The sequence below is a fragment of the Lederbergia wuyishanensis genome, assembly GCF_022900255.1.
Classification (GTDB): Bacteria; Bacillota; Bacilli; order Bacillales; family Bacillaceae_C; genus Lederbergia; species Lederbergia wuyishanensis.
Window position 1 is genome coordinate 57672 of record NZ_JALIRM010000014.1, and the last position, 97890, is coordinate 155561.

General features: G+C 36.0%; 89 protein-coding genes, 1 tRNA gene, 1 rRNA gene, 1 pseudogene and 2 riboswitches (1 of these 94 cut by a window edge). Of the genes and pseudogenes, 71 read left to right on the forward strand and 21 right to left on the reverse strand.

All coding sequences use genetic code 11. The features are described from left to right. The 9 genes from MT489_RS18245 to MT489_RS18285 all read left to right on the forward strand — a co-directional run. Window positions 1-1216 carry the 3' portion of an ABC transporter substrate-binding protein gene (locus tag MT489_RS18245; protein WP_244683003.1) on the forward strand. It extends 107 nt beyond the left edge of the window, so 1216 of the gene's 1323 nt are visible here — the last part of the coding sequence; its start codon lies beyond the left edge, outside the window; the stop codon is at window positions 1214-1216. 290 nt (window positions 1217-1506) lie between these two features. Then, entirely contained in the window at window positions 1507-2625 is a 1119-nt protein-coding gene (locus MT489_RS18250) for an ABC transporter ATP-binding protein (protein ID WP_280518700.1), read from the forward strand. Window positions 2626-2639: 14 nt separating this feature from the next. Then, a complete protein-coding gene (locus tag MT489_RS18255) occupies window positions 2640-5624 on the forward strand; it encodes an extracellular solute-binding protein (protein WP_244683004.1) in 2985 nt (994 codons plus the stop codon). 31 nt (window positions 5625-5655) lie between these two features. Next, on the forward strand, window positions 5656-6609 hold the full coding sequence (locus MT489_RS18260) for a carbohydrate ABC transporter permease (protein ID WP_370876422.1): 954 nt from the start codon (window positions 5656-5658) through the stop codon (window positions 6607-6609). A 2-nt stretch (window positions 6610-6611) separates the two neighbouring features. Further along, window positions 6612-7532 (forward strand): carbohydrate ABC transporter permease, encoded by a 921-nt coding sequence (locus MT489_RS18265; protein WP_244683005.1) that lies wholly within the window; start codon window positions 6612-6614, stop codon window positions 7530-7532. Window positions 7533-7556: 24 nt separating this feature from the next. Further along, window positions 7557-9701, forward strand: coding sequence for a YIP1 family protein (locus tag MT489_RS18270; protein WP_244683006.1), 2145 nt, complete (start codon window positions 7557-7559; stop codon window positions 9699-9701). Further along, entirely contained in the window at window positions 9701-12025 is a 2325-nt protein-coding gene (locus MT489_RS18275; RefSeq protein ID WP_244683007.1) for a DUF5696 domain-containing protein, read from the forward strand. The genes MT489_RS18270 and MT489_RS18275 overlap by 1 nt, the downstream gene beginning before the upstream one ends. Window position 12026: 1 nt before the next feature. Next, window positions 12027-12896 carry a carbohydrate ABC transporter permease gene (locus MT489_RS18280; RefSeq protein WP_244683008.1) on the forward strand — a complete coding sequence of 290 codons (870 nt, stop codon included), beginning with the start codon at window positions 12027-12029 and terminating at the stop codon, window positions 12894-12896. Between the two features lie 13 nt (window positions 12897-12909). Then, a complete protein-coding gene (locus MT489_RS18285; protein ID WP_244683009.1) occupies window positions 12910-13884 on the forward strand; it encodes a carbohydrate ABC transporter permease in 975 nt (324 codons plus the stop codon). 272 nt (window positions 13885-14156) lie between these two features. On the opposite strand, the gene MT489_RS18290 is transcribed toward MT489_RS18285, so the two are convergent. Further along, entirely contained in the window at window positions 14157-16370 is a 2214-nt protein-coding gene (locus MT489_RS18290; protein ID WP_244683010.1) for a helix-turn-helix domain-containing protein, read from the reverse strand. Between the two features lie 219 nt (window positions 16371-16589). Between MT489_RS18290 and MT489_RS18295 the strand changes: the two genes are divergently transcribed. From MT489_RS18295 to sufB, 12 genes are all read left to right on the forward strand, one after another. Then, window positions 16590-18203: an extracellular solute-binding protein gene (locus MT489_RS18295; RefSeq protein ID WP_244683011.1), complete on the forward strand. Its 1614-nt coding sequence runs from the start codon at window positions 16590-16592 to the stop codon at window positions 18201-18203. Between the two features lie 241 nt (window positions 18204-18444). Next, on the forward strand, window positions 18445-18750 hold the full coding sequence (locus MT489_RS18300) for a thioredoxin family protein (protein WP_244683012.1): 306 nt from the start codon (window positions 18445-18447) through the stop codon (window positions 18748-18750). A 125-nt stretch (window positions 18751-18875) separates the two neighbouring features. After that, a riboswitch (SAM riboswitch) is annotated at window positions 18876-18982 on the forward strand. A gap of 111 nt (window positions 18983-19093) precedes the next feature. Then, window positions 19094-20233 (forward strand): N-methyl-L-tryptophan oxidase, encoded by a 1140-nt coding sequence (solA, locus tag MT489_RS18305; RefSeq protein WP_244683013.1) that lies wholly within the window; start codon window positions 19094-19096, stop codon window positions 20231-20233. Window positions 20234-20361: 128 nt separating this feature from the next. Continuing rightward, window positions 20362-21189, forward strand: coding sequence for a MetQ/NlpA family ABC transporter substrate-binding protein (locus MT489_RS18310; RefSeq protein WP_244683014.1), 828 nt, complete (start codon window positions 20362-20364; stop codon window positions 21187-21189). A gap of 116 nt (window positions 21190-21305) precedes the next feature. After that, window positions 21306-22334 (forward strand): methionine ABC transporter ATP-binding protein, encoded by a 1029-nt coding sequence (locus MT489_RS18315; protein WP_244683015.1) that lies wholly within the window; start codon window positions 21306-21308, stop codon window positions 22332-22334. Then, entirely contained in the window at window positions 22324-22983 is a 660-nt protein-coding gene (locus MT489_RS18320) for a methionine ABC transporter permease (protein WP_244683016.1), read from the forward strand. The genes MT489_RS18315 and MT489_RS18320 overlap by 11 nt, the downstream gene beginning before the upstream one ends. Window positions 22984-23340: 357 nt before the next feature. Continuing rightward, the gene (locus MT489_RS22530; protein WP_483308112.1) at window positions 23341-23481 is read left to right on the forward strand and encodes a YuzK family famiily protein; all 141 of its coding nucleotides are present in this window, start codon (window positions 23341-23343) and stop codon (window positions 23479-23481) included. Window positions 23482-23687: 206 nt separating this feature from the next. Further along, the gene (sufC, locus tag MT489_RS18325) at window positions 23688-24473 is read left to right on the forward strand and encodes a Fe-S cluster assembly ATPase SufC (protein ID WP_244683091.1); all 786 of its coding nucleotides are present in this window, start codon (window positions 23688-23690) and stop codon (window positions 24471-24473) included. Window positions 24474-24490: 17 nt separating this feature from the next. Beyond that, complete coding sequence (sufD, locus tag MT489_RS18330) at window positions 24491-25801, forward strand: Fe-S cluster assembly protein SufD (protein WP_244683017.1); 1311 nt, start codon at window positions 24491-24493, stop codon at window positions 25799-25801. Next, window positions 25801-27030, forward strand: coding sequence for a cysteine desulfurase (locus tag MT489_RS18335; RefSeq protein ID WP_244683018.1), 1230 nt, complete (start codon window positions 25801-25803; stop codon window positions 27028-27030). Before sufD ends, MT489_RS18335 begins: the two co-directional genes overlap by 1 nt. Continuing rightward, window positions 27020-27451, forward strand: coding sequence for a Fe-S cluster assembly sulfur transfer protein SufU (gene sufU, locus MT489_RS18340; RefSeq protein ID WP_244683019.1), 432 nt, complete (start codon window positions 27020-27022; stop codon window positions 27449-27451). Before MT489_RS18335 ends, sufU begins: the two co-directional genes overlap by 11 nt. Before the next feature lie 25 nt (window positions 27452-27476). Continuing rightward, a complete protein-coding gene (gene sufB, locus MT489_RS18345; protein WP_244683020.1) occupies window positions 27477-28874 on the forward strand; it encodes a Fe-S cluster assembly protein SufB in 1398 nt (465 codons plus the stop codon). A gap of 324 nt (window positions 28875-29198) precedes the next feature. Here the strand turns inward: sufB and MT489_RS18350 are convergent, their stop codons facing one another. The 3 genes from MT489_RS18350 to MT489_RS18360 are packed head-to-tail and all read right to left on the reverse strand — an operon-like array spanning window position 29199 to window position 31833. Continuing rightward, window positions 29199-29996 (reverse strand): ABC transporter permease, encoded by a 798-nt coding sequence (locus MT489_RS18350; RefSeq protein WP_244683021.1) that lies wholly within the window; start codon window positions 29994-29996, stop codon window positions 29199-29201. A 12-nt stretch (window positions 29997-30008) separates the two neighbouring features. Then, on the reverse strand, window positions 30009-30806 hold the full coding sequence (locus tag MT489_RS18355) for an ABC transporter permease (protein ID WP_244683022.1): 798 nt from the start codon (window positions 30804-30806) through the stop codon (window positions 30009-30011). Next, window positions 30787-31833, reverse strand: a complete 1047-nt coding sequence (locus MT489_RS18360; RefSeq protein WP_244683023.1) for an ABC transporter ATP-binding protein — start codon at window positions 31831-31833, stop codon at window positions 30787-30789. The genes MT489_RS18355 and MT489_RS18360 overlap by 20 nt, the downstream gene beginning before the upstream one ends. A gap of 285 nt (window positions 31834-32118) precedes the next feature. Here MT489_RS18360 and MT489_RS18365 point away from each other — a divergent pair, with 285 nt between their 5' ends. From MT489_RS18365 to MT489_RS18400, 8 genes are all read left to right on the forward strand, one after another. After that, window positions 32119-35652 (forward strand): carbohydrate binding domain-containing protein, encoded by a 3534-nt coding sequence (locus MT489_RS18365; RefSeq protein ID WP_244683024.1) that lies wholly within the window; start codon window positions 32119-32121, stop codon window positions 35650-35652. A 134-nt stretch (window positions 35653-35786) separates the two neighbouring features. Continuing rightward, window positions 35787-36632, forward strand: a complete 846-nt coding sequence (locus MT489_RS18370; RefSeq protein WP_244683025.1) for a DUF72 domain-containing protein — start codon at window positions 35787-35789, stop codon at window positions 36630-36632. A gap of 621 nt (window positions 36633-37253) precedes the next feature. Continuing rightward, window positions 37254-38615: a bifunctional metallophosphatase/5'-nucleotidase gene (locus MT489_RS18375; RefSeq protein ID WP_244683026.1), complete on the forward strand. Its 1362-nt coding sequence runs from the start codon at window positions 37254-37256 to the stop codon at window positions 38613-38615. A gap of 66 nt (window positions 38616-38681) precedes the next feature. Further along, complete coding sequence (locus MT489_RS18380; RefSeq protein WP_244683027.1) at window positions 38682-38984, forward strand: YunC family protein; 303 nt, start codon at window positions 38682-38684, stop codon at window positions 38982-38984. A 147-nt stretch (window positions 38985-39131) separates the two neighbouring features. Beyond that, window positions 39132-39881: a sporulation protein YunB gene (yunB, locus tag MT489_RS18385; protein WP_244683028.1), complete on the forward strand. Its 750-nt coding sequence runs from the start codon at window positions 39132-39134 to the stop codon at window positions 39879-39881. A gap of 69 nt (window positions 39882-39950) precedes the next feature. Further along, a riboswitch (Lysine riboswitch) is annotated at window positions 39951-40135 on the forward strand. A gap of 244 nt (window positions 40136-40379) precedes the next feature. Then, on the forward strand, window positions 40380-41945 hold the full coding sequence (locus tag MT489_RS18390) for a Na+/H+ antiporter NhaC family protein (RefSeq protein ID WP_244683029.1): 1566 nt from the start codon (window positions 40380-40382) through the stop codon (window positions 41943-41945). Window positions 41946-42167: 222 nt separating this feature from the next. After that, complete coding sequence (locus MT489_RS18395; RefSeq protein ID WP_244683030.1) at window positions 42168-43688, forward strand: sodium-dependent transporter; 1521 nt, start codon at window positions 42168-42170, stop codon at window positions 43686-43688. Next, complete coding sequence (locus MT489_RS18400) at window positions 43688-43804, forward strand: methionine/alanine import family NSS transporter small subunit (RefSeq protein ID WP_244683031.1); 117 nt, start codon at window positions 43688-43690, stop codon at window positions 43802-43804. The genes MT489_RS18395 and MT489_RS18400 overlap by 1 nt, the downstream gene beginning before the upstream one ends. Window positions 43805-43838: 34 nt before the next feature. Here MT489_RS18400 and MT489_RS18405 read toward each other — a convergent pair whose 3' ends face one another. Both MT489_RS18405 and MT489_RS18410 read right to left on the reverse strand, forming a co-directional pair. Beyond that, complete coding sequence (locus MT489_RS18405; protein ID WP_244683032.1) at window positions 43839-44828, reverse strand: M23 family metallopeptidase; 990 nt, start codon at window positions 44826-44828, stop codon at window positions 43839-43841. A gap of 71 nt (window positions 44829-44899) precedes the next feature. Further along, complete coding sequence (locus MT489_RS18410; RefSeq protein WP_244683033.1) at window positions 44900-45577, reverse strand: YhcN/YlaJ family sporulation lipoprotein; 678 nt, start codon at window positions 45575-45577, stop codon at window positions 44900-44902. 109 nt (window positions 45578-45686) lie between these two features. Between MT489_RS18410 and MT489_RS18415 the strand changes: the two genes are divergently transcribed. After that, window positions 45687-45962, forward strand: a complete 276-nt coding sequence (locus MT489_RS18415; protein WP_244683034.1) for a YutD family protein — start codon at window positions 45687-45689, stop codon at window positions 45960-45962. Window positions 45963-46175: 213 nt separating this feature from the next. Here MT489_RS18415 and MT489_RS18420 read toward each other — a convergent pair whose 3' ends face one another. Then, window positions 46176-46490 carry a cytosolic protein gene (locus MT489_RS18420; protein ID WP_244683035.1) on the reverse strand — a complete coding sequence of 105 codons (315 nt, stop codon included), beginning with the start codon at window positions 46488-46490 and terminating at the stop codon, window positions 46176-46178. A 124-nt stretch (window positions 46491-46614) separates the two neighbouring features. Here MT489_RS18420 and MT489_RS18425 point away from each other — a divergent pair, with 124 nt between their 5' ends. Further along, complete coding sequence (locus MT489_RS18425) at window positions 46615-47052, forward strand: DUF86 domain-containing protein (RefSeq protein ID WP_244683036.1); 438 nt, start codon at window positions 46615-46617, stop codon at window positions 47050-47052. Window positions 47053-47146: 94 nt separating this feature from the next. On the opposite strand, the gene MT489_RS18430 is transcribed toward MT489_RS18425, so the two are convergent. Beyond that, window positions 47147-47647, reverse strand: coding sequence for a phosphatidylglycerophosphatase A family protein (locus MT489_RS18430; protein WP_244683037.1), 501 nt, complete (start codon window positions 47645-47647; stop codon window positions 47147-47149). Window positions 47648-47789: 142 nt separating this feature from the next. Between MT489_RS18430 and yutH the strand changes: the two genes are divergently transcribed. Then, a complete protein-coding gene (gene yutH, locus MT489_RS18435; RefSeq protein ID WP_244683038.1) occupies window positions 47790-48794 on the forward strand; it encodes a spore coat putative kinase YutH in 1005 nt (334 codons plus the stop codon). Between the two features lie 50 nt (window positions 48795-48844). Here yutH and MT489_RS18440 read toward each other — a convergent pair whose 3' ends face one another. Then, on the reverse strand, window positions 48845-49081 hold the full coding sequence (locus tag MT489_RS18440; protein WP_220157949.1) for a NifU family protein: 237 nt from the start codon (window positions 49079-49081) through the stop codon (window positions 48845-48847). Window positions 49082-49183: 102 nt separating this feature from the next. Between MT489_RS18440 and MT489_RS18445 the strand changes: the two genes are divergently transcribed. Beyond that, window positions 49184-49516 carry a YuzD family protein gene (locus MT489_RS18445; protein WP_244683039.1) on the forward strand — a complete coding sequence of 111 codons (333 nt, stop codon included), beginning with the start codon at window positions 49184-49186 and terminating at the stop codon, window positions 49514-49516. 133 nt (window positions 49517-49649) lie between these two features. On the opposite strand, the gene MT489_RS18450 is transcribed toward MT489_RS18445, so the two are convergent. After that, window positions 49650-50717 carry an NAD(P)/FAD-dependent oxidoreductase gene (locus tag MT489_RS18450; protein ID WP_244683040.1) on the reverse strand — a complete coding sequence of 356 codons (1068 nt, stop codon included), beginning with the start codon at window positions 50715-50717 and terminating at the stop codon, window positions 49650-49652. Window positions 50718-51063: 346 nt separating this feature from the next. Between MT489_RS18450 and MT489_RS18455 the strand changes: the two genes are divergently transcribed. Next, window positions 51064-51306 carry a YuzB family protein gene (locus MT489_RS18455; RefSeq protein ID WP_244683041.1) on the forward strand — a complete coding sequence of 81 codons (243 nt, stop codon included), beginning with the start codon at window positions 51064-51066 and terminating at the stop codon, window positions 51304-51306. Between the two features lie 65 nt (window positions 51307-51371). Further along, complete coding sequence (locus MT489_RS18460) at window positions 51372-51734, forward strand: HesB/IscA family protein (protein ID WP_244683042.1); 363 nt, start codon at window positions 51372-51374, stop codon at window positions 51732-51734. A 703-nt stretch (window positions 51735-52437) separates the two neighbouring features. Here the strand turns inward: MT489_RS18460 and MT489_RS18465 are convergent. After that, complete coding sequence (locus MT489_RS18465; RefSeq protein ID WP_244683043.1) at window positions 52438-53436, reverse strand: NAD(P)/FAD-dependent oxidoreductase; 999 nt, start codon at window positions 53434-53436, stop codon at window positions 52438-52440. Between the two features lie 321 nt (window positions 53437-53757). Here MT489_RS18465 and MT489_RS18470 point away from each other — a divergent pair, with 321 nt between their 5' ends. From MT489_RS18470 to MT489_RS18480, 3 genes are all read left to right on the forward strand, one after another. Next, a complete protein-coding gene (locus MT489_RS18470) occupies window positions 53758-54975 on the forward strand; it encodes an NAD(P)/FAD-dependent oxidoreductase (RefSeq protein ID WP_244683044.1) in 1218 nt (405 codons plus the stop codon). A gap of 303 nt (window positions 54976-55278) precedes the next feature. After that, complete coding sequence (locus MT489_RS18475; protein WP_244683045.1) at window positions 55279-55605, forward strand: YuiB family protein; 327 nt, start codon at window positions 55279-55281, stop codon at window positions 55603-55605. A 135-nt stretch (window positions 55606-55740) separates the two neighbouring features. Next, window positions 55741-56448: a 3D domain-containing protein gene (locus MT489_RS18480; protein WP_244683046.1), complete on the forward strand. Its 708-nt coding sequence runs from the start codon at window positions 55741-55743 to the stop codon at window positions 56446-56448. Between the two features lie 38 nt (window positions 56449-56486). Here the strand turns inward: MT489_RS18480 and MT489_RS18485 are convergent, their stop codons facing one another. Next, a complete protein-coding gene (locus tag MT489_RS18485; protein WP_244683047.1) occupies window positions 56487-56978 on the reverse strand; it encodes a divergent PAP2 family protein in 492 nt (163 codons plus the stop codon). A gap of 212 nt (window positions 56979-57190) precedes the next feature. Here MT489_RS18485 and MT489_RS18490 point away from each other — a divergent pair, with 212 nt between their 5' ends. From MT489_RS18490 to MT489_RS18510, 5 genes are all read left to right on the forward strand, one after another. After that, on the forward strand, window positions 57191-58696 hold the full coding sequence (locus MT489_RS18490; RefSeq protein ID WP_244683048.1) for a leucyl aminopeptidase: 1506 nt from the start codon (window positions 57191-57193) through the stop codon (window positions 58694-58696). Window positions 58697-58806: 110 nt separating this feature from the next. Then, the gene (locus MT489_RS18495) at window positions 58807-59058 is read left to right on the forward strand and encodes a hypothetical protein (protein WP_244683049.1); all 252 of its coding nucleotides are present in this window, start codon (window positions 58807-58809) and stop codon (window positions 59056-59058) included. 128 nt (window positions 59059-59186) lie between these two features. Continuing rightward, window positions 59187-59570, forward strand: coding sequence for a hotdog fold thioesterase (locus tag MT489_RS18500; protein WP_244683050.1), 384 nt, complete (start codon window positions 59187-59189; stop codon window positions 59568-59570). Between the two features lie 64 nt (window positions 59571-59634). Continuing rightward, window positions 59635-60000 (forward strand): DUF2188 domain-containing protein, encoded by a 366-nt coding sequence (locus tag MT489_RS18505; RefSeq protein ID WP_244683051.1) that lies wholly within the window; start codon window positions 59635-59637, stop codon window positions 59998-60000. 207 nt (window positions 60001-60207) lie between these two features. Next, on the forward strand, window positions 60208-61101 hold the full coding sequence (locus MT489_RS18510; RefSeq protein ID WP_244683052.1) for an aminoglycoside phosphotransferase family protein: 894 nt from the start codon (window positions 60208-60210) through the stop codon (window positions 61099-61101). 24 nt (window positions 61102-61125) lie between these two features. Here the strand turns inward: MT489_RS18510 and MT489_RS18515 are convergent, their stop codons facing one another. Together MT489_RS18515 and kapB are read right to left on the reverse strand one after the other, a co-directional pair. Next, the gene (locus tag MT489_RS18515) at window positions 61126-62334 is read right to left on the reverse strand and encodes an MFS transporter (protein WP_307416204.1); all 1209 of its coding nucleotides are present in this window, start codon (window positions 62332-62334) and stop codon (window positions 61126-61128) included. 137 nt (window positions 62335-62471) lie between these two features. Next, window positions 62472-62864 carry a kinase-associated lipoprotein KapB gene (gene kapB, locus MT489_RS18520; RefSeq protein WP_244683053.1) on the reverse strand — a complete coding sequence of 131 codons (393 nt, stop codon included), beginning with the start codon at window positions 62862-62864 and terminating at the stop codon, window positions 62472-62474. A 111-nt stretch (window positions 62865-62975) separates the two neighbouring features. On the opposite strand from kapB, the gene MT489_RS18525 reads away from it, so the two are divergent. From MT489_RS18525 to MT489_RS18535, 3 genes are all read left to right on the forward strand, one after another. Then, window positions 62976-63713: a peptidylprolyl isomerase gene (locus tag MT489_RS18525; RefSeq protein ID WP_280518703.1), complete on the forward strand. Its 738-nt coding sequence runs from the start codon at window positions 62976-62978 to the stop codon at window positions 63711-63713. Between the two features lie 261 nt (window positions 63714-63974). Beyond that, window positions 63975-64202, forward strand: coding sequence for a hypothetical protein (locus tag MT489_RS18530; RefSeq protein ID WP_244683054.1), 228 nt, complete (start codon window positions 63975-63977; stop codon window positions 64200-64202). Between the two features lie 250 nt (window positions 64203-64452). Beyond that, entirely contained in the window at window positions 64453-64992 is a 540-nt protein-coding gene (locus MT489_RS18535; protein ID WP_244683055.1) for a superoxide dismutase family protein, read from the forward strand. Window positions 64993-65223: 231 nt separating this feature from the next. Here MT489_RS18535 and MT489_RS18540 read toward each other — a convergent pair whose 3' ends face one another. Both MT489_RS18540 and MT489_RS18545 read right to left on the reverse strand, forming a co-directional pair. Further along, window positions 65224-66387, reverse strand: coding sequence for a MalY/PatB family protein (locus MT489_RS18540; RefSeq protein WP_244683056.1), 1164 nt, complete (start codon window positions 66385-66387; stop codon window positions 65224-65226). A gap of 275 nt (window positions 66388-66662) precedes the next feature. Further along, the gene (locus MT489_RS18545; RefSeq protein ID WP_244683057.1) at window positions 66663-67475 is read right to left on the reverse strand and encodes an alpha/beta fold hydrolase; all 813 of its coding nucleotides are present in this window, start codon (window positions 67473-67475) and stop codon (window positions 66663-66665) included. 172 nt (window positions 67476-67647) lie between these two features. On the opposite strand from MT489_RS18545, the gene yugI reads away from it, so the two are divergent. The 13 genes and pseudogenes from yugI (at window position 67648) to MT489_RS18610 (ending at window position 80771) form a co-directional block, all read left to right on the forward strand. Continuing rightward, window positions 67648-68040: a S1 domain-containing post-transcriptional regulator GSP13 gene (yugI, locus tag MT489_RS18550; RefSeq protein ID WP_244683058.1), complete on the forward strand. Its 393-nt coding sequence runs from the start codon at window positions 67648-67650 to the stop codon at window positions 68038-68040. 155 nt (window positions 68041-68195) lie between these two features. Beyond that, complete coding sequence (gene pruA, locus MT489_RS18555; protein ID WP_244683059.1) at window positions 68196-69740, forward strand: L-glutamate gamma-semialdehyde dehydrogenase; 1545 nt, start codon at window positions 68196-68198, stop codon at window positions 69738-69740. Window positions 69741-69779: 39 nt separating this feature from the next. After that, window positions 69780-70970, forward strand: a complete 1191-nt coding sequence (locus tag MT489_RS18560) for an ornithine--oxo-acid transaminase (RefSeq protein WP_244683060.1) — start codon at window positions 69780-69782, stop codon at window positions 70968-70970. A 213-nt stretch (window positions 70971-71183) separates the two neighbouring features. Further along, on the forward strand, window positions 71184-72428 hold the full coding sequence (locus MT489_RS18565; protein WP_244683061.1) for a Glu/Leu/Phe/Val family dehydrogenase: 1245 nt from the start codon (window positions 71184-71186) through the stop codon (window positions 72426-72428). 573 nt (window positions 72429-73001) lie between these two features. Next, window positions 73002-74351: a glucose-6-phosphate isomerase gene (locus MT489_RS18570; protein WP_244683062.1), complete on the forward strand. Its 1350-nt coding sequence runs from the start codon at window positions 73002-73004 to the stop codon at window positions 74349-74351. A 228-nt stretch (window positions 74352-74579) separates the two neighbouring features. Continuing rightward, window positions 74580-74981 carry a YugN-like family protein gene (locus tag MT489_RS18575; RefSeq protein ID WP_244683063.1) on the forward strand — a complete coding sequence of 134 codons (402 nt, stop codon included), beginning with the start codon at window positions 74580-74582 and terminating at the stop codon, window positions 74979-74981. A 61-nt stretch (window positions 74982-75042) separates the two neighbouring features. Then, window positions 75043-75264: a WYL domain-containing protein gene (locus MT489_RS18580; protein ID WP_244683064.1), complete on the forward strand. Its 222-nt coding sequence runs from the start codon at window positions 75043-75045 to the stop codon at window positions 75262-75264. A gap of 112 nt (window positions 75265-75376) precedes the next feature. Continuing rightward, complete coding sequence (locus MT489_RS18585; protein ID WP_244683065.1) at window positions 75377-76099, forward strand: TerC family protein; 723 nt, start codon at window positions 75377-75379, stop codon at window positions 76097-76099. Window positions 76100-76296: 197 nt separating this feature from the next. Beyond that, a pseudogene (locus MT489_RS18590) lies at window positions 76297-76848 on the forward strand (N-acetylmuramoyl-L-alanine amidase family protein); the annotation flags it as partial. Window positions 76849-77037: 189 nt separating this feature from the next. Next, complete coding sequence (locus MT489_RS18595; RefSeq protein ID WP_244683094.1) at window positions 77038-77310, forward strand: DUF5776 domain-containing protein; 273 nt, start codon at window positions 77038-77040, stop codon at window positions 77308-77310. A gap of 235 nt (window positions 77311-77545) precedes the next feature. After that, window positions 77546-78472 carry an ROK family protein gene (locus MT489_RS18600; protein WP_244683066.1) on the forward strand — a complete coding sequence of 309 codons (927 nt, stop codon included), beginning with the start codon at window positions 77546-77548 and terminating at the stop codon, window positions 78470-78472. Window positions 78473-78641: 169 nt separating this feature from the next. Then, window positions 78642-79229 carry an SIS domain-containing protein gene (locus MT489_RS18605; RefSeq protein WP_244683067.1) on the forward strand — a complete coding sequence of 196 codons (588 nt, stop codon included), beginning with the start codon at window positions 78642-78644 and terminating at the stop codon, window positions 79227-79229. Between the two features lie 45 nt (window positions 79230-79274). Continuing rightward, a complete protein-coding gene (locus tag MT489_RS18610) occupies window positions 79275-80771 on the forward strand; it encodes an FGGY-family carbohydrate kinase (protein WP_244683068.1) in 1497 nt (498 codons plus the stop codon). Between the two features lie 382 nt (window positions 80772-81153). Here the strand turns inward: MT489_RS18610 and MT489_RS18615 are convergent, their stop codons facing one another. The 3 genes from MT489_RS18615 to MT489_RS18625 all read right to left on the reverse strand — a co-directional run bounded on the left by MT489_RS18615 (window position 81154) and on the right by MT489_RS18625 (window position 82726). Then, window positions 81154-81522, reverse strand: a complete 369-nt coding sequence (locus MT489_RS18615) for a VOC family protein (RefSeq protein ID WP_244683069.1) — start codon at window positions 81520-81522, stop codon at window positions 81154-81156. A gap of 362 nt (window positions 81523-81884) precedes the next feature. Continuing rightward, window positions 81885-81957, reverse strand: a tRNA-Ala gene (locus tag MT489_RS18620). A 76-nt stretch (window positions 81958-82033) separates the two neighbouring features. Beyond that, complete coding sequence (locus MT489_RS18625; protein ID WP_244683070.1) at window positions 82034-82726, reverse strand: MgtC/SapB family protein; 693 nt, start codon at window positions 82724-82726, stop codon at window positions 82034-82036. A gap of 114 nt (window positions 82727-82840) precedes the next feature. Between MT489_RS18625 and MT489_RS18630 the strand changes: the two genes are divergently transcribed. Continuing rightward, a complete protein-coding gene (locus MT489_RS18630; RefSeq protein WP_244683071.1) occupies window positions 82841-83743 on the forward strand; it encodes a DMT family transporter in 903 nt (300 codons plus the stop codon). Window positions 83744-83912: 169 nt separating this feature from the next. Here the strand turns inward: MT489_RS18630 and MT489_RS18635 are convergent, their stop codons facing one another. Then, window positions 83913-84089 (reverse strand): hypothetical protein, encoded by a 177-nt coding sequence (locus MT489_RS18635; protein WP_244683072.1) that lies wholly within the window; start codon window positions 84087-84089, stop codon window positions 83913-83915. Window positions 84090-84673: 584 nt separating this feature from the next. Between MT489_RS18635 and MT489_RS18640 the strand changes: the two genes are divergently transcribed. After that, a complete protein-coding gene (locus tag MT489_RS18640; RefSeq protein ID WP_244683073.1) occupies window positions 84674-85675 on the forward strand; it encodes a bile acid:sodium symporter family protein in 1002 nt (333 codons plus the stop codon). Window positions 85676-85703: 28 nt separating this feature from the next. On the opposite strand, the gene MT489_RS18645 is transcribed toward MT489_RS18640, so the two are convergent. Then, window positions 85704-86693 (reverse strand): LacI family DNA-binding transcriptional regulator, encoded by a 990-nt coding sequence (locus MT489_RS18645; protein WP_244683074.1) that lies wholly within the window; start codon window positions 86691-86693, stop codon window positions 85704-85706. A 449-nt stretch (window positions 86694-87142) separates the two neighbouring features. Between MT489_RS18645 and MT489_RS18650 the strand changes: the two genes are divergently transcribed. The 10 genes from MT489_RS18650 to MT489_RS18695 all read left to right on the forward strand — a co-directional run. Further along, window positions 87143-88642, forward strand: a complete 1500-nt coding sequence (locus MT489_RS18650) for a tagaturonate epimerase family protein (RefSeq protein ID WP_370876420.1) — start codon at window positions 87143-87145, stop codon at window positions 88640-88642. Between the two features lie 79 nt (window positions 88643-88721). Beyond that, window positions 88722-89645: an AEC family transporter gene (locus MT489_RS18655; RefSeq protein ID WP_244683075.1), complete on the forward strand. Its 924-nt coding sequence runs from the start codon at window positions 88722-88724 to the stop codon at window positions 89643-89645. Window positions 89646-89689: 44 nt separating this feature from the next. Next, window positions 89690-90535 carry an ATP-dependent sacrificial sulfur transferase LarE gene (gene larE / locus MT489_RS18660; RefSeq protein ID WP_244683076.1) on the forward strand — a complete coding sequence of 282 codons (846 nt, stop codon included), beginning with the start codon at window positions 89690-89692 and terminating at the stop codon, window positions 90533-90535. 84 nt (window positions 90536-90619) lie between these two features. Continuing rightward, window positions 90620-92023 (forward strand): glucuronate isomerase, encoded by a 1404-nt coding sequence (gene uxaC, locus MT489_RS18665; protein WP_244683077.1) that lies wholly within the window; start codon window positions 90620-90622, stop codon window positions 92021-92023. Between the two features lie 200 nt (window positions 92024-92223). Then, complete coding sequence (locus MT489_RS18670; protein WP_244683078.1) at window positions 92224-93495, forward strand: nickel pincer cofactor-dependent isomerase, group 22; 1272 nt, start codon at window positions 92224-92226, stop codon at window positions 93493-93495. Window positions 93496-93520: 25 nt separating this feature from the next. Beyond that, window positions 93521-94291: an SDR family oxidoreductase gene (locus MT489_RS18675; RefSeq protein WP_244683079.1), complete on the forward strand. Its 771-nt coding sequence runs from the start codon at window positions 93521-93523 to the stop codon at window positions 94289-94291. Window positions 94292-94466: 175 nt separating this feature from the next. Continuing rightward, window positions 94467-95831: a hypothetical protein gene (locus MT489_RS18680; protein WP_244683080.1), complete on the forward strand. Its 1365-nt coding sequence runs from the start codon at window positions 94467-94469 to the stop codon at window positions 95829-95831. 162 nt (window positions 95832-95993) lie between these two features. Next, window positions 95994-96647, forward strand: coding sequence for a bifunctional 4-hydroxy-2-oxoglutarate aldolase/2-dehydro-3-deoxy-phosphogluconate aldolase (locus tag MT489_RS18685; protein ID WP_244683081.1), 654 nt, complete (start codon window positions 95994-95996; stop codon window positions 96645-96647). 26 nt (window positions 96648-96673) lie between these two features. Then, a complete protein-coding gene (locus tag MT489_RS18690; RefSeq protein ID WP_244683082.1) occupies window positions 96674-97150 on the forward strand; it encodes a PfkB family carbohydrate kinase in 477 nt (158 codons plus the stop codon). Window positions 97151-97814: 664 nt separating this feature from the next. Continuing rightward, window positions 97815-97890, forward strand: a 16S ribosomal RNA gene (locus tag MT489_RS18695); the annotation flags it as partial.

Genomic DNA, 97890 nt, shown 5'->3' on the forward strand with positions numbered 1-97890 from the left:
AGATGATGTAGATTCAGCAGTATTTTCCGAGGAAGAAGTTACATTAAAGATTGCTACACCATGGGGAGAAGAATATTTTATGGATCGAATAGGGAATTATGTGAAAGAGAACAAACCCTATTTAACATTGGAACATATTGATTGGGATGGGTCGGCTGAACAATTACAAGAATTTTATGCAGATAAAAAAGTTCCGGACGTCTTGTTAGCATTCACTGGACAACAGCCTTTGGAAGAATTAGATTCAGTTTTTCCATTAGATGAAATGATAGATTTGTATCATGTTGATTTAAACCACATACAGCCGGTTGTACTAGACGAAGTTCGTTCACGGGACAAGGAGCGTCGATTAATTGGTATTCCTGGAGAAGTTGGACTTCTTGGACTTTATTATAACAAAGAAGTGTTCGATATTTTCGGTGTTCCTTATCCGGAGCCGGATGAAAGTATGAGTTGGGATAGAGTACTGGATCTAGCAAAACAAATGACTGCTGTACGTAATGACGTCCATTATTGTGGTCTAGATATGGGAGATCAGGATTGGGCACCGTTAATGGAATTGTCGGTAAGTAAGACGGATCCGGAGACGGGCGAAGTATTACTAACTAAAGATCCTAAATTTGCTAAATACATGGGTTTAATGGAACAGTATTACGGTATCCCGGGAATAAAAGAAGAATCTTGTGGTTTTGGTGAGAGAAATGTAGCTATGTACATCGGTTGGCATGGATTTATGGCTAACAACTGGTTAGGCGGTGAGATTGAAGATGCCGTAGAGTTTATGAAAGATATGGACATACTTCCTCTGCCTACATGGTCAGATATGCCAGATGTAGGTCCAACCCCTACAGGTATCCACCCATTTGTTATCAATAATTACAGTGAGAATAAAGATGCAGCCCTTCAATTTCTATTAACAGTGGCAAGTGAAGATTATCAGCTAAAACTTTCACGTGACGGGACACCTTCAGTTTTATATTCTCAGGAAAGTATAGAACAATATGCTGCAAATAATATATTTCTAAATGGGAAAAATATTAAGGCACTTTTCCATAACACGCCTGCTGCACCACCTGAAATTAAAAGTGTGTGGGATCAATATGTAGAATTGGATATGAAAAAATTTGTTGAGTCAGGTGCTGACATTCAAGAGTTTTTAAGGGTTTCCCAAGAGGAAGCCGAGATAAAGATTCAAGATGCCAAGCAAGCGCAATAGAAAATTTAGAATAAAAGCTAATAATAAATGAGTATATTGATAGCTTTAAAGCTTTCATAGCAGTTAGAGGGTTTATCACACAAATAGCTGCTATGAAAGTTTTATTTAATTGTTTTTTCATCTTTTGATTTTTATTGGTTTTAATTTTGTCACTGTGTTTTAACAAATCGACCTGTTATTCTCTGCCGATCTTCGAATAAAAATCTTCACACTAAATTCACAGAAAAAACCTTACCATTGAACTAATAAGTGTCAGAAATTGATTTTCTTTGTTTTAGGAGGGAACCTCATTGGCAAGAATTTTGTTGAAAAATGTTTGTAAGCGCTATGGTAAATACAAAGAGCTTGCGGTTAATAATTTTAATTTAGATATTGATGATCAAGAATTTTTAGTGTTTTTAGGGCCGTCGGGATGCGGGAAATCTACCACTCTACGAATGGTGGCAGGTCTCGAGGATATTTCCGAAGGTGAAATTTATATTGGGGATACACTTGTGAATGAACATCCTCCCAAAGATCGGGATATTTCGATGGTCTTTCAAAACTATGCACTATATCCAAACTTAACGGTATATGAAAATATTGCCTTTGGACTACGAATTAGAAAGCTGCCAAAACATGAAATTGAAAGTGCTGTCAAGAGAGCCGCGCGTGTATTGGAGATCGGAAATTTGCTTGATCGGAAACCAAGGGAACTTAGTGGTGGTCAGAGACAGCGTGTTGCTTTAGGGCGGGCAATTGTGAGAAGTCCGCAAGCTTTCTTGATGGACGAGCCGCTTTCGAACTTAGATGCTAAATTGCGGGTTCAAATGAGAGCAGAAATTATCAGGCTGCATCGAGCTATGGAAGTCACAACCATTTATGTAACCCATGACCAAATTGAGGCAATGACGATGGGAGACAGAATTGTTGTAATGAATAGAGGAGTTATTCAGCAAGTGGATACGCCTGAAATGATTTATAACAGGCCAAAAAATATGTTTGTAGCAAAATTTATTGGGAATCATCCTATGAATTTTTTTGAGGGAACTTTGCGAGAAGTAGATGGAAAGATGCGCTTTTTCTCAGATACATTCTCATTGCAATTGACAGATCAACAAGCCCATATGATGAGGAATAAGCGCTTGACTGATTATACGGTCACAATGGGGATTAGACCAGAACATACTGGATTTGAACAAGAAATATTTGATGCATTTCCGAACGCATTCATTAGAGCTGAACTAAACTTCAATGAATTTGTGGGTTCAGACAATTATTATCACCTTACAGCACATGGTAAAGAATCATTTGCGGTACGTGCGCATCCTCGCTACCGTTATTCCGAAGGTGAAAAGGTAAAAGTGGCGATTGATATGGATAAAGCGCTATTTTTTGACAGGAATTCAGAGGAATTGCTGACTGATTGATTGGAGTGAGATGGATGTCACATCATAATAAGAAATTATATTTTAATAGATTGATGTATGTTAGTTTAATAATCTTTCTTATTACAAGCACGATTATGCCCTTTACTAGCAAGTCAGTAAATGCAGAAGATACGAAAAAAAATAGTTCTAACAACAATGTAGAAGCTCGAATTGAACCATATTACTACGAAGTTGAACAATCATGGAAGAGTGAAGGGATAAAGCTAGGGAAAGATGTTGTAAATATGAAAGCTAGCCAGTATTCCAAAATCTCTGAAGAAGGTGTATCTATTGAATCCTATGGTGGCAAAGAAGATGTGATGCTATTATCCAATTCCAAAGGATGGGTGGAGTATACCATTAACGTAGCCGAGGATGGACTATATGAAATAGCTATTGAACATTTACCTCTAGCACAAGCTGATGGAGGGAGTCGTCAATCGGTAATTTTAAATGTTAAAGTAAATGGCGAATATCCGTATAGGGAGCTACGCTCAATTGAACTAAAAAAGGAATTTGAGGATAAAGAAGATCAATACGATGATAGTGGTAATCAAATACGCTCTCTTATAAACGAATTAATAGAATGGAAGAAAGAGTCACTAACCTCAGGAGGCAGTCATACAGGTTCTCTTTTATTTTATTTAAAGAGTGGGAAAAATAAGATTCAATTACAATCACTTAGGGAAGCAGTTGCCTTAAATTCTATAACAATTCAATCACCAGAGGTCATTAAAACGTATGACGATGTAAAAAACGTATCAGATTTAGATAAAAATAAGGATGGAAATGTGATTACAATTGAAGCCGAAAATTTTACTAAAAAAAATTCTACTTCCATCCAAGTTCAATATGATCGTGATCCATTAACAACTCCGAAATCACTCGAAAAAATTAAGTTTAATACATTGGGAGGGTGGAGTTGGTACGATGGTGGTCAAAAAGTAACTTGGGAATTTGAGGTTCCTAAAACCGGGAATTATCAAATTGCTTTTAGAGGCTTACAGAACTATAGAAAAAATTTATCGGTCTTTAGAACCGTCTATATTGATGGGAAAATACCATTTTCCGATATGAAAAATTTTAGAATACCGTATGCCACTGGATGGCAAGAAATTGTCTTAAAGGATCAGAACGACCGCCCTTATTCTTTTTATTTGGAAAAAGGCAAACATACATTTGAATTTGAGGTTACATACGAACCGTTCGTACCAATTATTGTACAAATAGAAAAACTGGCAAATGAAATTAAAGAGATTTCACAAGAAATCCGACTCGCATCGGGTAATCAGGTAGATGGCTACAAGAACAATGTAGATCAGTTCCGAGTTTGGAACGTTGAACAAGAACTTCCTGGTGTTCTTGATCAACTTAAAGAGATGCATGATCAGTTGAATAATATGTCGAACCATATGCTAGAGATAAATGGTGAAAGAAGCAATGTGTCGCAAGCGTTTGAATCAATCGTTCAAGATATTGCTTCCATGCTGGAAAAGCCGGATACAATACCAAATAACCAAGTAAGAATAGGAGCACTTCAAGATCAACTTGAATCACAGAAACAAGAATTAATGAATGCTCCATTACAAATTGACAAATTTTATGTTGCTCCAGACAACAAAGATTTTCCAAGAATGACAGCAAATATGTTTGAGAAGGTTCAAGGGATGTATAATTCCTTACTTTATTCGTTTAAGGATAAAAACCAATTACGTGAACAAAAAGATGAAGAGTTGAATGTTTGGATGATGTGGGGGCGCGACTACGCTGAGGAACTACAGCAACTTGCAAACCAACAATTTACTCCAGAGCATGGTATTAAGGTAAACGTCAACCTGATCCAAGATCCAAATTTGCTTATTTTGGCGAAGGCTGCAGGCATTATGCCAGATGTAGCCCTTGGTGTCCCAAGCGGAATGCCTTTTGAAATGGCGCTTAGGGGAGCAGCTAAGGATTTATCACAATTGCCAGGTGCGGAGGAATTATTGGATCAATATGCTCCAGGTACATTGCTCCCGTATTATTACGATCATGCCTATTACGGTATCCCTGAAACAATTAATTTCAAAGTTTTATTTTATAGAAAAGATATTTTGGATCAGCTTAATTTGGGTGTACCGGAAACATGGGAAGACGTATACGACATGATTCCAACTCTACTACAAAACCAATATAATTTTTACGCCGATCCGAAGGACTTCTCCTATATGCTTTATCAAAACGGAGTAGAGCTCTATACGCCAGACGGTTTATCTACAGGACTTAATACACCTGAATCCTTCACTGCCTTCGAGGAATGGACAAATCTATTCAACCTTCACGGCATGGATAGAATGGTTCAAAGTTTTTATCAACAATTCCGAAAAGGTACAATGCCGATTGGAATTGCCGACTTCAATCAATATATGCAATTACTCGTAGCAGCACCAGAAATTTTGGATGTTTGGGGAATTGCTCCTATTCCTGGCCATGTAAATAAAAATGGAGAAATTGTCCGCTGGGCTGGAGGAACTGGAGTCGATACAACAAGCATGATGATGTTTAATGATACGCCTAAAGAAAAGCAAGATATTGCATGGGAATTTATAAAATGGTATTCCTCCACTGAAGTCCAAACTGAATATGGATTAAATCTTGAGCAATTCCGTGGTGAGACATTTAGGTGGAACTCGGCAAATGTAGGCGCATTTAGCAAAATGCCATGGAGACAGGAAGATTTACAAACTATTTTGGAACAATGGAGATGGGTGAAGGATATTCCCAATGTTCCTGGGGGCTATATGACAACAAGACAGTTAGACTTTGCATGGAATCAGACGGTGCTTGAAGGTGGAACTCCTAGGATTGAATTGGAAAAAGCTTTGAAAGCTATTAGCCGTGAGTTAGTAAGAAAGCAGACTGAATTTGAATTAATTGATGAAAATGGCAAGGCTAAGAAATCTTTAGATTTGCTTACAATTACTGAACCGTGGGAAGGAGTGAGCCGGTTTGCACAATAATGTACAGCTTGAGAAAACTGACATAGGAAAAATGAAAACCGGGAAGATGGAATCGTTTAAGGCAGAGTTTTCAGCCCGCTCAAAAAAACTTCTAGCGGATATATGGAAATACCGATTATCGTATCTATTCATTGCTCCATTTATGATAATGTTTGTTATTTTTATTGTCATTCCGGTAATAGCAGCTATTGGGCTAAGCTTCACATATTTTAACTCTATTCAATTTCCTGAATGGACAGGCTGGCTAAACTATCAAACTTTATTTTCGCAGGATATTGTATTTTTACAAAATGTCTTACCGAATACATTTAAGTTTTCGTTGTTTGTTGGACCAGTAGGATTTATACTTGCCTTTCTACTTGCATGGTTTATTGCGCAACTTCCTAAAACATTGCGTATGGGATATGCACTTGCGATGTATGTCCCATCGCTTGCTGCAGGTGTCGCAATGACAGTTGTTTGGCAAGTAATGTTTTCAGGTGATCGTACAGGATATATTAATAGTTTTCTACTTAAATGGGGTTTCATTACTGAACCAATCATTTTTCTTCAAGATCAGAATTGGCTACTAAACATTATGATCGTCATTTCTATATGGGCAAGTATGGGTATTGGATTTTTGGCGATGTTAGCTGGTTTATTAAATGTAGATCGTGAGCTTTATGACGCTGGTAAAATTGATGGCATTTCAAGCAGGTTGCAAGAAATTTGGTATATTACTGTGCCAATGCTTAAACCACAATTACTTTTTGCTGGTGTTATGTCAATCGTTCATACTTTGCAGGCAGGAAGTTTAGGGGTACAGCTTTCTGGATCTAACCCAACTCCTAACTACGCGGGACAAGTAATGATCAGTCATATTGATGATTACGGCTTTATCCGTTTTGAGCTAGGGTATGCCAGTGCTATTTCGGTTGTATTATTAGTACTCATGTTTTTGTTAAGTCGTCTCTTCTTTTATCTTTTAGAGGATAAGGAGGATTAATTATGAAAAAACTCGGAGTTGGAATTAAAAATTTCGGAAGAGAAACCATTTGGAAGTTAAAAAACTTTGGTGGAGAAATTAGAAGATTGGATCGCACACAATATTCGATATTGTTCTTCTTAAGCATATTGGCTATTTTCATGTTGCTCCCGATTGTTTATATTTTTAATCACGCTTTTAAACCTTTGCACGAACTATTTCTATTCCCGCCTACGTTTATTGTACAAAATCCTACAACTCAAAACTTTGTAGAGTTATTGTCTCTAACGCAAAGCACATTTGTACCAGTGTCACGCTATATTTTTAATAGTGTGATAGTGACAGTACTTGCAACTGCTGCAATGGTGATAACGAGTGCCCTTTGTGCGTACGCACTATCTAAACATCCGTTTCCAGGAGCAAAACTTGTATTTTCTACCATTATGATCTCGTTATTATTTGTACCTCAAGTTTTGCAAATTCCTCGTTATGTAGTTGTACAAAATTTAGGGATTATGAATTCGTACTGGGGTCACGTATTACCAATGATTGCGATGCCTGTAGGAGTATTTTTGATGAAGCAGTTCATGGATCAAGTACCAAATGAAATCTTAGAGGCGGCAAAAATTGACGGGGCTTCTGAATTCGGGATGTTTCTTCGGATTGTTATGCCAGTTGTGACACCTGCCATCGCTACGATTGCTATTATTTCCTTCCAATCAGCTTGGGGAAATGTGGAAACCTCCCAGTTGTTTATGCAGGATGAATCGATGAAAACATTACCGTATTATATGACATCTTTAACAGCGAATCTTGCTAATACTGTTGCCAGACAGGGAGCTGCTGCTGCAGGTGCGCTAATCTTATTTTTACCTCAGCTTATTATATTTTTATTTTTTCAGAGTAAAGTCATTGCCACGATGGCCCATTCTGGAATTAAGTGATGGAAAGGAAATGGAGGTACAACGATGATAAAAAGACCAAGAAAATGGCATGGAATCATTGCCGTTCTTAGCCTTATAACCATATTCCTGTCATCTTCATTAACGGCCAAGGCTGATGCACCATTTGATACGTTTAGTGTGAATGGATTTGGCCGGACAATTTTCACTCAACCTGCATATGAACCGAGTGAAGCAATGGCGCAAGATATAAATTTGGTTAATGAAAAAGGAGAGAAAGTTTTTTCTCCACTAAGTTCTCCACAGGATTTGTTTATTGACCAAAACGACGAAATCTATATTGCTGATTCGGGAAATAATCGCATTGTACATTTGAATGAAAACGGAGAGCTTGTAAGAGTTTTATTAGTTCCGGAAAGTCCGCTTAAACAGCCATCCGGTATTTTCGTTGCCACTAATGGTGATATATATGTTGCAGATACAGGCAATAAAAGGGTTATTAGATTAAATAAAGACGGTAAGCTTATTAAAGAATATTTAAGACCTGAATCCAAATATATTAATAAATCATTTGTGTATGAACCAATTAATATGGTTGTCGATAGACGTGGATTTGTCTATGTCGTTTCAAAAGGTACGTTTCAGGGGATTGTTCAATTTAATCCTGAAGGTGAATTTTACGGTTTCTATGGGACTAACGTAACCGAGGTTTCGTTAATGGACAAGGTTCGTAAACTGCTTTATACAGAGGAACAGTTAAAAAGGCAGGTAAGATTACTTCCAAATCCGATAAGAAATATCGACATAGACAGTAATGGTTACATTTATACCGTATCGCGAGAAAGTTCTAAACAAATCAAAAAATTAAACATCCGCGGGGAAAATCAATGGAAAGATTTTTCCTTTGGAAAAAATATAAATCTAAATTTTTTGCGTAAAAGAGCAACGAACCCAACTGAAGGTGAAGGAAGTCCTGCAGTTGAACTTACGGATATCACCGTTGATCAAAATGGAATTGTTACGGTTGTCGATAGGGCTAGTGCGGTAGTAGCACAATTTAACCAAAACGGAGAATTGCTTTTTTACTGGGGAGCCCCAGTTAATTCAGGAACACCACAAATGGGTGTAACGATAAGTCCGGCTGCAATAGATACGAATTCGAAAAACAAAATATTTATTTTGGATCAATCTCAAAATCTTATTCAAGTTTTAAAGCCAACAGAATTTGGAGCTGCTATTCAAAGTGCATATATACTAACTCAGCAAGGGAAATATTCCGATAGTGAGCAGTATTGGAGTGAGATTTCAAGACAAAACGCTTTGTTTTCCCCCGCTTATGAGGGACTTGCTCGTGCAGCTTTTTATCGTGAAGACTTTGAAGGTGCACAAGAATTGTACAAGCTAGCTGGTGAGGAAAAGGGGTATTCCGATTCGTTTTGGCAACTTAGATTAAATTGGTTTCAAAAGAATTTCCCAATCTTCGCTAATTCATTCTTAGTATTAAGTGTTACAACACTCGTTGGTGTCCAAGTTCAACGCAGGAGAAAGTCAAAACGAAAAAAGATAGCAAAGAAAAATAGTAAGCTTAGTCAGATAAAGCTTATTCAACAGCTTAAGCACGCATTTTATATTCTTAAACATCCTATAGATGGGTTCGCTGATATCCGATTTAGAGAGATGGGCGGATATGTAAGTGCATTGATTATTCTAGTACTCGTCATTTCTATGGTTTTAGTAAGGATATATTTTACAAGTTTTACATTCCAACCAGTGCCGATTGAAAGTATTAGTGTTAATTCAATATTGACTGTTTCTTCAGTTGTCTGGGTTTCATGGGTTATCTGTCAATATTTAATTGGTTCTATACGATACGGACAAGCACGTTTTAAAGATATTTTTGTAGGTAGTGCATACGCATTGTTTCCAGTGTTTCTATTTGGTCTTCCACTTGCACTTTTATCCAATGTCATGACATTGAATGAGTCTTCTATATATGGCTTTTTCAATGCACTAATGGTCATATGGAGTGCTGCATTGTTCTTTTGGATGGTTCAAACACTGCAAAATTATTCAGTAGGAGAAACGATTGTAAATATACTACTTACACTTTTCTCCATGATTATGTTATGGGTACTCGTATTTATCGTACTAGGTTTGTCATCAGAAACGATTGAGTTTATCTTCACACTTTACCAGGAGGTGACTATGTAATGAAAAAACGAAAGAAAGTAATTTTACTTTTGGTCTTATGTTTCGTTTTATCATTAGGAAGCATTTCCGCTTTTGCTAATAATGATCAATCTGGTAAGGACTCAAAAAATGAAAAGAAAGTATCAGAAAGTAAAACTGGTTCAAAATCCGGTTCAGCATTTTTAAACGGTCTAAAAAATAGAGGAAAAACGGATGACAAGTCTCCTTCGTTTCTTCCACAAGAAAGTGATTTACAAGTTGTTGCAGAGAATAACGATCTTATTTTAAAGGCAGATCAAAAAACGGGACATTTCATCGTTTTAAATAAAAAATCAGGCAATGAATTCAGATCCTTTCCAAATCCAGATAAATGGGATATTAATGGGACTGCTTCAGTTTGGATATCCCATCTACAATCTCCATTCATGTTTTCTTATACGGAGATGAACGTACGGAAAGATATTGTAAAGGAATCAAATTTCTTGCAACAGGAAGGAACAGTAGATTTCAAAAGAATAGAAGATGGATTTCAAATAACATATGAAATGCCAAACATAGGCTTTGTCATTCCTATTGAAGTCCGCCTTGGAAAAGACTTTATAGAAACTAAAGTTTTAGCTGAAGGAATTATTGATGAAAAAGCAAAGGATAAAAAACAACTAAAAGATCCATTGGCTCGCCTTGTTTCTATTCGCTTATTTCCATTCCTAGGTGCAGACACCTCAGAGGGAGAGAATGGTTTTATCTTTTTACCGGATGGTTCAGGAGCGCTAGTTGATTTTAAAAAGCATCGAGCTAGCACAACGAACTTGTATAGTGAACGAGTATATGGTGATGATGTGTCTTTTTCTACAAACTTTTCCACCAGATTACCTGTTAGAATGCCTATCTTCGGAATTAAGTCTGGGGACCAGGCGATATTGGGAGTTATTCGTGAAGGGGACTCCTATACGAATATCGTATCAGCACCATCCCAATCGTTAAGTCAATACAATTGGTCAACAGCCGAACATTTATTTCGCTTTAAATTCTATCAGACTACAGATAGAAAAAAATCGACTGGATTTTACACATATACAAAGGATATCCAACGTACTGACCGTGTTACTCGTTACTATATGATTGAAAAAGAAAATCTAGGATATGTAGACTTGGCAGAAAGATATCGCCAATATTTAATGGAAGAACAAGGGATTGAAAAGAAAGAAATAGACAATGAAAATATTAATCTGCATTTGAATATTCTTGGTGGAGGCACGAAAACTGGATTTATTTTTGATTCGTTTCTACCATTGACAACAACTGAACAGGCAACTCAAATTGTGGAAGAGTTAAAAAATCAAGGTGTTAAAGGGATGTCCATTACATACCATGGTTGGCAAAACAAAGGATATGAAAAATTCGGAGGGCATTTCCCAATTTCTAAAGGGTTGGGTGGCAATGACGGAATGAAAAAATTCATTGACTTTGCCCATTCCAATGGATATTCCGTTTACTTTGATGCAAGTTCATACACATTTAATAATACGGGTAAAGATGGATTTAGACCGAATAGGGACGGTTTGAGAGATTTAAGTTCAACTGTAATCGCTTCTGGTAAATCAAAATCTGACATCGTCTTTGTTAGTCCGCTCTTTATGGAAAAAGTGATTTTAAAAGATTTAAGTAAAGCAAAGGATCTGGGCGTAGATGGATATTTGTACGGAGCTGGTGTTGGTTCAATGCTAGCTACGGATTATAACGACTATCATTTTGCTCCAAGAGATGTAGTAAAAGATTCTCAACAAAAAATATTAGATGCAACGGAAAAAGAGCTTGGAAATGTGCAAGTGATGGCGGGGAATTTTTATTCATTAAACAATAGTAATCATATGGATATGTTAGATAGTGATTATTCATATGACTTATTTGTAGATAGAAAGATACCGTTTGCTCAAATAGCTCTTCATGGATTACTTAGTTACACTTTCAATTATGGAAATATGGGTGGAAGCATTACCCAGAACTTCTTGAAAGGGATTGAATACGGTGCATCTCCATCCTTCATTGTTACGTATGAAGAATCTAAGAAGTTGTTAGAATCAAAAACATTAACCGGATTTTATAGTACGTATTATAAGGATTGGGAATCACAGATTGTAAACCAATATCAACGCTATAATGAAGCACTTGGAAGTGTTCAAGATCAATTTATTACTGATCATCGTCAATTAGCTTCAGGTGTTTTTGAAACAACGTATGAAAATGGTAAGCGAATTATCGTTAACTATAATAAAAATCCCTTTACACACGAAGGAATATCCATAGAGGCTGAGGATTTTGTAGTCCTCGAAGGAGGGAAATAATATGGCGAAAAAAAGGAGGATAAGTGCTAAGGTTGCCCGTAACCTGGAAGGTAGTTTATTTATCGCACCATGGTTATTTGGATTTATGATTTTTCTAGCTTTTCCATTAGGGTTTTCACTTTATATGAGCTTTCATAAAGTGAAAATCCTCCCATCGGGGTTGCAGTACGAATTTAATGGGGTTAAATACTATCGAGAGATTTTATTTAATAGTTCCGCCTTTTATGACGAGTTAATTCCATATTTTCAGGAAGTCATCATCATGGTTCCAATTATATTAATCTTTTCACTTCTAATAGCAATCTTATTAAATCAGAATTTGCGTGGGAGATTTTTATTTCGAGCCATATTTTTCCTCCCTGTAATATTTACAACTGGTTATCTATTAACTGAATTTGTGAATCAAGGTGAAGGAAGTTTAGGTTTTTTGGATCGATTCGCGATAGGTGAGTACTTAGATGCTTTTTTAGGGGACAGTTCATGGGGAAAACCTGTTAAAACATTATTAAATCGCTTTGTACTCGTATTGTGGTATTCAGGGGTTCAGATTTTAATATTCTTGGCAGGACGGCAAACGATTCCTAATTCCGCATATGAATCAGCCAGAATAGATGGAGCATCACCATGGGAAGTTTTTTGGAAGATCACATTGCCTGCTATGGCTCCATTTATCTTTTTAAATTTAATTTATACAGTTGTTGATATGTTTACATTCCCTTTCAATCCAGTCATCAAATTAATAGGTACAGGGAATTACGGGTACAGCAGCGCACTAGCATGGATATATTTCCTCATCATTATCGTATTTTTGTTGATCGTTATGTTGCTTTATATGAGGGTGAACAAAAGTCAAAAACTAGCAAAAGGTTAAGGAGGGGATATCTTTGAGCGTAAATGTCGAAACAGTTAAAAATAATAGGACAAAAGCAAAGTTCCAATTTAATAAAAAATTGAGAGCTGTTAGATACACTGTTCTCGGACGGGAGATAAATGAGGGGTTATTATTTAAGCTTTTTTTATACACTATTTTTATAGCAACCTCTTATATATATTTAAATCCAATTTTTAAAATGTTGGTTTATATGGTGATGAGTCCCAAAGATTTATTCGACCCAACTGTAACCTGGATTCCATCCGAAATTTATCTTGGTCATATCAAAACAGCGTGGCAAAAGATGCATTATGTTCAGTCGTTCTCAATCAGTTTATTCGTCGCATTATGTGTATCTGTTTTTCACTGTATTTCAACAGGGTTGGCTGGATATGCTTTAGCTAGATTAGACTTTCCATTTAAAAAACTCACTTTCATATTATTACTAGTGGCATTTATTATCCCGCCGCAGGTAATTATCTTGCCTACGATTATTGCTTTTAGAAATTTAGGGTTGGAAAACTCAATATTTACACTCATTATTCCATCTATTTTAGGCTTTGGTGTAAAAGGTGCATTGTTTGTTATTATTTTTCGCCAGTTCTTTTTGACTCAGCCTAAAGAATTGGAAGAAGCAGCGAAAATCGATGGTGCTAGTGCAATAAAATTTTACCTAAAAGTGATGCTTCCGCTAGCAAAACCGGCTATTTTAGTAGTATTTCTGTTTTCCTTCGTCTGGACATGGAACGATACATATTTTCCGCAGATGTTTTTAACAGATTCTAAGGTTGTCCCACTTGCTAGCGAAATGCTTCAATTGGATAGGGTCTTAACGAGTATGCGTGAGGCTCATCAAATAACTTCCTATGAATCTCATGCCATAGGAATGGCAGCAGGATTCCTAGCAATATTACCGCCATTACTAATATTTGTGTTCTTCCAACGCCACTTCGTAGAAGGAGTAGAGCGTACAGGATTGGTGGAATAATAAGAAAAGCGAAAGCGCCTGTCCATCGACGTACAGGCCAACAGGATGTTGGCCCGTCGATGAAGACATAAGGACGTGGCGTCTTTTAGTCGACGTTCCTTTTCGGCCTCTGACTGAGATAAAGGAAACACGGCGAGGAACGAGCTGATGTTGACTTATCGTAGGGAGGAGGACAAGAAGTTTGCTAGTCGATAGGCGCTGGAGCTGGACAAAGAAAAGCGGCTACCATTAAGCAAAATAAAACTTATTGGATAGCCTTTTCATCTTTATAATTAATTGGAATACAATTTCCGATATTGACCAGGAGTGATACCAACTGCACCTTTAAATTTCCTAGTGAAATTAGGAACATCAATGTATCCTACTTGGTTAATAATATTTTTAACTGGCATGTTCGTTTGTATTAGTTGTTTTTTTACTTCTTCTAACCTTAGCTCCCACACATATTGAGAGAAGGTTATGTTTGTTTCTTCTTTGATAAAACGACTCAAATAGGATGCAGAAAGATTAAATTCATGAGCTAGATTTTCCAAACTTAAGTCATATTGATCAAAGTGCTCCTTAATATAATTGAGTATGTTTAGCTGAAGTTGATTCGCTTGTTTTTCTTTAATTTTATTTATCTCAATGCAAATTTCATTCGTAAATTGAGAGAGTTTTGCTTCAAATTCATCTAAAGAGTTAATGTCGGATAAATAAAATAACTTTTCTGGGTTAAAATCTATATCCATATCAGTAATTGTTTTAATAATATTATTAATAATATCGTATTTCATATGTTTAATGAAAAGTGAAGATGAATTGTTACATTTAACCCAAGCAACAAGAGAATTAATAGATTCAATCGCAATCTCTGCATTTCCTTGTTTATAACTTTGAATCAATTTAAGCAGATGATCCTTAGGTAGCCATAATGATTCCGGAGACTTTTTAATATCTGAAAAAAATATAATGCCTGATTGTTCGTTTAATTTACCACTTTCAAGTGCAGCAGAAGCTTCGATAAAAGAACGATTAATATGTTCTTTCCCTTTATATGTTGACCCCACACCAATAACAATTGTTTGTTGATCTGTTAAGCTTTTTTCAAATTCCAATAAAAATTGCTGTTTTTCAAAGGTGTTATTGTATTTTCCATTAACAATAAAAACCATTGTATTGTCATTAATTATTTCTACTGAATAAATTTTGGCATCATTTAATATTTCGTTTGAAATTTGCTCAACTTCCTTTGTATTAATCTCACTTAATTGAGATTTTGAAAAGGAAGTAACTATTACAAATGAGTATGGATCATTAAAATCCAAATTGAAAGATCTAAATAATTCTTTTGAATGCTCGACAGCGTTCATCTGTCCTTGGAGAAGCATGATTAAACATTGATCCCTTACGAGGGGCTCTTGCTTAGCAAATTTCTCGTTTAAATATTCATGATTTGCATAAACCATTTCCATTGATTTCTGTAGATTATCTAATTCATTTCTGCTTACTGCTTGATATGAGTTGTCATTTCCTTTTGCAAATTCAATGAGTTTTTTTATTGGATGATATTGCTTTAGTGCAATATATATGGAAATAAGAGAAGTGATTGTGATGATAAAAAATAAAACTAACAAAATAAACGATTTAAACTCGGAAACTTTACTAAAGAATTCATTGGTAGGAATTACAGTTACGAAAGACCATTTGCTTGTTTCAGATTTTACCTTTGAAATAGAATAATTGACTCTATCGATTGTAATTTCAGTAATATTACTATCGCTGTTTAATATTTTTTTTATCTTAGATTCATTGAATGAAGAGTCCTTATTGGAATATGAAGCAACAATTTCGTTTTTTTCATTAAAAATGAATACTTTCCCTTCGAAGCTCCCTAGTGTATTTTTGATCATATCCCGAAAAAATGAATCATTTAATCGAAATAAAACAATACCGTAGGAAGAAATAAGATTTGGGGAAAGCGGAAACATATACGTTGGATTTTTTGGGAAAATATTCTGATTGACCGCAATACCTGGATATTCGAATTCCATCATTTGCTGAGTAAATTTTTTTTGATCCATATCTTTTAAGTGAGATCGATGTTGTAGAAAAGCTTCTAAAGACATAAGCCCATTAGAAGAATAAATAGAATTCTGGTTATAGTAATATAAATAAATTTCTGTAATAATGGAACTATTTTCCTTATATTTCGTTAATTCTGAAATAGCTTCGGCTTGGAATTCACTTTTCCCTATCATATACGGAGTTAATTGAGGATTATAAGAGATAAGAGCCCCAATTTTTGTTAGTTCTTTCATCCTATTATCCGTCAATGTTTTTATGTTATTTAAATTATTTATATTAGTAAGTTCAATTTCTTTTCGTAAACTATTTACTGAATTCTGATAAAAAATGAAAGCCATGATTGAAAAGGGAATTAAAAAAATAAACATATAAGAGAGTATGTATTTTAACTGTAATCTGGACGGAACTTTTAACCTCAAGTTGTTTACATCCTTCCAAAACATTGATTTAAAAAATAGTATGATGGTCTAACCATTTTGAAAATTTTAAGTTATAATAAATATCTAAGATAAAGATAATGGACTATTTAAATTTTTGTCAAGTTTGCTAGAATCAGAGAGAATCATTTAAATTATACACATAAATGAAAGGGATTTCATCTACTATAATACACTATCTAAGTTGGATGGGGGAAGACAATGAGTCCAATACATAAAGTAGAAAATGTAAAAAGAAAAGCTCCAAAGTCTGTATTTCTTCTTTTATTAATGATGACAATGTCACTCTCTTCTTGTTCAGCAAAAGGAGAGAGTATGCCGAGCAACACTGAGGATTCCAAAGTTAAATTGGAGATTAATCAAGAAGGTTTTCCAATAGTAAATGGCGAATTGTCGCTTACAATGTTTGGCCCTAATGTCGGCGTTTCCAAGTGGGAAGATATGAAATATTTCATTGAAATGGAAAAGAAAACGAATATTCATTTTAATTTTATTACTCCACCGAATGAAAGTTTTGAAACTCAAAAAAAATTACTATTTGCTAGCAGGGATTTACCCGATATTTTTTACGCATCCTCTCTTTCAAATAGTGAAATTACAAAATATAGTAAACAGGGATTATTAATTCCGCTAGAAAACTTAATTGAACAATATGCTCCCAATATTCAAAGAATGTTTGAAGAATTGCCTGATGTAAAGAAATCAATTACTGCACTCGACGGTCATATTTATGCTTTGCCATCTGTCGATCGTTCATTGCCATGGAATTATAGTCCGCTTTGGTATAATGGATCATTCTTAAAAGCATTGGAAGTAAAAAAACTTCCTGAAACGACAGAAGAGCTTTTTGAATTGTTGACACGAATGAAAAATGAAGATCCAAATGGTGATGGTGAGCAAGACGAGATACCACTTACTGCAGTGAAATTATCGGATATTAATCAATGGTTCATGGGTTTCTTTGGGATCGTTTCGCCGGCACAAGGCGTGTATGAAGATAAAGTCCAATATGGCGCATTAAAACCGGAATATAGAGAATATTTGATATATATGAATAGATTATGGGAGAATGAATTACTTGATCACGAAACGTTTTCGCAGTCTCATGAACAAAAATTACTAAAAGGGAATAATAATCGTGTAGGTCTCTATTCATCCTGGGGCCCTGGAGCATTATTAGGTATGGAGGATAATACGGCAAATCCTATGATGCAGCCAGTCAGTTCACCAAATGTAAAAAAGCCAGTTATCCCTATTAGTCCTGGCCAAAGTGTTGGTCAATTTGCTATTACTAACGTTAACCCATACCCTGAAGCGACGATTCGTTGGATTGATTACTCTTATTCCCCTGAAGGTTCTATTTTCTTGCATTCTTTATATGAAGGTGATATATGGGAATGGGCAGATAGAGAAAATGGAATTAGAAGGTATATTAGTGGTTTTCCGCAAGATTACCGTGGAACATTGACGCCAAATTACGGAATTAACGTTCCACATTGGACGCAGATTGAGTATGCTAAGTCATTTAAAAGTGAATTTTCTGAGTTTAATTATGCTGAAACAGATAAGAAAATTATTGCATATGGACAAGTTCCATTTCCGAATGTCTTTCTTACAGCTGAGGAACTTGATCAAATTGCTGGCATTACAGCAGATTTAAATACATATGTAGAAGATATGGAAATGAAATTTATTACTGGAAGAGAACCGATTTCTATGTGGGATTCCTATGTCCAAACCTTAAAAGAAATAGGTGTAGACAAGTTGGTTGACGTTTATCAAACAGCTTATGATCGATATGAGAGTATAAAATAAATCAATATATAAATTATGTAAATATAAGTAGTTGATTATTTAGAAGTAAATAAATAAGTGAATATTAATTGCAATGTTACTGCCCTATATCTAGAAGAGGTTATTTATAAATCGATTAGAAAAGTTCAAGTTATTGAAATTAGATGCGAAAAAAATTAATATATTTAGTAGACCATTTTGTAGCTGGAAAAGAAATTGATATTTATAATTATAAATATCATGAAAAGGATGAATTTGCTCCATGAAGGAACTAGCGAAAGAAGATATCATACGAGTGCATGAACAACACGAAACAGCAATTCTTTATTTTTACACTCCTCTTTGTGGGACTTGTCAAGTAGCAGGGAAAATGCTTGGAGTTGTGGAGCAAATGTTTCCAAATTTATTTTTTGGGAAAGCTGACTTAAACTATGTACCAGAAATGGCTGAATTATTTTCGATTGAAAGTGTTCCTTGTATGTTGATTTTAAAAGAAAGCATGGTCCAGGAAAAAATCTATGCATTTAAATCAGTTCCTTATTTACATGAACGGATATCAAGCTACTAAGATCACTAATGCTAAAATAGATTAATTTTCGACTTATTTCCTAGGAAATTTTTCGTTATACTAGTTGACTCAAAAAAAAGTCTATGATAATATGACTTTCATACCTTACAACTTTATATCTTTAACTCTTATCAAGAGAGGTGGAGGGATGTGCCCGATGAAGCCCGGCAACCATCACGTATGTGAAAAGGTGCCAATTCACACAAAGCGTAATAGCTTTGAAAGATGAGGGGAAGGATTTTTAATTACTTATGCCTTTCTGCTCATTTTTTGCAGGAAGGCATTTTTATTTTGAAAATATACCTTCTCCAAATGACATTTACAACAGCGAGGTGAAAAAAACGTGAGTGAGAAGTTAGAATTTGATGTTGCTATAGTAGGTTTAGGATCCATGGGAAGCTTTGCTTTTTGGCAATTGGCACGAATGGGGGTCAATGTTGTCGGATTTGACCGGTATAGACCCGGACATGACAAAGGGGCGGGACATGGAGAAACAAGGATATTTCGTACCGCCTATGGTGAAGGTGTGGAATATGTTCCTTTACTTAAAGAAGCAAGAACACTATGGAGAGAGTTAGAAGCAGAAACAGGGGTAGAGTTATATATCGAAAATGGCGGTACAATGTTCGGTCCTAAAGATGATATTTTTATCAAAACGGTTGAGGAAAGTGTTCATACGTTTAACCTTCCTTACAAAAAATATTCCGGACTAGAAGCAAAAGAAGTTTACCCGCAAATTAATTTTAAAGAAAATCAAGTTGCGATATACGAAGAGTATGCTGGCTTCATAAAACCCGAGCTATCTATTGAAACCGCGGTTAACCGAGGAGAAGAATTAGGTGGAACAGTCTTTACTGACAGTCCTGTGAATAATATTCATGCGAATGAAGGTGGGGTAACCATCATTTGTGAAGATAAGCAGTTTAGAGTGAAAAAGGTAATCGTTTCTTCAGGAGGATGGACTTCCCAACTTCTACCAGAACTTAAATTACCACTAACACTAGAACGTCAGGTTTTAGTCTGGTATAATGCGAAAAATCCGGAGAAGTTCACACCTGAGAAATTCCCTATTTTTTCTCGAATGAAAGATGGAATTGGATTTTATGGATTCCCTACTGTAGATGGGAAGACGGTTAAAGTTGCACTTCATCATGGCGGACAAGTCGTAAATCATCCTGATGAAGTCGACAGGGATATTTATGAAACAGACTTAGAGCCTGTTACTGAAAAAGTGAAGGAGTACTTTCCTGATCTTATTCCTGTACCTGTAAAAGCTAAAACGTGTTTCTACACAAATACACCGGATGAACATTTTATTCTTGGAGCAGCACCTGGATTGCCAAATGTCACTCTTCTTGGACCAATGGCAGGACACGGGTTTAAGTTCGCTCCAATTATGGGAAAAATTGCTGCAGAATTAGCGACAAATAAAACTCCTACATTAGAGATCAGTATATTTGATCCAAGTCGTTTTAATAAATAGAAGGTTCTAGTTGTTTTACTAAATTGAATGGTGTGGAAGGCGCGAGTTCCTGCGGAAGTTATGTGCTTTTAAATAAAATCAACATTAAATTCACGTAAGTCTAAAAAAATCAAATGAGGGATATAAACATGAAAAAATTATTTACTGTTATATTACTAGGATTAATTTTGGTATTATCTGCATGTGGATCAAATGGTAAATCAGATGTTATTAAAGTAGGTACAACTACGTCAGAAGTTCCAACTTGGAACCTTGTAAAAGACCTAGCTGAAAAAGAAGGCATTAAAATTGAAATTGTTAAATTTGACGATTATGTTCAACCAAACCTTGCTTTAGATAGTGGGGAAATTGATATTAATGCATTCCAAACAATTGTTTATTTTGATAAATTTAAAGAAGAGCGTAAACTTGATCTAGCTGCTATTGGAACAACAAATATTTGGCCAATGGGGATTTACTCTAAAAAAGTTAAAGATATTAATGAACTAAAAGATGGAGATCAAATCGTTATTCCGAAAGACCCAACAAACTTAGGAAGAGCTCTTTTATTACTACAAAAAGCTGGACTAGTTACATTAAAAGAAGGATTTGATGGTACTGGCGGAGTAGAAAATATTGCTGAAAATCCTAAGAATCTTGAGATTACTCCAGTTGACGCAGGACAAACAGCACGTGGTCTTGATGATGCAGCAGCTTCTATCATTAACTCAGACATGGCAATTAATGCTGGTTTAAATCCTACGAATGATCCAGTATTCAGAGAAGATGCAAGCAATAAAGCGTATGTTAATATTATTGCAGCTCATGCAAAACGTAAAGATGACGAAACATTAAAGAAAATCGTAGATATCTATCATACAGATGAAGTGAAAAGCTTCATTGAAAAAGAATTTAACGGTGCTGCTGTTCCAGTTAGAGAACCGATTTCATTTTTAGATGATTATAAACAAAACTAACCTCTTTACCATTAGCCTGTTTCTTATGAAAACAGGCTAATGGTTTATATATTTATTGATATATTGTAAAATCGTAGTGCTTGCTGTAAATATTCAATAGAGTAAGGAGAAAGAATATGCTTGTATTACAAGATGTTCATAAAGTATATGGAAAAAGTAAAGAGAAACAAGTGGTAGCCTTACAAGGGATCAATCTCTCTGTTAATAAAGGTGAAATATTTGGGGTAGTCGGTTTTAGTGGTGCAGGGAAAAGTACATTAATTAGATGTGTTAATTTATTGGAGCGCCCAACATCCGGAAAAGTATTGATTAATGGTGTTGATTTACTAAAATTATCACCGAAGGAGTTGCGGGAGCAAAGAAAGAAAATTGGCATGATTTTTCAAAACTATAACTTATTGCATTCGAAAACAATTTTTCAAAATGTTGCAATGCCGCTTACTCTGGAAGGGAAACCAAAAGATTATATTAAGAAGAAAGTAACTGAATTATTGTCTTTTGTTGGATTAGAGGAAAGAATGAACCATTATCCTGAACAGTTATCCGGCGGTCAGAAGCAAAGGGTTGGTATTGCTAGAGCACTTGCTACAGATCCGGATATTCTTTTATGTGATGAAGCGACGTCCGCGCTTGACCCAAGCACAACAGAATCCGTCCTGGAATTATTAAGGAGAGTAAGGGAAGAATTTGGCCTTACAATTTTAATGATCACCCATGAAATGAATGTCATTCGAGATATTTGCGATAAAGTTGCCGTTATAGAAGGTGGGAAAATTGTTGAACAAGGTCCAGTTATAGATGTGTTTACGGAGCCACAAACAGAGATTGCCAGAAGTTTTGTTAGAACGGTATTAAATGATGCGACTCCTGAATCAATTAAAGAGTTGATTAGAGCAAATTCGGGGAGGACGTATCGAATTATTTTTAAAGGTCTATCCACAAGTGCACCTCTATTATCCGATACAGCCAAAAAATTCCAAGTAGATTTAAATGTGTTTCACGGAATGCTTACAGAATTACAAGGAATTCCATTTGGTAATTTATTGGTGAACATACAAGGGGATGCCGAAGAAATCGAACGTGCCATTCAATATATGCAAGAACAAGCTGCAATTGTAAGGGAGGTAACTCGTGATGCACTTTGAGCCTTGGTTTTGGCCAGAGTTTTTTAAAGCTTTATATCAAACATTTTATATGGTAGGAATTGGTCTTATTATTTCTATTATTATTGGTATTCCAATTGGAGTTACATTGGTAGTTACAAGAGAAGGTGCCATTTTAGAAAATAAAACACTCTATAACGTACTTAATGTAGTCATAAATATATTTAGATCTATTCCTTTCATAATTCTTATTGTAGCAATTATTCCATTTACCCGTTTTATTGTAGGCACATCCATTGGAACTACTGCAGCTATAGTTCCGCTTGTACTATATACTGCTTTTTATATCGGCAGACTAATTGAAAACTCTTTATTGGAAGTTGATAAAGGAACAATTGAATTAGCACAAGCAATGGGTGCAACCCCTTGGCAAACCATTTGGCGCTTTTTACTTCCAGAAGCTTTAGCTTCAATTATTCTGGCTTTAACTGTCGCAACAATTGGTTTGATTGGCGCATCCGCAATGGCAGGTGCTGTTGGAGCCGGAGGTATTGGCGATTTAGCAATTACGTATGGATATAACCAGTTTAAAACCGAAATCATGATTATCACCGTTATTACATTAATCATCATGGTGCAATTAGTTCAATCTCTAGGTAACTGGATTGCTAAAAAAATTAGAAGAAACTAATTAATTCCGGGCATTCGCTCGGGATTTTTATTTATGAAGAGAAATTTGGAAGCAAATTCTGACATATCTGCTTGGAGAAGTATTAATTTTATTCAAAAATTGCTTAAAAGGCTAGTTCTTTATAATCAGATTTAAAAATCGTTATTTATCATTATAACCATCTCCAAACCCACTCCACGTCTACATTTGTTCACTTTTTTCTTCAAATTTTTTGTTTTCTAGCACGTTTTTTTCATATATAATTGGGAATGTGATAAAGGGTGAAGTCAAATTTGGACACCAAGTCTGAACAAATGAAAGGATTGGTTTTTTATTAATACTCTAGATATTCAGTACACAAATGGTATGGAAAAAGCGATGTATGGAGCGCACGGAGTGGGGTATGAAACATATAAGCGACAACATCAAGTTAGAGTGATAATTGAGAAAAAACGTGAAAAAGAGTATGTTCTTTCTCAAAGATTAAGATCAGATTTGGAACGTAAAATTCATTCTTGATTTCTATATAATAATGAAGGAATGCGATAAATCCAAGGGCCGGCGTAATTAACGTCAGTCCTTTTTAAATGGAGATAAATCTAAGGATCGAAACGAAATTCCCTCCTAGTTGATAATAATTTTAATATGATATAAGATAAGAATTGAGAATAAATTGAGAATGAACTCATCAAAATAAGAAAATCACTTGTTTATACGGAGGTATGATCATGGCTTCAACATTAACAATTAAGGATCTTCATGTCGCAATTGAAGATAAGGAGATATTAAAAGGTGTAAACCTTGAAATAAAAGGTGGAGAAATCCACGCTATCATGGGTCCAAATGGTACAGGTAAATCAACATTATCATCTGCCATTATGGGGCATCCAAAATATGAAGTGACCAGCGGTTCTATTAATCTAGATGGAGAAGATGTCCTAGAAATGGAAGTAGATGAGCGAGCGCGTGCAGGCTTGTTCCTTGCTATGCAATACCCAAGCGAAATAAGCGGTGTGACAAATTCTGACTTCCTCCGTACATCCATCAATGCACGCCGCGGAGAAGGTCAAGAAATTTCATTAATGAAATTTATCCGTGAAATGGATAAAACGATGGATTTACTCGAAATGGATCCTAATATGGCACAACGCTATTTAAATGAAGGATTCTCTGGTGGAGAAAAGAAACGTAATGAAATTTTACAATTAATGATGCTCCAACCAAAAATTGCAATTTTGGATGAAATTGACTCAGGTCTTGATATAGATGCTTTAAAAGTTGTTTCCAAAGGTATTAATGAAATGCGTTCAAGTGACTTCGGTTGCTTAATCATTACTCACTATCAACGCCTTCTTAACTATATAACTCCTGACTATGTTCACGTGATGATGCAAGGCCGTATTGTTAAATCCGGCGGTCCAGAACTTGCTCAACGTTTGGAAGCAGAAGGTTATGACTGGATCAAAGCTGAACTTGGAATTGAAGATGAAACAGTTGGTCAGGAAGCATAAGTGTAAGGAGGATCATAATGACAATTGATACAAAAATCACAATAGATCAGGATTATATCCGTTCTTTTTCATCTGAAAAAGGCGAACCTGAATGGCTTACTGAGTTGCGACTCAAAGCTATCGCTTTAGCAGATGAAAAAGCTTTGCCGAAACCAGATAAAACAAGAATAAATAATTGGAATTTTACAGAGTTCACTAAACATCAAGCTGAAGGAAGTAAAATCCAATCACTAGATGAACTACCTGAAGCGGCAAAATCAGTTGTTCATGTAGAAAACACTAATCAAAATCTTTTTATTCAACATAACCAAACTGCTGCCTATGTTTCTCTTTCTGAAGAACTGAAGGAACAAGGTGTCATTTTTACGGATATATTTACTGCGGCAAAAGAACACCCAGAGCTCGTACAAAAGTACTTTATGAAAGATGCTGTGAAAGTAGATGAACATAAACTTACTGCTTTACATGCAGCTTTGTTAAATGGCGGTGTATTCCTTTACATTCCAAAAAACGTGGAAGTAAAAGAACCGGTTCAATCTGTTTTTATCTTTGATGACAAAGACGTTGCAATGTTTAACCACGTTCTAGTTGTGGCTGATGATAATAGTTCTGTCACATATGTTGAGAACTATATTTCGACTAATGAAGAAGTGAATGGGATTGCTAATATAGTAGCGGAAGTTATTGCTAATAATAACGCGAAAATCGTTTTCGGTGCTGTTGACACATTAGCAAAAGGATCTACAGTTTATGTGAATCGTCGTGGTATAACAGGAAGAGATGCTACGGTTGATTGGGCCCTAGGTATGATGAATGATAGCAATACTATCTTTGAAAATATTACAAACCTAATCGGTGATGGCTCCAGTAGTGACGCTAAAACAGTTGTTGTTGGTAGAGGACAACAAACACAGAACTTTACAACAAGCATTGTTCACTATGGTAAAAACACAGTAGGTCATATTTTGAAACACGGCGTTATGAAGGATTCAGCCTCTTCTATATTTAATGGAATCGGTAAAATTGAAAAAGGTGCTTCAGGAGCAAATGCTGAACAAGAATCCCGTGTATTGATGCTTAGCGAGAGAGCACGTGGAGATGCTAATCCAATTTTACTAATCGATGAAGATGATGTTGTTGCAGGGCACGCAGCTTCTGTAGGACGTGTTGATGAGATTCAGCTTTACTATTTAATGAGTCGCGGAATTACACGTTCTGAAGCAGAAGTATTAATCATTCACGGCTTCTTGGCTCCTGTTGTAGAAAATCTTCCGATTGAAGCTGTTAAACAACAGCTTACAGACATTATCGAAAGGAAATTAAGATAATGAACAATTATGAGGTTCGCAAACTTTTCCCAATTCTTGACCAGGAAGTAAACGGGCATCCACTCGTATATCTGGACAGCGCTGCGACCTCACAAAAGCCTGTACAGGTAATTGAAGTTTTAGATGAATATTATCGTGAATATAATTCTAACGTTCACCGTGGAGTTCATACACTTGGTACGAGAGCAACTGACAGGTATGAAGAAGCTCGAGAAAAGGTTAGAAAATTCATAAATGCTTTATCAACAGAAGAAATTATTTTTACTAGAGGAACGACAACTGCCTTAAATACAGTCGCAATAAGTTTCGGAATGGAAAATCTTAATGAAGATGATGAGATTGTCATTTCGTATATGGAGCACCATAGTAATATTATCCCTTGGCAGCAATTAGCTAAGCGTACTGGCGCAAAGTTAAAATATATTCCACTTCAAGAAGATGGTTCGATTAGTCTTGAAGTGGCACGTGAAACGATTACGTCAAAAACGAAAATTGTTTCGATTATGTATGTCTCTAATGTCCTTGGAGTAATAAACCCTATTAAAGAGCTTGCTGCAATCGCTCACGAAAATGGTGCGATTATGGTTGTAGATGGTGCTCAAGCTGCTCCTCATATGAAAATAGATGTACGGGATTTAAATTGTGATTTCTTTGCTTTTTCCGGTCATAAAATGTGTGGTCCAACAGGGATAGGCGTTTTATTTGGAAAAAGAGAACATCTTGAAAAGATGGAGCCAATTGAGTTTGGTGGGGAAATGATCGATTTTGTAGGCCTGCAAGAATCGACATGGAAAGAGCTTCCGTGGAAATTTGAAGCGGGAACTCCTATTATTGCAGGTGCAATCGGACTAGGTGCAGCAATCGACTTTTTGGAGGAAATTGGTCCAGACAATATTTTAGAGCATGAACATCATTTAGCAGCTTACGCACTTGAAAAAATGTCATCTATTGAAGGTCTTACGATATATGGACCGAAAGAGGCAGAAAAAAGAGCAGGAGTTATTACGTTTAACCTTGATGATGTACATCCACATGATGTAGCAACTGTTTTAGACTCTGAAGGAATTGCTATTCGAGCGGGGCATCATTGTGCCCAGCCACTGATGAAATGGTTGAATGTTTCTTCAACGGCACGAGCAAGCTTTTATTTATACAACACGGAACAAGACATTGATAGGCTTGTTGATGGGCTTGTCAAAACAAAGGAGTATTTCACGAATGTCTTTTAATAACCTAGATGCACTCTACCGTCAAGTAATTATGGATCATTATAAAAACCCGCGCAATAAAGGCTCCTTAAGTGATGGGAACCTGACTGTCGATATGAATAATCCGACATGTGGAGACCGGATCCATCTAACGATGAAGGTGGAGGACGGAAAGGTAACAGATGCGAAGTTTGAAGGCGAAGGATGTTCAATCTCTATGGCATCTGCCTCCATGATGACTCAAACAATCATTGGGCAGGACGTCGAGACAGCAACTAAACTTTCGCATATTTTCTCCGAAATGATTCAAGGAAAAGACTACGACGATGAAAACCTAGACCTAGGTGATATCGAAGCGTTGCAGGGTGTTTCTAAGTTTCCTGCACGTATCAAATGTGCAACTCTAGCATGGAAAGCAATGGAGAAAGGGTTGCATGAGTAACAATAATAGAATGGAGGAATGAAGAATGGCTAAAAAAGCACCAGAAATCGGTGATTACAAATATGGCTTCCGAGATCGTGACGTCTCCATTTTCCGTTCTGAGCGCGGATTGACGAGAGAAATCGTAGAGGAAATCTCAAAAATGAAGCAAGAACCACAATGGATGCTTGATTTCCGCTTAAAATCACTTGAGCATTTTTATAAAATGCCAATGCCTCAATGGGGTGGAGATTTAAATTCATTAAACTTTGACGAGATTACGTATTACGTTAAACCATCAGAACAAACAGAACGTACATGGGATGAAGTTCCTGAAGAAATCAAACAAACTTTTGATAAACTGGGTATTCCAGAAGCAGAACAAAAATATCTTGCAGGTGTTTCTGCTCAATACGAATCTGAAGTTGTGTACCATAACATGAAGCAAGACCTTGAAGATATGGGGATTGTTTTTAAAGATACAGATTCTGCTTTAAAGGAAAATGAAGATATTTTCCGTGAGCACTGGGCAACGGTTATCCCGCCAACTGATAATAAGTTTGCTGCCTTGAATTCAGCTGTATGGTCAGGTGGGTCATTTATCTACGTGCCTCCTGGTGTAAAGGTAGACACACCTTTGCAAGCTTATTTCCGAATCAATTCGGAAAATATGGGGCAATTTGAGCGTACGCTTATTATTGTTGATGAGGGAGCATCTGTTCACTATGTTGAAGGATGTACAGCTCCGGTATATACAACAAACTCACTTCACAGTGCAGTTGTAGAAATCATCATTAAAAAAGATGCATATTGCCGTTACACTACAATCCAAAACTGGGCGAATAACGTGTACAACCTCGTTACAAAACGTGCGGTTTGTGAAGCGAATGCAACAATGGAATGGGTTGATGGAAACATTGGTTCCAAACTAACGATGAAATACCCAGCCGTCTTGTTAAAAGGTGAAGGTGCAAGAGGAATGACATTATCCATTGCACTTGCAGGAAAAGGTCAACACCAAGATGCAGGAGCAAAAATGATGCACCTTGCACCAAATACATCTTCAAGCATAGTGTCAAAATCAATTTCACAACATGGTGGAAAAGTAACATATCGAGGAATCGTTCATTTTGGACGTAAAGCTGATGGTGCTAAATCTACAATTGAGTGCGATACAATTATCCTTGATAATAAATCTACTTCAGATACAATTCCGTACAATGAGATTATGAATGATAATATCTCATTGGAGCACGAAGCAAGAGTATCAAAAGTATCTGAAGAACAACTATTCTATTTAATGAGCCGTGGAATCGGTGAACAAGAAGCGACAGAAATGATCGTTATGGGCTTCATCGAACCATTCACTAAAGAACTTCCAATGGAATATGCGGTTGAAATGAACAGACTCATTAAGTTCGAGATGGAAGGTTCTATCGGTTAATGCATAATAAATCCCGTCACATAAACTTTTGTGACGGGTGTTTTATTTTCTGAACTCATATATTTCATAGGTCGTGCGGGTATAAAAATCACTGTGCTACAATTACAATAAATTAAGGACGCCGCGCGAGACCGTCCTCAGTACAACACTTGGTGGGAAACCTCCGAGAAAGTTACAAAAGTAACCCGCCCATCGGCGCTAACATAGGCAGGTTATTTTTTTCTCGATATATGTTAGCAACTAAAGGACAAACGTTCGTTAAGTTGTAAAAGGAATATTATACCATGATATTCTTTCTTATTGGGATGGTTCTTATTCAATTCATCAGTTTCCCGCACTTTCATATTTATGCAGCCCTCGATTGAAAATAAATGTTGCCATTCCAGCACAATAAATCGCAACGAAAGGAGTTAAATAACCGAAGTAACTCCAATCCATTTTTCCAAATAACAAGGCAGCTGGAAAAAAGCTAATGAATGCATAAGGCAGAATGACTGCAACGAGAGCTTGTACTCCTAATGAATAAATCGTAATAGGATATTTTGCAAAATCACTTACAGTGTGTACCATGTTCCCAAAGGCATTTCCTGGGCTATGAGTCCAAAAAACCGATGAACAAGCAGCCAAATAAATAGACACACGGATAATGATGGCTGAGATTAATAGAATGAATGCCATCACAACCATTCCCACAGACCAATTAATTGTGATATGTCGAAGGGCTTGCGAAATAATGACGGCACCGATAAAAATGTTGCCAATTCCATTCATTCCTACTGCAGACCCTAGAACTTGGAGGATAGGTGAAACTGGCCTTACAAGCAAGCGATCCATTTCCCCGCGATTTACAAATCTACTTATTGACCAAATCCCATCAAAAAATAAGGAAGCAAATCCTTCAGTAAAAAAGATCATCGCGTAAATAAAAGCAACCTCCCAAAAACTCCAGCCATTGATTTCGGGAATTTGTTGATACACAACCCATAGAAAAATAAATCCAAGAATTTGAGTTAGCATAGCAGCTACTAATGTGATTAAAAAGTCTGCTTGATATTCCAAAATTGCTTTTAAATGCTGATTAATTAATCGGAAATAGATAAATAGTGATTTTTTTAATCTCATGTGCACTCCTCCTTACCCGCCGTGAATCGTCACTTGACGGACTGCCCAATTCCACATGATTTTTCCAAAGATCCATAAGACAAATACCCAAAAAAGTTGTAAGCAAAGCATCTGTACAGCTTCAACACCTTGTATTTTTCCTAAATAAATCGATGCTGGAATATAGACAATTCCTTGAAATGGTAAGATACTCGCCAAAGCCTTTAACCAATCAGGAAAAAACGTTAATGGTATAAGGGCGCCAGAAAATAGATTTGTAATCGCTGCACGGGACCAAGCAATCCCAACCGCGCTTGTCGTCCAAAAACATAGTAATGAAAAAATATAAACGATGCTGAATTTTAAAACGAGAGAAACGATTAAACTAATCGCGAAAAGCACATATGTAAGAGCATTTTCCGGTACTAATACTCCTGCGAAAAGAATAACAAAAATAGTTACTAAAATGGCGCCTATAAATCCTTCTACAATACTGGAGCCCAATGTCTCCGCTAAACGTGCTTTTTGAAAGTTAAGAGGCTTTAAGAGATCCATTGCTACGCTGCCATCTAGTATTTTTCTAGAAATTCCTGTTTCTGAATACCATGAAACTAAGGAATTCGTGAGAAAAGTAATAAATAAATATGCTTTCATTTGATTCCATGTAAAACCTGCTAATTCTGTTCTACCTGCATATATTGATTTCCATAAATAAAACATAGCTAAAATAAAGATCAAGCTGGCAATTAAACTAATGAAATAATTGAAACGATAAGCCATCGTGTTCTGCATAGTAATTATAGCTATTGATCTATACTTTTTCTGGAACAAGACGAGACTCCTCCTCCTGGCCACTGTTTAAATCTAGCTTACCATCATATACTTTTCTAATGACTTGTTCGATTTTAGGCTCATCAATACGAAAGTCGATTACTTCGCCATGCTGCATAACATACGAGGCAATCTCTCCAGCGGAAATATCAAAACGATTAAACCGAACAGAAAATTGTTGTTGTGAAACATTTTCTAAGATAACTCCATGTATTCCATCTAAAAATGAAGGCAGTGATGAGATAGTATCCTTCATTTGGAAGTGGATTGTTCTTTCTTTTACAAAAGCATCTTTCACAGCTTGAAGCTCACCGTCATAAATAACGCGTCCTTGATCTATAATAACAAGTCTTTCACAAATATCTTCAATATCATCCAAATCATGGGTTGTTAAAATGATTGTCGTTCCTTTTTCTCGATTAATTTCTTTTATAAAAGAACGAATTCGTTCTTTAACAGCGATATCTAAACCTATAGTTGGCTCATCTAAGTAAACTATCTTTGGATTATGTAACAATGCAGCAGCGAGATCGGCTCTCATTCTTTGACCTAGAGATATTTTTCTAGCTGATAAATGAAGAAATTCATCCAACCCTAATAAATCTTTAAATCGATTAAGATTCTCTTGATATATTACTTCGGGAATCTCATAAATATCTTTTAATAGAGAAAAAGATTCAATGACGGGTAAGTCCCACCATAACTGAGTCCGCTGACCAAAAACAACACCAATCTTTTGAGCGTTTTCCATACGGTTTTTGTAAGGAGTAAGCCCATCTACAGTAATCGTCCCTGAAGTCGGGACAAGAATTCCTGTCAACATTTTGATTGTCGTTGATTTCCCAGCACCGTTTGGACCTACATAAGCAATGGCCTCCCCTTCCTTAACTGATAGATTAATATCATTGACCGCAAGTTTTTCAGCATATTTTTGTGTAAATAAATGCTTAATTGCTCCTTTTAGACCAGGATCTTTAATAGGGTGACGAAATTGTTTCGTTAACCCCTTTACCTCGATTAAATTCATGTTAGAAACTACCTCCTGATTACAAATTTCACCAAAATATACTATATTTAGTAATCTTCGATAAAGATAGGAAAAACCCTTTTATTTTGTGATAGTTATTAATGACTATGCTATTAGACTCATTTTCAGAAAGTTGGGAGGATTCTATCAATTTCTGCGGAATAAATGAATGAGAGATATCTACTATTTTTGTTTCAACAGAAATAAAAAGAAGGAGGAGTTAAGTCATATGTAATTTCCATGCCCATGGTTGCAATTTTACTAATTTTTAATGGGGGTAGACGAATGTCGAAAAAGTGGTGGAGTCTGACGATGGTATTTCTATTGTTTTTTTCGAATTTTTTTAGTTTTAATGTAAAGGTAAATGAAACAAATGAAGATCCTCCAAGTGAAGATTCAGATTGGACATTAGTATGGGAAGATAATTTTGATGGTGTCGAGTTAGACACTTCAAAATGGTCGATTGATACAGGTAATGGATTCGAAAATCCCGACGGTTCTTGGAATCCAGGGTGGGGAAATAACGAGCTGCAATATTACCATCAAGATAATGTAAAAGTTGAAAATGGAAAATTAATATTAGAAGGTCGTAAGGAAACTGTTTCAGATAATAGAGGAACATATCAATATACATCTGGAAAAATCCTTTCCCGGGGCAAGTTTAGTAAAAAGTACGGAAAAATTGAGGCGAAAATGAAATTGCCGAAAGGAAAAGGATTCTGGCCCGCGTTTTGGATGATGCCAGAAAAAGATGTGTATGGTGGTTGGGCTGCTTCAGGTGAGATTGACATTATGGAAGGAAAAGGGAGTAAGCCAAATCAAGTTGGCGGTGCAATTCACTATGGTGGAGGCTGGCCAAACAATACGTATACCGCAAAAGATTATTTTTTTAAAGATGGGAAGGACGTTACCGACTTTAACGTATACAGTCTAGAATGGGAGCCAGGAGAACTCCGTTGGTATGTAAATGGAGAGCTTTATCAAAAGCTTAATAATTGGAACTCAATTGGTACTGGAAATGCTGCAAAATATTCCTATCCCGCTCCATTTGATCAAGACTTTTTTATCATCCTAAATCTAGCTATTGGTGGTCATTTTGATGGAAATCCGGATGGAAGTACTGTATTTCCAGGTCAAGTCGAGGTTGATTATGTAAAGGTTTACGATTTGACAGGGAGAGATTATTTAGAGCCTGTTGAGCCGGGATTTGATGTCGAGGAATTACCTGATAATGCGAAAAAAGCTGTTGATGGGAACTATATATACGACAACGCTTATGAAAAAGGTTTTACTACCATTACAAACAGTTCTGATTTGGATAATAAATGGGACTACACGAATTGGAATTTAGTTTATATGAATGATTTTAATGGAAATGCTGCTGCTTCTGTCGAAAATATCGATGGATCTCCTTTTGCGAAAGTCGATATTAATCAGGCAGGCAACCAATCATATTCCGTACAGCTTATTCAAAATGTTACCTTAGGAAAAGGACGATGGTATAAGTTAAGCTTCGATGCTAAATCTAACGCGAATCGAAATTTGAATATAAAGTTCGGTGCTGGGCCGGAAAGAGGCTACACTGCGTATTCTCCTTCTCCAGACTTTGCATTAACGAACAGTGTTCAGTCATATGAATTAAAATTCCAAATGCAGCATGATACGGATGCAGCGGCAAGGCTTGAGTTTAATATGGGGCTCAATGCGAATCCAGTTTGGATTGGAAATGTTGTCCTTGAAGAAATTGAACCTGTAGATCCATATAACGAAGAGGCACCGAAAAAACCGTTAACGAACGGAAATCATGTATACAATGGAACATTTGATCAAGGTAGAATGGATCGAATGACGTATTGGAATCTTTATACGGATGGGGCTGTCGCAGAAGCAGCGGTTGATTCTGATAGAAGAGAATTAGAGGTTGCAATTTCTGACAGTGGCAGCAGCGTTCAAGCAATTAAAGTAGTCCAAAAAGGTCTCAATCTACTAAGCAATGATGAATATCAATTGACGTTCAAAGCTAGAGCCAACTCTGCAAGAGATATTCAAGTGGCATTCCTTAGTGAAGATGGAACCGTAAATTTTTCCGAAAATCAAAAAATATCATTAACAACTGCTATGGAAGAAAAATCAGTTCGTTTTACAATGCCGGATACAACAGATATTAAAGGGAAATTAGCCTTCTTACTCGGAGGAAATAACGGTAATATTTACTTGGATGATGTAAAACTTATTCGATTAACGAACAACAACGATCAATTAACTCTAGACGATATTTTTCCATTAAAGAATGGAGATTTTTCAAATGGCTTAGAGAATTGGACGAAGCATATTCAAGGGGTTTATGATGGACCAAGCTCAGGGACACTTCAAGTTGAAGATGGCCAAGCGAAATTCTCCATTCAAAATGTTGGATCTAATCCTTGGGATCTTATGTTAATCCAGGAAGGAATGAATCTTAAAAAAGGAAACACATATGTCGTTCAGTTTGATGCTAAATCAACCGTTGATAGAATGGTAGATGTAGTTGTTGAAAACCAAACGTATACTAGATTCCTTAATGAAAAGATTCAATTGAATAACTCGATGAAAACCTTCGAATTTGAATTTAAAATGAATACGGATGAAACAGGTGGCCTAAAATATTTACTTGGTAATGTTGCAGGAGGTACGTCCATAAACGATGCTCATGATGTATTCATTGACAATGTCCGATTTGAAATTAAAGGTGAAAGAGAAAAGCATTTCCCACTTCAAAATGGAGATTACTCAAATGGTATATCGAGTTGGAATCGGCATGTTCAAGGTGATTATGATGGAAATTCTAGGGCAACGATGGAAGCTGTAAACGGTGAAGCGAAGGTTTCGGTTCAAAACGTAGGAGTGAATCCTTGGGACGTGCAACTGAATCAGACAGGACTTGCCTTAATGGAAGGTAAGACATATGTCGTTTCCTTTGATGCAAGATCCACAATTGATAGATTATTAGAAGTAGTGATTGATAATGGAGCCCCTGCCTACCATCGTTATTTTAATGAAACCGTTCAGCTGACTGATTCGGCAAAAACATATTCCTTCGAGTTTAAAATGACGAAAGATGATACGACTACATTCCAATTTTTACTTGGTAATGTGGCTGGACAGCAATTAACGAACTCACATGATGTATTTATAGATAATGTGAAGCTGGAAGTTAAAGGAGCGAGGGAAGCACTTGGAGGCAGGGATGATGGTCCGACAGATCCGACAGACCCAAGTGAGCAAAAGAAGGATCAAGTTGAAGCGATTTTCCAAATGAACGGCAATAATGCAGTAATTTCTGATGCCGATTTCGAAAGTCTTTTAGAAGAAATGAAAAATGAAGGTACTGTTGTCATCAACTTGTCTAACAATAAGGACAATACATTCGTTCGTCTCAGTGAAAGGCAAGTAGAGCTATTAAAAGAAAAATCAGCAATAGTTAAAGTTAATATGAACGATGATGTTATTTTGTCTATTCCTTCACAAGTATATAAAAGCGGTAAAGGAAAAGTGGAAATAAGTTTAAAGGAAGAAAAGTCCGTAAATGGGTCGGTCAGCTCTGTCTATAATTTGGAAATGAAGCAAGGCGGACATACGATTTCCAAGTTTGGTGATCTAAATGTAACGTTGTCCTTGAAAGTAGACAAAGGAAATGACGACCTAAGTATTTATTATAAGGGAAAAAAGGATTGGATAAAACTTGGAGGAACATATCGCGAAGGACTAGTGACAGTCGATACGAATCATTTTAGTTCTTTTGCAGTTTTTGCTAATGATTCTTCTAATAAAGAGAAATAAGAATGTAAAGAAGGCGGCTCAATTTGTAGCAGTCTTCTTTTACTTTGGTGTGCTAGATAGCCCATATTCCTTCAAATATATTAAAAAGTTTGGTACATTTTTATATATCACTTTTTTAAAAAGATGGTGAGCGCATGATTTATATTGGCGTAACAGGGTGGGGAGATCACGATACATTGTATCGTAATGGAATTGCAGCACGTGATAAGCTGAAGGAATATGCGGCTCATTTCCCAACTGTGGAAGTAGATGCTTCCTTTTATGCGATTCAGCCGGAGAAAAATACAACGAAATGGGTACAGGATACCCCGGAAGGCTTTCGTTTTGTTGTGAAAGCTTACCAAGGGATGACTGGGCATCAAAGAGGAGAAATTCCTTTTGCTTCAAAAGAAGAAATGTTTGATGCTTTCCTATTATCAAGCCAACCATTTGTTAAGTCTGGAAAATTAGCTATGGTCTTATTCCAATTTCCACCATGGTTTGATTGTACAAAAGAAAATGTAGCTTATTTACGATATTGTCGAGAGAAAATGCATGATATTCCAGTTGCTCTAGAATTCCGAAATCAAACATGGTTTTATCCACAATATAAAGAAAGCACACTTCGTTTTATGGAAGAAGAAGGGTGGATTCATAGTATTTGTGACGAACCTCAAGCGGGTTTAGGTTCGGTCCCTACGATTTTACATTCTACAAACAAGGAAAAAACATTAATTCGCTTGCACGGTAGAAATGTTGCTGCTTGGATGAAACCTAACGGTAATAATTGGAGAGAAGTTCGTTATTTATATCGCTACAATAAAGAAGAACTGCTAGAATGGAAAAAATGGATTGTTCAATTACAAAAAGAAACGAAAGATATATACGTTCTTTTTAACAATAACTCTGGTGGGGACGCTGCAGATAATGCCAAACAATTTATTGAACTCCTTGGGATTGAGTATGCAGGTTTGGCATCAAAGCAGCTGGGTTTATTTTAGTATAAAGATACAACTAGTTTTCGTTAAGTTACCGTTTGAGAATGAAAACTAGTACATTCTTACAGACATTCGAGAACTAATTTTGTTGTAATTACAATTATACTGCGAAAGAATCTCAATCGCGGTGTGTTTATCGCAATAATGCGGCGCATTGGTCTGAATCGCGGCAAAACTCAAGTGTTTGTCGCAATAATGCGGCGCATCGGTCTGAATCGCAGCAAAACTCAAGTGTTTGTCGCAATAATGCGGCGCATCGGTCTGAATCGCGGCAAAACTCAAGTGTTTGTCGCAATAATGCGGCGCATTGGTCTGAATCATGGCATAACACAAGGATTTGTCACAATAGTGCGGTGCATCGGTCTGAATCGCTGCAAAACTCAAACGTTTGTGCCAATAGTGCAGTATATTACTCTCATCCCTAGTGAAACTTAATATTTTTTGAACAATGGAGCCCCGCGTATCTTCCTCGACGGGCATAAGAACTTATACATTTATCATTAGTTTTAAGATGAAGTGATTCAGAATCCGAGCATGTCACATAATGATACGAAAATGACGGAATTTAGTTTCGAAAAGCTTTATATTTTTATAGTATTTTTATAGGAGTTAGGAAGTGAATCCGTGAAAGAAAAAGTACATATATATCATACGAATGATCTTCATAGCCATTTTGAAAACTGGCCTAAAATTCAATCTTTCCTAGCAGAAAGGAAATCGTTCCACGAAGCGGCAGGGGAAGATGTTTTTATTTTTGATTGTGGAGATTTCATGGATCGCTGGCACCCGTTTACGGAAGGCTCCATGGGTAAAGGTAATACAAAATTATTAAATGAAAGCCAATATAATGCCGTAACAATTGGGAATAATGAGGGAATTACTTTGCCTTTTGAAGATTTAGATTCGTTGTATAAAGAAGCAAATTTTGAAGTGATTGTAGCGAATTTGTATCTTCCTGAATATAAAAGACCCGAATGGGTTCGCCCTTATATCATTTATGAAACGATACATGGTCACAAAATTGGAGTTACTGCGGTGACTACGTATTATCAAAAACTATATAAGCTACTTGGCTGGGAGCTTTCTGAGCCTTTTACAGAACTCGAAATGCAACTAAATAGGATGAAAGATGAAGTCGATATGATTATTGTTCTTTCTCATTTAGGGATTCATGATGATGAAAAAATGGTGGAATTGTTCCCACAAATAGATTTAATATTGGGTGCCCATACTCATCATTTTTTTCATGAAGGAAAAAAGATTCACAATACAATGATGGCTGCGGCAGGGAAATATGGACGTTTTGTAGGTTATGTTGAAGTAGAACTAATGAGTGAACCTACCATTATCCAACCAACTCTTTTTGAAACGGCATTTCTTCCCTCTAAAACAGATGAAGAAAGTTTTGAACGTGAACTTGAAACGATCGGAAAGAGGCAACTCGCAAAAAAAGTGGCACACTTACATAATACTTTAGAATTTTCATGGAACGGTCCTTCAACTTTAGCAAATCTCCTTTGTGAGGCTCTACACGAGTGGTGCAATCCAGATTGCACTCTTATAAACACTGGTTTAGTTCTTACATCACTTCGAAAAGGAAATGTGACGAAATACGATATTCACCAAATGCTTCCACATCCAATTAACCCTTGTACAGTTGAACTTACAGGTGCTGAGCTAAAAGAAGTTCTTTTACATGCGGAAGATGGAGATTGGGTTGATCTTGAAGTAATTGGTTTAGGTTTTAGGGGATCTGTAATGGGTGCTTTTATTCATTATGGAGTTGAAGTAGAGAAGAATAATCGGCAGGTTTTGATAAAGGGAACTCCAATAGAGCCGGAAAAGACGTATACGCTTGCGACTACCGATATGTTTACGTTTGGGAGGTTTTTTCCAGAAATAAGACGGTCAGAGGTAAAGAACTATTTTATGCCTGAATTTCTTCGCGATATCATGGAGTGGAAATTAAAACGATTGAATGATTGACCTACTTCCTCAGTAAACTATTTTCCACTCCATTCATACATATGAGTATTGGGAGGAGTGGATGAAATGGTTTCGATGGAACCTTTGACAATAGAAGGACATACGTTTATTGCTACATCAGTTCTACTGCCGAAGACAACGTTACTAACGATATCAAATGATAAAGGCTATATAATGTGTGGAGCGCTTGATGTGGCTTTGCTAAATGACCGATTAGTAGACCGTGAGATTATTGCTGGTAGGGCTGTTGGAGTTAAGACAATTGAGCAATTAATGAATGCACCATTAGAATCAGTAACAGTGGCTGCGGAAAAAATGGGAATCCATGTTGGAATGATTGGTACAGATGCATTATTGAAAATGGTCTAGAAAAATGTATGGTTATAGTTATTTTGATGACGGGGATATCGTGGGACGATCACCTCGTCTTTTCCATTTATTTGGCTAAAGCTTTTCAAAAAAACTTGCCCTAACTTGGCCCTCTTAAGCATACATTTGCATTAAGGGGGGATTTTTTTGGCTGTATTTCGTGTTCGGAAGGTACGGCGTGGCCCTTTGCCGTTTCGTTACGTAATGCTTTTATCTTTTGTTTTTTTTATCTTTTCTACTGCGTTAGGACTTTGGATTGTTAATACTGGAATAAAACCTACATTAATAAGCTATGCGGAATCGCAAACAAATAAAATTGCTCCAGCGGTTATCAGTAAAGCAGTTCAAGATGTTTTACCAAATGTTAAAGATCTTAATGATGTTGCAGAAATATTACCGAATGGAGCGGTTAAGTATAAAACAGATATAATCAACAAAACACAAGCAGATTTATCAAGGGCAATCCAATTAAATTTAAAACAAGCAGAAAAAGGAAATCTTGAGACACTACAAGAGGAAACAGGTATTCAAATTGATTACCATAAATCAAGTGAAGGAGAAGGAATTGTATATTCTTTTCCAATTGGGCAGGCGACAAAGAACGCACTACTTGGAAACTTAGGACCTAGAATTCCAATTAGGTTTACCCCGATAGGTAGTGTGCGTTCTAGTGTGGAATCAAAGGTAGAACAATATCCAATTAATAATTTATTTGTAACTATCATTATTCCAATAGAAGTTAGCGTTCAAATTATCATTCCATTTGGATCTGAAAAAACAGTTGTGAAACAAGAGGTTCCACTAGCTATTGGAATATTTCCTCAGGCTGTACCTGATTTTTATAATGGAAATGGAACTACTAATCCATCTATCCAATTTCCGGCAAATCCTGATTAGCATTGTCAATAGAATAGTAAAATGTTATAGTAGAAAAGGTGTTTATAACTAAATAACCTTATCAAAATCGGATGAGGTAGAGGCGCAATAGAAATGAATAGACTGTGTAAGGATGACAACGATGATCACAGTTCGAAAGGTTCTTTTGCCGAAGCGATGATTTTCGTCAGAGGATTTTCGTTGGTGTTGCTTTGAAGAAGGGTAACACTCTCATACTTTATGAATAAATCAAAGTATGGGGAGCTACAGATCACGGTGGAGGAACTGTACATTACATGAGTAATGATAGGTCTCTATCATTGCTCTTTTTATTTGTCTTCTTCTCCTTTTCGTTAGTTACCCAGCATAGATTTGTCGTTCACGATTCTTCTGTTATCTTACAACTGTTAAGCCAAAAGAATAATGGGGGATAAAATCACAATGTGTCTTCGTTGAATGTCCACAACATGTGGAAATATACGAGTAAGGACTTAAACTTTTTAATCTAGGGAGGAACATATGGAGAATTCAATTTTATCTTTACTGCCGCCAATATTGGCGATAGTGATGGTGATTATTACTAAAAGGGTGTTGCTTTCTTTAGGAACGGGAATAATCGTTTCGGCCTTTCTATTGTCTAAAGGCAATATTTCTGAAGGTGTTACTATATTATGGGAAGCAGTTAAAGGGATTTTTATTGATGAGGGAGCTATGAATACTTGGAATATTTATATTCTATTATTCTTATTTTTACTAGGAATCATTACAGCTCTGATCAATATTTGCGGAGGAAGCAGAGCGTTTGGAGAATGGGCAATGACAAAAGTTAAAAATCGTGCGGGTGCTCAAATCCTTGCGGCAGTTTTTGGAATCATCATTTTTATTGATGATTATTTTAATGCACTTGCAGTAGGGCAGGTTGCTCGCCCCATTACAGACCGTCATCGTGTTTCAAGAGCAAAACTTGCGTATATTATTGACTCTACTTCAGCTCCAGTATGTGTAGTTTCCCCTATATCCAGTTGGGGAGCATTTATTATTGGAATCATCGGTACGGTTTTAGTAAGTCATCAAGTGACCAATATTTCAGCATTTACCGCCTTTATTAAAATGATCCCGATGAACTTATATGTATGGACTACTCTGGCAATGGTTTTTATTATAGCGTGGAAAAATGTAGACTTTGGAAGTATGAAAAAACATGAAGAGCGAGCAATCTCGACGGGAATGCCATACGATCCTAATAAAACGATACAAGGTGAGGTAAAGGACGAGTTGCCGATTAGCGATAAAGGTAAAGTCGGGGACTTGTTATGGCCAATCATTGCACTTTTTGTTGGAACATTAGGTGCAATTTTTTGGAGTGGAATAGGAGCTACAGAAGGAAAAATAACGATTATGGAAATATTCGGAAACGCCGATGTGTCAGAAGCGCTTGTTATTGGTGGTTTGGTAGGACTAGTTGTAACGATCTCTCTTTTCTTCCGTCAATATATAAAGTATCGTTCAGTTAAACGCGGACTTTTATTTACAGGAATTAGAGTTGGAATAAAGTCTATGATGCCTGCCGTATTAATATTATTATTTGCCTGGGCTATCATTACGTTAATTGATGAGCTAGGTACAGGTTTATATCTTGGAAGTTTAGTTGAAAAATCACAAATGAATCCTGCCTTTTTGCCAGTTATTTTATTTCTCGGAGCTGCTGGTATGGCTTTTGCAACAGGTACATCTTGGGGATCTTTCGGAATTTTGCTTCCAATCGCTGGTCAAATTGTTTCTGTAACAGATATGTCTTTGCTGTTACCTGCATTAGCAGCTGTGTTAGCTGGTGCTGTTATGGGTGACCATTGTTCTCCAATTTCCGATACGACGATCCTTTCTTCAACTGGTGCAGCATGCAATCATATAGACCATGTCATGACTCAATTGCCATATGCGTTGGTATCTGCAGCAATTAGTGCAATTGGGTATTTAGTGATAGGTTTGACAGACAGTACGATTTTAGGTTTGATTACGATTATGATTTTGTTGATTGTATTATTTACTGCATTAAGCAAGAGGAAAAATATGAACATAGAATAGTAGATGCAGGATGGGCTAGGAAAGGTGCTCATCCTGTTTTTTTATTATATTAATATAACTTTTTTCATAGGTAAATGTTGGAAGCGAAAAATGTCGAAAGCTGATAAGGCTTGAATAAATTTTGTTTTGACAAGATAGGCTTATCTAGCTATAATATTTTTAGATTAATTAATAATCTGAAAAGAAAAAATCTTCCAAATGGAAAGAGAAAGGGGAAATTAAATGGAAAACCGCGCGCAGTTTGGATCAAGGGCCGGGTTTATTTTTGCGGCTGTCGGCTCTGCGATCGGACTCGGAAATATTTGGCGTTTCCCAGCGGTTGCATATGATAATGGAGGAGGAGCATTCTTTCTTCCGTATTTATTTGCATTGCTTACTGCTGGTATCCCGCTATTAATTCTTGAGTTCACAATTGGACATAAGTATAGGGGATCTGCGCCTTTGTCTTTAGGTAGGGTTAAGAAAAGTGGAGAATGGATTGGTTGGTGGCAAATCTGTATTTCCTTCGTCATTGCTACCTATTATGCCGTCATCATCGCTTGGGCATTGGCATATACCGTCTTTTCGTTTAAATTGGATTGGGGAAATAGTACACAAGACTTTTTACTCGTTGATTATTTAAAAGTGGGCGGAACTGAAACAATGGGTAGTTTTGTACCTGGTGTACTTATCCCATTGATAATTGTTTGGGTTATTGTTCTTGGTATATTATTTGCAGGTGTAAAAAAGGGGATAGAGGCTGCTACAAAGATCATGATTCCTCTACTTGTAATTCTGTTTTTGATTATCGTTGTTCGAGCGGTTACATTAGACGGTGCAATTGAAGGATTAAATCAGTTTTTCAAACCAAATTGGTCAACGATTATGAATGGTAAGGTCTGGGTAGCTGCATATGGACAAATCTTCTTCAGTTTATCAATCGGTTTTGCAATTATGATTACTTATTCAAGTTACTTACCGAAGAAGTCCGATATTACAAACAGTGCCTTTATTACAGGATTTGCTAATTCAGGGTTTGAGTTGCTTGCCGGCTTTGGTGTTTTCGCTGCGTTAGGGTTTATGGCAGCCCAACAAGGAGTTCCCGTTAATGAAGTTGTAAAAAGTGGAGTATTGTTAGCATTTGCCGTATTCCCAACAATCATTAACGAACTTCCTAGATTTCAAGAAGTATTTGGAATATTATTTTTCGTTTCCCTTACTCTTGCGGGTCTAACATCTTTAATTTCAATCGTAGAAACATATATTGCAGGAATTCAGGAGAAATTTAATATTAGTCGGACAAAAGCCGTTCTATTTGGCGGTGGAGTAACTGCAATTGTTTCTCTAGCATTTTCTACACAAAATGGTCTGAATCTTCTGGATGTCGCGGATTACTTTATTAACCAATTCGGAGTAGCAATGGCAGGACTCTTTGAAGTTATCTTTATTGCCTGGTTTGCAAAGCAACTTAAACCGCTTCAAGCACATGCCGATTCAGTCTCCGATATTAGGCTTGGAGCATGGTGGAGAATTAGTCTTTCAATCATCACGCCGGTTGTTTTAGGATATATGATGTTTGATAATCTACGTCAAAACTTGACTGGTGAATACGGTGGCGGCGGTTATCCACGTGAGTTCCTATTTAAATATGGTTGGACAGTTGCTATTGGTGCGATGCTAGTTGGGGTATTGATTACATTAAAGCCATGGAAAGGGCAAGCCCTTGAACAACCTGCTTTTGAAAAAGAGAAGGAGGTTTCATAATGACAGGTAGTGCAATTACCATGATGATTATTGGTGTGGTCATTATTTGGGGAGGATTAGGTGCAAGTATAGCACTTGCAATATCTAAAGCAAGAGAAGCAAAAAGAAAAGCATAAATCGTAAAGCTTCGGGTGATGATAACCCGAAGCTTTACTTTTTATTCCGTCTGATTCGTTCCTGTTGTTCCCATAATCTTAAATGTGGATATGGATCAAAGGACCATTCATTTTTTCCATTGTCTTTATACATACCGAAATGCAAATGTGGAGGAAATTTACCAGATGTTCCCGGAGGCCCATATCCTGAACTGCCGACACTCCCAATTATCTGGCCAGGAGCTACAATATCCCCTATTTTTAATTCTTTTGAGAACCCATTTAAATGTGCATAGTAATGATACGTATTATTTAGGTCTCGAATTCCAACTCTCCATCCTCCATATTTATTCCACCCTTTTAGCTCTACTACACCGTAAGCTACTGCTCTAACAGGAGCCCCATAACCCGCAAAAATATCTGTTCCTTCATGAATTCGTCTCCCGCCCCAACCTCTTCGGTCTCCCCAAGTATTTTTGTAAGTATAATTATATCCTTTAGGGATTGGGAAGGCTTTTTCATCCAAGTCTATTCGTTTAAACTTGCGATAGACTTGTGCATTCGTCATGATCGATCTTACGGTTTGGTCGCGTTTATAATAATCCCATATAGCAATACGAAATGCTTGATCGTTTACACCATACTGGGATAAATAGGTCGCCATTGTATAGAGAAGGTCTTTTCCATTCGAACGGTCTGCTCTCCCATCGCCATTACCATCAATTCCAATTCCGTTGAAAAAAGTGATAGTTAATGGATTAGAATCATCTTCAAAAGGATTTAACGGACCTGCCCAATGCTTAGGTGGTACATAATATCCAGTTATATCGTCAGGCTTGGGTAAATCTTTTCTTACATATCTAATACTTCTTTCAAATTGATCAACTGCTGCGATATAATACCATGGGACCCCGGTAGTAGCTTCTGTACTTTTGTATAAATGCATTCTTTTATCGAAAATTTCTTTTTGTGATAATTCTTTTGCATCTACAGCATGTAAAGGTAGGAAAAAAAACAGAAATATGACCGGAAAGAGTTTTTTCATCAAATTTACCTCTTTTCAACACAATTAATGAAGCTTGGCCAAAAGGATAATCAGGCCAAGCGTTCATTTAATTATTTCTTATTTTCAAACTGCTGCCTGTAATTGGTTCGGTCTAAATGATGATTTTGTTCACCGATTGCTTCACCATTTGGATTTTCACCTTTATTTAATTTTCTTCCTTGCGGAGAACGTTCAAGCATTAATTTGACAGTATCACGTACTGTCTTGTCTTTATCACTTGAACGTGCATTCATGGAAGCAATATTTTCAACGTTTTGCCGTAATGTAGGATCGTCAGTTACGTAGACATGATACCAACGAGGAATTACATTCATTGCTGTTTTTTTCGCTTGGTCTGCAATGTCAAACCGTTCGTTGTCACGTGTTTCGTTAGTTAAATAAGCAATTAACACTTCTTGGTCAGTAACAAGAACACTGGCGTCTTCAATTCCGGGCTGCATAACTAAAATTCTTGCTATATCATTAGCAGTTTGCTCTCTGTTAATTCCTTGGATTGGCTTGGAACTGTGACTTTCACCTAAGGGTAGAGGGCTTTTAACTTGACGTACATATCCAAATAATTCGTTATTTTGCTGATTCTGATTATAGATTTCACCGTGCTCGGCAACATTAATGGAGTTACCACTTTTATGGTAAACGTGATTATCCTCGGCAGTTCTTTTGTTATTTACACCACATCCAACCAACATTAAGGATACGGAAATGATTGGAACTAGCTTGTTTTTCATTTCATACACCTCCTCTTTTTATAGAATGCGCAGGAAAATATATTTTTTTCTTAGTAATTGTTGGGGATTAAGCTATAATTTATATAACGATTGCATTTCGGAGGGAAAAATGATTATTATTAATAACTGTCAATATGAATTAGTCAATGAATATAAAGATGGATACAACGAGGAAGCTTTTCGAGCTCGTTTTAGTGATGTGTTGTCAAAATATGACTACATTGTTGGAGATTGGGGTTACGGGCAGCTAAGACTTAAAGGTTTTTTTTCAGATTCAAATCAAAAAGCCTCATTCGATACAAAAATCGGAACTTTAGCGGAATATTTATATGAGTATTGCAACTTCGGCTGTTCCTATTTCGTATTGAAAAAAGTGGATAAATAGCAAATCTTTTTATAAGATAAAAAAGTACGGTGTCCAGGGAATCCAGGGCACCGATTTTTCATTAAAGTTTTTTGAAATGTAAACATGAGTTCAGGTTTTTGTTATCGTCCCATGCACCATGTGACGATAACTGAGACGCAAAAAGTTAAATATACCACTTGCTGTGTCTCAGAATTTTTCTTGTTGATGGTAGAGTGCGCTTCCGTTTTTTTATCAACTATCTTCGTAGGGAGGTTGAGTTTCCCTCTCAGGATCATCTTTTGTATTATGAGCACTTGGGCCTTTCCTAGGGTTATCCTCGTGCATGGATTTAAACTCATAGTTGAAAGCACTGTAAGAGCGTTGTCCTTCTTCCCAAGGTGTCGATTTATTTTCGACCGGTGTATCTTTGCCGCGTGGTGCCCCATAAGCTCCTTCAGGTAAATCTTCAGGGATTATGTAATTGTTCCCGGTTACGACATTTGAGACATCTGTATAAGGAGGGTTATGCTTATCAAGATTATTTGTTTTAGGTCGTTTATTATCCACGTTTCATCCACCTTTTTTAATAGTAGCTTAACCAAGGCTCGTTCTAATATTCACCCTTATTGGACCACAAGCCCTGAAGTTTGATAAGATAAAAATTGATTATATCGAGTGGAGGCATCATCCTATGTATTTTGTAGATAGGGAAAAAATTGAAGAAACATTACTCTATATGGAAAATAAAATTGAGTTTATTCAAAATAATAAAAGCTGGGATTCTCAAATGGAAAAAATGGCTTTAGAGCGGGGGATACATACAATCATTGAGGCAATCCTTGATACAGGGAATGCTATGATTGATGGCTTTATTATGAGGGATCCGGGTAGTTATGAAGATATTGTTGATATTTTAACGGATGAAAAGGTAGTAAATGAGGAATTGTCACTTGTTATGAAGGAATTTATTTCTTTTCGAAAAATACTCGTTCAACATTATATTAATGTTAATCATGAAGATTTAATAAATGTTGTATCAACTTCAATTAATAAACTTAAAACTTACCCTGGTTGTGTTCGAAATTATTTAACGAATGAACTGGGTCCGATATCGGCTTTTAAAAAGTAGACCGTTTTAATCATATACAAATAAGAACTAAAAAGTAAAACGGCCTCGCAGTACTCAGAGGCCGTTTTTTACTAAAGTAAAAGCACTAACTCTTTTATTTTTCCCCTTTTGAACTATGTGCAAGTCTACTGGAAGCAGCTGCAGCAATAGCCCCAACAATATCATCTAAAAAGGTATGGCATTGTCCTGATGAATGATCATTTAATTTTTCCAGTATGCCGGGTTTTTGCTTGTCAATATAGCCATAGTTTGTAAAACCAATGGATCCATATACGTTAACGATAGAAAAAGCAAGTATCTCATCTACACCATAGAGGCTTTCATCACTCGCAATAATTGATTGCAAAGGTTCATCCAGCTTTCCATTTTCCGCAAGTATATCTAACTGAATGCCTGTTAAAATGGCGTTTTGTACTTCTCTTTTTTGAAGAACGCGTTCGATGTTGTAAATACATTCCTCAATTTCTAAAGCTGGATGATATTTTTTTTGAAGGAACATAACTAGCTCTGCAATATCTTCAATCGTCACACCACGTTCCTTTAAAAGACGACGTGCGGTTTCTTCGGAAATACTAATGTCTCGTTCATTGTTCATTCTTCTCATCCTTCCCTAATTGCCTCATCTAATTTGGTCCGCAAAACAAAACTACTCTGCAAGAAAACAGTTTAGAATCATATAATTAATCTAAAAGGATATACATGCAGTCTGCAAAGAGCAAATGAAAGAGGGGTGCTCCATGTCAGTAAAAATATTGGAAAATTATTTTGGAATTACACCACAACAAACGATTGAAGATGGAAGCTCCGTTCGATACATGGTAGATAACTCACTTTATACTATTATTCAGGCGACACATATGGAACAAGAGGCATTAATTGAATTATATGAGATGTCGGAACATATGGCAAAGTATGGAGATAATAAAGTGTCTACTTTTGTTCCTGGATTGAATGGAAAATTTCTTATTACTCATGAGAATCAAGATTATGTACTTATGCATAATTATCGTTTTCCTCCCTCGAGAAATAAAAACACAGGAAGTAAGCTTGCAAAATTTCATGAACGTGGGAAGTTAATACAAGCTCCGATTTCAGGAGCAAATAGGGTAGGACAGTGGAAATCATATTGGATAAAAAGATTAGAACAAATCGAAAAAGTATGGAGTGGTGTTATTCAAGAGCGAACAGGTGAAGAATTTGAAAAGCTATTTATCCGTTCATTTCCTTATTACCTTGGACTTTGTGAAAATGCCATTCAATATGTAACTGATACGGAACTTGATGAAGAATTGACTTTTTCGGATATGGGGACAATTGGTCATCAAAGATTCCACGAAAATGTATGGAATAAACAAATGGAAATAAGAAGTCCATTTGATTGGGTATTTGATCATCCTTCGCGTGATATAGCTGAATGGATAAGGGATTGTTATTTTCGTAATTACAGATCATTTCAACCGGAATTAACACAATTTATACGTGGGTATGAATCCGTTTCTCCATTATCTGGTTTTTCTTGGAGGTTGGTCTATGCCAGATTGCTTTTTCCTTTGCATTATTTTTCTTGTATTGAAGATTATTACCTTACTTCGTCTCAATGGACTCAAAAGCAATTAGAGGAGAGGCTGAATAGATATATGCGGGATGCAAGGGACTATGAACGCTTTTTAGGTAGTTTTTATCATGTGGCAGGAGTAGGTTATAGTCATTTCCCGGTTATTGATTGGTTGGTACCATCTTAGAAAATGAAAAAGAGCCTAATGTTAGGCTCTTACATAATGTAAAATTAGTTTTAGAATACCTGTTCTACTTCTAATACACCAGGGACTTCTTCAACCAATGCACGTTCAATTCCAGCTTTTAATGTTATTGTGGAGCTTGGGCAAGTTCCACATGCGCCGAGTAGACGGAGCTTTACAATTCCATCCTCAACATCAACGAGTTCGCAATCTCCGCCATCGCGAAGGAGGAATGGACGTAATTTATCTAATACTTCTTGTACTTGTTCCATCATCGTTTGTTCATACATTGATATCGACTCCTTTCCATATAACCATTATAATCAGTATGAAGAAAAAAATCTATATAGCAATCTCATTCGATTATTTTTGATGGAGAGGGAGTGTGAAATATGAAAGAGGAAGTTGCAATTTTTGTTTATGGTGCAGAACAGATTTGTGCAAGCTGTGTTGGAATGCCTTCATCAAAAGAAACATTTGAATGGTTAGATGCGGCTATTACCAGAAAATATCCTAACCAGCCATTTACCATTCAGTATATTGATATCTTTAATCCACCAGAGGAGAAGAAACACCAAATATTTGCTTCTCGGGTCATAGAAGAAGATTTGTTTTATCCAGTTGTAACAATAGGTGAGGAAATAGTGGGTGAAGGAAATCCCAAGTTAAAGGATATTTATAAAGAAATGGAGAAATATGGGTATGAAGAGGTAAGTATAAAATAAATTATCTAGTGTTCTTTTTCGAGTAGGTCAACTCTAAATAATTTCGCTTCGATAAAGGCGCTCTTTTTATCCGAAAGAATAAATTGCTTATAAAAGCATTTAGGTCAGTTCAAAGTTGAACTGACCTAATATTTTATCCTTTATGAAATTTATACATCCACAAGACACCAGATTTTAGGATTCTTGCAATTCTTCCTGTTATAGCTCGATCCGCCATTAGACCGAATCCTTGTTTTTTTCCAAGGGATCCGAGGACGCCTTTTAATTTAATAGTAGGCATTTCTTCAGGAAGTTCTTTTCCTTCCCAGCGTTTAGTAAGGATAGTAACGATTTGTTCAGCTTGCCCTTCCGCTAGTTGAGCACTTGGCGCATATGGAAGACTTGCACAATCGCCAACAACATATACATTTTCGTAATTAGGAATATTGTGGTATTTTGTTAAAATAACCCTTCCTTGTTTATCTTTTTCAACATTGAGATCACGTACAATTTTATTAGGCTGAATCCCCGCTGTCCACACGATAACGTCTGTATGAACTGGCTCATCGTTATTAAATAATAATTGATCTTCTACTTTTGTAATATTTGCTTCGTTGACAACGTCAACGCCATTCATATTAAACCAATTTTGTACGTAGCGACTTATTCTTTCCGGAAAAGATGAGAGAATTGTTTTTCCGCGGTCAAATAACTTGATGATTAAGTCTGGACGGCTTTCCCTGAGTTCACTAGCAAGCTCAATACCGCTTAACCCACCACCTACAATGCTTACTATCGAATTAGCAGGTAGATTGTTTAGTTTTTGGTACGTATCACGTGCTTCCCCGATTGTTTGAATACTATAGGTATATGTATCTGCGCCTGGAATATCATGGTATTTATCGTCGCATCCTAAACCAATAATAAGTTCATCAAAAGAAACAGGGTCAGAACCAGATAGAAGAACTTGTTTTTGATCTAGATCGATTCCCGTTACTTCACTATATATAATATTTAAATTTGGATGTTCAGGAAAAGCTACTCTTACCTCTTGGTCTGAAATCGTACCAGCTGCGAGGGCATAGTACTCGGTTTTTAAAGAATGATATGGCACTCTGTCTATTAGTGTAATTGTTACATCGTTCGGAAGATGATTTGGCAGCAATTCGCGTAGGACACGCATATTCCCATATCCTCCACCGAGCAATACTAATTTTTTCATGAAAAATATCCCCTTTTGCCGTCTACTTGAAGAAAAATAATAGGTAAATGTTAATAATGATAGCACATTGAAAATAATCCCACGTAAAAGTATAGCTGATTCCCATTTTATATACAACATTAGTGAAAAGTAAAAAAAATTGGAAATCTGTATACCTTTATATATAATCCTACCCTTTGACTATCAAACTCTAAACAGGTAGGATTATATTGTTATAACTAGCTTCAGGCGCGATGGACTGTAAGTTAAGTAAACTGAGGCAATAAAGAGGCAAAGAAAATATTTTGTCTCAGATCATTTTCTTGTTGCTTAATAAGTGGACGCCTTGTGCTTTTTTGAGAGGGTGATGCTTTTGAATCCAATTATCGAATTTTGTATAAGTAATTTGGGTAGTGGAGGATATGAAGCTTTACAAGTGCTAGAGGAAGATCCTAACTTGGATATAGTAGAATACGGTTGTCTTGATCATTGCGATTTATGTGCAGAAAGTTTATATGCACTCGTAAATGGAGAAGTCGTAACTGGAGAAACTCCGGAGATGCTTGTTAAAGCTATTTATCAATATATTGAAGAAAATCCAATGTTTTAATCTGTTGAGATTATAGAATTAGAGGTATATACTTAATATATATGCTTGTTGAAAGGAGTGCACATATGAGTACAACCATAACACTTACAGAAGCCGCAGCTTTACAGATAAAAGATATGATGAAACATAATGGGGAAGAAGATGCATATTTTCGCTTTTCAATCAACGGTGGTGGCTGTAGCGGCTTATCATACGGCATGAGCTTAGAGCACGAAAAGTCAGATACCGATGAATTTTTTGAACAGTACGGTATCCCAGTTCTAATAGATCATGAAAGTGCTCCATTATTAAAAGGAACAGTCATCGACTATAAACAATCTTTGATGGGCGGAGGTTTTACGATAGATAATCCGAATGCCCTTATATCTTGCGGGTGTGGTTCATCTTTCCGTACAGCTAATGTTCAAGGTACCCCCGAAAAATGTTAATAGAGTATATAAAAAAATAGAGCCGAAGGTGGAATATTGATACCTCACCCGGCTCTTTTTTTTATTGCTTAGGAAATTATAAATTTGAAAAGTTAAGGATAACTTTTTTAAGGTAGTTTCCGTCTAGCGCCAGGCGCTATCGGCTCGAGGTCATAAACCCGCGAAGCTTAAAAGTCAAAAAGAGGACTTTATGCTTCTCAGAACATTTGCTTGTCGCCTAAGGCTGCGCGCCTGGCGCTTTTGTTCAAAGTAAAGAAAGTATACAATTTTATACGACCCTTATTTTAAAGAAGTCTTTCATTGTCTAGCTTCAGGCGCCCAGCGACTAGCAAACTTTCAGCTTCTTCCTACGATAAGTCAACATCGGCTCGTCTTGTCTAGCTCCAGGCGCCAGCCCCTCGAGGTCAAATAACCTGAGTCAATAAAAGTCAAAGACCGGACTTTTTTGACTCAGAACATTTGCTTGTCGGAGGCCCGCAGGATGCGGGTCAGGGAGGCGTCGCAATAGGACGTTGCGCTTTTAGCCTTCCTTCCTCTTCAGGCGCCTTCCGCTTTTCCAAACCTTGCTGTGTTTCCTTTATCTCGTCAGAAGCTTATAGATGAACGTCGACTAAAAACTTCCACGTCCTGTGGCGACGTCGACGGACCCACATCCTGTGGGCCTGTACGTCGCTGAACAGGCGCCTTGGGCTTTTCTTATATGTTATTGATCGAACATAGAAGTACTGTGCATCGGCTGTAGACGTGCCTTTGGATCAATATACGATTTTGCATTGCTGACAGCTGTTGGTGCTTCTCCGAACCCAGTTGCAATTAACTTAACTTTTCCAGGGTATGTAGTAATATCTCCTGCTGCATAAATACCTGGAATATTTGTTTCCATTCTACTATTTACCACGATTGAATTTTTTTCGATATCCAATCCCCAGTCTTTAATAGGACCAAGAGAAGACACGAATCCATAATTCACGATCAACGAATCAAGTTCAACAGAAATTTTTCTTTCGCCTTTGACCTCTTCTAATAATAGTTCTCTAATTGCTTGATCATCACAATTTAGATTAGAAGCTACAAAAGGAGTAAGTATATCTACTTTAGAATTTTGCAATTGAACAACGCTGCTTTCATGCGCACGGAATTTATCTCGACGGTGAATTAATGTAACTTTTTCTGCAATCGGTTCAAGCATTAGAGCCCAGTCAACCGCTGAGTCACCACCACCAAGAATAGCTACTTTTTGACCAGCAAACTTTTGCATATCGTCGATAAAATAGTGTAAATTTTTTCCTTCATATTTGATAGCAGGCTCGATTTCAAGGCGACGAGGTTGAAAAGCTCCAATTCCAGCAGTGATGATAATCGTTTTGGAATAATGGATTTCTTCATCTGATGTAAGCCTAAACGTTCCATCTTCTAATTTTTCCACATTCGTAACAGCTTGACCAAGACAAACGGTTGGCGAAAACATAGACATCTGTTTTGTTAAATTATTAACAAGTTCTTGAGCCTTAATTTTTGGAAAGCCTGCAACATCATATATATATTTTTCAGGATAAAGGGTAGAAAGCTGACCGCCTAGTTGTGGAAGACTTTCGATTATTTTTACACTGGCATCTCTCAAGCCACCGTAAAAGGCGGTGAAAAGACCTGTTGGCCCTCCTCCTAAAATTGTTATATCGTATATTTTTTGATCTTCTTTCAAAGAAAATCCCTCCTATAATGCTTAAAAAAATCCATCTTTCACATCATATCATATACGAATTAATCTTACATAATCATACAAATGAATTAAAATAAAAACTGGATAATTTTTGAATATTAATAATTTTCGTTTTTAGTCAAAATTGCTTGAAAAAGAAGTAGAAAAGCATATAATGTAGAGGAGATGTTAATAATTTATGACATTTTTCTGGATTTTTTTTTATGTTGTACGTGAAGTGAATCACATTAGGCACTTATAACATTTTAATTATATTCTCGTACAAGCTATTAATAATACGTTGTAAAGGTGGAAGTGTATACTATGAAAAGGCCCAAAATTGTTGTATTAGGTGCTGGCTACGGGGGCTTAATGACAGTAACCCGTCTGCAAAAACAGCTTGGTAATAATGAAGCTGATATCGTTTTAGTAAATAAGAATGACTACCACTACGAAACTACATGGCTACATGAAGCTTCTGCAGGTACACTTCATCATGACCGTGTTCGTTATGATATTAAAGATGTTATCGACCGAAGCAAAGTTGATTTTGTTCAAGCAACCGCTTTAAAAGTTGATCACCAAGCGAAAAAAGTCATTCTTGATAACGGTCAATTAGATTATGATTATTTAGTTGTTGCTCTTGGTGGAGCTTCCGAAACATTTGGTATTCAAGGATTAGACAAATATGCATTTTCTATTGTAAATGTGAATGCAGCTCGTCAAATTCGTGAACATATTGAATATCAATTTGCGACATATAGAGCTGAAGAAGTAAAAAATCCAAATCGTTTAACAATCGTAGTTGGCGGTGCAGGATTTACTGGTATCGAATTTTTGGGGGAACTTGGAAACAGAATTCCTGAACTATGTAAAGAATATGATATCGATCAAAAGCTAGTACGAGTAATTTGTGTAGAAGCGGCTCCATCTGCTCTACCTGGATTCGATCCTGAACTTGTTAAATATGCGATGGCTAATTTAGAGAAAAAAGGCATTGAGTTTATGATTGGTACGGCTATTAAAGAAGCTACACCAGAAGGTATTGTTGTTGCAAAAGGTGAAAATGAAACAGAAGAAATCAAAGCTGAAACGGTTATTTGGGCCGCTGGTGTTCGTGGGAACCCAATTATCGAAGCTTCTGAATTTGAGAACATGCGTGGCCGTGTAAAAGTTGATCCTGATTTACGTGCACCTGGACTTTCTGATGTGTTTGTCATCGGAGACTGCTCTCTTGTGATCAATGAAGAAATTAATCGTCCGTTCCCACCAACTGCTCAAATTGCAATGCAACAAGGGGAATTGGTAGCGAGAAATATTGCAAGATTAGTTAAAGGTAACACACATTTAGAGTCATTCACTTTTGATAATAAAGGTACTGTATGTTCATTGGGTGACGATGATGCAATTGGAGTAGTGTTTGGAAAGAAAGTAACTGGTACCAAAGCATCATTCATGAAAAAAATGATTGATAACCGTGCTTTATTCATGATTGGCGGAGTGCCGCTTACAGTGAAAAAAGGGAAATTCAATATATTTTAACCACCCATAAGGAAAAGGCAGAGTCTAATGATTCTGCCTTTTTTGGGGATTTAGTCATTAATAAATTGGAAACTATCTTCGGGGAAGTTGTTTCTGTCTATTTCTAAGTGCAGCAGATCAAATAACCTGAGAAGCTAATTGTCAAAAATCAGATATTTGCATATCGGAATAATATGTTTATCATTTTAGAGATGTAGCTTACACATTTCTTTCAAAATCGTCATAAAGTTGTCTTATTATGATGATTGACGCACCTTATTACATCTAGTAGACTTGGACATAGTGTAAAATCAAGGGGGGATTTTGTCCATGTCGATCATTCCAATTTTATTGGTATCCATGCTTTTATTTTTTGTATTATTCTTTGGCATTGGATTTTTATTAAATATGTTACTGCGAATGACATGGATTATGGCTATCGTATATCCAATCATTGCGATATTAATAATTAACAAAGTAGATTTTAGTGAATACTTTACAAATACTAGTGCATCGTTTTCAAATTTAGGAAAAAGTGTTTCTGAACTTGCACCATTTGATCTTGCCATTTTAGCGAGTGGTTTGTTAGGAGCTATAACTTCTGGAGTAACTATGAGGTTACTTCGTGCAAAAGGATATAGAATGTTTTAAGACTTTCGTTATTAGGAAGTCTTTTTGTTTTAGGGAAAAATATAGTGATATAATTCTTATTTTTCAGTTTTTTGTATACAGAAGGAATATTTCCTCTCAAAATGGGAAAGTATTAATTTTGAGAGGAGTGTATGGATGCTATACATTAAACAAACAAGTAAAAGAATAATGATGTTATTTTTATTAATTGGGGCATTGTTAACAACATTCGAATCTATTACTGGAATGAATGCTAAAACATTTGCCGCAAAAACAACACCGAGTATCATTGCTGAATTTGAAAAAAGTTTATTTGTTTTTCCCCATATAAAAGAAAGGCGATTTTCGTTAAAAAATTTATATAATTCTATTGAGGAACAATTTACATACGTGGCAAGTTCCGCAAGTGAACCAAAGTTGCTAGAAGATGAAGATTGGTCTCAATATCCAACTGTGAAGGTAACCGCAACTGGTTACACTGCTGGGGTTGAATCTACTGGAAAAAATCCTGGTCATCCACAATACGGGATAACCTATTCAGGTGTAAAGGTAAAAAGAGACTTATATTCTACAATTGCGGCAGATATCAATGTTTTCCCTTTAGGCACGATTTTGTATATTCCTGACTATGGATATGGTGTAGTGGCGGACACGGGATCGGCTATAAAAGGAAATACAATCGATTTATATTACGAGACTGTAGAGCAGGTTTATAAAGAATGGGGAAAAAGAAAATTAGATGTTTATATTATTCAAAAAGGTAATGGAACTCTAACCGAAAAAGATTTAGTTGCACTTAATGAAAACGAGACAATGCAGGTGTTTCGTCAAAGATTTTTAAAGACTAATACGAATGATCAATAAAAAAAGAAGCGGAATTTTTTATCCCGCTTCTTTTTTCTTTATACAACAATCAATAATTTATGAAGTATCATTGCCCAAACAATTCCAGTTAATCCACCAAAAAATACTTCAACTGGTTTATGGCCTAATAGTTCTTTTAGCTTTTTAAATTCTATTTGTTTTTCTTTTTGTGTTTTTCCTTGCCAATCGTGTAAATCTGATATCATTTTTTGAAAATCAAGGGAAAGTCTGTTGAGAACAGCTGCTTGTTCCCCAGCTTGTCTTCTGACTCCAGTTGCATCAAACATAACGATGATGGCAAAAATAGCTGAAACTGCAAAAAGAGTCGATCCTAAACCTTCATCAAGTGCAACACTAGTCGTTAATGCTGTTACGCCTGCTGAATGAGAACTAGGCATTCCCCCTGTAGATGTGATTAGTGACCAATCTACTTTTTTTGTCAACATAAATTGCAAGGGCACTTTTATAAATTGAGCAAAGAATATAGCTGTGATGGCAGCCCAAAAGGGGAAATTATGTAGAAACTCCATTCGTAACATCCTTTCACATAGTTGCAACGGTTCCATTTATCATACCACAATATATCATAAGAAATCATGCGTTATTTACGAAAGTTAGTCAATGTTTTCGGCTACGTGGATTAAAGATATAATATTCCAGTTTAGCTGTGGGCTTCGCTAAAACTTTCGATACTCGAAATATATACTTATTTCATTTATAATGGCATTTGAGGTGAAATAAAATGTTTAAAATATCGAATGGAAATCCGTTTGAAAGTAGAAAAGAATGTTTAATTGTAGGTCTAATTGAAAAACCGGAAAAATTTACTGGAATGCTTGAACCGTTAGATCAGATTTTTGATGGGGAGCTAACAGACCTTGTTAAATCGGGGGATATTTCAGCAAAACATAAATCAATAGCTGTTATCCATGGTTTAGGTAAATCAAATGTTAAACGCTTTGTTTTTGTTGGCTTAGGGAAGGAAAAAGAAATAAGTTTTACAGGGTTGAAAGAGGCATTTGGAGCAGCAAGTAAAAAGCTTGCTAGTATGCGTATTCGAAACGTGGCAATAGCACTTGATTCATTTGTTTCGGAAAAAATTAGGGAAGAGGAAGCAGCACTAGCTTTTAGTGAAGCGTTCATAATGGCTACATATCAGTTTGAAGGATATAGACAGAAATCTAATGAACCGGAAATTAAGATAGACACGGTTGAGATTTTTACTAATGGAAACCATGATGAAATCAAGCTTGCTGCAGAGGTCGGAAGCACTTACGGGGAAGGAACGAATTTTGCAAGAACACTTGTAAACTTACCTGGAAATATGCTTAAAGCTAGCGATCTTGCCCAATATGCTAGAGAATTGGGAGAAAAGCATTCATTTGAGGTAGAAATTTTAAATAAAGAGGAAATTGAAAAGCTAGGAATGGGAGCTTTTTTAGCGGTTAATCAAGGATCGGTTGAGCCTCCTTATATGATTGTCTTAAAATACCAAGGAAAAGACGAATGGACAGATGTAATGGGACTTGTTGGAAAAGGGATTACATTTGATACAGGCGGGTATTCAATTAAGCCAAAAGACGGAATAGTCGGCATGAAGACTGATATGGGTGGAGCTGCTGCAGTATTAGGTGCGATGGAGATAATCGGAAATCTACGTCCAGAGCAAAATGTTGTAGCGGTTATTCCAACAACTGATAATATGATCAGTGGAAATGCCTTTAAACCAGATGATGTTATCACTTCTTTAAGCGGAAAAACAATTGAAGTGTTAAATACCGATGCGGAAGGTAGACTTGTGCTGGCAGATGCTATGACTTACGCAAAACATCACGGTGCAAACTATTTAGTGGATGTAGCTACTTTAACAGGAGGAGTCATAGTTGCACTTGGACTGGATAAAACAGGTGCTCTTACAAATGATGAAGCTCTCTTTGAAAAAGTATTGGAAGCTTCGTATGAAGCAGGAGAATTCATCTGGCGCCTTCCTTATACTGAAAAAGATAAAGAAAGAGTCCGCGGAAGTAAGGTTGCAGATTTAAATAATTCCCCTGGAAGAGAAGGTCATGCTATCATGGGTGGGGCTTTTATCGGAGAATTTGCAGAAGGCACACCATGGGTTCACTTGGATATAGCTGGCACAGCAACTACTAAATCCGATCACGAATTAGGTCCAGCAGGTGCCACAGGTGTGATGGCCCGAACGTTAGCGTTGCTTGTTGAAAATTTTTATTTAGAAAAAGAATAATAGCTAAAATAAGGGAATGTTATTTCTAATTTGCCCATGCCATATAGACCTTTGTCGCATAAACAGATATAGAAGGGCATTTGTTTAGAGACAAAGGAGGTTGCTAATAAATGATGTATTATCGCGGCCCTGTACCTTATGGCGATAGTCGCTTTTTTGGATTGTTTGGCGCTCCTCTTGTAGGGGGCTTTTTTGGAGGATTGATTGGCGGAGGGCTTGCCAGTGCTTTTTTCCGCCCACGTCCAATCATAGCTTATCCACCAATTGCGCCGTATAGTTATGGAGGAGTGCCGCCAGTACCTTATGGCTATGGTGGATATGGTGCACCTGGAGCTTATGGAGCACCATATGGATATAATTGAAATATGTTATTGCTAATAAAGCAATATGAAATACGAAGAGCTCTCCGTCTTAGTGGGGAGCTTTTTGTATTCAATAAAGGAATCATGCCTCATGTATAGAATTATATATATGAAATGGAGTGAGCATAATGGAAAAATCAAAAACTCTTCTTGATGCACTAGGTATTGAGATAGTCGAGATTAAAAAGGGGAAAGTCATTGCAACAATGCCTGTGAACGAACATACAAGACAGCCTTATGGTTACTTGCATGGAGGGGCTTCAGTAGCTTTAGCCGAAACTGTTGCTAGCATTGGAGCATCAGCCATGATTGATTTGGAAAAAGAAATATGCTTTGGTCTAGAAATTAATGCCAATCATATCCGTTCAAAAAAGGATGGATTCGTAACGGCAATTGCAGAAGTACTTCATCATGGGAAGAGCACGATGGTTTGGGATATTAAAATCAAGGATGAAGAAGAAAACCTTATAAGTATATCAAGATGTACCGTGGCGATAGTTTCTAAAAGGTAGTGAGTTTTTGAAACTTTAATAAAGGGAAAGGTGATGTATACACTTAAAAGGAGTGATTTCGTACATGCCTTGGTCAAAGAATGATTACCCTGATTCAATGAAGAACTTACCCGAACAAGTTCGTAATAAGGCTATTGAAATTGCCAATGCTCTCATTGATGATAATAAAGACGAGGGCAGGGCAATTGCGATTGGTATAGCTCAAGCACGTAAATATTTTGAAGATGACAATCATGAAAGACCTGAATACCATGTAATGGCAGATGGCGAAGACTGGGTATTGAAAAGGAAAGACGGGAAGCACGCGATTAAAAGAGAAGATACGAAAGAAGATTTAATTGATGAAGCTAAAGAGTATGTAAAGGAACATGATGGAGTCTTGTTTGTTCACAATAAAGATGGAGACGTTTCTCAAAGGCTTTATGATTAATGCTATTTTTAAAAGTTTGTGCTTTTGTAAAAGCTCGAAAGCGGGTTTTCACTTAATAAAGAAAGTTTAGCGTTTCTTATAAGCTGCTAGCTCTTTTCTCAGCTGAAATGTAATTTGAGGGATAAACTATTTTTCATTATTAAGTTTATACTACATTGCAATGATGCTTGAGAAAAGAGCTATGATTAATGAAAGGGGAGTTGGGGGATGGATATCGAAAATGGAAATAAATCAATTGATCAAAAGATTGATACGTTAAATAATTTTAATTTGTTAGGTTTTAAAATTATTGATTGGAAAGAACTTAGCGGTGGAACATCAAGTAAGGTTTGGAAGTTGATAGGAGACGATGATCGGCTATATGTGTATAAGGAAAATGAAAAGGCTGTCATCATTGATGAATTACTTTTTTTAAAAACATATGAACATCTAAAAATTTTACCAAAAGTCATATTTATAGATGAGAATCAACAGTATTATATTTATGAATTTATTGAAGGGAAAATTAATTCCCATTTAAATAATAAGGAATTCAACCTACAAATCTTGGTTGACGAACTTATTGCCCACTATCAACCATTTCCTGATAAGAAGTGGGGATATACTTACCAAAGATATAACAGTTATAGAGAATTTTTACTTACAGAAGTTAACAATGCAAGAGAAACAGTTGAAACGGTATTAACTTTTCAAGATTGTGAAAAAGTTAAGTCTTTTATAGATACAAAAGATGGGGGAGAAAACCCATACCTGCTTCACGGTGATTGTGGGGTACATAACTTTCTGCAAAAAAAAGATCTGCTTATCGGTATCATTGACCCTCTAACTCTTGCGGGTCCACCCCTTTTTGAGCTTGTATTTGCTTTCTGCTCTTCACCGGATGATTTGAAATTTGAAATTATTTATGACGTGGCACGAAAACTTCCAACTTTTAATCACGATAAGAAATATTTAATAGAGGAAGTAATCATAGGACTTTATCTTCGTATAGAAAGGTGTTTATATCATCATCCAGACGATTTACCAGCCTATTTAAATGCATGGAGTTACTGGATATCATTACTTGATATAATCAATAAAAATGCCAATGATGAGGCTTAAATACTCATCATTGGCATTTTGCAATTAATAACTTTCTTTAAAATGCTCCTGTGCATGCTTTACATTCCACCACAGGATTCCAAAGGCAACCAGAAATAAACTTCCGGTTACATAAAAGACAGAAGAAATGCCTGCGTGACCTGCAACAAATCCACCTAATGCAGGTCCAATAACGTTACCTAAAAAGCGGAAGCTCTGGTTATATCCAAGAATTTCACCTTGCATTTCAAGCGGCGCTTCGATTCGTATATAAGCCGTTACACAAGGAATCATTCCTCCAACAACCATTCCATAAAGAAATCTCAATCCGACTAATTGCCATAATTCAGTAACGAGAGCTTGTGGAATTATTAATATTGATGCAAGAATTAATAGTATAAGCAGCACTTTTTCGTAGCCAATTGTATCTCCAAGCTTACCCCATTGACGGGTTAGTAATAAATTTCCGAAACCAGTCGCTGAAAATGCAAGTCCCGAAAGTAAAGCGATACTTGTAGCATGCGTTAAGTCACTTACGTAAAGAGCGAGTAAGGGTTGAATACTAAAATTTCCTACTTGGATTAATAAAGCAATCACCATTACCATGACAAGCATTTTTCGACTGAGAATTTGTTTGATGACATCTTTTTGAGTACGGGGAATTTTCTTTTTAACTTCCGATTGTTGTTTGATTTCTTTTATTCCAAAAAATACAACAGTCGTAGCAATCATGACACATATCGAGGTAATAACGAAAGTATATTGAAACCCCACATTATCTGCCAATATTCCCCCAAGGATGGGCCCGAAAAGGCTACCTGCAACATTACCCATTTGCAAGGTGCCAAGCGTTTTGCCAGCTTCACTTTTTGGAGTTTGTTTTGAAATAAGTGCGATAGATGTTGGAATAAATCCTGTCACAAAACCCATTATCATTCGTAAAATAAATAGTCCGAAAACACTATGAATGATTCCCATGAAGAAAACAGAAGTGGCAATTCCGTAGCCTGTAATTAAAAGAATCGGCTTAAATCCATATTTATCGCCAATTCGACCCCAAATCGGTGAAACGATAAAAGCACTCAAAAAGGTGACACCAAAGACAAGTCCCGACCATCGCTGTATATAATCGTGGCTGAAATCGCCGAGAGTACCAATATACAACGATATAAATGGAAGTACCATCGTCATACTAGCAGCAATAAGAAAATTGCAAATCCACATAATGAGGAAATTGCGTTTTTCAATATTAATTGGAAACACCTTCTTATTTAGTTGGAAAAAATATTTCGATTCCCTAAATATTAGTATATAGTAATTTTTTATAAATTCAACAGCTCTGCACAATGCGAGAAAAACAAAAGAAGCGGCTCAGTAAATGAGACCGCCTTTTAGAACGTTATAGAGTACATTAACTCATATTCCTTTATTACCCCATCTAACGCTTGTAGGCTTTTTACGCTATAAGCATCATCTGTCTTTGTTTCTAGTTGATTTTTTAATTTTTCCACCGATGCAACTAGTGATTTTTTATAATCAGGAATTTCATCTTCATAAGGTTTTACCATTTTAATTGGAATGTTTGCCTGTTCTCGAAAAGCAAGCGCCTTTCTTTCGTGAAAAAATGGTACATCTGCCTCATTTGGGTTATGAAGATCTCCCTGTCTTGGATGAATTAGTACAGCTAAACAACGCACTGTATATGTATCCGGTTTAACTGCTGTAATTTCACCAATATATTTTCCGGTTTTATTAAAGGCCGTAACAACTTGTCCAATTTGCACTAGCAAATCCCCCTTTCCTTTCTTACTATTATGGAAGACGATGAAAGAAAATGAAAGAATGATGCTTTTTTTATTATTTTCTTGTAAAGTTATTTTTGGAGGGGCTTTCAGATGAAAAAATTTCTTTTTTTACTAATGTTTGTTACCATATTATCTGCATGCGGCAAGTCCTCAATAATAAATTTAAATGAGGAGACTGCAACAGGTAGTAACCAATCTGCAAAGGAAGAAGGAGATTCAGAAATGACTGAACAAGTAGTGTATCCACAATTGTCCACTGAAGTGGCGGAAAATGAAAAATTAGTACAAATGAATACAAATATGGGTTCGATAAAAATAAAATTGTTCCCTGAGCAAGCTCCAAAATCAGTTGAGAATTTTTTAACACATGCAAAAGAAGGATATTATAACGGTATAATCTTTCACAGGGTCATCAACGACTTCATGATTCAAGGTGGAGACCCAACTGGAACAGGTCGAGGTGGAGAGAGTATTTTCGGGCATTCCTTTGAAGATGAATTTTCAATGGAATTATTCAATCTTCGTGGCGCTCTTTCTATGGCAAACGCTGGCCCGAATACGAATGGAAGTCAATTTTTTATCGTGCAAAATAATCATATGGATCCACGTGTAAAAAGTCAGCTTGAGAAGGCTGGTTTTCCAAAAGAAATCATAGAGGCTTATATTGAAAATGGTGGAACCCCACATCTTGACCACCGCCATACTGTGTTTGGACAAGTTATCGAAGGAATGGATGTTGTAGACAGTATCGCAGGTGTACAAACAGGCCCTGGGGATAAGCCTCTTGATGATGTTGTTATTGAAAGTATTGATATCATTAAGGAATAAGAAAAATCTTTAAATGAATGATTATCTAGACTGTATGAAAAAGCTTGTCATACAAGGCACGCTAGAGTGAAGACGCGAAAAGAAGTTACCTTCATGAGTAGACGAGCGAGGCAAGCAACACCGTATGTGAGCGTTTTTCAAAATTTTGTAGCCGTCCAATAAGGACGGCTTTTCACATTATTGTCGACTTTTCGCAAACGGGTGCCTTGGTTTTAACAAAAAGACTTTGCTATAATAAATATGTATTTTTAATAGGAAAGGATGTTTTCCTTGTTCACAATCTTAAATTCGTTTGTTTTATATATGCCATTTCTTTATTTCCCAGAGGATAAAACCGAATATATCCCAGCCGCGATTTCAATGTCCGTATTTATTTTTGCAGCAATACTTACTTTTGTATTGATCAAAAAAGTTTCCAAAAAACAGGAGTCCAAAACTAAACATCTAGAGGATCAAATAAAACAAGAAAACAAAGAAAAGCATCTTTAATGGTGCTTTTTTTGTGCGAAAAAAGTCTGCTAATGTGTATTATTTACAGATGCAGACTGCAAGAGAATTCGTAGCTTACTAGTGTTTTTCTTTAATGCTAATTATTTTATTGAAAGTTATAAATAATAATTTGGATTGGATTTTCCTTGTAAAGCAAATACCTATTACTCGAAAAAGTGTGTTGAAAAAGGATATTTCATTTTTCGCATGGCAATAATGACGAATAGGGAATTCTTATGGAGGGTTGGCTATGAGGAAATTAATGTTGTTTTCAATATGTTTTATTCTTTCTGCATGCTCAAATCCGCTTCCAAATATATTGGACATAGATATGAAAAATTCTGACGGAGATTCACTTGGGAAAATAAAGCTTGAGGAAAAAGCAGACGGTATAAAGGTTAAGGTTAATTTGAAAGGAATGCCTCCAGGTGTGCACGCTATACATATCCATGACAAAGGAAGTTGTGCTCCGCCGGATTTTTTATCAGCTGGTGACCACTTCAATCCTGACAATAAAGAACATGGTCTCCTCAACCCGAAAGGTCCACATGCAGGGGATTTTCCAAATTTAATAGTAGAAGACGATGGTAATATAAAAACAGATTTTACCGCTAAAGGTGTCACGTTTAAAGAAGAGAAAAATTCTCTTTATACAACGGAAGGAACATCTATAGTAATACACGAGGGAGCTGATGATGGAATGGCTCAGCCTGCTGGTGACTCAGGAGAAAGAATCGCGTGCGGGGAAATTTCAATGGATAGAAAACCTGCAAAATCAACGAAGAAATAAAAAGGTACTTTTCCACAACAAATAATATTAGTGGAAAAGTACTTTTCATTTCTTGAAAAATAAGAATGTATGACAATTTTATTAGAACTATATTTCTTAACAAAGGCTCTCGTTGTCAAAATCTAGGCTCCCTCTGCTTAAGGGCAGAAAACATAAACAATTAATATAGAGATTCTCCAACTAACCCACTTCATTTTTGATGTGGTCTAAATTGGTCGCCTTACACTTTTCTTACTGAAAAGCTAATTTTAATCTCTCGATCCCTTCTTCTATAATTGAACGCGGACAAGCTGTGTTGATTCGAATAAAACCTTCTCCACCTTGACCGTAAGAATTTCCAAAATTGACTGCTAAACCGGCTTTTTCTAGAAGTCTTTGGCGTATTTCTTTGTCGTCCAACCCTGTTGCCCTGCAATCAACCCATACAAGGTATGTTCCTTCTGGCTCTATCACTTTTAATTCAGGTAGATAATTTTCAATTCCTTCTTTAAGAATTTTAATATTATCTTTTATGTAATCCAGTGCATCTTCAAGCCACTTTTCTCCATATTGGTAAGCTGCTTCCATTGCAATGATTCCGAATGTATTTAATGTATGAAAACCTTCTTTCTTCTGGATATCTTGCAATTTTTTACGCATTTCTACATTTTGAACAACAATAAAGGATGATTGCAACCCTGCTAAATTAAAAGTTTTACTAGGGGCCATAAATGTAATAATAAAATCCGAATATGAAGGATCCAATGTACAAATTGGAATATGCTTGTAAGGTGGTGAAACAATGTCGGCATGTATTTCATCTGAGGCGATAATAACCCCATATTCCCTACAAAGTTCCGCTATTTTAGTAAGTTCTTCTTTAGACCAAACTCGCCCTGCTGGATTATGTGGACTACATAGTAAAAATAGCTTTACTCCACTTTTTAACTTTTCTTCAAAGTCTGTAAAATCTATTTCATAGCGTCCGTTTTTTAATACTAGAGGGGAATTGATAACTTCTCTCATATTACTTTCAATCATATTAAAAAAAGGTGTATAAACAGGGGATTGAAGCATGACTTTGTCCCCAACCTCTGTAAATGCTCGAATCGCCATGCCGATGGATGGAACAACCCCGTGACTATACATAAGCCATGAAGGATTAATATCCCAACCATGACGTTTACTGACCCAGTTAATGATTGCTTTAGAAGTGGTATCACCAATAATTGTGTAACCAAAAACACCATGATCTACGCGCTGCTTCATTGTTTCGAGTACTTCACTAGGTGGAGGAAAATCCATATCTGCTACCCACATTGGTAACAATTCATTTTTTCCGAAAACTGCTTTCATACCATCCCATTTTACAGAAGAAGTGTTTTTTCTATCGACTTTTTCATCAAAATTATACATAGTAAGACTCCTTTCCTTTTCATTGCTCAACATTAATCATAAAGGTGAAGGGTTAGATTTTACAAGCAACTACATCCAAAAGGATTTTAATGTGCCTATTGTTAACTTCGAATATATATTCGTAAACGAAGAGAAAACCTAATACATATGTTTTTGTATCATTTTTTTATCCATATGATGTGGAACAGATGGTACTAAGAATGCTTATAAGAGATACCAAGGCGTGTTTAGGCCAGCTAGCTGCTAGTCACAATCGCTTGCTATATGAGAACAATTTAAATAAAACGTATTATTTCATCATAGACTTCTTTTGGTTTTTCTTCAGGTAATAAGTGGCCAGTATTTTTTATAACGACTAGTGATGAATTTGGTAAATCATAGGCGAGACGATTTCCAATATTTAAAGGAACTATCGTATCGTGATCCCCCCATAAAAGTAAACATGGTGTTTGAATTGATTGAAGAGACACTGGAGCAAGATCACCTTCACGATGACGAAGCATTTTTGCTAATGCCCGGAAAATTTCATTATGATGAAAAGGTTCCTCATACCCTTTAATCATTTTCTCGTCAATAATGGATTTATCGTAGACAACAATATTTAAATTCCCCTCAACGCCTGATTTTTCAAGGTATAGTTTAATAAATCTCCCGATAAATGGAACGTACGTCAACATTCTAAGGGGGAGTTTAGCGCGTGGCACGTACCCAGAGCAGCTTATAAGTATTGCTTTTTTGATAAATTCTGGTCTCTGAATACTCATATTTAAAACAATCTGACCACCCATTGAGTGTCCAGTTGCAATAATGTTCTTATAGCCAAGAGTGTCAAGTAGTTCTAGGATAGTACTGGCAATATTTGCATATGTATAGCTGAATTTCAAAGACTTTCCACTCTTTCCGAATGGTGGAAAATCTATAGAAACAATATTAACATCCTTCTCTAAATATGGAATTAAGCGACGAAAACTAAATGAGGATGACAAAAAACCATGAATTAAAACAATAGTATTAAGTGCATTTGGATGCTTATATTCCTCATAGTAAATACTAATATCATTTATTTTGATTGAAGATCCTATTGGCATATCTTCCACCTCCTATCATTATGATACCCTTTTAAAAAGGTTTGAAAAAACTACAAAGGGGAAAATTTTCAATATATGATAGGACTGCTTCTTTGATTCTAATGATTCTCTATGTTATAATTTACAATTGCGTAAATTAGGAGAAAATCTAATATAAACTAGGAGTGTTTCTATGACTACAAAATATGAAACAGGAGCGGTATTAACAGGTAAAGTGACCGGTATCCAACCATATGGTGCATTTATTGCATTGGACGATCAAACTCAAGGACTTGTTCACATTTCGGAAATAAAACATGGATTTGTAAAAGATATTCATGAAATTTTGTCTGTAGGTGATGAAGTTAAAGTTAAAGTGTTAAACGTTGATGAAGAGAAAGGGAAAATCAGCCTTTCCATACGTGCTACTGAAGAGGTACAAAAGCAACGTGAACCTCGAAATCCGCGTCGACAAGGTACAATCAAAACAGAAACGACACAAACAACTAATGAGGGTTTTAATACATTAAAAGATAAGCTTCAAGAGTGGATTGAACAATCACGAGAAGAATTAATTAAAAAATAGTTTTTTGAGGATGTCATATAGGCATCCTTTTTTTGTTTTCTCGAGAAGTTTATCTAATATTTCATCTGACCATGCTCTCGCGTTTTTGTATATTCTAACACTGAAAATATGTTACTATTTATGTGAAGAAAAAATCTGCGTGAGGGGGATACACTGTGATTACTTATAGACATGAACCTTTTACAGACTTTACTGAAGAAGAAAATAAACTTGCCTTTGAAAAAGGATTGCAAATTGTTGAGAGTTATCTTGGAAGCGATTACCCGTTGATCATTGATGGTGAACGTATCACGACTCAAGACAAAATTGTTTCTATTAATCCAGCAAATAAGGATGAAATAATTGGCTATGTTTCTAAATCAAACATGGAGCTTGCTGAACTTGCGATGCAAAGTTCTTTGAAAGCGTTTGAATCTTGGAAAAAGGCAAAACCTGAAACCAGAGCTGATGTTTTATTTAAAGCAGCCGCTATTGTTAGACGCAGAAAGCATGAATTTTCAGCTCTATTAGTTAAAGAAGCTGGTAAACCGTGGAATGAGGCTGATGCGGATACTGCTGAAGCCATTGATTTTATGGAATATTATGGTCGTCAAATGCTTGAAATAAAAAATGGAAAGAATGTCGAAAGTAGACCTGGAGAATTTAATCGTTATCATTATATACCTCTCGGTGTAAGCGTTGTTATTTCGCCATGGAACTTTGCTTTAGCAATTATGGCTGGAACTACAGTTGCGTCAATGGTAACAGGAAATACAGTTCTTTTGAAGCCGGCATCCACAACACCGGTTATTGCTGCAAAATTTGTGGAAGTTCTAGAAGAAGCAGGGATGCCAAAAGGGGTTGTCAACTATATTCCGGGGAGTGGTTCAGAAGTTGGTGATTACTTAGTTGACCATCCAAAAACTCGTTTTATTAGTTTTACAGGATCACGAGAAGTGGGGATTAGAATATATGAACGTGCTTCGAAAGTGAATGCCGGTCAAATTTGGCTGAAGCGTGTCATTGCGGAAATGGGTGGAAAAGATACAATTGTAGTAGATAAAGAGGCTGATCTTGAATTAGCAGCTCGATCTATCGTTAAATCCGCTTTTGGATTTTCTGGACAAAAGTGCTCTGCTTGTTCTCGAGCTGTCATTGTAGAAGATGTCTATGACCAAGTGCTCTCACGTGCAGTTGAAATTACAAAAAAATTAACTGTTGGAGACCCTACAAATCCAAATATTTTTATGGGACCCGTTAACGATCAAAATGCGTACAATAAAATAATGGAATATATTGAAATTGGTAAGCAAGAAGGTAAGCTTATGGCTGGAGGAGAAGGTGACGACTCGAAAGGATTTTTTATCAAGCCAACCATTTTTGCTGATCTCGATCCAGAAGCTAAAATTATGAAAGAAGAAATTTTTGGCCCTGTTGTGGCGTTTGCTAAAGCGAAGGATTTTACAGAAGCAATTGAAATAGCTAATAACACAGAATATGGATTAACAGGAGCCGTTATCTCTAAATCTCGAGAAAACATTGAATTTGCTCGAGAAGAATTCCATGTGGGAAATCTATATTTCAATCGTGGATGTACCGGTGCAATCGTAGGTTACCAGCCTTTTGGCGGCTTTAATATGAGTGGAACCGATTCGAAAGCCGGAGGACCAGATTATCTACTACTTCATATGCAGGCTAAAACAACGTCCGAAATGCTATAAATCTCACTTGGAAAATAGATCAACAGGAGGTCTTAATTTTTGGGTACAGAGGAAATCATTGCGCAAACCGAAAAATACGGGGCAAAAAATTATAATCCTCTGCCTGTTGTTATTTCCGAGGCAGGAGGGGTATGGGTAAAAGACCCTGAAGGAATAAAATATATGGATATGTTAAGTGCATATTCTGCTGTAAATCAAGGACATCGCCATCCAAAAATTATTCAAGCTTTAAAAGAGCAAGCGGATCGAGTTACATTGACTTCAAGAGCGTTCCATAATGATATGCTTGGACCATGGAATGAGAAGGTTTGCCAATTAACGAATAAGAATATGGTTCTACCAATGAACACAGGTGCTGAAGCGGTTGAAACTGCTATAAAAGCGGCGAGGCGATGGGCGTATTCGGTAAAGAAAGTAGAGGAAAATCAAGCTGAAATCATTGTTTGCGAAGGGAATTTTCATGGACGGACAATGAGTGCTATTTCTCTATCCTCAGATGATGAATATAAATATCAGTTCGGCCCAATGCTACCTGGTATAAAGCTTATCCCATACGGGGATATAGAGGCGTTAAAGCAGGCAATCACCTCTAATACCGCTGCATTTTTATTAGAGCCAATTCAGGGAGAAGCGGGAATAATAATTCCACCTGAGGGGTTTTTAAAAGAGGCTTTTAAAATTTGTAGAAAAAATAATGTACTATTTATTGCAGATGAAATACAATCTGGATTAGGACGATCTGGAAAAATGTTTGCCTGTGATTGGGAAACGGTTGAACCGGATATGTATATATTAGGCAAAGCGCTAGGAGGTGGAGTGTTTCCGATATCCTGTGTAGCGGCAAATAGTGAGATTCTTGGAGTTTTTAACCCTGGGTCCCACGGTTCAACATTCGGTGGAAATCCAATGGCATGTGCAGTTTCGATTGCGGCATTGGACGTTATTTATAATGAAAAACTTTGTGAACAATCACTTGAACTTGGACTATATTTTATGTCAAAATTAAATGATATTGTTAATCCGTCGATAAAAGAAATAAGAGGCAAAGGTCTATTTATCGGTGTCGAGTTAAATGAAAATGCCCGTCCATACTGTGAAGCCTTGATGACAGAAGGGCTTTTATGTAAAGAAACACATGAAAATGTTATCCGTTTTGCTCCGCCATTAACGATTACTAGGGAAGAGTTGGATTGGGCGATCGAACGGATTAAAAAAGTGCTTGCAAAATGATATAATTAACTGAGATCGTTAAGATGTCCCTCTTTTAATAAAAGGGACAAAATCTAGTAACCGACAATTAGCAAGAGATAAACTTTTGTTGAATTTAGTTAATGCAGTCGGCGGATACCTAAACTTTTTTCGAATTAGCTTATAAAAGTTTAGGTGAAATTCCGCCAAGGAGTCATTGAATCTGATTACACAATAAAGAGGCGAAAAATAACAATGGCAGAAAATCTTAACCTATTTACATCAACACAAGAGGTAATTAAAGATGGCCTCCATAAGCTTGGTTTTGGTGAGGAAATGTATGAGCTTTTAAAAGAACCAATGAGAATGTTAACTGTACGCATTCCTGTAAGAATGGATGATGGATCAGTCAACGTTTACACAGGTTTTCGTGCACAACATAATGATTCAGTTGGTCCTACAAAAGGTGGGGTCCGTTTTCATCCAGATGTCACGGAAGAAGAAGTAAAAGCTATGTCGATGTGGATGAGTATAAAATGTGGAATCGTTAACCTCCCTTATGGTGGAGGTAAAGGTGGAATAATATGCGATCCACGGACAATGTCAATGGGTGAAATTGAACGTCTTAGCCGTGGGTATGTTCGTGCCATAAGTCAAATTGTTGGACCTACAAAAGACATTCCGGCACCCGATGTGTACACAAACTCACAAATCATGGCTTGGATGATGGATGAATATAGCCGTCTCCGTGAAAATGATTCTCCAGGATTTATTACTGGAAAGCCAATTGTGCTTGGTGGTTCACAAGGTAGAGAAAAGGCCACTGCTCAAGGTGTAACCATTTGTATTGAAGAAGCTGCTAAAAAACGAGGTATTAATTTAAAAAATTCTAGAATTGTTATTCAAGGATTTGGAAATGCTGGAAGCTTCCTTTCTAAGTTTTTATATGATGCTGGAGCTAAAATTGTAGGAATTTCCGATGCTTATGGAGCATTACACGATCCTGATGGGCTCGATATCGACTATTTACTAGATCGTAGAGATAGCTTCGGTACTGTAACAACTTTATTTGATAATACTATTACAAATAAAGAATTATTTGAACTTGATTGCGACATCATAGTTCCTGCTGCAGTTGCAAATCAAATTACTGCAGATAATGCTCATAATATTAAGGCATCCATCGTTGTTGAGGCTGCAAACGGCCCGACTACCGAGGAAGCAACACGAATATTAAGTGAAAGAGGAGTTTTACTAGTTCCGGATGTACTTGCAAGTGCAGGTGGGGTTACCGTTTCTTATTTCGAATGGGTCCAAAACAACCAAGGATATTATTGGACGGAAGAAGAAGTCAACGAAAAACTTCGCACAAAACTTGTCGAGTCGTTCGAAAATGTATACAATACTGCCGAAAGCCGAAGAGTAAATATGCGCCTAGCAGCATATATGGTTGGCTTACGAAACGTAGCAGAAGCTTCCCGTTTTAGAGGATGGGTATAATATTAGTGATTGAAAATACCACAGTTCAGAGTGAACTGTGGTATTTTTTGAAGGGGAATTTTTAATAAGTGTAACGCTATAATTTTAAGGCGTTATTTATTAGGGCAGTGAATCTTGGATTGATGCCTAAGAAAGGTGAAAATCGTATAGGTCCGTAAGGAATGTAAAAATAGTTACTAAAGGAAACCAATCCTGCTATTGATGCCCTAAGAAAGGTAAAGTCAATAAGGAAGAGTATTGGTTCCGTGAGAAATGTGACAATCGTAATTAAAGGTAATCAATCGGAGTATTGGCACCCTTAAGACTGCAAAAATCATTGCCAAAGGAAATCAATCCTCCTTTAGGCACTCTAAGGAATGTGAGAAAATAATAAAGGGTTACCTGACTTATGTGAAATCCTTGCCCAGTTTATAATCATATTGTTTAGCAATAAAGAAATTATTTTAAACCTAATAATGAAAAGTATATTTGTTTTCCGTAAAGATATCTCCTTTAACATATATTTTCTTGAAAATCTCTCCCTGTTCAGCTAGAGTATTACCATATAGATTTTGTACATAAGGAGGAAAAGTGATGGGATATCTAAAGTTTGATTACTCAAAAGCATTAAGTTTTTTCGGTGAACATGAAATTACATACTTGCAAGCCGCTGTGGAAACAGCTCATAAACAATTACATGAAAAAACAGGAGCTGGAAAGGATTATACAGGTTGGGTAGAACTTCCACACGAGTATGATCGTGAAGAATTCTCTCGTATAAAAAAAGCAGCTGATAAAATTAAAGAAGATAGTGATGTATTACTTGTTATCGGAATTGGTGGATCTTACCTAGGTGCTAGAGCTGCTATTGAAATGCTTAATCATAGCTTTTACAATGCACAGTCTTCTGAACAGCGCAAAACTCCTCAAGTCTTTTTTGTAGGAAACAATATTAGCTCAACGTATATGAAGGACTTAATGGATTTGCTTGATGGAAAGGATTTCTCGATCAATGTTATTTCTAAATCCGGAACAACGACCGAGCCTGCACTTGCATTCCGCATATTCCGCAAACTTCTAGAAGAAAAGTATGGTGCAGAAGAAGCTAGAAAAAGAATTTATGCTACGACTGACCAAGCAAAAGGTGCTTTAAAGACTTTAGCAAACGAAGAAGGATACGAATCATTTGTAATCCCTGATGATGTTGGGGGAAGGTATTCTGTTTTGACAGCTGTTGGGTTGCTTCCAATTGCGGTGAGCGGAGTCGAAATTGAGGAAATGATGAAAGGTGCTGCAGATGCCAGCGACGAATTTAGCAGCCCTGAGCTTGATAAAAATATTTCCTACCAGTATGCTGCGATTCGAAATGCTTTATACAATAAAGGAAAAACGATTGAAATGCTCATTAATTATGAGCCAGGCTTGCAGTATTTTTCCGAGTGGTGGAAACAACTATTTGGAGAAAGTGAAGGGAAAGATCAAAAAGGAATATTCCCAGCTTCTGCTAATTTTTCTACAGACCTTCATTCATTAGGACAATACGTTCAAGAAGGCCGTCGTGATTTGTTCGAAACTGTTATTAAGGTAAAAAATCCACGCCATGAATTAGTTATCGAAAGTGAAGAAGGTGATTTGGACGGATTAAATTATTTAGAGGGCAAAACGGTTGATTTCGTAAATGATAAAGCATTTGAAGGAACGCTTTTAGCTCATACCGATGGTGGTGTTCCAAATTTAGTGGTAGAAATTCCTGCTATGGACGCCTACACTTTCGGATATCTAGTATATTTCTTCGAGAAAGCATGTGCAATTAGTGGTTATTTACTCGGTGTGAATCCATTTGACCAACCTGGAGTAGAAGCATATAAAGTTAATATGTTTGCACTCCTTGGAAAACCAGGATTCGAAGAGAAAAAAGCAGAATTGGAAAAAAGATTAAAATAATGTGTAGCACCTACGCGATGTAGGTGCTATTTTTATTTCCCTCTGTTCCTCACGATTACTTTTCTACTTAATTTTAAAAATGAGAACATACATATATAATTTTTATGATACGAGAAAAGAGTGGGAATTTTACTAATAACAATAAACTTAACGAAAACAAGTCTGTTCCTTGGAATAACCTCCCGTTGTCAAAGGAATACTAGATTGAAAACAAAGGAGTGTTGTAAAGTGTTTGAAATTAATTCAACTATAGAGGGTAAGGAATTTAATTTACATAAGCTGGAACAACTTTTAAAACCTAAGGGATATGTCATTGGTGGTAATTGGGATTATGATCGAGGCTTTTTTGATTACAAAATGGCAGATGAAGGTGGCTACCAATTTCTGCGTGTTCCATTTATAGCTGTACATGGAGAGCTTGATAGCCCTGGGGTAATTGTAAAATTAGGAACCCCTTTTGTTCTTGAGCATGTATATCAAAAGGGATTGGATGACTATGCTGATAGTAGTAATATGTCCGCTTCATTTAACCAGTTTTCTGAACCAGAGGATCCAGACGGAAACCTTGACAAAAAGTATATTCAAATGGGAAAAGATTTAGTTAACGAGCTGGAAACAATTTTATCTTAATTAAAACATCATTGATTTTTACGAACGTTTGTTCTATAATATTTCAAAGGAGGTTTATTAAATGAAGAGACTTCTTGCGGAATCTTTAAGATCCGGAATTAAGTTAGAAATGATTTATTTATCGGATAAAAAAGTTGTAACTCAAAGGACAATTAAAGTTTTGGCAATAGGAGAATCAACGTTTAAAGCCTTCTGTTATTTACGTAGAGAAGAAAGACTCTTCAAGTTGGAAAATATTCTTTCCATTACTGTTCCAAGGAAGAAGTATTTTAGAGGAGCATAATTTTAATAAAGTGCTATATCCTAAATTTCCAATTCTAGCTAGTTTATAGAAGCAGGATAGAAATTATGATATAATTAAAAAGTTAAATTCCTTAGAAGGAAGGAAACGGAAAATGGATATAGCGACAACGATACTAGGAATTACGTTTACCTCGGCAGCCATCATCGCATTATTGAAAATCATCGCAATCGATATAGTATTATCCGGTGATAATGCGATTGTAATTGCAATGGCAACAAGAAGCTTACCGAAGGAACTTCAAAATAAGGCTATAATATGGGGAACGGCTGGAGCAGTAATTTTGCGAGTTCTTTTTGCCATTATCATCGTTTGGTTATTGCAGATTCCCTTTGTAAATATTATTGGTGGTTTATTGCTTTTATGGATTGCATACACTGTTTTAGTTGGCGGGAAAGATGAAACGCACATTTCATCACATAACGGATTCATGAAGGCGGTAGGAACAATTATAATGGCTGATGCTGTTATGAGCTTGGATAATGTTGTAGCAGTAGCTGGTGCAGCTGATGGTCATGTAGTAATGATTGCTTTAGGAGTTGCTATCAGTATTCCGATTATGATTTTCGGCTCTAAATTTATTGTTAAAGTTATGGACAAGTATCATTGGATTGCATATGCGGGTTCAGGAATTCTGGCATGGACAGCTGGAGAAATGCTTTTAAAGGACAAGCATATTGACGAGTTGGTAGGTATTTCTGAAGGGCTTATGACCTATTTAACTATTGCATGCATTACCTTACTTGTTCTCCTAGCAGGATACTTTACTAATAAAAGAATCGCATATAAAAGAAAAGAACGCCAGCAGTATAGCTAATAAAATTTTCAACTTACAGGAACAACCGATTACCATTCAAGGTAGTCGGTTGTTTTTTTATTTTACTAGAGGTGACCTTAATCAGAGTATATTCATATCATTATAGGTAGAAGGGGCTGAAGGTCTAAGTGTACCAACTAAATTCTAAGGAGTTTGCTTTCAATCGTGATAATTAAACGCGAAGGAGAAGATTAGACGTGGTGAAAATCTTTATCGACCCAGGACATGGAGGCTCTGACTTTGGAGCAACTGGATATGGTTTGCGTGAGAAAGATTTGACGTTAAGCATTTCCAAAAGACTAGTAAACATTTTGTTAAATGAATATGACGACGTGCAAGTAAAGCTGAGTCGTACAGGTAATCAAACAGTTTCGTTAAACGAGCGAACTAATGCAGCAAATGCTTGGAATGCAGATTTTTTACTTTCTATTCATATAAACGCAAGTGGAGGTTCCGGTTTTGAAAGTTATATTTATATTGGGAGCTTTCCTAGCCGATCTGCTACAAACCAAAAACGCAATATCATACACGATGAAGTAATAAAAACAACCGGATTCATTGATCGAGGAAAAAAAGAAGCTGATTTTCATATGGTCCGGGAGTCTCATATGCAAAGTATATTGACTGAAAATGGATTTATTGACAATGCCCATGACGCAAATTTATTACGCCAATCGTCCTTTTTGGACAAGATTGCGAGAGGCCATGCTAATGGATTAGAAAAAGCGTTAAAGTTAAAAAGGAAAAGTGCTGAACAAGTGTCAGTTGCTTCCTCACCATCGGATGGTTCTTCATCTAACCGAGAAATGGGTGATCAAAGATACCAAGTTAACAAGGCGGTAGCGGGTTACTATACAGCAGCTGATGCTAAGACGGGAGAAAATAAAAAAAGCACGGTGAAAAAAGGAGATTATTACGTTTACAAGCGATATGATGGGATGATAAACGTTACAAAACAAAAAGGAGTCCCTGGAAGTTGGATTAATCCTAATAATAATGTCACTACAGCATTAAACACATTTCGAATCAGAGTGACAGCCGATGAATTATGGTACTACAATAAACCTGACTGGAATGCTCGAGAAGGAATAGCTAAAAAGGGAGAAGTGTTTACAGTTGTAGACACTCTTACAGTAAATGGATCAAAAATGTACAAATTAAAAAGTGGAAAATACATTACAGCTAACCCTCAGTATATAGAAAAGCTTTAGGCTCATTACCGTAAAACTACTTTAAGTTTAGTTTTACGGTTTTTTATATGAATAAAAAAATTATTATTTGTATTATGAATGTATAGAATATTCATTGACATTGATAGCGCAAACATATCTAATATAGTAAAACAATAAAGTACCAACATAATGTAACCACTATAATTTTTGAAAAAAGTATAATTTTAAATGTCAATTTGTAAAGAACAAACATTTCACATAAGGAGGGGATATTTTGTTCAATCAAAAAATAGTAGCAGGTATTGATATCGGTGGGACGAAGACTCTAATAGGTCTAGTGGATCATTCTGGAAACATTTTGGTGAGTCAGCAATTTCCGACTGAAATCGATGTTGAGCCTAAAATCCATATTGATAAGTGTATTGAATCACTACGTAATTGCATGAAAAAGATTGGCATTCATGATCAATCACTTCTTGGGATTGGTGTGAATGTACCTGGATTGGCTGATCCTAAAAAAGGAATTTTAATTCATGCTCCCTATGCTGGATGGAAAAGTGTTCCTGTCAAAAGCTATCTTCAAGAAATATGGCCAGAAATACCGATTCGAATTGCAAATGATGTAAATGCCTGCGCATTGGGAGAACTTGTATTTGGAAGAGGAAAAGAATTTCAACATTTCCTTTGGGTAACGATCAGCACTGGAATTGGTGGTGGAGTTATAATCGAACGAAAAATTTATGAAGGTGAGCATTTCATTGCTGGTGAGATTGGGCATTTAGTTGTTGAATGGGAAAATGGCAATCTTTGCGGTTGCGGTAATCGAGGATGTTTAGAGGCTCATGCATCTGGGACAGCAATTGCGAAAATGGCCGAAAAAATGAGTTTGTTACCAGCTACTTCTAAAAATGTAGCTGAATTAGCGTATAACGGAAATAAAACAGCCTTAGATATTTATAAACAAGCTGGTGAATACATAGGACGTGCACTTTCATATGCCGCAAATGTTTTGAATCCTGGAGCAATTATAATTGGTGGTGGAGTTAGTTTATCATATGATTTGCTTGAACCGCACATACGAACTACATTTCAATCTGCAGTTATTGATGAAACGAATAAAAGTATGCCCATATTAAAAACGGCACTTGGTTATGAAGCAGGCTTAATTGGGGCAGTAAGTTTGATATATTCAAATGAATAGGTTCTTTTCTAAAACGTGTTTCTCTTATAAAAAATTTTTAATGAATTTTGGAATTCAATATTAATTATTGTTTAAGAAAAGAGCTGCATACTTTATTAGAACAGTAAACTCACTTATATGCTTTTACATAAAATAAACACTAAGAAAACAATAAAAGGAGCTGAACAAATTGTTTCGATCCTACTATAGTCAATACCAAGCTGAGTGGTTAAAAGTCATTCAACAATTAGATATAAACATCATTGAAAAAATTTATGAGACTATTAAAAATTCAACTGAAAAAAATCAACAAATTTTTGTATTAGGTAACGGTGGGAGTGCTTCTTCAGCATCTCACTGGGCGTGTGATTTTGGAAAAGGCGTGAATGTAGATGGAGTAAAGAGGCTTAAGATTTTAAGTTTGACTGATCAAATTCCACTTATGACAGCTTATGGTAATGATATTAATTATTCGGATATATTTGTAGAACAGTTAAAAAATCTTTTAAATCCCGAAGATATTGTTATTGGACTTTCCGTATCTGGTAACTCTGAAAATGTAGTTCGTGCTTTTCAGTATGCAAAAGATCTGGGGGCACAAGTAATATCGTTAGTCGGAGAAAAAGAAGGAAGAATGAAAGGTCTATCAGACATTTCCCTTGTCATACCATCCAACGATTACGGAGTGGTGGAGGATGTTCATATGTATGTGAACCATGTAATCTCACAATTTTTGAAGAAAGAGAATGAGAGACAAGGGGCATTATTAGCTGAGTAAACTAAATAGGTTATTAGTTAAACAATTATTTGGAGGAATAATAATATGAAGATGCTACTAGGTATTGATATAGGAACTACAAATTGTAAGGCTGCTGTGTTTGATGTGAATGGAAAATGTATGAAAATCGCAAGCCGTCCGACGAAAACTCATTATCGAGAAAACGGACAAGCTTTTTATCATCCGGATGAAATATGGGAAATAGTATCTTCGAATATTGAAGAAGCGATTAAAGATTTTAAGAATTCTATTGCTGTGATTGGTATTACAAGTATGGCAGAAACAGGGTTGCTCATTGATAAAAGATCAGGATTATCAAAAACAGAAATGATACCATGGTTTGATAAACGTGCCATGGAAGAAGCGGAGTTCATTGTGAGGTCATCCGATCCTATTGAACGTTTTTCTAAATCAGGCCTGCGACCAAGCTTTAAATATGGACTACCTAAGTTGTTATGGTTAAAACAAAAAGATTCCGGTATTACAAATGATGCTATTTGGCTCTCGGCTTCTGATTTTATCGCTTATAAGCTTACGGGAGAATTTGGAACAGATTACTCGCTTGCGGCTAGAACGTATGGCTTTAGAATTGATGAAAAAACATGGGATGTTCCCTGGTTAAATAGTTTTGGATTAGAAGATTCTTTATTTCCTGATGCTCACCTAGCGGGAACGCCGATTGGAGAAGTAAGTAATCAAGAGTGTATTGAATTCGGGTTATCAAAAGGTACACCTGTAGCTGTTTCCGGTCATGATCATGTTTGTGCAGCCTTAGCTGTTGGAGCAGTGAATCCGGAAACAGTTCTAGACTCAATGGGGACAGCAGAAACATTAGTCGGAGCTTTTAAAGAGCGCAAACTTGGAGAAAAAGAATACAGAACAGGATTATCCTATGGTTGTCACGTCGTAAAAAATCGTAATTTTTGGATGGGGGGAAATCCCTCTTCTGGAGGATCGATAGAATGGATGCGATCTCAACTTTCAGATACTCAACTAACGTATGATGAAATGCTTCAATTACTTGCGGAAACTTCAGAAGGTCCTTCTGGAATACTATACTTTCCCTATTTATCTGGAAGCGGGGCACCAAATCCGAATCCATATGCAAAAGCCGCTTTTATCGGATTAGAGAAAAATCACGGAAAGAAAGACATTATTAAGTCAATACTTGAAGGTACAGCTTATCAATTGAAATTAGTTCAAAAATCTGCAGAAGAAATTGCGGGAAAAGAAATTACGAAGGTTGTGGCTGTAGGCGGTGGTACAAAAAATAAATATTGGATGCAAATAAAAGCAGACGTCTCGGGATGTTCTTATTCAATTCCTGATATAAGCGAGTCAACTTTACTTGGTGCTGCAATGGCTGCGGGAATTGGAAGTGGTATTTATCGTGATGAACAAGAAGCGATTGACAAGATTAGTAGCCAATTTCATAAGGAAATCACTCCAAACGAAAAGAATCAAACTACTTATCAAGAAGTTTATACAAACGAATTTCTTAAGATGGAAGAACTACTTCGAAACTATTATCAAAAACAATAAAATTGAGAATTATCCTCAGAAACGCCACCTTTCTTTATTAAGTCGAGTGGCGTTTTTGAATTGTTACATAAAAGGATCCCAATTCATCTTTGTCTTGTCTAAACTTGTTTTAATTTACTATCATTCTGCCAAATGAATGTGGATGCAAAATGGGGCCAAATCCTAAGGATTGGATCCCATTTCCGTATGGTGGAAGAAAAATTGATGGCAGTGCAAAAGTGTAAAATGAATAAAGGCTGTGATTTAGATAATAGATTTGTCCATTTTCCAAATACGCTACCCAACTCCTATTCATTCATCAATCTTCTAAGTTCATAGATGACAAAAAATTGTAATTGGTTCGTGAAAATATCTCTTTTTTTAGTCTCCTATTGATATTCACTTATCTTTCTACCAATTCTAGCTTCTCACCATTCGGACCTTCAAAAAAGGCAATTTTAACTTTATCATTTAAAATGGTTCGAGGTTCTTCATCTATTAATTTTACACCTGCTTCCTTAAAGCGTATGAGTTCGGCCTCAATGTCTTCAACAGTAAAGGCTAAGTGGTTCACGATTCCTTCGTTTTCAACCTGAACACCAAACACAAGTTCAACCTCTACACTTGGTTGCTGTGGAAAATATAAAAAGGCAAGTTCAACAGTGTCATTTAACCACTCTCTATTTCTTAATTTTAAACCAAGGATGTTTTGATAAAATGCTAATGATTCATCCATGTTATTGACCATAATTCCTACATGTTCCATTTTCATAATGTATTCCTCCCGACGGAAAATAGTATGTATTCTACTTTTATATCATAGTCTATAATTGACTATTCCGATAGTGGAAAAATTCAAATTATAGAGGCTCTGTATTTTTGAACTAGTGGGAGACACTGTGTTATTAACTTAATAAGCGATGACCGGAAAATTTATATGAATTTTTACCTGATATCGAGTACATGGTAAATAGATGAATTATTTTTGTTGAAGCTATTCTACTAACCAGCAGGTTTATGGAAAAAGGAGAGTATAGGTTAAAATGTGTCAGGCCTTGAATAAACTGATAAGGAAATAATACAAAAAAGCTTGCAGCACCTTATTATTAAAGGTTTTGCAAGCTTTTTGCTTGATGGAGAATAGCGGGTTCGAACCGCTGACCTCTTCGCTGCCAGCGAAGCGCTCTCCCAGCTGAGCTAATCCCCCGACATTTATTTGAACTACATATCTTATTATAATAACTTTTGTAAAATGTGCAAGGGTATTTTTTACGCAAAGGATTTTAACTTATAATTTCAATACTTTGTACATCATCAATTTTAGATATTGAATAGTATACATTCGTAATAGGTCGATTTATATTTACTCTCGTTTTTAGTTCGAGGAGATGGCTGGAACTATCCTTCTGATCTTTTATTCGAGTGTGGGAGATAGTAATTTTATCTTCTTGTAATTTTTCTATTACCCTTTCTAAGCTCTCTTGTTTACTTACTGTAATTTTAATGATTATATCTCTTTTTAATAATTTCTTTGGACCAATTTTAATTAGTGTATAAGGAATAAATTCCACGCTAATAATTAACAATATTACACCAGCAACGGCTTCGATATAAAAACCAGCCCCAACAGTAATCCCAATACCGGCTGCCCCCCAAATCATCGCTGCCGTTGTAAGACCAGATATGTGGTCGTTGCCTCTTCGTAAAATGACCCCTGCCCCTAGAAAACCAATACCTGATACAATTTGTGCAGCTAAACGGAGTGGGTCCATTTGTATCCGAACATTATCGCTCCCTGGAAAAATATAAGCTGATTCAATGGATACTATGGTTAATAAACAGCTAATAATAGAAATCACTAGACTTGTTTTAAGTCCAAGTGGTTTTCTTTTTAATTCTCGTTCAAGTCCAATAATTAATCCTAAGAGAGCAGATATACCAAGTTTCAATAATAGTTCTAAATCTAAATAATCCAATATAACTTTCTCCTCCCCTCTAAAGATGTATATATGTATGGTAAAATGTTAACATAAAAATTTTAAGTAAAACATGATGAAAACAACCTAGAACCTAATATTAAGGAGAAACAGATGGATAATCCAAAAATAAACCCTTATTTTGCATTAATTGTGGGTGTTTTGTCTGTGTCGACATCTGCTATATTTGTAAAATTATCTTCTGCAGACGCAGCGGTTATCGCTTTTTATCGTTTATTTTTCAGCGTAGTATTGATGATACCTATATTCTTCCCTAAATACATAAAAGAAGTTTTCTTAATGAATACAAAGGAATGGTCATTTTCCATTATCGCAGGAATTTTTTTAGCTTTCCATTTTATTTTGTGGTTCGAGTCACTCAATTACACCACTGTTGCAAGTTCAACGGTTTTGGTAACACTCCAGCCATTATTTGCTTTTGTCGGCACTTTTTTGTTATTTAATGAAAAATTTTCTTCAAAAGCAATCCTCTGTGCTATTATTGCTATTTTCGGGAGTGTCATTATTAGCTGGGGTGATTTCAAAATAAGCGGTTCTGCATTATATGGTGATTTCTTAGCTTTAGCTGCATGCGCGTTCATTACCGCATACCTACTATTTGGACAAGAAGTTAGAAAGCGTATTTCGCTAATTGCTTATACTTTTACCGTTTATTTTATTAGCTCGATTGTTTTATTTATATATGTTCTGTTTACAGGATCTAGATTGTATCCTTATCCATCAGCTGATTGGATATATTTTTTATTGCTAGCATTAATCCCTACATTATTAGGACATACCCTATTTAATTGGTCTTTAAAATGGTTAAGCACATCCACTATTTCAATGGCGATTTTATTTGAGCCAGTAGGTGCAGCAATCTTAGCAGTTTATATATTAAATGAATCCATTATTTGGACCCAAATCATAGGTGGTTTAATCATTATCATAAGTGTCACTTTGTTTCTTTTTCAAGAGAAAAAATCCAAAGTTGTACAGAGTATGGAATCTAGTTAATGGAAAAAAGAATAACCGTGCATATACATACACGGGTTTATCAATGAGTAAGTAATTTATTTTGATTTTTTAACTTGTTAATTGTAGCGGAAGGCGAAGACTCTTAATTAGCTTTATCTATTCAGTCGCCTTCGCTTTTTCCATCGATAAAAGCTTGCATCTTTAAAACTTAAATAAACAGATATGTAAGACCAGAAAATACAAAAGCCATAATTGATGAAAAAATGAAGGTCCCGCCGGTAACTCGTTCTTCGGAATTTGAAATCCTTAATGCTTCGATATACGAATACGAAAATAAATAAACAGTCATCAAAATAGCAATTATTAGTGCGATTTTTGTTAGCATTTTGAATTTCACCTACTTAATAAATAGAGTTGGTTATATATATGATTCTTATCTTGTAAACATGAATCAATTATTTTCAAAATGTCCTATTTTTAATGAGTGAAAAGTAATATTTTTGCGTCAAAAAAATACAAAGAATTCAACTTGCACGATAATAATTATAAGATTTATACTTGAGAAACTTACAGTATACTCACGGCCTAGTCCTAATTTGACAACTATTATCTGTTTTACTATATTTAAAGACCGTGTTAATTTGGGTAGTATTAACATTTTGTTATTTAGTGATTTGCTTTTTCCATGGGTTATTTTTTCTGAACGGTTATTTTAATGTTAAAAAAACGAACAAAACGTATGCTTCCAGGTCAAATTACCAATTTAGCAACTGTTTACTTTTTTATTAATATTTGTTGAGTTATTCCCAGAATGGAATGGCGTAAATGGTGCATTTGCTATATCTATTGGTGAATTAGCTGAACTTGGGATAGTTCTTATTAAGATTATTCAAGTAAGTGGGGAACATCCCTTTTCTCGAATTAAGCATTATTTGCAGCGTAGTTTAAAAGTGAAATGAGGAATGTTAGTTGTTAAATCGTACAAATGCTTTTTTGCAACATTGGATGCCGTATTTGACACCAATTAGTGTTGTGCTTGGAGTGACCATTTTTTCCTCTTTAAGCTCCATATCTTATGTTGTTAAATGGGTGTTTGCATTTATCAGTTTTGCAAGCTGCATTGGATTGAACGTAAAGGAATTACGAACGACTTTGACGAAACCGCTTCCGGTAATTATAGGAATGCTGATTATCCAAGGAGTTTTACCTTTCATCGCTTTTGTTGTTGGAAAGGCACTATTTAATGATGACCCCTATATCATCATTGGGTTTGTTTTGGCTTTTACGATTCCTACAGGTGTTATCACATTGATGTGGGTATCGATTTATGGTGGGAATCGAGCTGTTACTTTAGCAATTATTCTAGTAAATACACTTCTATCCCCAATCCTTGTACCTTTCACATTAAATATTTTAGTTGGGGCGCAAGTTGAAATGGATATAGCCGGATTGATGATTGGGCTTTTAATCATGGTAGTAATCCCATCCTTACTCGGCTTATTAGCAAATCAACTATTAAAAAACAAGCATACATCAATTCTTTCTTCAAAATTAGCACCGTTTTCAAAAATGGCAATTTTTTTAGTTATACTTATCAATAGTGCAGTAGTTGCTCCATTTTTTAAGCAGATGGATGGAAAGACTATTATTTTAGCGATTATTGTGTTTCTCATGGCTTGTTTTGCCTATGTGACAGGATTTGTAATAGCTAAGTTATTTAAGTGGGATGATTCGGTTGCCATTAGCCTTATGTATAATAGCGGAATGCGTAATACAGGGGTAGGGGCTGCTTTGGCAGTTTCATATTTTCCGGCATCTGTCGCATTTCCTACTGTAACAGCTGTGTTATTCCAACAATTTCTAGCGTCCATGGCAGGGAAAATAATTTCTAAGTATGTGGAGAAAAAACAGAAAAAAATCGTTCTTTTACAAAGGAATAATATAATAATGACTAAGCAAAAAACCTTCTAAAGAATTCTTTAAAAGGTTTTTTGCTATATTAATTCATTTTACCACAAGATTGACGGATGTTTAGTTCGGGAATCATTTTTCGAATACTAGGATCAATTTTTTTATTCTCGATAATCTCTATGATAGAACGAACAATTTCCGCTGCTAATTGATCAACTGGAACTCCAATACTTGATAAAGGGATTTCCATATTTGCCATTTGCGGGATGTTATCATAACTAATAATTGAAATATCGGTTGGAATTTGAAGCTTTTTTTCTTTTAAACCGCGGAGAATTCCACCGCTTATATCATAGCTCCCTCCAACAATTGCAGTCGGCCGATCAGTACTTTCCAACAGTTTGCTAACAGCCTGATAGCCATCATACCAATCAAGGCCATGAGTATCGACTAAAAATTGTTGGTCAATTGATAAACCAAAGTGATTCATAGCTTTTTTGAATCCCTTTAATTTTTCCATTTGCATACGATCAGTTTTGGAAAAATCACCAATATAAGCAATATTTGTATGTCCTAATTCTGAATGCAAATATTTAACTGCTTCTAACATTGCTTGTTCATGATTGGGATCAACGATTGGATAATGATTATTTTCATTCTCTGCAACTCCGTAAACAAGGAAAGGGATACTATTTGGCTCAATAGAAATATCAATATTCTCGTCGAATAAAATGACTCCGTCCACTTGAAACCTTCTAAATGTATCGAGTGATGAAGGAATCGGCTCGACAGAAAGAATCATAGAGTACGGTGTTTTTCTAATTTCATTGCTAATATTCGTAACTAAAGTAGAGAGAACCACTCTTTCAATAGTTGGCCATATTAAACCAATGATTTTAGTTTGCTTAGAAACAAGCCTTTGAGCAGCAAAATTTGGTTTATATCCCATTTCTTTTGCTACTTTTAGAATTCTTTTTTTTGTCATAGGCTTGACTAACGGACTATCATTTAACGCTTTGGAAACAGTGGAATAACTTACCCCAGCTATTTTTGCGATATCTTTAATAGTTACACTCATACTATTTCACCTAATGTTATTTTAAAATTATCTTTATTTAATGTATCACAGAATAACAACGTTTTCATAATTTTATTTAGGCATAAGCGTTTTTGTTTTATAATAAAGTCTATGTTTTTTTAATTTCTAAAACTTTTGCTGTCTAGTTAGACGCTCCCTTCTCGAAATCAAACAACTTGAAGATCTACAAGTCAAAGTTCTAAGTTTTACTACTCAGAAGGTTTGATTGAGTTGAAGTAAGTATTCGAGTTCCATGTCGCTGCTAAGGAAAGCACCTATAATGGAAAAAAAAGTAATAGATTTAAAATGACAAAAAGTAAATTCACACATTGCGAAAACTAATTAAATCAACTATCATTGTAATAACAACGTTGTTATTTAAATATATATATTAAAAATGATAACGCTTTAATCTTAATAATTCTCCAACCATTACAACAATATAAAGGGTGATAAAAATCGAAAAATTACAGTCCGTAATCGAAGAATTAGAAAAAGGTAATATTGCTTCTAGTAATACTAGTGTAAAAGTCTATGAAAAATCATTTAAAGAATATGATAATGTCCGATTATTAATGGTAAAAGCAAATGGTAATAGATACCTTCTTGCCGTCGGTGAAGGAACCCTTTTCGATGATTTACAAGGTAAGAATGTTGGAAGTGGAAAGGCATGCCCTTTGAGTCATGAAAATCGTCTCGTTCTAAATCGTTTTTTCGATTTTACCGTTCCACGTGCATTCGGTACAGAGATTGCTACGATGGGATTGGGAGACCGATTAGGGATTGCATCGCCTGGCCATATTGAAGCAATTAAAGGACATCGCGTAAAACCAATACTTGCACAGCAAAGTATACGAGAATTAACTTTAACGAATCGTACGATGAATGATATGCTAGATGCAGCGGCATTTGCTGTTTTCCAAGAAGGATATGAAGGTGGATATGGCGCAGATGGCGACCATATTAAGCAGGAAGATGACATCAAGATGGCATTAGAACTTGGAATCTCAATGTTAACATTAGATTGTTCGGATTATATCCCAATAGGAATTGATGCTAAGTCATTAGAGGAAGTCAAAATTGAATTTGAAAAACTTCCCCTAGAAGTACAAGATTACTATAACGAAAGATATTTGAATCAAACTTTTGATGTAAAAGGATTAGCCATTTCTTTTAATGAGGAAACATTGGTAAAATATGTTTTAGAGTACAACGAAGCTCTTAAATATATGGTTCACGTTTATGGTGAATACATTAGCAAGCTAGATCGTGACTTTGACTTTGAAATTTCAATTGACGAAACAGAAACGATTACTTCTCCAATGGCACATTTCTTCGTTGCTAATGAATTAACATCAAAAGGAGTTAAGGTGAATAGTCTTGCTCCAAGATTCTGTGGAGAATTTCAAAAAGGAATCGATTATATTGGCGATGTTAAACAATTCGAACGTGAATTAAGTGAGCATGCTTTGATTGCGGAGTATTTTGGATATAAGCTTAGTATCCATTCAGGCAGTGATAAATTTACAGTGTTCCCTATCATCGCAAAATATACAAAAGGTGTCGTCCATGTAAAGACTGCAGGTACAAACTGGCTTGAAGCCGTCAGAGTTATTGCAGAAACGAATCCTGACTTGTATAGAAGAATGCATGCGTTTGCATTGGATAATTTAGATGAAGCGTTAAAATATTATCATATAACTCCTGACATGAACACTATTGCTCTACTAGACTCTGTTTCGGATGAAAACCTAGCAGACTATATGAATAATGATGCTGCTCGTCAGGTCCTCCATGTCACTTATGGGTTAATTTTAACCGCAAAAGACGAAAACGGTGAGTCATTGTTTAAGGAAGATTTCTTTAAAACACTTGACGAGCATGAAGATGAATATACTAGATCTCTTGTTCTTCATATTGGGAAGCATTTAGATACGTTGGGACTATAAAAGGACGTACTGAAAAAACTGGATTTTCCATTTGGCAGGGAATTCGTTATTTTTCACAACTGAAAGGGGCAACTGCTAGATGGAGTTACTTTTCATATTAAAAGATATTATCTTACCCGTTTTCATCATAATGGGTATAGGTTTTTTCATTCAAAGAAAATTAAGTTTAAATATTCAAACCTTAGCAAGACTCAATATTTATTTTCTTGTTCCAGGGTTTATTTTTGCAAAGTTATATAATACAAAATTCTCTGCTAATCTTTTTTTTACAGTTTTGTTTTTCTTCATCACATATGTTGCCATTCTATACGTGATTTCCTATATTTTAGGAAAGGCAATCGGTCTTGAAAAAAGAAAAAATACGACCTTCACTAATAGTGTCATGTTTTTTAACTCTGGTAACTATGGAGTTCCAGTAAACGATTTGGTATTTAGAAGTGATCCTTTTGCAATGTCTATTCAAGTCATCATGTTGACGCTGCAAAATATTTTCGTATTTTCATATGGCATATTTTCGTTGCAAGCCGTGAATACAGGTAAATTAAAAGCGCTCTTAAATTATTTTAAAATGCCGGTGTTATATGCGATGATTTTCGGAATAAGTTTAAATGTGTTGGACATAGCGCTCCCATCATTTATTTATGTTCCTGCAAATTATATAGCAAATAGTATGGTTGCCCTTGCGTTATTTACATTGGGAGCACAAGTTGCTGAAATAAAGTTTACTTCTGGATTGTCTAATGTTTATTTCAGCTTGCTCCTTCGATTAATAATAGGACCAGCGATTGCTCTAGCTATTATTTTCATCTTTGGAATGAAAGGTGTTATGGCACAAGCATTGTTTATTGCATCAGCAATGCCAACGTCTGTTAATAGCGCGGTCATAGCTGAAGAGTATAATAACCATCCACATTTTGCAGCACAGATTGTTTTATTCTCTACATTTAGCAGTGCGATAACAGTTACCTTCATTATTTATTTATCAAGGATATTATTTTCTTAGTATTTAATAGAGTCTTATTGAAAAAAGAAAGGAGGAAGTTGATTATGAATGATCTTCTAGCAAAGAAGAATCGGATACTTGGAAATATGTTAAAAGATATGGGACGAGTATTAGTCGCTTTTTCGGGTGGTGTAGATAGTGCCCTACTTTTAGAGAGGGCTAAGCAAGAACTTGGCGATCAAGTCTTGGCTGTTGTCGTTTATTCTGAATTATTCCGGAAAGAGGAGTTTGAAGGTGCGGTAAAGTTGGCAGAGGAAATGGGGGTACAAGTCCATCAGACTGAAATGAAGGAATTGAAAAACCCATTCATCGTAGCAAATAATCCGGATAGCTGGTATCACAGTAAAAAAATGCTCTACTCTCATTTAAAGGAATTGGCAAAGGAACTTAACTATCATTATGTGTTAGATGGAATGATTATGGATGATATGGAAGATTTTCGACCTGGGTTGAAAGCCAGAAACGAAGAAGGAGTTCGAAGTGTTCTTCAAGAGGCAGGGTTATACAAGCATGAAGTTAGAGAGCTAGCGCAATTATTTTCAGTTCCAGTTTGGAATAAACCTGCATCCTGCAGTTTAGCATCTAGAATTCCATATGGAGTTAAGTTAGACCAGAAAAAAATTGACCAAGTTAATGAAGCAGAACTATTTATACTATCACTTGGCATTTCTACCGTACGTGTCCGCCATCACGGTGATGTAGCTCGCATAGAAGTGAAGCAGGATGAAATCTCAAAATTACTAGAACATAATGAGTTAATTCATAAGAAACTTGTTATATTAGGCTTTTCCTATGTATCGATTGATTTACTCGGATATCGTACTGGCAGCATGAACGAAGTTTTACCTGATGATTCAAAAGCATTGTATTCAACGGTTGTATCTATATAAAAATAATGCTGTCATCTTAAAAGTATGTGTGCAGTACATAAGCAATGAACGCGCTCCTCTAAATGAAAGGATGTTGAATGATTCATGAAAACTTTTATTACAGATGATTTTTTACTATATAATGAAACGGCAAAAGAGCTTTTTCATAATACAGCAAAAGATTTGCCAATCATTGACTATCATAATCATTTAAAACAAGATGAGATTTTAGAAGATAAAAATTTTGATAATATTGCAGATATTTGGCTCGGTGGAGATCATTATAAATGGCGTGCCATGCGTGCAAATGGAATCCAAGAAGATTACATTACAGGAAATAAAAGCGGTTACGAGAAATTTTTGAAATGGTCTGAAACGGTTCCTAACACACTCGGTAATCCCTTATATCACTGGACTCATTTGGAATTATTAAGATATTTTGATATCGATGAAATATTAAATGAAAAATCCGCTCCGGCTATTTGGGAAGAGGCGAATAAAAAACTATCCGCTCCTGAACTATCCGTACGTTCCATCTTGAAAAAAGATAAAGTTGAATTTGTTGGAACTACAGATGATCCAACAGACAACCTTGACAGCCATCGCGCTTTGAAAGAAGAAGGATTTGAAGTGACAGTTTCTCCTTCGTTCCGACCTGATAAGGGATTATTTATTGAAAGAGAAACCTTTTTGCCATGGGTCGAAAAATTAGGGGAAGTAACTAATTCATCTATTGAAAATTATGATGCATTTCTTACCTCTTTATCCGAGCGAGTAGATTTTTTTGCCGAGCATGGTTGTAAAAGTTCCGATCATGGTATTGATGTAATGTTTTACAAAGAAGTTTCCAAACAAGAAGTCGACCAAATCTTCAAAAAGCGTTTGAGTGGAGAAGATGTATCGGAAGAAGAAGCCGAAAAATTTAAGACATATACATTTCTTGCTCTTGGTGAATGGTACGCAGATAAAGGCTGGGCCATGCAGCTTCATTTAGGTGCACTTCGCAATAATAATAAACGCATGTTTAAGAAGGTAGGTCCTGACACAGGCTTTGACTCAATTGGAGATTTGTTAATCGCCAATAAATTAGCAGGTCTTCTCGATTCGTTAGAGCAAAATGATAAATTACCAAAAACCATCCTATATAGTTTGAATGCAAGAGATTATGATGTTCTTGCATCGATGGCTGGTAACTACCAAAGCTCTGAAGTACCAGGAAAAGTACAGTTTGGTACGGCATGGTGGTATAACGACACAATTGACGGTATGGAAGACCAAATGAAGACACTTGCGAATATCGGATTAATTAGTAACTTCATTGGGATGCTTACCGATTCACGAAGCTTTTTATCGTTTCCAAGGCACGAATATTTTAGAAGGATTTTATGTAACCTACTGGGCACTTGGGTCGAAGAAGGCAAAGTACCAAAGGATATGAGCTTATTAGAAAAATACGTTAGCAATATTTGCTATGAAAATGCTAAACGTTATTTCGGATTAGAAAAATAAAAAAACTTACCGTAAGGGCTGCTTAATTTTGGATAGCCGTAAGACTTTCCAGTAAAGAGTAGCCCTTATCAACATGTCCAATTAGTTACCCTGTATTAATCCTCAATAGGTTTATTTGGAGTAGGAGACCACTGCAGAAAACGAGATCTAGAACGAAACAACATACAAATATAGAAAGAAATAAGTTGGGAGTGATAAATTTGAGTATATTAGAAGAATTGCTAAAAGACATTCCGCTTCCGAAGATGGTGAAAGTCAGGCAAAACTTTGACTCGAGTTGTATTGAGAACCTGGAAGCTGCGTTAAGAGATGAATTGAATCAAGAAAAAATCAAATCAAATGTAAAACCTGGGATGGAAATTGCTATTGCGGTTGGCAGCAGGGGTGTTGATCGTATTGTAGATATAACTGCCATTACGGTCAAATTTTTAAAAGAATTAGGTGCTAAGCCATTCATAGTTCCAAGTATGGGAAGTCATGGAGGAGCAACTGCTGAAGGACAAAGAGGCGTTCTTGAGCATTTAGGAGTTACAGAAGAAACAGTTAAAGCCGAAATTCGCTCTTCTATGGAAGTAATAAAATTGGGAGAATTACCGAACGGACTTCCAGTTTATATCGATAAAATCGCCTCACAAGCAGACGGTATTGTTGTACTAAACCGCGTTAAACCACATACAGCTTTTCGTGGTCCTGTTGAAAGTGGAATTATGAAAATGATCAGTATTGGATTGGGTAAACAAAAAGGGGCGGAAGCTTGTCATCAGCTTGGCTTTAAGTATATGGCTGAGCATGTCCCCGCGATGGCTAAAATGATTATGGAAAAAATGCCAATTTTATTCGGAGTAGCTTCTGTTGAAAATGCCTTTGATAAAGTGGCAAAAGTATCTGTTTTAACACCTGATGAGATTGAAGAAAAGGAAATTGAGTTACAAAAGTTAGCTAAACAATTATTGCCAAAGCTCTTTTTTGATCAAATTGATGTGCTCGTCATCGATGAAATCGGAAAAAACATTAGTGGAGATGGAATGGACCCCAATATTACAGGACGCTATCCAACCCCGTATGCGCATGGTGGACCAGAAGTAAACAAAATGGCTGTCCTAGATTTAACAAAAGAGTCAGAAGGCAATGCAAACGGAGTGGGGACGGCAGACTTTACAACGCAGAGACTTGTAGACAAGATGGACAGAGAAGCGACCTATGCAAATGGGTTAACTTCAACAGTCGTTTCACCTACAAAAATTGCTACTACCTTGGCAAACGATCTCCTCTGCATCAAAGCGGCTATTAAAACTTGTAATATTTTGGATTTTAGTAAGGTGAAATTAGTTCGCATAAAAAATACTTTGGAAATAAGTGAGATTGAAGTATCTGATGCTTTACTCAATTATGTTAAAGAGCATCCCAATTTGGAGCTAATATCTGAATTAAGCGAAATGGATTTTGATGAGGTCGGAAATTTTAGAAAGTAATGACGCTAAAAATGGGGGAGAGATCGTGAGCAATTTATTTGATTTGTCAGGAAAAGTCGCTGTCGCAGTTGGTGGAAATAGCGTACTTGGCAGTTCCATTGCAAAAGGGTTGGCAGACCACGGTGCGAAACTTGCTATTGTAGGAAGGAATTTAGAAAAGGCAGAAGCTGTTACAAAAGAAATTAAGGTAAATGGTGGAGAAGCTAGATCTTTTTACGGTGATGTAAGTTCACGAGAATCAATAGAAAATCTTGCTAAAGAAATTGAAGCTTGGTCAGGTGGATGGGATATTTTATTAAACGCACCTGGAAAAAACAGTTCCACTCCTTTCTTTGAAATAGAAATGGAAGAATGGGACGATATAATGGATGTTAATTTAAAAGGGCTTGTATTTACAACGCAAATTTTTGCAAAACGCATGGTGGAGCAAAACAGAAAAGGAAGTATTATTAATATTTCATCTGTATCTTCCACAACTCCACTATCTAAAGTATTCACTTATTCGGCCTCAAAAGCAGGTGTGAATAGCGTGACACAGTTTTTGGCTAGAGAATTTGCTCCTTATGGGATTCGTGTAAATGCGATTATTCCTGGATTTTTTCCTGCTGAGCAGAATCGGAAAATCTTAAGTGAAGAACGAATCGCATCTATTATGGGTCACACACCGATGAATCGTTTTGGAAATCCGGAAGAACTTCAAGGAGCAGCTGTGTATTTAGCTTCCGATAAAGCATCTGGTTTTGTAACGGGCACGTTCATTCGTATTGATGGTGGATTCGGAAGTATGACAATTTAATTTTAGGTGTTTTTGTACAAGCTATTTGTTATTTTCTTATAATTGTTATTCGTAGCGAAATTCAACAATTAAAGTTAGGACAACCAACTTGAAAAATGTTAGGCTTTTATTATGAAAGGCTATGGAGCACTCCAAAGCCTTTTTTAATATGGTCATGGACGTTCTGGAGGTAAAAATGAAACATCAATTTCTTTCTCGCTATCTTTATATCTTTTATTCTACAGTTTTCCTCCTACATATAATGAATATATTTATAGATAATGAAGGCATAAATTATTTCATCGGATTATTGGCCTTTATAATGCTAGTAGTATCTTTTTCTAAGGCATCACGATTGTTTAAAATACTGGGATTGTCATTTTTAATCGTGGGAGGAGTTTTATTTTTCTATACAGAAAAAACTATTAGCGAAATTCCCAATTCTTTAACGTCAAATATGGCTCTATTAACTTTATTATGTATGCTGCCGTGGATGAGCAGTGTCGTATGGAGTGGGAGATTTGATAAAAGTTTAAATACGATGATGAAATACAATGTAACGGATCTAGGTAAATTATATTTACGAAGTTCAGCAACAACACTTTCTTTGGCTGCTTTCCTTAATCTATCAGCCATATCGATTTCACAAGATGTATTAAAAGAGAATTTGGACAAAATGGATACAGCTCTAAGGAATTCATTTATGAGTATGTCGACTTTGAGAAGCTTTTCTCTTGCAGTTTTATGGAGCCCCCTAGAAATCTTATTAGCAGTTACAATTTTTGTCACAGGTGTTAATTATGTTTCATTACTACCTTGGTTATTAGTGATTGCTACTTTAACATTTATTCTTGATAATCTGTGGGGAAGATTTTATTTTAAAAAGCACCCGTATGAAATCGATAATAGAATGAAGTTTAATAAACAAGTATTGATTAAAAGGTTTGCCCAGTTAACTGTTGCTCTAGGAATGTTTCTTTTACTTGTCATTTTATGCGGAAGTATATTAAAAATTAATTTTATATTATCTGTAACTTTGATAATTTTTCCTTTCTCTTTCATCTGGTCGCTTGTACTTAAAAGGATGAGGAGCTTCCTAATTCTTGGCTGGAATACGTGGAAACAGAAGACGAATACGATGCAGAACTTTATAGTGTTGTTTATTTCTCTTTCCTTTTTCTCAAATAGTTTAAGTAATACAACGTTTCTCGATGTAATTCAAAAGCCTTTTCACTATGTTGCTGATTACCCATTACTTATTTTTTTCGTCATTCAACTTCTCTTTATTACAATGAGTATGTTTGGAATTCATCCGATTGCTATCATTGGGATTTTAACGGGTTTAATTACAACGTTAATCGAAGTGTTTAATCCGCTTAGCCTGGCAATCGTCATCGTAACGAGTGCAATGGCAACCTTAACTGTCAGCACGTATGGACTAATCGTTACCTTAACTGCAATGAATACAAAGCAAAGTCCATACAAGATTACATGGATGAATATGCCATATGCTCTCATGTTTGGAGGAATTGGATCTATAGTCGCTTATTTCCTACTATAGTTAATCAATGAAGCTGTAGTTGGTAAAATCCCTCTACAGCTCCATTTTACAAATATAACCATGAAAGCGGTAACTCTTGTAATCTAGTATGTAGTCATATATAATGAAAGCGTATGCCCGAGCTAGAATAAAAATTTTATGACTAATTTTTGGTGGTGCAATATGAACAAGCTTAATGTAATGAATAAAATAATTGAATGTGGTGTAGTAGCTGTTGTAAGAGCAGACTCAAAGGAAGAAGCGATCAAGATTTCCGAAGCATGTGTAAAAGGTGGAATTTGCGGAATTGAAATCACATTTACAGTGCAAGGTGCTGTAGAGATCATTGAGGAACTCTCTATTTTTTACAGGGAAAATAACAACGTTGTTATTGGCGCTGGAACGGTACTTGATGCTGTAACCGCGAGAATTGCAATTTTGGCAGGCGCTAAATATATAGTAAGTCCAAGTTTTGATATCGAAACAGCGAAATTATGTAATTTATATCAAATTCCTTATATGCCTGGATGTATGACGATAACTGAAATGAAAAATGCTCTTGAGTATGGAGTAGACATTATAAAACTATTTCCTGGAAATGCATTTGGACCTGATTACGTCAAATCAGTGAAAGCACCGCTGCCTCAAGTAAACCTTATGCCTACTGGAGGAGTTAGTTTAGAAAATATAGATCAATGGATTAACAATGGTTGTGTTGCTGTGGGAGTTGGTGGGAACCTAGTGGCTCCAGCTAAAACAGGAGATTTTGACTTGATCACTAGGTATGCAGAGCAATATGTAAGTAAAGTTCAACAAGCTAGAGAGGCATTAACGTGAAAAAAATTGTGACTTTCTGAGAGATATTGCTCCGTTTTTCTACAAAGTACGGTGAACGGGTACAGCTTGCCAATCAGTTTAATGTTCATTATGGGGGAGCTGAAGCGAATGTAGGTGTCTCGCTCGCAAACTTTGGTTACGACGTCTTTATTGTTAGTAAAATTCCTGAAAACCAGCTTGGAAAAACAGCTGAAAAACATTTAAAATCTTTTGGCATTCATACAGATTATCTCTTAAAAGGGGGAGAAAGATTAGGGACTTATTATTTGGAAACAGGAGTGGGTGAAAGGGGATCACAAGTTATATATGGTTGTAAACATTCCAGCTTTTCTCAACTTACCAATGATGAAATTAAGTTTGATGAAATTTTTCAAGGTGCAGATTTATTTCATGTGACGGGAATCACTATTGCGTTATCTCCAACTTTGCAGGAGTTGACCCTATTATCTCTTCAAAAAGCAAAAGAACATGGGGTAACAATTTGGAAGAAATGGATCCGTTAAAAGCAGTTGCTTTTGCTACTGCTGGAGCTGCTTTAAAACATACGATTTATGGAGATGCCAATCATTTTTACAGTAGATGAAATTACTGCTTTTGCTTATCAAGAAAACAGGAAAGATCAATCGAAAAAAAATCAATACTAAATGGTAATGGAAACAAAAATACAAAGGAACCTCATATTGATAATAGTATTGAATTTTTACGTGAGAAATATAGAAAGGCTTAAAGATTTTTGGGGGAAATTAGGATAATAGAATAGAACTTTATACCGTGTCACGATGAAATCGTGACACGGTATTGTTAGTTAACACTATCCAATTCTCAGGATATTATATGAAGAAAAAAATTTGCAATAACAAAAAAGCCTATTTAAAATCTACTATACAATAATTTAAATCAAAATTATTTTTAAAATAGTATTGTGCAAATAAAATAACTGTGTTATATTAATAAGCGTCCGAAAAAGGACGTCACTTAATAATGAAAAAAGTTCATCACAATTATTTTTAAAAAAGTGATTGACTACTGAGAGATTAAGTGTTATTATTTGAAAGTCGCTAATTTAAGAAATTGTTAGCTTTGATCTTTGAAAACTGAACGAAACGAACGTTAAATTATTTTTAAAAACAATGGTTTTAAACCATTGCCAGCAAATGAGCTACAAACTTCAATGAGAGTTTGATCCTGGCTCAGGACGAACGCTGGCGGCGTGCCTAATACATGCAAGTCGAGCGAATGGATG

Excerpts from the sequence above, each read along its gene's own strand:
- MT489_RS18255 (WP_244683004.1), top strand. The coding sequence starts at position 2,640 with ATGTCACATCATAATAAGAAATTATATTTTAATAGATTGATGTATGTT.
- MT489_RS18260 (WP_370876422.1), top strand. The coding sequence starts at position 5,656 with ATGAAAACCGGGAAGATGGAATCGTTTAAGGCAGAGTTTTCAGCCCGC.
- MT489_RS18265 (WP_244683005.1), top strand. The coding sequence starts at position 6,612 with ATGAAAAAACTCGGAGTTGGAATTAAAAATTTCGGAAGAGAAACCATT.
- MT489_RS18270 (WP_244683006.1), top strand. The coding sequence starts at position 7,557 with ATGATAAAAAGACCAAGAAAATGGCATGGAATCATTGCCGTTCTTAGC.
- MT489_RS18275 (WP_244683007.1), top strand. The coding sequence starts at position 9,701 with ATGAAAAAACGAAAGAAAGTAATTTTACTTTTGGTCTTATGTTTCGTT.
- MT489_RS18280 (WP_244683008.1), top strand. The coding sequence starts at position 12,027 with ATGGCGAAAAAAAGGAGGATAAGTGCTAAGGTTGCCCGTAACCTGGAA.
- MT489_RS18295 (WP_244683011.1), top strand. The coding sequence starts at position 16,590 with ATGAGTCCAATACATAAAGTAGAAAATGTAAAAAGAAAAGCTCCAAAG.
- MT489_RS18300 (WP_244683012.1), top strand. The coding sequence starts at position 18,445 with ATGAAGGAACTAGCGAAAGAAGATATCATACGAGTGCATGAACAACAC.
- MT489_RS18310 (WP_244683014.1), top strand. The coding sequence starts at position 20,362 with ATGAAAAAATTATTTACTGTTATATTACTAGGATTAATTTTGGTATTA.
- MT489_RS18315 (WP_244683015.1), top strand. The coding sequence starts at position 21,306 with ATGCTTGTATTACAAGATGTTCATAAAGTATATGGAAAAAGTAAAGAG.
- MT489_RS18320 (WP_244683016.1), top strand. The coding sequence starts at position 22,324 with ATGCACTTTGAGCCTTGGTTTTGGCCAGAGTTTTTTAAAGCTTTATAT.
- MT489_RS22530 (WP_483308112.1), top strand. The coding sequence starts at position 23,341 with ATGTATGGAGCGCACGGAGTGGGGTATGAAACATATAAGCGACAACAT.
- sufD (WP_244683017.1), top strand. The coding sequence starts at position 24,491 with ATGACAATTGATACAAAAATCACAATAGATCAGGATTATATCCGTTCT.
- MT489_RS18335 (WP_244683018.1), top strand. The coding sequence starts at position 25,801 with ATGAACAATTATGAGGTTCGCAAACTTTTCCCAATTCTTGACCAGGAA.
- sufU (WP_244683019.1), top strand. The coding sequence starts at position 27,020 with ATGTCTTTTAATAACCTAGATGCACTCTACCGTCAAGTAATTATGGAT.
- sufB (WP_244683020.1), top strand. The coding sequence starts at position 27,477 with ATGGCTAAAAAAGCACCAGAAATCGGTGATTACAAATATGGCTTCCGA.
- MT489_RS18350 (WP_244683021.1), bottom strand. The coding sequence starts at position 29,996 with ATGAGATTAAAAAAATCACTATTTATCTATTTCCGATTAATTAATCAG.
- MT489_RS18360 (WP_244683023.1), bottom strand. The coding sequence starts at position 31,833 with ATGAATTTAATCGAGGTAAAGGGGTTAACGAAACAATTTCGTCACCCT.
- MT489_RS18365 (WP_244683024.1), top strand. The coding sequence starts at position 32,119 with ATGTCGAAAAAGTGGTGGAGTCTGACGATGGTATTTCTATTGTTTTTT.
- MT489_RS18370 (WP_244683025.1), top strand. The coding sequence starts at position 35,787 with ATGATTTATATTGGCGTAACAGGGTGGGGAGATCACGATACATTGTAT.
- MT489_RS18380 (WP_244683027.1), top strand. The coding sequence starts at position 38,682 with ATGGTTTCGATGGAACCTTTGACAATAGAAGGACATACGTTTATTGCT.
- MT489_RS18390 (WP_244683029.1), top strand. The coding sequence starts at position 40,380 with ATGGAGAATTCAATTTTATCTTTACTGCCGCCAATATTGGCGATAGTG.
- MT489_RS18395 (WP_244683030.1), top strand. The coding sequence starts at position 42,168 with ATGGAAAACCGCGCGCAGTTTGGATCAAGGGCCGGGTTTATTTTTGCG.
- MT489_RS18400 (WP_244683031.1), top strand. The coding sequence starts at position 43,688 with ATGACAGGTAGTGCAATTACCATGATGATTATTGGTGTGGTCATTATT.
- MT489_RS18405 (WP_244683032.1), bottom strand. The coding sequence starts at position 44,828 with ATGAAAAAACTCTTTCCGGTCATATTTCTGTTTTTTTTCCTACCTTTA.
- MT489_RS18410 (WP_244683033.1), bottom strand. The coding sequence starts at position 45,577 with ATGAAAAACAAGCTAGTTCCAATCATTTCCGTATCCTTAATGTTGGTT.
- MT489_RS18415 (WP_244683034.1), top strand. The coding sequence starts at position 45,687 with ATGATTATTATTAATAACTGTCAATATGAATTAGTCAATGAATATAAA.
- MT489_RS18425 (WP_244683036.1), top strand. The coding sequence starts at position 46,615 with ATGTATTTTGTAGATAGGGAAAAAATTGAAGAAACATTACTCTATATG.
- MT489_RS18430 (WP_244683037.1), bottom strand. The coding sequence starts at position 47,647 with ATGAACAATGAACGAGACATTAGTATTTCCGAAGAAACCGCACGTCGT.
- yutH (WP_244683038.1), top strand. The coding sequence starts at position 47,790 with ATGTCAGTAAAAATATTGGAAAATTATTTTGGAATTACACCACAACAA.
- MT489_RS18440 (WP_220157949.1), bottom strand. The coding sequence starts at position 49,081 with ATGTATGAACAAACGATGATGGAACAAGTACAAGAAGTATTAGATAAA.
- MT489_RS18445 (WP_244683039.1), top strand. The coding sequence starts at position 49,184 with ATGAAAGAGGAAGTTGCAATTTTTGTTTATGGTGCAGAACAGATTTGT.
- MT489_RS18450 (WP_244683040.1), bottom strand. The coding sequence starts at position 50,717 with ATGAAAAAATTAGTATTGCTCGGTGGAGGATATGGGAATATGCGTGTC.
- MT489_RS18455 (WP_244683041.1), top strand. The coding sequence starts at position 51,064 with ATGCTTTTGAATCCAATTATCGAATTTTGTATAAGTAATTTGGGTAGT.
- MT489_RS18460 (WP_244683042.1), top strand. The coding sequence starts at position 51,372 with ATGAGTACAACCATAACACTTACAGAAGCCGCAGCTTTACAGATAAAA.
- MT489_RS18470 (WP_244683044.1), top strand. The coding sequence starts at position 53,758 with ATGAAAAGGCCCAAAATTGTTGTATTAGGTGCTGGCTACGGGGGCTTA.
- MT489_RS18480 (WP_244683046.1), top strand. The coding sequence starts at position 55,741 with ATGCTATACATTAAACAAACAAGTAAAAGAATAATGATGTTATTTTTA.
- MT489_RS18485 (WP_244683047.1), bottom strand. The coding sequence starts at position 56,978 with ATGGAGTTTCTACATAATTTCCCCTTTTGGGCTGCCATCACAGCTATA.
- MT489_RS18490 (WP_244683048.1), top strand. The coding sequence starts at position 57,191 with ATGTTTAAAATATCGAATGGAAATCCGTTTGAAAGTAGAAAAGAATGT.
- MT489_RS18495 (WP_244683049.1), top strand. The coding sequence starts at position 58,807 with ATGATGTATTATCGCGGCCCTGTACCTTATGGCGATAGTCGCTTTTTT.
- MT489_RS18500 (WP_244683050.1), top strand. The coding sequence starts at position 59,187 with ATGGAAAAATCAAAAACTCTTCTTGATGCACTAGGTATTGAGATAGTC.
- MT489_RS18505 (WP_244683051.1), top strand. The coding sequence starts at position 59,635 with ATGCCTTGGTCAAAGAATGATTACCCTGATTCAATGAAGAACTTACCC.
- MT489_RS18510 (WP_244683052.1), top strand. The coding sequence starts at position 60,208 with ATGGATATCGAAAATGGAAATAAATCAATTGATCAAAAGATTGATACG.
- MT489_RS18525 (WP_280518703.1), top strand. The coding sequence starts at position 62,976 with ATGAAAAAATTTCTTTTTTTACTAATGTTTGTTACCATATTATCTGCA.
- MT489_RS18530 (WP_244683054.1), top strand. The coding sequence starts at position 63,975 with ATGTTTTCCTTGTTCACAATCTTAAATTCGTTTGTTTTATATATGCCA.
- MT489_RS18535 (WP_244683055.1), top strand. The coding sequence starts at position 64,453 with ATGAGGAAATTAATGTTGTTTTCAATATGTTTTATTCTTTCTGCATGC.
- MT489_RS18540 (WP_244683056.1), bottom strand. The coding sequence starts at position 66,387 with ATGTATAATTTTGATGAAAAAGTCGATAGAAAAAACACTTCTTCTGTA.
- MT489_RS18545 (WP_244683057.1), bottom strand. The coding sequence starts at position 67,475 with ATGCCAATAGGATCTTCAATCAAAATAAATGATATTAGTATTTACTAT.
- yugI (WP_244683058.1), top strand. The coding sequence starts at position 67,648 with ATGACTACAAAATATGAAACAGGAGCGGTATTAACAGGTAAAGTGACC.
- MT489_RS18565 (WP_244683061.1), top strand. The coding sequence starts at position 71,184 with ATGGCAGAAAATCTTAACCTATTTACATCAACACAAGAGGTAATTAAA.
- MT489_RS18570 (WP_244683062.1), top strand. The coding sequence starts at position 73,002 with ATGGGATATCTAAAGTTTGATTACTCAAAAGCATTAAGTTTTTTCGGT.
- MT489_RS18580 (WP_244683064.1), top strand. The coding sequence starts at position 75,043 with ATGAAGAGACTTCTTGCGGAATCTTTAAGATCCGGAATTAAGTTAGAA.
- MT489_RS18585 (WP_244683065.1), top strand. The coding sequence starts at position 75,377 with ATGGATATAGCGACAACGATACTAGGAATTACGTTTACCTCGGCAGCC.
- MT489_RS18595 (WP_244683094.1), top strand. The coding sequence starts at position 77,038 with ATGATAAACGTTACAAAACAAAAAGGAGTCCCTGGAAGTTGGATTAAT.
- MT489_RS18610 (WP_244683068.1), top strand. The coding sequence starts at position 79,275 with ATGAAGATGCTACTAGGTATTGATATAGGAACTACAAATTGTAAGGCT.
- MT489_RS18615 (WP_244683069.1), bottom strand. The coding sequence starts at position 81,522 with ATGAAAATGGAACATGTAGGAATTATGGTCAATAACATGGATGAATCA.
- MT489_RS18630 (WP_244683071.1), top strand. The coding sequence starts at position 82,841 with ATGGATAATCCAAAAATAAACCCTTATTTTGCATTAATTGTGGGTGTT.
- MT489_RS18635 (WP_244683072.1), bottom strand. The coding sequence starts at position 84,089 with ATGCTAACAAAAATCGCACTAATAATTGCTATTTTGATGACTGTTTAT.
- MT489_RS18645 (WP_244683074.1), bottom strand. The coding sequence starts at position 86,693 with ATGAGTGTAACTATTAAAGATATCGCAAAAATAGCTGGGGTAAGTTAT.
- MT489_RS18655 (WP_244683075.1), top strand. The coding sequence starts at position 88,722 with ATGGAGTTACTTTTCATATTAAAAGATATTATCTTACCCGTTTTCATC.
- larE (WP_244683076.1), top strand. The coding sequence starts at position 89,690 with ATGAATGATCTTCTAGCAAAGAAGAATCGGATACTTGGAAATATGTTA.
- uxaC (WP_244683077.1), top strand. The coding sequence starts at position 90,620 with ATGAAAACTTTTATTACAGATGATTTTTTACTATATAATGAAACGGCA.
- MT489_RS18680 (WP_244683080.1), top strand. The coding sequence starts at position 94,467 with ATGAAACATCAATTTCTTTCTCGCTATCTTTATATCTTTTATTCTACA.
- MT489_RS18685 (WP_244683081.1), top strand. The coding sequence starts at position 95,994 with ATGAACAAGCTTAATGTAATGAATAAAATAATTGAATGTGGTGTAGTA.